The organism is Halalkalicoccus subterraneus, from assembly GCF_003697815.1.
Taxonomy (GTDB): domain Archaea; phylum Halobacteriota; class Halobacteria; order Halobacteriales; family Halalkalicoccaceae; genus Halalkalicoccus; species Halalkalicoccus subterraneus.
The window spans coordinates 55,552-140,615 of the sequence record NZ_RDQG01000016.1 but is presented as its reverse complement, the minus strand read 5'-3'; the positions used below and the strand labels follow the sequence as shown (position 1 = coordinate 140,615).

General features: G+C 52.1%; 74 protein-coding genes (1 of these 74 running past the window's edge). 38 read left to right on the top strand and 36 right to left on the bottom strand.

Annotation, left to right across the window (positions count from 1 at the left end):
• The 3 genes from EAO80_RS04630 to EAO80_RS04620 all read right to left on the bottom strand — a co-directional run.
• A partial coding sequence (locus tag EAO80_RS04630) for a UbiD family decarboxylase (RefSeq protein ID WP_162993887.1) occupies positions 1 to 1,171 on the bottom strand: 1,171 nt, incomplete at its 3' end.
• Positions 1,161 to 1,667: a hypothetical protein gene (locus EAO80_RS04625; protein WP_122088754.1), complete on the bottom strand. Its 507-nt coding sequence runs from the start codon at positions 1,665 to 1,667 to the stop codon at positions 1,161 to 1,163. The genes EAO80_RS04630 and EAO80_RS04625, both read right to left, overlap by 11 nt.
• A gap of 266 nt (positions 1,668 to 1,933) precedes the next feature.
• Positions 1,934 to 3,262 (bottom strand): Cdc6/Cdc18 family protein, encoded by a 1,329-nt coding sequence (locus EAO80_RS04620; protein ID WP_122088753.1) that lies wholly within the window; start codon positions 3,260 to 3,262, stop codon positions 1,934 to 1,936.
• 684 nt (positions 3,263 to 3,946) lie between these two features.
• On the opposite strand from EAO80_RS04620, the gene EAO80_RS04615 reads away from it, so the two are divergent.
• Positions 3,947 to 4,258, top strand: coding sequence for a hypothetical protein (locus tag EAO80_RS04615; protein ID WP_122088752.1), 312 nt, complete (start codon positions 3,947 to 3,949; stop codon positions 4,256 to 4,258).
• A 55-nt stretch (positions 4,259 to 4,313) separates the two neighbouring features.
• On the opposite strand, the gene EAO80_RS04610 is transcribed toward EAO80_RS04615, so the two are convergent.
• Both EAO80_RS04610 and EAO80_RS04605 read right to left on the bottom strand, forming a co-directional pair.
• Positions 4,314 to 6,230 (bottom strand): archaea-specific SMC-related protein, encoded by a 1,917-nt coding sequence (locus tag EAO80_RS04610; protein ID WP_122088751.1) that lies wholly within the window; start codon positions 6,228 to 6,230, stop codon positions 4,314 to 4,316.
• 181 nt (positions 6,231 to 6,411) lie between these two features.
• Positions 6,412 to 6,780, bottom strand: a complete 369-nt coding sequence (locus tag EAO80_RS04605) for a TRAM domain-containing protein (protein ID WP_211330640.1) — start codon at positions 6,778 to 6,780, stop codon at positions 6,412 to 6,414.
• A gap of 182 nt (positions 6,781 to 6,962) precedes the next feature.
• On the opposite strand from EAO80_RS04605, the gene EAO80_RS19975 reads away from it, so the two are divergent.
• Positions 6,963 to 7,313 (top strand): hypothetical protein, encoded by a 351-nt coding sequence (locus tag EAO80_RS19975; RefSeq protein WP_245998455.1) that lies wholly within the window; start codon positions 6,963 to 6,965, stop codon positions 7,311 to 7,313.
• Positions 7,314 to 7,338: 25 nt separating this feature from the next.
• Here EAO80_RS19975 and EAO80_RS04595 read toward each other — a convergent pair whose 3' ends face one another.
• From EAO80_RS04595 to EAO80_RS04570, 6 genes are all read right to left on the bottom strand, one after another.
• Positions 7,339 to 7,629: a PadR family transcriptional regulator gene (locus tag EAO80_RS04595; RefSeq protein WP_122088749.1), complete on the bottom strand. Its 291-nt coding sequence runs from the start codon at positions 7,627 to 7,629 to the stop codon at positions 7,339 to 7,341.
• Positions 7,630 to 7,784: 155 nt separating this feature from the next.
• A complete protein-coding gene (locus EAO80_RS04590; protein WP_122088766.1) occupies positions 7,785 to 8,138 on the bottom strand; it encodes a PadR family transcriptional regulator in 354 nt (117 codons plus the stop codon).
• 137 nt (positions 8,139 to 8,275) lie between these two features.
• Positions 8,276 to 8,572, bottom strand: coding sequence for a hypothetical protein (locus tag EAO80_RS04585; protein WP_211330638.1), 297 nt, complete (start codon positions 8,570 to 8,572; stop codon positions 8,276 to 8,278).
• A 388-nt stretch (positions 8,573 to 8,960) separates the two neighbouring features.
• Positions 8,961 to 9,203: a hypothetical protein gene (locus tag EAO80_RS04580; RefSeq protein ID WP_122088748.1), complete on the bottom strand. Its 243-nt coding sequence runs from the start codon at positions 9,201 to 9,203 to the stop codon at positions 8,961 to 8,963.
• Positions 9,204 to 9,511: 308 nt separating this feature from the next.
• Positions 9,512 to 9,772 (bottom strand): hypothetical protein, encoded by a 261-nt coding sequence (locus EAO80_RS04575; RefSeq protein ID WP_122088747.1) that lies wholly within the window; start codon positions 9,770 to 9,772, stop codon positions 9,512 to 9,514.
• Between the two features lie 96 nt (positions 9,773 to 9,868).
• Positions 9,869 to 10,051 (bottom strand): hypothetical protein, encoded by a 183-nt coding sequence (locus tag EAO80_RS04570; RefSeq protein WP_122088746.1) that lies wholly within the window; start codon positions 10,049 to 10,051, stop codon positions 9,869 to 9,871.
• 483 nt (positions 10,052 to 10,534) lie between these two features.
• Here EAO80_RS04570 and EAO80_RS04565 point away from each other — a divergent pair, with 483 nt between their 5' ends.
• The 3 genes from EAO80_RS04565 (at position 10,535) to EAO80_RS04555 (ending at position 13,262) form a co-directional block, all read left to right on the top strand.
• Positions 10,535 to 11,596, top strand: a complete 1,062-nt coding sequence (locus EAO80_RS04565) for an endonuclease NucS domain-containing protein (RefSeq protein WP_122088745.1) — start codon at positions 10,535 to 10,537, stop codon at positions 11,594 to 11,596.
• A gap of 205 nt (positions 11,597 to 11,801) precedes the next feature.
• Positions 11,802 to 12,989 carry a right-handed parallel beta-helix repeat-containing protein gene (locus EAO80_RS04560; RefSeq protein ID WP_122088744.1) on the top strand — a complete coding sequence of 396 codons (1,188 nt, stop codon included), beginning with the start codon at positions 11,802 to 11,804 and terminating at the stop codon, positions 12,987 to 12,989.
• 42 nt (positions 12,990 to 13,031) lie between these two features.
• Complete coding sequence (locus tag EAO80_RS04555) at positions 13,032 to 13,262, top strand: hypothetical protein (RefSeq protein WP_211330637.1); 231 nt, start codon at positions 13,032 to 13,034, stop codon at positions 13,260 to 13,262.
• 67 nt (positions 13,263 to 13,329) lie between these two features.
• On the opposite strand, the gene EAO80_RS04550 is transcribed toward EAO80_RS04555, so the two are convergent.
• Positions 13,330 to 14,319, bottom strand: a complete 990-nt coding sequence (locus EAO80_RS04550; RefSeq protein WP_122088742.1) for an acetamidase/formamidase family protein — start codon at positions 14,317 to 14,319, stop codon at positions 13,330 to 13,332.
• Positions 14,320 to 14,914: 595 nt separating this feature from the next.
• Here EAO80_RS04550 and EAO80_RS04545 point away from each other — a divergent pair.
• A complete protein-coding gene (locus EAO80_RS04545) occupies positions 14,915 to 15,202 on the top strand; it encodes a hypothetical protein (RefSeq protein ID WP_122088741.1) in 288 nt (95 codons plus the stop codon).
• Positions 15,203 to 15,350: 148 nt separating this feature from the next.
• Positions 15,351 to 16,388: a restriction endonuclease gene (locus EAO80_RS04540; RefSeq protein WP_122088740.1), complete on the top strand. Its 1,038-nt coding sequence runs from the start codon at positions 15,351 to 15,353 to the stop codon at positions 16,386 to 16,388.
• A 24-nt stretch (positions 16,389 to 16,412) separates the two neighbouring features.
• On the opposite strand, the gene EAO80_RS20570 is transcribed toward EAO80_RS04540, so the two are convergent.
• The gene (locus tag EAO80_RS20570) at positions 16,413 to 16,538 is read right to left on the bottom strand and encodes a hypothetical protein (RefSeq protein WP_281272990.1); all 126 of its coding nucleotides are present in this window, start codon (positions 16,536 to 16,538) and stop codon (positions 16,413 to 16,415) included.
• A gap of 163 nt (positions 16,539 to 16,701) precedes the next feature.
• Here EAO80_RS20570 and EAO80_RS04535 point away from each other — a divergent pair, with 163 nt between their 5' ends.
• Complete coding sequence (locus tag EAO80_RS04535; protein WP_122088739.1) at positions 16,702 to 17,511, top strand: hypothetical protein; 810 nt, start codon at positions 16,702 to 16,704, stop codon at positions 17,509 to 17,511.
• A 45-nt stretch (positions 17,512 to 17,556) separates the two neighbouring features.
• Here EAO80_RS04535 and EAO80_RS04530 read toward each other — a convergent pair whose 3' ends face one another.
• Entirely contained in the window at positions 17,557 to 18,741 is a 1,185-nt protein-coding gene (locus EAO80_RS04530; RefSeq protein WP_122088738.1) for a hypothetical protein, read from the bottom strand.
• 325 nt (positions 18,742 to 19,066) lie between these two features.
• Between EAO80_RS04530 and EAO80_RS20220 the strand changes: the two genes are divergently transcribed.
• The 3 genes from EAO80_RS20220 to EAO80_RS04515 all read left to right on the top strand — a co-directional run bounded on the left by EAO80_RS20220 (position 19,067) and on the right by EAO80_RS04515 (position 24,594).
• Positions 19,067 to 22,828, top strand: a complete 3,762-nt coding sequence (locus EAO80_RS20220) for an RNA helicase domain-containing protein (RefSeq protein WP_245998454.1) — start codon at positions 19,067 to 19,069, stop codon at positions 22,826 to 22,828.
• 326 nt (positions 22,829 to 23,154) lie between these two features.
• Positions 23,155 to 23,655 carry a hypothetical protein gene (locus EAO80_RS20215; RefSeq protein ID WP_245998453.1) on the top strand — a complete coding sequence of 167 codons (501 nt, stop codon included), beginning with the start codon at positions 23,155 to 23,157 and terminating at the stop codon, positions 23,653 to 23,655.
• Positions 23,656 to 23,823: 168 nt separating this feature from the next.
• Positions 23,824 to 24,594 carry a DUF6338 family protein gene (locus EAO80_RS04515; protein WP_122088737.1) on the top strand — a complete coding sequence of 257 codons (771 nt, stop codon included), beginning with the start codon at positions 23,824 to 23,826 and terminating at the stop codon, positions 24,592 to 24,594.
• On the opposite strand, the gene EAO80_RS04510 is transcribed toward EAO80_RS04515, so the two are convergent.
• Together EAO80_RS04510 and EAO80_RS04505 are read right to left on the bottom strand one after the other, a co-directional pair.
• Positions 24,595 to 25,047: a PadR family transcriptional regulator gene (locus EAO80_RS04510; RefSeq protein ID WP_162993886.1), complete on the bottom strand. Its 453-nt coding sequence runs from the start codon at positions 25,045 to 25,047 to the stop codon at positions 24,595 to 24,597.
• A gap of 235 nt (positions 25,048 to 25,282) precedes the next feature.
• Positions 25,283 to 26,119: a hypothetical protein gene (locus EAO80_RS04505; protein WP_162993885.1), complete on the bottom strand. Its 837-nt coding sequence runs from the start codon at positions 26,117 to 26,119 to the stop codon at positions 25,283 to 25,285.
• A gap of 258 nt (positions 26,120 to 26,377) precedes the next feature.
• Here EAO80_RS04505 and EAO80_RS04500 point away from each other — a divergent pair, with 258 nt between their 5' ends.
• The 4 genes from EAO80_RS04500 (at position 26,378) to EAO80_RS19495 (ending at position 35,402) form a co-directional block, all read left to right on the top strand.
• Positions 26,378 to 27,715, top strand: a complete 1,338-nt coding sequence (locus tag EAO80_RS04500) for a hypothetical protein (RefSeq protein ID WP_162993884.1) — start codon at positions 26,378 to 26,380, stop codon at positions 27,713 to 27,715.
• Between the two features lie 111 nt (positions 27,716 to 27,826).
• Positions 27,827 to 30,397, top strand: a complete 2,571-nt coding sequence (locus EAO80_RS04495) for a TrlF family AAA-like ATPase (RefSeq protein WP_122088733.1) — start codon at positions 27,827 to 27,829, stop codon at positions 30,395 to 30,397.
• A 48-nt stretch (positions 30,398 to 30,445) separates the two neighbouring features.
• A complete protein-coding gene (locus tag EAO80_RS04490; RefSeq protein WP_122088732.1) occupies positions 30,446 to 34,333 on the top strand; it encodes an Eco57I restriction-modification methylase domain-containing protein in 3,888 nt (1,295 codons plus the stop codon).
• A gap of 148 nt (positions 34,334 to 34,481) precedes the next feature.
• Positions 34,482 to 35,402: a hypothetical protein gene (locus tag EAO80_RS19495; RefSeq protein WP_162993883.1), complete on the top strand. Its 921-nt coding sequence runs from the start codon at positions 34,482 to 34,484 to the stop codon at positions 35,400 to 35,402.
• A gap of 37 nt (positions 35,403 to 35,439) precedes the next feature.
• Here EAO80_RS19495 and EAO80_RS20735 read toward each other — a convergent pair whose 3' ends face one another.
• Positions 35,440 to 35,655 (bottom strand): winged helix-turn-helix transcriptional regulator, encoded by a 216-nt coding sequence (locus EAO80_RS20735; RefSeq protein ID WP_162993882.1) that lies wholly within the window; start codon positions 35,653 to 35,655, stop codon positions 35,440 to 35,442.
• Positions 35,656 to 35,864: 209 nt separating this feature from the next.
• Here EAO80_RS20735 and EAO80_RS04480 point away from each other — a divergent pair, with 209 nt between their 5' ends.
• The 5 genes from EAO80_RS04480 (at position 35,865) to EAO80_RS20205 (ending at position 38,586) form a co-directional block, all read left to right on the top strand.
• The gene (locus tag EAO80_RS04480; RefSeq protein WP_122088730.1) at positions 35,865 to 36,071 is read left to right on the top strand and encodes a hypothetical protein; all 207 of its coding nucleotides are present in this window, start codon (positions 35,865 to 35,867) and stop codon (positions 36,069 to 36,071) included.
• Entirely contained in the window at positions 36,065 to 36,724 is a 660-nt protein-coding gene (locus EAO80_RS04475) for a hypothetical protein (RefSeq protein ID WP_245998451.1), read from the top strand. The genes EAO80_RS04480 and EAO80_RS04475 overlap by 7 nt, the downstream gene beginning before the upstream one ends.
• Positions 36,721 to 37,383 carry a hypothetical protein gene (locus tag EAO80_RS04470; protein ID WP_245998449.1) on the top strand — a complete coding sequence of 221 codons (663 nt, stop codon included), beginning with the start codon at positions 36,721 to 36,723 and terminating at the stop codon, positions 37,381 to 37,383. The genes EAO80_RS04475 and EAO80_RS04470 overlap by 4 nt, the downstream gene beginning before the upstream one ends.
• Positions 37,384 to 38,167: 784 nt before the next feature.
• Positions 38,168 to 38,440 (top strand): hypothetical protein, encoded by a 273-nt coding sequence (locus EAO80_RS20210; RefSeq protein WP_245998448.1) that lies wholly within the window; start codon positions 38,168 to 38,170, stop codon positions 38,438 to 38,440.
• Positions 38,428 to 38,586: a hypothetical protein gene (locus tag EAO80_RS20205; protein ID WP_245998447.1), complete on the top strand. Its 159-nt coding sequence runs from the start codon at positions 38,428 to 38,430 to the stop codon at positions 38,584 to 38,586. Before EAO80_RS20210 ends, EAO80_RS20205 begins: the two co-directional genes overlap by 13 nt.
• A 448-nt stretch (positions 38,587 to 39,034) precedes the next feature.
• On the opposite strand, the gene EAO80_RS04460 is transcribed toward EAO80_RS20205, so the two are convergent.
• Genes EAO80_RS04460 through EAO80_RS04450 form a run of 3 tightly spaced genes read right to left on the bottom strand, consistent with a single transcriptional unit; the run spans position 39,035 to position 44,002 of the window.
• On the bottom strand, positions 39,035 to 40,156 hold the full coding sequence (locus tag EAO80_RS04460; protein ID WP_122088729.1) for a M24 family metallopeptidase: 1,122 nt from the start codon (positions 40,154 to 40,156) through the stop codon (positions 39,035 to 39,037).
• A 16-nt stretch (positions 40,157 to 40,172) separates the two neighbouring features.
• Positions 40,173 to 41,969, bottom strand: a complete 1,797-nt coding sequence (locus EAO80_RS04455; RefSeq protein WP_122088728.1) for a hydantoinase B/oxoprolinase family protein — start codon at positions 41,967 to 41,969, stop codon at positions 40,173 to 40,175.
• Positions 41,966 to 44,002: a hydantoinase/oxoprolinase family protein gene (locus EAO80_RS04450; RefSeq protein WP_122088727.1), complete on the bottom strand. Its 2,037-nt coding sequence runs from the start codon at positions 44,000 to 44,002 to the stop codon at positions 41,966 to 41,968. The genes EAO80_RS04455 and EAO80_RS04450 overlap by 4 nt, the downstream gene beginning before the upstream one ends.
• 186 nt (positions 44,003 to 44,188) lie before the next feature.
• Between EAO80_RS04450 and EAO80_RS04445 the strand changes: the two genes are divergently transcribed.
• The 9 genes from EAO80_RS04445 (at position 44,189) to EAO80_RS04405 (ending at position 55,352) form a co-directional block, all read left to right on the top strand.
• The gene (locus EAO80_RS04445; protein WP_122088726.1) at positions 44,189 to 44,521 is read left to right on the top strand and encodes a cupin domain-containing protein; all 333 of its coding nucleotides are present in this window, start codon (positions 44,189 to 44,191) and stop codon (positions 44,519 to 44,521) included.
• A gap of 253 nt (positions 44,522 to 44,774) precedes the next feature.
• Positions 44,775 to 46,832, top strand: a complete 2,058-nt coding sequence (locus EAO80_RS04440) for a hydantoinase/oxoprolinase family protein (RefSeq protein WP_122088725.1) — start codon at positions 44,775 to 44,777, stop codon at positions 46,830 to 46,832.
• Positions 46,829 to 48,598, top strand: a complete 1,770-nt coding sequence (locus EAO80_RS04435) for a hydantoinase B/oxoprolinase family protein (RefSeq protein ID WP_122088724.1) — start codon at positions 46,829 to 46,831, stop codon at positions 48,596 to 48,598. The genes EAO80_RS04440 and EAO80_RS04435 overlap by 4 nt, the downstream gene beginning before the upstream one ends.
• Complete coding sequence (locus tag EAO80_RS04430) at positions 48,595 to 49,392, top strand: aspartate/glutamate racemase family protein (RefSeq protein ID WP_122088723.1); 798 nt, start codon at positions 48,595 to 48,597, stop codon at positions 49,390 to 49,392. Before EAO80_RS04435 ends, EAO80_RS04430 begins: the two co-directional genes overlap by 4 nt.
• 123 nt (positions 49,393 to 49,515) lie before the next feature.
• Positions 49,516 to 51,144 (top strand): ABC transporter substrate-binding protein, encoded by a 1,629-nt coding sequence (locus tag EAO80_RS04425; RefSeq protein WP_211330636.1) that lies wholly within the window; start codon positions 49,516 to 49,518, stop codon positions 51,142 to 51,144.
• Between the two features lie 34 nt (positions 51,145 to 51,178).
• Positions 51,179 to 52,198, top strand: coding sequence for an ABC transporter permease (locus EAO80_RS04420; RefSeq protein ID WP_122088722.1), 1,020 nt, complete (start codon positions 51,179 to 51,181; stop codon positions 52,196 to 52,198).
• Positions 52,195 to 53,106 carry an ABC transporter permease gene (locus EAO80_RS04415; RefSeq protein ID WP_211330635.1) on the top strand — a complete coding sequence of 304 codons (912 nt, stop codon included), beginning with the start codon at positions 52,195 to 52,197 and terminating at the stop codon, positions 53,104 to 53,106. Before EAO80_RS04420 ends, EAO80_RS04415 begins: the two co-directional genes overlap by 4 nt.
• 7 nt (positions 53,107 to 53,113) lie before the next feature.
• On the top strand, positions 53,114 to 54,316 hold the full coding sequence (locus EAO80_RS04410) for an ABC transporter ATP-binding protein (RefSeq protein ID WP_122088762.1): 1,203 nt from the start codon (positions 53,114 to 53,116) through the stop codon (positions 54,314 to 54,316).
• Positions 54,309 to 55,352, top strand: coding sequence for an ABC transporter ATP-binding protein (locus tag EAO80_RS04405; RefSeq protein WP_122088721.1), 1,044 nt, complete (start codon positions 54,309 to 54,311; stop codon positions 55,350 to 55,352). Before EAO80_RS04410 ends, EAO80_RS04405 begins: the two co-directional genes overlap by 8 nt.
• A gap of 172 nt (positions 55,353 to 55,524) precedes the next feature.
• Here the strand turns inward: EAO80_RS04405 and EAO80_RS04400 are convergent, their stop codons facing one another.
• Positions 55,525 to 56,052 carry an Lrp/AsnC family transcriptional regulator gene (locus EAO80_RS04400; protein ID WP_245998446.1) on the bottom strand — a complete coding sequence of 176 codons (528 nt, stop codon included), beginning with the start codon at positions 56,050 to 56,052 and terminating at the stop codon, positions 55,525 to 55,527.
• A gap of 338 nt (positions 56,053 to 56,390) precedes the next feature.
• Between EAO80_RS04400 and EAO80_RS20200 the strand changes: the two genes are divergently transcribed.
• Entirely contained in the window at positions 56,391 to 56,846 is a 456-nt protein-coding gene (locus EAO80_RS20200; RefSeq protein ID WP_245998445.1) for a hypothetical protein, read from the top strand.
• 248 nt (positions 56,847 to 57,094) lie between these two features.
• Here the strand turns inward: EAO80_RS20200 and EAO80_RS04380 are convergent, their stop codons facing one another.
• The 6 genes from EAO80_RS04380 to EAO80_RS04355 all read right to left on the bottom strand — a co-directional run bounded on the left by EAO80_RS04380 (position 57,095) and on the right by EAO80_RS04355 (position 62,638).
• Complete coding sequence (locus tag EAO80_RS04380) at positions 57,095 to 57,889, bottom strand: ABC transporter permease (RefSeq protein ID WP_122088718.1); 795 nt, start codon at positions 57,887 to 57,889, stop codon at positions 57,095 to 57,097.
• Positions 57,886 to 58,521: an ABC transporter permease gene (locus EAO80_RS04375; RefSeq protein ID WP_162993881.1), complete on the bottom strand. Its 636-nt coding sequence runs from the start codon at positions 58,519 to 58,521 to the stop codon at positions 57,886 to 57,888. The genes EAO80_RS04380 and EAO80_RS04375 overlap by 4 nt, the downstream gene beginning before the upstream one ends.
• Before the next feature lie 158 nt (positions 58,522 to 58,679).
• Positions 58,680 to 59,543: an ABC transporter ATP-binding protein gene (locus EAO80_RS04370; protein ID WP_211330634.1), complete on the bottom strand. Its 864-nt coding sequence runs from the start codon at positions 59,541 to 59,543 to the stop codon at positions 58,680 to 58,682.
• Positions 59,544 to 59,587: 44 nt separating this feature from the next.
• Positions 59,588 to 60,667 carry an ABC transporter substrate-binding protein gene (locus tag EAO80_RS04365; RefSeq protein ID WP_122088760.1) on the bottom strand — a complete coding sequence of 360 codons (1,080 nt, stop codon included), beginning with the start codon at positions 60,665 to 60,667 and terminating at the stop codon, positions 59,588 to 59,590.
• A gap of 219 nt (positions 60,668 to 60,886) precedes the next feature.
• Positions 60,887 to 61,381: a 3-isopropylmalate dehydratase small subunit gene (locus EAO80_RS04360; protein ID WP_122088715.1), complete on the bottom strand. Its 495-nt coding sequence runs from the start codon at positions 61,379 to 61,381 to the stop codon at positions 60,887 to 60,889.
• Complete coding sequence (locus tag EAO80_RS04355) at positions 61,382 to 62,638, bottom strand: aconitase/3-isopropylmalate dehydratase large subunit family protein (RefSeq protein ID WP_122088714.1); 1,257 nt, start codon at positions 62,636 to 62,638, stop codon at positions 61,382 to 61,384.
• 138 nt (positions 62,639 to 62,776) lie between these two features.
• Here EAO80_RS04355 and EAO80_RS19490 point away from each other — a divergent pair, with 138 nt between their 5' ends.
• The 4 genes from EAO80_RS19490 to EAO80_RS04340 all read left to right on the top strand — a co-directional run bounded on the left by EAO80_RS19490 (position 62,777) and on the right by EAO80_RS04340 (position 66,898).
• Positions 62,777 to 63,649 carry a hypothetical protein gene (locus EAO80_RS19490; RefSeq protein WP_162993880.1) on the top strand — a complete coding sequence of 291 codons (873 nt, stop codon included), beginning with the start codon at positions 62,777 to 62,779 and terminating at the stop codon, positions 63,647 to 63,649.
• A 189-nt stretch (positions 63,650 to 63,838) separates the two neighbouring features.
• Positions 63,839 to 65,056 (top strand): CaiB/BaiF CoA transferase family protein, encoded by a 1,218-nt coding sequence (locus EAO80_RS04350; RefSeq protein ID WP_122088713.1) that lies wholly within the window; start codon positions 63,839 to 63,841, stop codon positions 65,054 to 65,056.
• The gene (locus tag EAO80_RS04345) at positions 65,053 to 66,147 is read left to right on the top strand and encodes a LeuA family protein (RefSeq protein ID WP_122088712.1); all 1,095 of its coding nucleotides are present in this window, start codon (positions 65,053 to 65,055) and stop codon (positions 66,145 to 66,147) included. Before EAO80_RS04350 ends, EAO80_RS04345 begins: the two co-directional genes overlap by 4 nt.
• 76 nt (positions 66,148 to 66,223) lie before the next feature.
• A complete protein-coding gene (locus EAO80_RS04340) occupies positions 66,224 to 66,898 on the top strand; it encodes a helix-turn-helix domain-containing protein (RefSeq protein WP_122088711.1) in 675 nt (224 codons plus the stop codon).
• A gap of 992 nt (positions 66,899 to 67,890) precedes the next feature.
• Here the strand turns inward: EAO80_RS04340 and EAO80_RS04330 are convergent.
• From EAO80_RS04330 to EAO80_RS04310, 4 genes are all read right to left on the bottom strand, one after another.
• Entirely contained in the window at positions 67,891 to 69,384 is a 1,494-nt protein-coding gene (locus tag EAO80_RS04330; protein ID WP_211330633.1) for an amidase family protein, read from the bottom strand.
• 2,631 nt (positions 69,385 to 72,015) lie between these two features.
• Complete coding sequence (locus EAO80_RS04315) at positions 72,016 to 73,362, bottom strand: cytochrome P450 (protein WP_122088707.1); 1,347 nt, start codon at positions 73,360 to 73,362, stop codon at positions 72,016 to 72,018.
• Positions 73,363 to 73,468: 106 nt separating this feature from the next.
• The gene (locus tag EAO80_RS19485; protein WP_162993879.1) at positions 73,469 to 74,113 is read right to left on the bottom strand and encodes a hypothetical protein; all 645 of its coding nucleotides are present in this window, start codon (positions 74,111 to 74,113) and stop codon (positions 73,469 to 73,471) included.
• A gap of 25 nt (positions 74,114 to 74,138) precedes the next feature.
• Positions 74,139 to 75,275, bottom strand: coding sequence for a helix-turn-helix transcriptional regulator (locus EAO80_RS04310; RefSeq protein WP_162993878.1), 1,137 nt, complete (start codon positions 75,273 to 75,275; stop codon positions 74,139 to 74,141).
• Positions 75,276 to 75,896: 621 nt separating this feature from the next.
• Between EAO80_RS04310 and EAO80_RS04305 the strand changes: the two genes are divergently transcribed.
• A complete protein-coding gene (locus tag EAO80_RS04305; protein WP_122088705.1) occupies positions 75,897 to 76,580 on the top strand; it encodes a hypothetical protein in 684 nt (227 codons plus the stop codon).
• Between the two features lie 162 nt (positions 76,581 to 76,742).
• Positions 76,743 to 77,636 (top strand): hypothetical protein, encoded by an 894-nt coding sequence (locus EAO80_RS04300; RefSeq protein WP_122088704.1) that lies wholly within the window; start codon positions 76,743 to 76,745, stop codon positions 77,634 to 77,636.
• 192 nt (positions 77,637 to 77,828) lie between these two features.
• Here the strand turns inward: EAO80_RS04300 and EAO80_RS04295 are convergent, their stop codons facing one another.
• Together EAO80_RS04295 and EAO80_RS04290 are read right to left on the bottom strand one after the other, a co-directional pair.
• Positions 77,829 to 78,338 (bottom strand): hypothetical protein, encoded by a 510-nt coding sequence (locus tag EAO80_RS04295; protein ID WP_122088703.1) that lies wholly within the window; start codon positions 78,336 to 78,338, stop codon positions 77,829 to 77,831.
• The gene (locus tag EAO80_RS04290; protein ID WP_122088702.1) at positions 78,335 to 78,934 is read right to left on the bottom strand and encodes a DUF7437 domain-containing protein; all 600 of its coding nucleotides are present in this window, start codon (positions 78,932 to 78,934) and stop codon (positions 78,335 to 78,337) included. The genes EAO80_RS04295 and EAO80_RS04290 overlap by 4 nt, the downstream gene beginning before the upstream one ends.
• 194 nt (positions 78,935 to 79,128) lie before the next feature.
• Between EAO80_RS04290 and EAO80_RS04285 the strand changes: the two genes are divergently transcribed.
• Positions 79,129 to 81,351 (top strand): TraM recognition domain-containing protein, encoded by a 2,223-nt coding sequence (locus tag EAO80_RS04285; protein ID WP_122088701.1) that lies wholly within the window; start codon positions 79,129 to 79,131, stop codon positions 81,349 to 81,351.
• 13 nt (positions 81,352 to 81,364) lie between these two features.
• On the opposite strand, the gene EAO80_RS04280 is transcribed toward EAO80_RS04285, so the two are convergent.
• On the bottom strand, positions 81,365 to 81,997 hold the full coding sequence (locus EAO80_RS04280; protein ID WP_122088700.1) for a hypothetical protein: 633 nt from the start codon (positions 81,995 to 81,997) through the stop codon (positions 81,365 to 81,367).
• A 1,741-nt stretch (positions 81,998 to 83,738) separates the two neighbouring features.
• Here EAO80_RS04280 and EAO80_RS04275 point away from each other — a divergent pair.
• Positions 83,739 to 84,437 (top strand): class I SAM-dependent methyltransferase, encoded by a 699-nt coding sequence (locus tag EAO80_RS04275; RefSeq protein ID WP_122088699.1) that lies wholly within the window; start codon positions 83,739 to 83,741, stop codon positions 84,435 to 84,437.
• Between the two features lie 41 nt (positions 84,438 to 84,478).
• Here EAO80_RS04275 and EAO80_RS04270 read toward each other — a convergent pair whose 3' ends face one another.
• Positions 84,479 to 84,928: a type II toxin-antitoxin system VapC family toxin gene (locus EAO80_RS04270; RefSeq protein ID WP_122088698.1), complete on the bottom strand. Its 450-nt coding sequence runs from the start codon at positions 84,926 to 84,928 to the stop codon at positions 84,479 to 84,481.
• A protein-coding gene (locus EAO80_RS04265; protein ID WP_122088697.1) for a helix-turn-helix domain-containing protein crosses the window boundary here: on the bottom strand, positions 84,925 to 85,064 show its end. The gene runs 250 nt beyond the window's last position; the window shows 140 of its 390 coding nt (coding positions 251-390); the start codon falls outside the window, past its right edge; its stop codon occupies positions 84,925 to 84,927. Before EAO80_RS04265 ends, EAO80_RS04270 begins: the two co-directional genes overlap by 4 nt.

Below are 85,064 nucleotides of genomic sequence, written 5' to 3'. Positions count from 1 at the left end.
CAATATCCGTGTCAACAAATATGAAGAAATCAACATGTAACATACCCCACGTAGTGAAGATAAAGTTTGCGAGTTCATGTAAATATCCAGGGTCCGTGTTCGCGGTCGAAATAACGTATACGCCACGTGGGGTTGATTGCCAAGGAACACATTGGTCAATTTCAAATCCACCGGCCTGTAGACCTAAGGTCGCGTCTGGTCCGACACAGCCTACTTCCATCGAACTTGTTGAATTTTCGGAGTATCCAACACCTGTACCCTCAACACAGAACGGGATAATTGGCCGCTCACGGTGTGTGATTCCGGTAACCCGTAGGGTAGGCATTGATCGCCGTGGACCATGCATATAACCGAAATAGTCTCCGAATGGTCCTTCATCACGTCGGGCGTTCGGAACGATCTCGCCCTCAATGATCAACTCAGCTGTTGCGGGAACAAAAAGATCATTAGTTTCACACGAGACGAGCTTGATTGGACGTTCTTTGAGACCCCCAGCGAAGGCTACCTCACTCCGTCCAGTAGGGATCCACATAACGGAAGTGTACTGAACAGCGGGTTCAGCGCCAACAGCGATTGCAACTGGCATTGGTTCGTCCTCCCGCTCATACTTATAATAGAAGAGATTCGGCGTCTGTTCACCGGCCAATAAGAGTACGCTTGCTGTCTCATTATCATGAATCATTGTTCGGTGATATGACCAATCGATCCAATCCGAGTCTCGATCAGGCGCAATCAGTGTATGAAGGTTCGAATATCGACCGCCATCTCCAGCATGGATATAGGGCCATGGGAATTCAAGTAGGTCAACATCTGCCTCCAGATGTGTGACTTCCTTGCAGGGAGCGTCCTCTGGAGAAACCGTCACTGGTTTACGTGGATTCTGGAGTCGGGAGATCGTTTCTCTGTAGAACTGTTCTCGAGGGATGTCTCGCGGTAGACCAATACTCTGAGCAATCCTGTCCCATTGTCTTTGTTGGCTCCCACGATACGGATCCCCTACTAAGCGGTAACCGTCAACATTTTTGAATAATGGTATTTTTGCATCACGTTCGTTAGCTAGCATCGTCAGTGCGCTAGCCTCAAGATTCCATGATATCGGGTCATCAATACTGATGAGGTCGCCGCCTTCGTCAAGTTCCTGCAGATAGCTGCGTAGACTATTAATTGTCATGTTTTTCCTGTTCGGTGTCGGTTAAATTCTGTCTTTCAAAATTCACTTTTAAATCGACATACTCGTCTATAAGTTCTGGATACGTATTGGAAAGGTATTTCATCATAATTGTCCGACTCGCTTGTGAAACAGAACTATATTGGCCAGTTTTAACTAAGTAACGAAGTATTGTTTTTACTTCGTCAGATCGAGTATTAATAATGTTCGCATCCTCCTTTACTTCTATTAGTGCTGTACGGAGGATCTCTCTATCGATACTTTCGGATTTGATATCAGTTTTGAGAATGTCAATATACCACTGTTCTTCTTTATTTTCGTGAGGCCCCTTAACTACAGTCAGCGGGACAGGGTCGGAAAGCGTGTCAGAATTTCGACTTACCCGTGCCTGCGTACTGAATATCTCCCTTGTGTCTTTATCGCTGATCTGGAGCGTAATTTCCTCGCCCTCGGGTTCGGGTGGAAGGTTGGCCTCAGATGTTACATATTCCTCGGGCATACGCCGTGATAGTCTTTTCAAGCCGAATAAATAAGCTCTTGGTGTGTAGTACCATGTTTGTCGACGCTTAGTGTGTTCAGAATTGGCGTGCTCTCTACAATGTACACCACCCTGCAAGTGTTCTCTACTGAACTCAGTAGAGCGCACCTGTGATATGAACACCACCCTGCAAGTGTTCATTAGTTTGCTGAGAACGATAGAGGAGAGAAGCATCGACACCACCCTGCAAGTGTTTATTGAGGCTCAGTGTCCAACCATAGGGAGCGTCACGCGAACCTGAAGAGGTCTCGCTGTTCGGCTTCTAACTCATCGGGGGCTTGGTAAGAAGTGGCCTGGCCCTTCTGATAGTGTTCAAGTATGTCATAGACGTTGCTGGGCAAGACACCACCGAGACGAGAGTCTTGTTTACAGGCGTTGATGATGTCTTCAGGAGCATCTGTGACCTCATAAATATAGGTCCGACCTCCCTTTCGGCCGAGGTTGCGTTCTGTTGATCGCGCAAGTCCAAGCATACAGAGTTGGTCCAAAAACTCGTAGAACTTTCGCTCAGAAACCTGATCTGCATTGACTGAGGCTGCAAGCTTTGTATAGAGATTGTAGACATGCTTTGTCCGTGCTTCTTTCTGAGGTTCAATGACCATCAGCGTCGTCGAAATATACGCTAGCCCTTGTTGGATAGAGAGTTTATCGTCAAAATAGTCAAGGATCTCATCAGTCTCGATATTTTCCGTTGCTTCGCGTACGTGATCCTCATTGACGACAGACGATCCTTCCATCCGAGCATACTCCCCGGACTTCTCCAGAATCCGAAGTCCCTGCCGAACGTCACCCCGTTCTTGTGCTGCGAACGCTGCAGCAAGTGGAATCACATCAGTGTCAAGTACACTATCCTTGAACGCGAGATCGGCATAATACGAGAGAATGTCTCCAAGCTGGCTTGCATTATATGGGCCAAACTCTATTTCTCGTTCACCGAGTGTTGATTTGACTTTTGGCTCAAGCGCGTCAACGAACTTCAAGTTGTTAGAAATCCCAATGAGACCGATTTTTGCCTCGCTAATCGGCGTATCTTCGTTAGCTTCGGCTCGTGGTAGATCATAGAGGAAGTCATTACGAGCATCAGGAGGGATGTTGTCGATCTCGTCAAGAATAAGAAGAACATTGCCTCCAAGCGATTCGATTTCTTCGTACAGGAAATTAAAGACTCGATCGGTACTATGGCCGCTTTCAGCTACTTGATCGTCAGCTGGTCGGAGCTCATTGACGATAGTCGTAACGAGACGATAGGCTGTTTTGTAGTGACGGCAATTAATCGGTCCTACTACGTGGAGAGGTACTGACCGTCGCTTCGCCTCGACTTGCAACTTCTCACGCATCCATTTCGTCACGGCAGTCTTTCCAACACCGGTCGGTCCATATACGAAGACGTTGTTTGGTTCGTGACCCTCAACGATATCTTGGAGTGAGTTTGTGTAGAGTTTGATTTCCTCTTCCCGATGCATAATCTGGTCAGGCTCATAGGAATCCTTTTTGAGAGGTTGTTTCCAAGCAAATATCTTGTCTTCGTTCTGAAACGGGTTCTCGTCGTGGTCCATCTGTGATTGTTGAGTTGTATCGTCCGTCACCCCCTACTATCATAAATCTTCGTACCGCCGTTCAAGTGTTACATCTGTTCTAATTACTTATATACCCCACACCCACCACTCTGCAAGTGTTCCAGATGAATCGAAGGTACCTGTCTTAGTGAACAGCAGTACAAGATACGTTTAAGAGTATGAGAGTCGGTACCAGCAGTCACTGAATCTTATTAGGAACCACTGATTTCGTCTCTACTACTAGTACTAGTTCTAGAATATAGTTTATAGTTTAGGGTAGAAGCAATCCTCACCTCCTATAATCAGTTCTAAAAGGATCTAGATGGGATTCTCGCTATAGAGTGTTCTCTATTATATACTTCACCTTGTTTGTAAACCCGGAGAGACGTTCTTGGAGTCAAGAACACTTGCAGAGTGGTGGGTGTGTCCTAAACGTTACTCTCCTCATAGCCTTGTGCAACTATCCTATACCAGACCCTTCTGATGTTGCACAAGGTGGAATATCGATAGATGCTTCTCCTATAACTCTCGAGCGTTTTCACCGGAATCTCTTAACACAAGGTAACAGACACTTCGAAATACTTGTGCTGAGAAACGATTTTTACAAATTCTCCGTTGAGTTGGCCAATCGGCTCTTGAAGCTCCGAACGTCCTATACCTCTCGCTCTTATATCCCGTGATACAATGAATTCCGATGAGCGGCCAGCAGTCCGCTATCGATTTGCTGAGCCAGTCGATCTTCTCACAGCCTTCGAGAAAGCGGGGATTGAACACTTAGAGGTCTCGAATGAACGGACGATCGTTATCTACAATCGGACGATTTTCAATGTTACCGCTCCTACTGGCCGACTGAACGATGTCCAGACGGTCTCGATTGAGGTGTTTGATATCTCACCTGATGTCGATGCGGATACAGACCCGGTTTCACTTATTGATCGTTTGATCGAGGAAACAGCTACTGTGATCAGCAGTGATTGGGAACGCCACCACGAGTGAGTAACTCCTCTACCTCTCTTGAGGGACTGACCCTTTTTGCTAAGCGATCTCGGCGTTAGATCTCTGAAATACGCTGATAGTCGTCGTCAAGCGCATCAGCATCCTCCGGGAGGAGGGCAACCACAATATACGATGCATACTGCTCAAGATACTCGACTAGCTGTGCGATACGCTCCGAATCGATCGCCTCTAATGAATCTAGCAGAATAAACGGCATCTCCTCGTGCACATCGTGGACGAGATAGCCCGCCAACGCCAGCACTAAGCCAGTGACCTCGCGCTCACTTTCACTCAAGTGTTCGACTGAATCCTCGTACGTTGTGCCGTCGTCCGTTTGGCGCGTGACGTGGAGGTCAAAGGTTGCGTCCGCTCTCGAATCTGGATTTTTGTATTCGAGCCAAATCCGCGCGAGATTGCCATAATCGAGGAGCTCAACAACAGTTGCCATATGCTCATTGAACGCCTCGATCGCCTCGCGCTCGACACGCTCGATACGTGTCCGGAGATCCTCGAGCTCTGTGTTGATCTGTTCGCGGCGGGTTTCGAGTTGCTCTCGTTCTGCAAGCTGTTCTTCGAGCGTCTCGATATCCTCCGTGAGGGCGTTTTGCTTCCGCTCAAGACGATCACGCTTGAGTTCGAGCTGGGTGACCTCTTTCTGGGCAGCTAAGAGTTCCTCGTCGTCGTCGTCAGTTTCGACAGCCGACTCTAACTCCTCGATCTCCTTGAGGAGGTCTTCTCGCTGTGATTCGAGTTCAGCAATTCGATCAGTCCGGTCGGCAAGCTCTGCTTCAGTCGTGTCAAGCGCTCGTTCGAGCTCAGTGCGTGTGTCTCTCGTGTTCGCGTAGTCTTTTCGCTGGGCTTTGAGTTCCTCGAGTTCTCTGTTGAGTTCGTTCCGCCGCTCGACTTTCTCTTGACGGAGATCCTGGAGGCGAGAGACGGTTGCTTCGATCTGTTCAGTATCGACTTGCGAGCCACAGGTCCAACATGTGACGTCCTCTGCCTGATCTGCCAGCAGCTGGTCCGTGATCGCTCCTCCGTCTGCTTCTGTTTGTGTCGTCCCGTGCTCATCGAAGAGATCTGTCACACCGTCTTCTGTTATCTGCTCGTTGAACTGAATAACCGTCTGCAGTTGAGAGACAATTTCATCGAGTTCTCGCTTGCGACCACGAATCTGCTCGATCTGGCCGGCCAGGTCGTCCAGTTCGCCATCATCGACTGTTGCAAGCTTCTCGAGTTCCGCTTCGAGTTCGGACTGTTCGGCTTCGAGTGAGGTGACACTCTCCTGCTCGGTTTCGAGATCGTAGGTGACGGTTTCGAGTTCTGACTGTGTCTCGCGTAGCGAATCGAGCTGGTCGGAGCCTGTGCGTTCGGAGTCAGATTCTTGGACTGTCTCGAGTGAGTCACGCGCGTTTTCGAGCTCTGTTTCGGCGGTTTCAAGCTGGTTCCTAACGCGTGCGTGCTCTTCTTCGAGTGAGTCTCGCTCACGGCTGGCCTCCGAAAGGTCGCTGAGTTTCGTGTCAATGCCACGCTTTTCGGCCTGTAGTTGGCTGATCCGGGCTTCAATCTCGTCGACGTCGACGGGCCGAAGAATGAGTTCACGAAGGTCATCATTGCGGACGACGGCCCGTCGAGCGGGATTGGATTCAAGCAAGAAGGCGAAGAGCTCGGCTAATTGTGGCTCCTCGAGATAAGGATCACCGGCGAATGCAACGCCGTCGTTTGTGCGCGTTAGTTCGCGAGTGTAGGTCTCTCCATCGAGATCGAGGGTAACGGACCCCTGGTCGGCATCACCTTTGAGTGAGGCTCGGTCGCTGCCGAGAGCGGCCATCAGTGCTTGAAGGAAGGATGTTCGATTGGTCGCGTTTCTGCCGGTAAGGATAGTGACGCCGGGTGTGAAATCGAGAGTTGTGGAGTCGATACCGCCGATGTTTCCGACGTCAACGTCGGCAGTTGCTTTGTGAAGAGAAGCCATCGTGTGGCTCGTTCTATGGTTTTGTCTTCAATAAGCGTTCAGATGCTTCTCTCGCCATGGTACGCAGTACGTGTTGCGTACGTACCGTGGTGAGATAGGACGTCGCGTAGGAGGAGTCGACGTCTGTGTTGACAGTGAAGGAGGGATTGTTTTCGCTTCTTTTCTGCTTGCGGAAGTATCCTCAACTCTCCTCTTGTTCGACGATGCTCGCAAAGGCGACGTTCGACTGGACAGTGTCAATTTCGACCGTCACTTCCTCATCGGGTTTAGCGTCCGCGACGATCACGACGAACCCTCGTTCAACACGGGTAATCCCATCTCCTTGATCGCCGAGCGTATCGATCGTTACCGTTCGAATCTCGCCTTCTTCGACCGGTGGTTCCGGCTGATCTGCCGTCGATGACGGAGCGGAAGCGTCAGCGGATGATGCTGTGTCGTGGCCGTCATCAGCTGTGTCCTTGGTCTCAGCTGGAAGCACGGCGACCTGATAGACTGCTCCTGGATCGACCGCCGCTTGATCGACCAACTCTTTCGGAAGCTCGATCTGCATTCGTCCCTCTGTTTCGGTTGGGCGAGACGTAATGAGCGCTTGAAGACGGTCTGGAATCGAAATCATTGATAGTTGTCCTCTGTAGGCGACGACACGTAGTTCTACGGAACTTATTTCGGCAAATATGTCTGCTACAGCGTGTTCTTTGCTGCGTGTCTCCGTTCTCTCTCTAGACGATGTCGATGAATCGGTCTACAGGTCCCTCCCTCCCTGAGCAATTTGAGGCGCTTCGCGATGAGGATCCTCGGCGCTACGGCCTGCTCGAACGCCACCTAGAGGACCTCAGACAGACACTCGAACAGTCAACCCGGAACTACGCCTCGGCCAAACAGCTGTATGCGATGTGGGACGATCCGCCGTTCCCGCCACAGATCCTCGGCCAACTCCTGAGTACGATTGCCGATCTCGGAATCCTCCGGGTGCATGCCCATCGAAGTAATCGGAATCGATACGACCTCACCGCGTACGATCAGGCGCGGATGGATCAGCTTGCAGTGATCGTCAGCGACGAGACGGAGTCTGCGACCGGGTAACCTTTCTCGGAGTGATCGCCCGTGGTTAGGCTGCTTTCAGCGTGTCGTGGAGGTACTGCTGTTCCCACTCGCGACGCGCGTCGAGTTCTCGCTGGCCACGCGCCGTGAGTTTGTAGACGTTCGTTCGACGGTCCAGCTGTGATTTTTCGACGAGCCCCTTGTTGACGAGCGTATCGAGATTCGGGTACAGCCGCCCGTGATGGATCTTTTTGTCATAGTAGCCTTCGAGTTCGTCTTTGAGTCCAAGGCCATGTGGATCGTCTAACCCATCGATGACGTAGAGTAAATCCCTCTGGAAGCCGGTGAGGTCGTACATATCTCTAGATTGCCCACAATCCTTGTCAACTTATTGCATGGTATACGCTACGAGAGTGTCTGATTTAACACTCGGATCGACGCACGCCGACGAAAATAGCGACGGCACTTTTTCGTCCGACCAGCGGTGCTCCCCTCTCTACGTTCGGACGCAGACTACTCGACGAGCGCTTCGATATCGCTGGCCCGATCGCCGTCGGTGATGAGCTTCGACGCTCGCCACTCGAGCTCACCGAGGAGGAGATCGTAGCCCTCCTTGGTCAGTTCGTACTGGTTCGTGCGTTTGTCAATTGCGCTTTTTGCGACGAGCCCGCGCTCGACGAGTTCGTCGAGGTTGGGGTATAGTCGGCCGTGATTGACTTCAGTGTCGTAGTAGCTCTCGAGTTCGCGTTTGATGGCAAGGCCGTACTGGGGTTCCTCAGCAAGGACGGTCAGGATGTTTTGCTGGAACGCGGTTAACTCGTGTGCGGTGCGCTGTTCAGTCTCTGGTGCCGATTGTGCCTCTGACATCCTCTTGAGCGTGACTGTCATCCTAAATAACTGCTTGGAAATCGACTCCATTTCACTTAGAGGGATCAGCGGCGAAACGTGCTCATAACTGATGAGCGGCCGGTTTTGGACGAGACAACCGAATTCCTAACCAGTCGTCAGTTTTGTTCACACGGATACCTCACGAGCGGTACGTCGATCTCCCTCCTGTTCTCTGCCGAGAGCGATTCGATGGGTGGCATTGGCTCAATTGGAGGACGAAGATCCCAGGGGTGCATGTCGATCGAGAGATCTTGGGTTTCAAGCGCGACCTCATAGAGGACCTCACACCCGCATGTACACCGACCGGGGTCGTTGTCAAGGACGATCGCGTGCTCGCCGTGCAGGTTAAAGTCGGGATCGAGTTCGTCCGGGATATCGATACGGACACGGTCGCCAAGTTTGAGGGTCATCACGCTGTGTGGGCCCGTCTTGTGGTATAAACTCTTGGCCGGGCTACAGGATCGTTATGCCTGTCCAGTCGGTCGATTGTAGGCTCCGCTGGTGGGATCTCAAGTTATGTTCTGTGGAACGACGAATCGGCCTGAGGGGGCCGATAGCGATTTCAACCGGCGGCAGGTACTCCGCCAGCAATTGTGCTATGGTGTAGCGTGATATAAAGGTGGCGCGGAGGTCTATGTTCGTAACCTTTCAACGAGCGCGAATGATTTGCAGTGACTGGCTGTGTCAGAACCTTGTGCAACATCGGTAGCTCCTGAACGGTGATTGTTGCACAAGGTAGTTAATTATGCCTGGCTGTGGTTGCTCGTGCTTTCGAAAAGACGCCTATTGAATCGGAGGCCTCTACAGGTACTTGCGATAGGTGTCCGGACTCGCGGGAGCGTAGTTACCGTTCTGTTCGACGAGATCACCGCGTTCGAGTGCTGTGGCGATCGCTTGGTTGACCGCTTCGACGGGGTAGGTACTGTTCGCACAGAGATGAACGCGGATTTGGGCGGCGCTGATCGCCTCGGAGCCGTCGTTGCCGGTGTTGTATTCGACGGTGCGAACAACCCGGCCGATCATCTCATCAGTGGCGTCGGACATCGTCTTTTATGCATATGTGTGAAAAAGGTAATTAATAGGTGGGCTGATTTTTTCGGTGGCAGGTCCAAGGGGGGAGTGGTTCTCTATGGTTTGAATACGTGGCCTTCAGCTCTTCTCCATGGGCGAGGTACCGGAATAAGTGGGTAAACTAGGTTCAGTTGGCGGTGCTTGAGGTTGACGGCGAGGAGTAGTCTTCTCGGTGCTCGGTGATCGGTTTATAGCCTTGTGCAACAAGTCGGCTATCTATTGGAGCGTGTTGCACAAGGGCGCTTGGAGTATGATGGTTTGTGGTCGGCTAGGATCGTGGTTTACTGGATATTCTCGGCGGGCACGAGGTCCTGGTGGCGAAAGGCAAGCGGAAGCGGCTCGCCGGTCTCGAGTTCTTTGAGTCTGTAGGAGTAGGCATCCGTCGGCCGATCCGTTTGGACGTCGAGATCGTCGGTCAGCACGTCGACGACTCCACAGACCGTGCCGTGGGTATGGGCATCCGGGTCAGCTGGATCGAGATAGATCCGAACTTCGTCGCCTGGGACGTAGGGGACCGAGGCTGGTTGAGGAATGTCTTCCACTACTATGGGGTTGGTTCGATATGGCGTATCAGTCTATCGCTGGGTGTAGCGGATCTGATTGGAACGAAGCCTCCGGCAGCTTCTCGCGATTCGCTGTCAGTGCAGTAGTTGGGCCAGTTCGCGGTCGTTGAGGTCCCAGTAGTGAGCAATGTCGCCGAGTAAGGCGTCGATTGTATCACACTCGTAGCACCGACAGTCCTCGTGTGTTGCGGCGGTGAGTGCGCGAGCGATCAGTTGCCAGTCTTCGAACAGCCATTCATCGGGGGTTCCGGCGGCCATACGCTTGGGTGGGTCCGTCTTCCGGGATAAACTCTCGGAGGATCTGGGTTGGTAGTCGAACGTGGGCAGTGATCGAGTAAGAATACACGTGGAAATCGGCCCACTGGGCGAGGGCCGACAGCAATCTCTGTCGACGGCAGGTACTCCGTCGACAACCGTGGTACAGAGTGGCGCGATTTAACTCCGTCGTTCTGTTTCAGTGGTGCCTTGTGCAACAGCGTGGTTTTAGCACCGACGTTGCACAAGGTGAGTCACTTCTGGAATGAGGAAACCCGTTTGTTCTCACTAGAGGCTCGGTTCCGTACCAACGGCCAACACTATGTGTGGCTCGATACTGGTGATAGTACGTCTTCTCGATAGTCCGGAGATCGAACTCGCCTGGGTCTCAGTTACGGAGTTCAGTGAGGAGTCGCGGATAGTCAGCTATTGCAGCGGCTTCTCGGTATCGGTGCGTCTTTTGTACCTGAGACCAGATCGGGCGGTATGATCTTTTCCATCGATGCTGACAGCAAGGAACTCAACCGGCTCCACGGACAATCATTCTCGGATCTGGGCTTGCTCGAACGCCAGGACCTCCAAGAATGGGTGATTGAAGAACCGCGAATCCTTGGAGAGGAGCTTCTCATTATTGCCTCTGAGTACCAAAACTTCGAACAGACTCGCAACCGACTTGATGTCCTTGCGTTAGATACGTCGGGCCAACTCGTTGTGATCGAGTTGAAACGCGATCGAGCTGATGAGACGACTGACCTTCAGGCGATCAAGTACGCAAGCTACTGTGCAACACTCACGGCAGAGGATATCCAGAGCGACTACCGACAGTTTTGGAACAGCCGACGTGAGGAGGAACTCTCCCCTGAGGAAGTTGGTGAGCAGTTCGCTTCATTCCTCGATGATTCTGTCGACACTGACATTGAGATAACGAGTGAAGGATGGGCCGACTTTGATCTTGACGACAAGCCGCGAATTATTCTGCTCGCCGGGAGCTTCGGGATCGAGATTACGGCTCCCGTGACGTGGTTGATTGAGGAGTATGGAATGGAGATCGCCTGTATCCGAGTTGAGGCCTACAAAGATAATGGGCGTATATTGCTCAACAGCCAGCAGGTAATCCCCGTTCCAGAGGCCGAGGAGTACATGGCTCGTCGGCGCGAGAAACAAGAGCGCCAGCAGCAGAGTGACCGCCGGCGTGCTGCGATCCATGTCTTACTAGAAAGTAGGGTACTCGTTGAAGGGGATATCGTTGAGTTCTGTTCGGCACAAAAGCCGCCCCGAGAGGAGTGGCAGATCGATCCGCCGGCGGAGTTCTGGCAGGCGCAAGTAACAGGTCAGACCGGTCGATCGAACAATGTTGAGTGGTTGTATGATGGGGAGGAATATTCGTTTACGGGTGTGTCTAAGGAGATTCTCAATCAGCTTGTCGATCGGCCTCATGAGAAGGCGTTGAATGGGTACCAGTACTGGTGTCATCCCGAGTTCGAATCACGGACACTGAGTGATCTACGCAATAGTGGTGAGTCGGCTTCTGAGCGGAAGGAGTTGTAAATTGAGGTCGGTTCTCTGTCGTGACAAATTTGTGAAGGCAACTGGTTTTGATCTACATCGTTAAATCAATGAGCCGCGTTCGATCGAGTAGTGGGATTTGATGGCCTCTCCACTATCTTTCCGGTTTTCAGATTTGATATATTCATTTATCCCACAGATATTTAACAATATGTTTACCTAAATTCGCAATTATAGTCGATAGTGCATGCAAAATCGCTACTTCGATAATAGAACTACGCGACGACGATTATTGAAAACGTCACTAGTTGGATTGACTGGTATTACTGGATCTGGAGTATTTGGATCAGCTGCAGCCCAAGAACCGGATGAGGATGTGACTGTTATCACAGAGCCAACTACGATCACCGAGTCAGGAATCTATGTTCTTGAAGACAATCTTGAACATGAGGTAAGCGAGGAGCCCGAGAACAACTATGACTTTGATCCATTTATCGAGATAGATACAGACTCTGCTACTGATGAGAGCGAAATTATTATCGACGGACAAGGCCATGAGATAGCAGGACGTGGATATGGAACCGCGATCCTCGCTCAAGAATATCATAGCGAGCCTGTTACAGTGCGAGATCTCACAATTCGCAACGTTACTCAAGCGATTTATTTCGAAATTGCTGGTGCCTTGACGCTCGAAAACGTGACAATCACGGAGTGTGATCGCGCAATCTCCTATTACGACAACGCCGAACTGATCGGCAAAGACGTTACGATTACTGAGAACGGGTACGGAATCAGCTCGGTTCGGTCTGGGGTGAGCCTTACAGACTCGACTATCGATAACAATACCGGGGATGGGATCTCGGCTAGCTACCTTAATCTAACAGATACGACTGTCTCACGGAATCAAACGGGCGTCGGCATTTTCCTCGGTGGCGGCACCATTGAGGATTGCATTATCGCCGAAAACGAGGAGTATGGGATCGATTCATCGGATGCCTATGATGTGGCAATTACCGATACCGAAATATCACACAACGGAAATCACGGACTCTATATCCTCTTCTCCTCGGATTGGGATGTTCAGAATAATGCTATCACTGAAAATGCTGGCTACGGTGTCTATATCGAACGGTCCACTAACAGCCAGATACTTGGCAACACCATTACCGGGAACACGGAGGGACCGATCTTCGTTAGTGAGGACTCGGAGAACATCACTATCGAAGATAATCAGACTGAAACGAAGGAGCCTGATCACGGTGCTGGCGAAGAAGACGGACAGGACGATAATGAACAAGAAGACGATCGTGACTATGATAACGATGACACAACCGAGGAGAAACGCAAGAAGAATAAAGGTAAACACAAGGACGAACGTACAGACAAGCGCAAAGGTAAAAGGAAACATCGAAAGTTCAATAATAGCACCTGCTGACAAAGGGACGACCTACTAGTTGTCCTCGCTGTTATCTTGGACTTGTTCGTTGATGCGGCTCGCGAAGCAATCCGAGGCCTGAAGATCCGGACACCGATTCGGGAGGTCCGGTTGCTTGAGGCTAACGCCGTTATTGAACTGCTTGAGAATTCGCTTCGAGATCCGGAGTTTCGGCTTGGTCCTGGTGGGTATCAGGGTGTTGGACTGCAGGACTTTTTCGTTGAGAGTGGGATTCTCACTGAGGCCGATGTCCGGGAAGAGCTTGGGTTGTGAGGGTACTGTCGTAGTTACTCAATGATTGCATCGGGCTAGAATATGTTCTGAAGTGAGTTGAGGCCGATTACTCTGAGAATTGCTCAAGTATCTCTTTATTGAGTTTCACTCCAACAGTGAAGAATTTGGGGCGAATAAATTGGTAGGTTCGAGCTGTAATACCGGGGTTGACACTCATCTGGATATAGGCCTCACGTTCGCTGAATCCGTGATTAGTCACCAGTTCGTTCATCATCGCGATAAAGCAGTTATCGAGAGCAGCCCAGGGATTACCAGCGTTCTGGGAAGAATCAACGTGGATAATATGGTCTTCGTCTTCAATTCGGAAAATTCCGGGTACTTCCTCATCGACTACTTCAACGCTCAGTACGATCTCTGACCAGGTTTCAACAGCAATGCCGGTATATTCGGAATCACTTTGCGAAGCATGCACGTCACCAGCGAAGAGTAAGCCCCCATCGTTGTACGAGTTGAGATAGACCGTACTTCCTTGAGCAAGATCGCGAACATCCATATTTCCTCCCCAAGGGCCCTGTGTCGTGAGAGGTTCTTGGACGGTGCGTCCGGGCGCTGTCACTATTGTCCCGATATGGGGATTAAGTTCCCACTCCCAATCGTGGTTATTAATCTCGAACCGAGCAGTGCCATCAGCAGTCGTTCCGCTTGGTCCTGGTTCAAGTTCGATCTCATGAGCGCGATTTATTTTGCAATCGTCCCATCCTTCTTTTCCAGGAAGATTTCCTAAGTTCTCGAGCGTCGTCGTGAATCCCCGTTGTGGTCGGATCTCTTCGACATGGACTGCAATCGTATCACCACTTTCGACACCGTTGACATACACAGGACCGCTGACGGGGTTAGCGTCGAATCCCGGCGGAGGCGAATTCATGACCGGAATGTCTTCGGTAGTAAAGTCGCCGAGTCTATGCTCAAAGAGTTGTCCCTTAAATGGATCCCATGTCTCGATCTTGAAACTCTCCCCTGGATCAACAGTGATGACCGGTTCCATGTCTCGACCGAACTCGAAGACACCCGATTCTTCTCGTGTGATCGTTTTCATGCCTCTGTGTGATATCTTGGCAGACCTATAAATAATTGTACGGTAGTGATGTGAAATAGATAGATGTCGCTACTGGGCCAACATGCCAATGGGATCATTGCTGATAGCGAGACCGAACAGAAGGAAAGTGGCTTCTCTGGGATAACAAACGACGACGGGGAGAATTTAAGCTGGACAGTGATACTCAGAGCAAGATCAAGAACTACATCGATACGAAGAGCCAGCAGCATACTGTTGAGTGGTTTCTGATTATTGCACCCGACTTTACTGAGACGGCCTGAACGAACGCGAACAAGCTCGAGATACAGGTCGGTGGTATCGATATTCGGTTAGTGAAAGCGGCCGATTTCGTTCGGCTGGCAGAACTCTGGCAAGAGGAGTATGCGGCTGCGGATCGGGAACTGTCGTTGTCTGTGTTCTATGGGTCCGATCTATTGGACCTCGAGATCGCAGAGGAAGCACTCAAGCGGGAGTTTTCCTGAGGATTTTTCGGTCCTCTCATTCTCATTGAGTGCTCCATGCCTAAATCGATCTCAAGATCCTGTTTGACAAGACCAAAGAATCTATTGAGGTGGTAACAAACTACACTACTGCTATGGCAACAGTCAACGTCATCGATGGGGTACGGTATGGTCTCGATTTGATTGTCTATATCTTCGTCATTGGTCTTGCGACTGGACTTGGCCTCCTTATCGGGATTGCCATTGGTGGTATCGATAACATTGTTTTCTCACTAATTGGTGCACTCCTCGCTCTTGCGAGTTTTCTTGCGTTTTATGCCGGAATGATGGGAATCCTCTATAAGGTAATTGCAGATGGCGTGACCGTTGGTATGAAAGCTGCCAACGAATCCTCTGAGACACGAACGCCTCGTCCTAAGTAGTTCTATTTTGAGTTCGACTCGCGGACGCTGAACGAGCTGCACAATAGTAGTGCGTTGGATTCTATCAGACTCTCAATCAAGATGGATTGTCTGAAAGCCGATACATATCCCGAATTGGTTATTAGGGGTGAAGATAACACTCAGAGATATGGGTGGTGCTTCCTCTCAATCGCTTTCAGATGAACAACTGAAATCTCAGCTCCAAGGGATGGACGACTATGATTTCGAGCACTTAATCGCAGATCTTTGGGAGCGGCAAGGCTGGCATGCTGAGGTAAAACAGCAGTCAGTCGATCGTGGTGTAGATGTCGTTGCCGAACGGGATGATCCGTTTCCACAGAAGTGGTTGATTCAAGCAAAGTGCTATAGCGGTACTCTCGGAGGACCTGATGTTCGAGAGTATGTCAGTCTTCAACACCGTCCTGGCGTGGACGGTGCGATTGTAGTTTCATCGGGCCCATTCAGTAAGCAAGCACGCCAGGAAGAGAGGGACCATAATCTGAAATTGATCGATGGTGATGCGCTTGTTTCCCTGATTAAGAACACCGATAGCTATGATTTGGTTGATCGGTATATCTCTGTAGAGAGTAGAATTGGTGACCAATCTTTTGATTCGTCGTATTCCTCCGAATCAATTTCTTCTGATTTAGCAGAGTCTCCTACCGCTGTTTCATCCGATTCAGCGGGTCGGAGCCAGTACGCGGAGCTGTCTGAAGAAAGAACTCGACTGCAGGAATACAAGGAAAAGGTGCAGACGGGGTACAACAGTAAAGAGGGGATTCGAGGCCTTGATCGGATCTTGTTTGAGAGTCCTCCAAGAACCCGCTGGTGGAAGGCGATTGTCGCTGCAACCGGTTATTGGATATTGCTATTTTTTATTTCAGGATCGTTGAATGGAGGGGTACTAGACGACCTAATGGCATTTGGAGCGCTAATCTGCTGGCCATTGTTACCGATTGCGATTTTTATGGATTCAAAGGTTGCGCCAGAGTATACAGCTGATTGGCGTCCAGATACATGGAAATATATTCTCGGTTCTATTATCCCTCTAGGTGGGTTGGTTGCTGGACCAGTCTATCTCATTCGTCGGTGGTGGTATGGCAACAATCGTGAGTTAGATGATGTAGAGGAGTTACGTGACGAGTTCAGAATCCTGTTTGAGGATTTCGATTATACGTACGATTGAGTATGCAATTTGCCTTCCACTGCATTACCTTCTCAAGCTGGTGTGCTGCTCTCCGAGGGCTGTGGTAAGTGTCTCCTCAATCTCTTTGAGGGCCGGGTCGTAATTCGCGTCGTACCGCTCACTCCATTTTTTGAGTTCGTCGAGGTCCATCATAATCCGTCAGAGAGATAGAATCGTGTACCTTGGGCATAGATAGTTCTGTTTCACGACTATATAAACAAGACTTAAATGAGAAAACGAATTCAGCAGACGGCGTCGAGTTGTTGATTCCGGCAATCGCTATCTGACTCTCCTCCAAATAGAAGTGTGGACTATGGGAGATAAACCACTCCGAGAACAGTACCGGGACCAAATCAAAACTGCTGATGAGATTGATAGCCAGGACGTGCAAACAATTCTGGCCGTGCAGCTACACAAAGCAAAGTTTCACCAAGGAAAGGCATTTGATGAGTACACCAGTGATCAGCCTATCCCCGAGACTATTCCCCAGGCGGTAGTAGAGGCCTCGCGACGATTCTCTGCAGCTCGAGGTGAGGTCTCAACTTCTCTGACCACACAGGACGCATGGAGCGGCATTGCAACTGATGAGCAGTGGATTGGTGCTCTCCCGATCCAGATGTACCGAGAACGCGAGGACGCCTATCTACGTGGTTATCCATTCATCATCGGCTTTCAGAATGGAACACCGCGTGTCATTCTAAACAAGATCCTTGTGTCGGACTCTTCGAACCTGTCTCTCGTCTACGGGAATGAGTGGGCCCGGCCATGGGTAATTGCACAGATACTCGATGCAACACGGTTCGATACAAAGGACCTGGTTCTCGCTACGATGAAGGCGGATGGAGCCCGTTACACCGATTTCAGTTATCTTCGTCAGATTGCATCTCGAACAGTCGCGACGTTTTTGGAAGAGGATTATCGAGAGGAGCTCCCAGCTGATCGACCGTATCCGTGGGATCCTCCGGAACAGGAGGGGATCAGGACCGAGCTCCTTCGCTATGACTCGAATCGGTCACTGCTCTCTGAGCTTGGGCACGGGGATTCTATTCGGGACCTGATTCAGATGTTCTTGGGCCACCAGTCGCCAAAAGGGACACCGCCGGATCGTGGTCGTACGCTGTAAGTTCTAAACAATGTCTAACGCTTAAATGATTGAATTCGCGGCTCTTCAGTCCTCGGCAGGAAATTGGCCGATATCGACGAATTGCACAATTGGTCCCTTCCAATTCCCATCTTCGTCGTAGTGGAGGTTGCTGTTCCATCTGAGTTCCTGCCAGATCTCCGTAAGCGGGTCACGTAATGAGTCGGTCACGTCGGCTTCCGCTAATGGGATTTCAGCTAGGTCGGTCGTGTACCGATCCGTCCGCAATGGCTGCTGCATAGCCGGACCCGATATCCGGGATTCGTAGTCGATGGTCGCACCTTCGGCATCTAGTAGGCTGATGAAGCAGAACACGGTGCCAGTCACACCCATCTCTTTCAATGCCCGAATCCCGGCCTGTACCGTGATACCTATCTTGCAATCCAGCGATTCCTTAGCATCCCGAGCATTGTTCAATAGTAGGCCGCTATCCTCACTCTCGCGGAACACCCATGTATCTACTGCTTCATACAAACCGTCCTTTCGAAGGTACGTGTAGGACCTATACGATTGTTGCATCCGTCCTTCTGCGTTCAGCTTCCCCTTCCCTACAGTCTCGGTGCCAGGATGGACGTTCAGCTTCCCCATCTGGGATAGTCCGGGGAGGTCATCGGAGCGTTGGACGTAGTTCCCGCTGAACACGCCATTCGGTATTAGGTGAACGACAGCTGTCGGGCCGCCCTCTAGATCACTTGCCACGTCTTCACGGTCTGTAATCAAATCCAGGCGTTCGTCACGCAATTCGATGATTTGGTCCAGATGGTCGTCGTTCCGCTTTGGATTGAAGCCGAAATGCCGTTCAGCAAGGTCCGGTCGTTCGTGGCCGGTGATACCGATGATATGCCGCCGGTGCAGGATCTTCAAGTCCCAGCCGTACTCCTCTTTAATCTCTGCCTCCATATTCAGTTCTTGCTGACCGGTCACGCGCTGGTTTGTCACGAACACCAAGAGGTCGAAAGACTCGCCCTGCTCCTTCTCGAGTTCCTCAACGCTCTTAGCGTCGTCCCGTAGCTTCCCACGCCAGTTGTCATCGACGCTAGCATGGCCGATTCCCTTCCGGCCGTTGATTTCGATGCGAGTGTCCCAACCGCCGTCGGTTCCGATGACACCGCTTTCGTGAACGTCATAGCCTTCGTTCCGAAGAATTTCGCCGGCGATCTTCTCGAAGGTTGTTCCGCCGGCTGAGTCGACGGCCCATTCGAGTTTATCCATGGACAGTATTTGCTGGGTGCGCCGACTAGGACCAAAAACACCAGTGCCTCAATTACGCTTCCATCTTATCTTGACGATGCTCCCGAGTCGATCCGTCGGGAGTTCGCCGATGTCTATCTCAAGAACCGGGGTCAACGCTAATCGATTTCTTATGGTATATCCTGGTGACGCGCATCCGAAGATGAATATCTACCTACAGGTAGACTGGGATGAGACGTAAGAAAAGCATCTCCCCTGTATTAACGAATTGAATATGTAGCAATCCACTTTCTGTAAATTTTCAGCTGGCTAAGATTCATGCTCTTTGCTACAGAACCTTTCTGACATGCCTGATCCGATTACTGCGTTTGCTGTTTCGACCCTCGCCTCTGAGGTCGCATCCTATGCTACATCGAAAGTAACCACTGCTGCTCGCAACAAGTATTCGGAGCTTACGTTCTTAGACGAGAAAATTGAGGAAGCAGCACAGGAGACTGCCAAACAATATCCTGAATTAGATCCTAAGACTCTTCCTGCCCTTTTTGACTCTGAGGAAATCACAGATCGAATTAATCATTTTCAAGACGGTGGGGAATTCCTTGATCTCAATGACATCCTCGCATCGGTTGATAGTAACATGCTGGACCCGGAGCTTGATATCTCCGAGGAGGAGTTAGCGACACAGTTTCTGAACATACTCCAGCAGAAAATAGCTGAAGACGATGATCTGGCGTTTAAACTACTTATTGCGTATAATCAGCGAATATTCGACTACGCACTTCAACTTGGAGAAACACAAGAAGAGATCCTGTTCTCTCTCGAAAAAGTAGCAAGTCGAGATCTCAATGAACAACTGTACACTGCTTTCACACCTATTGAGAAAAGATTCGGTCGGGGTACTATCGGAGGACGAAAACATACTAGCTCGTTTTACAATAGAGAGAAAGAATTTGATAAAATAACAGACTTCGTAAATTCGAGGTATGACGCATTGATTATAGGAGGTCCTTCTGGAATTGGAAAAACTCGGCTGGCCTTTGAAGCGGCCCTGAGGATTCAATCCTCGGATTCGAGTTGGACTGTTTACTCAGTTAACCCATTAGCTGATATTGAACGTGGTCTATCCGAGATCGATTTTGACAAAGAAGAGAATTTATTGTTCCTTTTGGATGATGCTCGGGACTCGGAAAAGATCGAGCTTCTGTGCCGTATCGTAGAGGAAAAAGAAAATGAGATTAAGCTTCTCTTTACAGAACAGCCTTGGTTTGTAGAAACTAGACAAAGAGAGGCTACACGCTCTGGCTTAGCAACAGAACAGGTGAAATTGGGGCCACTAGGTGCGAATGATATTCAAGACCTTCTACAAAATGAATACGGAATTCAAAATTCCAATACCTGGCGCTGGGTCACTAGCAATAGCGAAGGGAATGTCCTACTCATTCATCAATTGGCCAAATGGGTACTCTCAGACGAATTGGATGATTTGGGTCCCACATCGCAACAAGATGTATTTGGACTCGCTTTTGATCAAAACTTCGATGATCTTGAGCGATATGCATCACACACCAGTCTTGACCGGTCTACTCTAGAGCAGTATATCGGCTACCTCGCTACTATTGGACACCTTAACACAAACAATGACAACCTCATGGAGGAGTTCGTTGGTGTACTTTCATTAGACGAATCTGAGGAGCGACAATACCGCCGAATTGTGCGTTCTGCTGGTATCGTCGAAGATAACAACGGCCGGCTACAGATTCAGCCACTCGCTCTTAGAACGCATATAGCCTATAAAATATTCTTTGACGAATCCTCATTTAATTTCAAAGAAAATATTTATGATTCATTCTCTGATCACTCTGAAAAATCCTTGGTTGATACTCTAATTCGAATAGCGGGAAGATACGATTGCCGGGAAGCAGAACAGATTCTGGATAAGATTGTTGGGAAGTACATTGAATCTGTAGAGAAAACACCAATCACAGAGCGGGCTCGGATCTTATCTTACTTTGAAAATCTGGGTTACAATCAACCAGATCTCGCTCTGGAGCTTGTCACTACATTTATGGAAGAAGAATTGCCTAATGACGCCGATGAGGAAGATGAAATTTGGATACCAGGTTTATTGGAGGACCCAACTCCTGCAGGGAATTTTCTGCTTCGCTGTATAACGATACTCTGGCATACCTTATTGCAACGTCCCGAAGATACTACCTCTCTTCTGATTGCGATTGCCCGAGACTATCCTGGATCCGCGGTTAGAAACAAAGTTTTCCAATATATTCGGCAGGAAATTGAGCCGAGTACAGAGAAACATCCTGAAGCCCAGCTCAAATTACTCTCTGTACTTGAGGATTATCTACGGTCAGGATTAGATGTTGAGCTCAGGATCGAGCTGGTTGAAGTTATTGGTAACCTCTCTCGTGAGCAAATAGAGGACCATTTTCAAGATCCAGCAGAGAGGCACAGATTCTGGTTCCAGCGAGGTCCATTACCTCTTTCTGAGCAACGGAAGCAGATTCGAGTCGAAGGAGTCAAGATTTTGTTCGAACTTATCTGGAAATCGGATTCGCGGCAACTCAGGAAGAATACAGCCGAAAAAATAACTCATTTCTGCACTTCTCAAGTCAGATATAAGGGGAAGATAGGAGAGCTGATCAATCGAGACGAACTGGCTCTAATTTACCGCTCAGCCACGACCTATGCTTGGTTCAGTAGAGACTTAGATTGTCTCCAGCAGCTTAACTCTCTAACTACCCGGAACATAGAAGGTTTGGAGATAGAAGCAAGTGCAGTTGCACTCCAGGATGCATATTCAAACAATGAACTGTACCAGCAGATGCGGCGGATGAACCCGCCAATTCGAGGATTGGAGGAGCAAGAGGATCAGATAACGGGTTATATTGAAACGATTGATTCGCCGTGGGATGCTGAAATTGAGCGGTTCAAGGAAGTGCTGGACCATTCCAGTTCAACATATAATCATTTCTTCCGATTACTTGGCAAGCTGAAACCCGAGATGGGAGAGCAAATTCTTGAAGAAACTCCTGACGCGCTCAAACCATGCAGAGTATCTATCATAACTGGTATGAGTATCTCATCTCCAGAGAAAGCAAAGCGAATTGCCGAAGAAGCAGTTGACCAGAATATTGTATCTGAGGCCTGTGCTGCGATTAGGCAGCTGCTGGTTTCCGATCGGGCATTTGCCATCGGTACCTATGAAGGATTGTTAGAGGATACGGCCCCATATACGGAAGATGAAGCCATTCAACTAGCAAGGTGCGTCCATGGTGAATGGGAGGACAACCAGAATTGGACTGAAAGTAAACTGGTGGAGGTTCTCGCTGCTTCAGACGAAGTTACCCCAAAACTGCTCAAATCTGTTCTACGCGTGCTTCCGGTACATGATGATGAAGAATTACAGACTGTATCGGAATCCTTACTGATCGAAATATTGTCAGCGGCAGAGACGCTCCAGAGTTTGAATGAGCCATATGGTTTGAGGATGATCATCTCGGAGAATGCGGAACGGAATCCCAAGGCTTTTGTCGATTTTTGTCGCAAAAGAGTCGAGTACTGTGAGAGGAGGATAGGCTTATTCCCCCACGACTTTTCGCTTAACAAGTCACGAATGCGTAATGGTACGCAATATTCAAAGGCGGTAGAGACAGTAGTTAGGCTGATCGTTGATCCAGATGAATGGAGTATCTATGGTGGCTTGTTTGCTGTTTTCCCGACTGCTGAGATCGTGAAACGATTCATTGATAATATCGAGAACTACTCTGAGGATGAAATAATTCGAATTCTGCATTACTGCGACTCAGCTCCACTGAATGAAGACATTGACCGGCTTCTGAGAGCGTGTATGGATAGAGGGATAGATAATATTCGGCGAAATGATCGTGCCCAGTCAGCAGTTTACGATGTAATTATCAATTCGACAGGTGGCCGGATTGTCCCGGCTACTGAGGAACCGTATTCACGTCAATTTGAACTCATTCAAGGATGGAAAGACGACGAGAGTCTTAGTCCGGCAGTCCGTCAGTTTGCCCGTAACCTTGAGGATTATCTTTACGATATGGTTGAAGAGGATATTGGCCCCGTCTAAATATCAAGTAATCCAGTATTGATCGCAGCTCTATTAGACTGAGTTCGATACGGGATAACGGTCGATTTCGAATGATAAGATTCTCGATTGTCGTAATGATCTTGTTCTGAAAACGCATAATAGCACTACCGAATCGTTAATACCGAGTGGGTGAGACAAGCGGAGCATAACGCCCCAATCGGATCTCATGTCCCAATCTGCTACCCCAACACAAAGCGAATTCGTCGCCGAGGAATTCGACACGAGCGTCACCGAGGAAACGACGACGCAGCTCGCCCAAGAGATCGAGGCGATCGTTCGCTCACTCCGGCGAGCAATTGACGACGATGATCTCATCGGAAAAACTCCTCCGAAACCCCTCCCGTGTCCTTCGGGAGGCTGATTCCGTCGAACGGAGTGACCCCGAGCCACTCACTCAGCAGGTCCTCATTGAGCCGCTCTTTGACGCGCTTAACTATCCAACACTCTCACTCGAAGCAGGGGACCTCTCCGATCAACGCGGCCAGCAGGCCGACTATGCGGCCTCTCTGAACGAGTGCACTGACATCGATTCAAAGCGATTGTTGATCGAGGTTGAACCGATCAACAAACGCCTGGATCAATCGAAACATGGGCTCGGACAGGTCAAAAATTGGCTTGAGAAGGACAAGTTCGAAGCTAATCTCGGAATGGCGACCAATGGCCTCCGATGGGTCTTCATCAAGTATGATCGGGACACCTACACGCACGACACGATTGCAGAAGTCGATCTGCAGCCGGTCGTGCTTGCGGCCTTCGAGAATTTTACTGAACCAAGCAAATCTAACGGCCGTGTAGTTCGACGATGACCTTCATTCCGTTGTAGAGGAACTCATCCGGGTGTTCGAATTCGAGAACTTCTCTCGATCGTTTCGGTGAAATGCATAGATTAACAGCAAGTGTGGCTGCTACCTAATTCTTGAACAGATACTTTAATAACTATGAACACTAAGACAACCATCAGATTGGTATGACTCATGGTTGATGTCTCGGCTCTATCAACAGACTTGATTCTTCTCCTTCTTATTCTCCTTCCTGGGCTGTTGGGATTGAAGCTTTTCTTATACCGAGCAGATAGAATTGGAGAATACTCGCGGCTTGATGCTATTGTTTATAGTGCTGGCATCAGCATTTTTTCTCTCTTAATCTTGTATGGTTTCTATGCTGGGTGGCTTGGAAGACTCCCTGATTTCACTGACATACAATTTTCGTCTCTCCCATTTATTATCGGTCTGTATCTTGGCCATATTGTAATATCAGCTATCCTTGGTGAAGTGAGCAGCTGGGTTGCAAATCGACGGTTCTCAAACGGACGGGATAAAACTCGAAAGGAGATCTGGGATTATACTTTTGATGATATTTACTCTGACTCTCGGGTGCGAGTTTTCACTAGTGATAATTCTGAGATTGAAGGTACTATCGTGAGAGCAGGACAGCCAGTACAAGCCCGCGATTTGATCCTAGCTTCGCCCTATAGGCTCCTGAATACTGGTAACAATGATAAAAAGACAGCTATCAGTCTAGGAGATTATGTATATATCCATGAGGAGGCAGTGTGCTATATTGGAATCTTTGAGGACCTAAACGACGATCTTGATTTAGAAGTGCTAAGAGAACTTGGCTATGCACCTATTGAACCGAGAGCAGCAGAAAAGTCGGATCAGAAAGAGTCTGATGAAGAACTTGAAGAGGAATTACGTCAGGAGTTAGAAGGTGAGACTAACGCTGAGCACAGTGAAGGGACCTAATTATACGTCTAATTTACTATCTTTAGCATATTCTGGGTGTTGATTATAGATTAATCGAATTAGTTGGAGTATCGGCATATCGTTATATTCCTCTTTTAGCTGTCTTAAGTCCTCTACTGCTAAATCATCCTGAGTTGAATCTCGCTCTAAAATTTGAAAAATGTAATCACTCCCCTTCTCTGTGATAGAGTAGATGTGTTTTTCATTTTCATTACCAGTCTTCTCAACTGACCGATTAATATACCCATTCCTAGCAAGCCGGTCTAAGTCGTCATAAAGTTCCTTGGAGAATGGGCCGTACTTGTAGCTATCAAATTCATATTTACGAGTCTGTAGATCGTCTATTTCCATTTGAGCCATGAAGACTAATTTCTGAAAACGGGTAATGCCCTCTATCTGCCCCTCTTCATTTAATGCGAGTAAGGCTAGGGGAAGCAGTTTCGGGCTCCGCATACCATTCTCTTGGAACTCTAAGCACTCATACTTTCCGAATTTGCGTATAAGAGAATTAAATACGCGATTCACACCTAACACACATATCATCTTGGGACTTGATAGTACAATTGTCGCTGACGGCTTCGAGTAACGCAATTCCCTGTTCATCAGCGCGTTGATGAGAAACAGGCTCGTCTCATGCTGGCGTACTCGCATCAAATCAGCAGTCTCCGCTTGACTGGGTAAATTGGGATCAGTTCTGGAGTTTTATCATCGCATCTGGTTCCCAGTCTCCATCTCGTTCTATTGATCCAGCGTTCTCTAACCAATCTATAGTCGAGAATAACTTGAACGCAGGAACTCCAATTTGCTTAGAGAGTTCTCTTATTGTGAGACCTCCGTGTGTCTCAAGACAGTCTAGTATTACTTCTCCATTTTCTCTTCTGATAAACAAGTCAAATTCATCCAACACTATTTCGTCACCAAGAGATTCAATCGATTTCTCTATCTTTTTTAAATTACGTTCCAGTCTATCGCTTTCATCTCGGAGAAGGTCATCCATCGATCCCCTTCTCAGGGTGTCTATCTTGGATTCGTCGTATATGTCCACTTTCTTTCCAAATATGTTCTCGCAGGTCCCCTCGAGCTTCACTGTTTCTCCCTCATCAATACTAACTGTAGGTTCCTCCATTGAGGGTAATTCCAACACTGTATCATCTGGACGCATGTTCTTTCGCTCTATTTCTATCAGTTTGTCCCCTTGTGGCTCTAATGTCAAGATTGCCTCAATATTCTGTCCGGGACCATTACCGATATTCTCAATAACGAAGTTTGACCCGCCAGCAAATACTGATTCAAGTGATATATTGAACGCTGGCTCAATTTCCCTTTCTCTGGCAATTCGGTTCTCTCTGAGGAGTAACAACGTCAAAAAGACAGATACTGCAGTAACGAGAACTAACATAGACGTAACCACTGACGATACAAATTCAGGCTCAAAACGGCCTTCTGCGGCAAAATAAAGGAAGACACATATGATTGTGGCGAGGAATAGGATCCCTGCTCCAAACGCGGAAATCAGTCGTTTCACAAATCAGTTACAGTTCCATCAGTAAAAAATCCAACCCAGAGGCCCCCATTCGCGTTGTACAGTCTATGTACGCCGACCTCGCCTGAAACCGTCCATATGCACTCAAGAGCGTTGTCGGCCTGGGTGATACGTTGACAGCAGTTCTTTTCCAGCCACGTATTCTACCTCCTCTAAAAATTCGTTAACTGCTACCATAACCCGAACTTCTATACGGACCGTTGGAATTGGGTGATATAATTAACATTCATGCTCCCTGGTGTGGCCCATATTCACGGAAAAGAGTTTGTCCCGCTTGCTGAGGCATTGCTCACTTCTTCTGATCCAGCAACTATTTTTGACGATTACCGTAATAGGAAAGTTGCTTCTAGGAGTCGCTTCGAGAGTGACCGTCTCCGAGAGATACTCATTATTGCAGTTAGTGAGTGTTTGAACCATGATGACTATGTAATCAGTACTAATGCAGCAATGCTCCTTCGTCAGAACGCCGCACTCTGTGCTCGTGCTTGCGAATTAGACACGGTTGTTTCTGATCTCACTGAGCAACTTAATGGAGAACTCGTCCAGCCTGCAAGGGAAGCTGCGCTTTCCTTAGCTTTTCTGCTGAGTACACGACCCCGCGATCAAGAACTACCACAATGGCGTGGATCTGATCCAATGACCTCATCGATGGCAGATAGGGATATTGACCAGAATCAATTCACTATAGCACCTGTTGATTCCGGATACTTACATGAGATCACGCCTGATATTGCTGAAGATGCTATTGAGTTTCTAATTCAGAATTTAGACCGGAAAGAGTACAAACGAAGTTCCAACTGGGTAGTTGCAAAGAACTGTGCAAAAGCAATTGGTGCTATTGGTTATCAGCGTCCTGCGCTTGTTGCCGATGCAGTTCCTGTAATTGGAGAATTACTTGGTGAATACGATGAACGGCAAGCGTGGCTTATCTACGCACTGACGTCAATCGGATATTCTCGCCCTGATCTTCTTCCTGCTGAATTTGCTGATCAGTTAGAGGAGTTTGCTGAAGAGGCAGGCTTTGGGGTTAATTGGCGACTCAAGGCAGCTATCAGTATCGGTTACCGGAAAATTGGCCATGCGCCAGCATATTTGGAGATTGAAGGGTGCAACTCTGAAATAGATCTATCGAAGGTTGTTGAGAAGCTCTACCGTTTCATGCTTGGACGGTACCCTTCTGCCCACGATGAGGTCATTCAGGCATTCGTGGAGATCTATAGTGCTCGTCCTGCTGCTCTCGTTGATCTACTTCAGGACGAGTTAGACCAAATTTTGAATGGCAGCTCTCGATCATTTGACTTTCCTAGCAATTTCATGTTTCTTCTCAAAGAACTAGCTTCTATCGACGTAGCTAATCTGCAGCCGCTCCTTGAGTCTTCCAAGGATTTCTATCAAGACCATTCTGAATCGCATTACTGGTACGAGAATAGCTTCGAATTCCATCGACGTGTTGCAACTCAGGATCAAGATCTACTTCCAGATCAGCTGGGCGAGACTGTTACAGAATTCCTACAGTCAGAGAAACGAGCTAGTGTGCGAAGTGGTGGACAAAGATTCTTACAGAATTTTAAACGATAGAGTAATACTGAAGTGGCATAAACAAATAATAGACCTGATCCGTCCAAATAATGTTGAGAGCAATTACATATGCAAAATTTTATGATCTAATATTCAGATCAATGTCTATTGATGAGTGAAAGTCAAACGCCGGGGGGCGCGCGATTCATTAAAGCTGATCTTCATATTCACACACCTGAATCATATGATTATCAAGATGATGAGGCCGAGCCAAGTGATCTCATTGAACGTTTCGTCGAAGAGAACATCGAGCTTGTCGCTATAACTGATCACAATACGGATGGCTATTACGAAGAATTAGTTGAAGCCGCGGAGGCTGAACCCGTAACTGTGCTGCCTGGGGTTGAGATTACGACGGGGCAAAGCGGCGAAAATCAGATCCACATGACCGCAATCTTTCCCCCAGATAACGCACCCGCCATAAGCGGAGTCATGCATGAAATCGGATTAGGAACCGATCCCGAGACAGCCATTGCTGACGCAACAATTCCATCAATTTGCGATACGGTACGGGAAGCTGGTGGACTCCCAATTCTTGCACATATCGATCAGAACGCTGGGGCCCATCATGAGCTCGCGAACCGGAACAATCCTACTCGACAGCGGACGTTCGACTCCGATAAAGTTGCAGCATTGGAGATCGTATCTCTTGACACCGCTGACCAGTTCCCAGAATTCGCCCACATTCGCTCATCTGACGCACACAACCTCGATAGCATTGGAGAACGATGTACGTACCTCAAGATGGATGCTCCTACATTTGAGGGATTTCGAATGGCTTTATCTGATCCTGAGTCCCGTGTGTCCGTACGGCGGCAACTCAATACGCACATGAGCATAGATTCGCTTCAAGTCGAAAACGGGTTCTTAGAGCCCCGGAAACTACAATTCAATAAGAATCTCAATAGTCTCATTGGTGGAAAGGGGACAGGGAAATCATCTGTGCTCGAGCATATTCGTTACGCGTTAGATATCGAGCCTCGTTCCGAAGATATCGCTGCTGAATGTGCTGCACTTATTAAATGGACTCTTGCTCCCGATGGTATCATAAGACTCCGGTTAACGGGCAACACCGGCGATCAGTACGAGATTGTTCGGGAATATAATTCTGCGCCCGTAATCTACCGTGTCTCCGACGATGAAAGCACTGCTGAGGAGCCACTTTCAATCCCTATTGACCGCTTTCGGCAGGAGTTCTTTGACGCAGAGATACACAGCCAACGGGAACTCATCAATCTCGCGCGGAACGAGACGAATCAGCTTGAACTGTTGGACACCTATTTTGATCTGGCAGAACTCAAGAGGGACCGTGAAGAGACCAAGGCGGAAATCAAGGATCAGTCACTCCAAGTTCAGACGCTTCAAAATGAAGTCGACCAACTTATCGATAAAACGCATCACTACGAAACACTCCGCGAACAAATCGAGGTGATGAGTGAGAAGGGTGTTGACGAGTACGTCGAAGGCCAAGAAGAATGGGAAGAAGAGCGTGCGAGCCTGGCTACTGCGATTGAGGGAGTCGAAGAAGTCGATGAGAAAGTGGGCAGTATGGACCTTACAGATGTCATCAACGAGATCTCTCCAACTAGTGGTCCTAACCAAGAACTGTTGGAAGATGCCAATTCAATTGTGGAGAATCTACGTGCCGACATCGAAGAATTGCAGGAGAGTCTAAAAGAAACTGTCGCTGAGGCTCAGTCCGAAATTAGTGAGGTCCGAGAGGAATGGAACCGAGTCAACAAGAAGCGGGAGCGAGAACACTCGCGTCTTGCCGACGAGATTCATGAGGAAATCGATGTCGATGTCGACCAGTTCTTCGAGATACGTTCGGAAATGCATGAGCTACGCGGGGTCTCAGAGGAATTGGAGACGATGCGCAAGGAACTGGAGAAAGCGAAAACACAGAAAGACGAACTGTTCGGTGACCTAGCTGAGGCTCGGCGAGCGCTTACGGAGGCACGTCAGGACGGTATTTCGGCACTAAACGGCGAGCTGAATGACGTAAGAGTCTCACTCGAAAGCCAAGCGAATCGAATAGAGTATATCGACTGGATCAACCACGTCCTTGAGGGTTCGGGTGTTTACACGAGGCATAAGGAAGCTATTGCAAAGACATTTGAGCCACGTACGCTCGCTGAGATCGTTCGAACAGATGATATCGATCGACTCACTGAGGTGGCTGATTGTCCACCGACTAGTGCGGAGAACTTTATCACGCATGATGACCTCAACGAGCGGCTGACAGAGCTTGAGTTGCTTGAGGTCCGAGACGAGCCGATTTTTGAGCTGAACGACGGAGGCTGGAAATCGCTTGATGAAATGTCTGACGGTCAGCAGTGTACGACATTGCTTTCGATCACAATGATCGAGCGTGATGTTCCATTAATTATCGATCAGCCTGAGGATATGCTGGACAACAAGTTCATCTTCTCTGAAGTCGTGCAGCTGGTTCGCTCCATCAAACATGACCGGCAGATTATCACCGCAACACATAATGCAAACATTCCCGTGCTGGGAGACGCGGAGCAGATCATCGTAATGGACGCCAACGGACAAAGTGGATTCTATAGTACTTGTGGCTCTATTGATAACGAGAACGTTAAAATGAACACCCAGAGTATACTTGAGGGGGGTGAACAGGCTTTTCGCGATCGAAACGATAAGTATCGGCGATCGATCTGATTCGCCTTTTCCACTGGCTTTTTGACCCCATTCTGAGTGGGATCTCATATGACCGCCGTCGCTGACTTTATTGAGGTTCTCTCTGGTATTGGATCGCGTATTAACGAGGATATGAGCGAGAAAGACGTTGAGAACGCGTTTCTCAACGAGCACTTCTACTCAACACTTGGCTACGAAGGAGCTGGATACGATCTCCGAAGCGAATGGTCGCTACCTGATCAGCGACGACCTGATTATGTTACCTTAGACGAGAACGAGTCCGTCACGGCAGTCTATGAGTTCAAAACTGCAGGTCGTGCGCTCTCCCCCCACGAGGATCAGCTGTTTCACTACGTAACGGAGCTCCAAGCCGACTACGGGATTCTCACGAATGGGGAGGAATTTCGTTTGTACCGTCAGGACGATCGAACTCCGCTAGTCACGGTCACCCTTTCAGACGTAACGGCAAGCGACGCGACTAACATTCAATCAGCGCTTCGCAAGCCAGAATGGGATATTACAGACCCCGATAGCGTGACCGAATACCTTGATTCGCTTAGTGAGGTAAGTCTTGACAGCGAGCTCGGTCGCGAGCACTTCTTTGATACCTTTCGCTTGGAGGAAGACAGTCCGTTTGCTGATCTCGTCGTTGCAATGACAGACCTGCTTGAAGAACTCCGTGACGAGCAGAACGCGAAGTTCGTTGCGGGAGCGTACGACTTCTGGGAGGCGAGCTATGCAAATGTCCCTAATGAGACGCCCGACTCGTGGGACCCCTTCATCGACGGAAAGCAATCGCTTCGGGACTTTATGTTCTGTCTCGAGAGTGGGCATGCACTGTTAGCGCGTCTGTTGCTTGCAAAGGCGACAGAGGATCACGATTTCTTCCCGACGAACCGGGGACTCGAACGCTATTTCAATGAGCTCGGTGGCGGGTTTAGTGGTACGATTGACCTTGACGCGTACCCGATTGCTGCGAACGGGATGATCGAGGAGATGCGTCGCCAGCTCGTCGAGAGCCTGTTTGAGGACGATATCTTCATTTGGTGGACCGACGGTTATGGCGAGCAGACTGCCAGTCAGCATCACGATCAGTTCAGTCGGTTTCGCGACGTTGCACAGCAGGGCAGCGACGTGACAAAGGTGAGCCCTGCAACGCGCGAGCGGTTCAGTCGTGCTGTTGCCCGTGTCGCCTTTGCTGTGTTGAAGTTCGATTTCTCACGTATCGAAGGCGACCCGCTCGGCGATCTCTACCAGCAGTATTTCGATCCGGAGACACGCAAGGCATTGGGCGAGTTCTACACGCCCCAGCCGGTCATCGACTACATTATGGACGGTGTCGACTACGAATATGGCGTCTCTTCGGAGCGTATTATTGATCCCTCGTGTGGCTCCGGGACGTTTCTCGTGGAAGCTGTGGATCGCTATCTCGAGGACGTTCGACGGTATAACGAAGACCCGGATTGGAGTGCGGAGCTTACCGAACTCTGCTCACGACCACGGATTGTTGGACTCGATATCCATCCGTTCGCTGTGTTGATGGCTCAGATTCGGTTCATGGTCGCTATCCTTCCTGAATACAAGCAGGCAAAGCAGCAAAACGACTCGTTCACGATTCACCGGCTGCCGATCTTCCGAACAGACACGCTCCGCAACGAACGCGAGCTTACGGGCTTAGACCTCGGTGATGAAGGGCAGACACAGATGACCTTCGACGCGGTAACCGAGACCAACCAGGACGTTCAGATACCCGTACCATTGCCGATCGAGGTCGAGGAAAGCGAGGTGGCCGACGCGGACCGGGAAGGCGATTTCCTCGTTCAACGAGTCCGGATGCCGCTTTTCGAAACGGTACGTTTGAATTCGGACGTGCGAAATTTCGGGGAATATTTTGCGGCACTACAGGGCGTCCTGGACGTGGTCAAATTCCACATGAGCGAGGGCATGTGGGAGTACGGTGGTGGGCTATCGCAGGGGATCAACCGCTACACGACACGCGAATACGATGGCGTTGAGGAGTTCTTCGTTCCGTACGTCAATGATATTCTCAGTACGGTTCGTTATCTCGAGGAAGAGCACGGCGACGGGCGCCTTTTCAAGATGTTTGAGGATACGATCCTCGCGCTTGTTGTTAAGAATTACATGGAGTATGACTACGTCGTGGGGAATCCGCCCTATGTCCGTATTCAGAACCTCCCTGATGGACAGAAGGCAATGTTGGACCAGCTCTATAAATCGACAACGGGCAACTACGACCTCTACTGTCCGTTCTACGAACGAGGGCTTGACTGGCTGGCAGAGGAGAGTGGGAAGCTGGGATTCATCACCCCGAACCAATTCATGGTGACTGATTACGGCGAGGGGCTGCGGCGGGTAATGCTTGAGGAGAGCTGCATCGAAGAGGTCTATGATTTCCGTGATTCTGGTGTTTTTGAGGATGCGACAAACTATCCTGCGATCGTGATTTTGGAGGATGGGCCAGATGAAAACGACCGAAGAGATAACGATATCCGGTGTATTCGTGTGAAATCAAATACTGAGGAGGAAAGCGATCGGGAGCTGGATGACACTATTATTCAGTCGGTAGCCGATCATCGTGAAAATCCGGGTTACTCAGATGACTTCATCGACGTATTCGATTATCCGCAGGCAAAGCTCGCCAGTGACGATTACTGGGCGTTGATGCCACCAGACGAGCTGCGTGTCTTTGAGAAATTGCAGAGTAGGGCTGATTATAGACTCGATGAAATTACGGATGACGTATCTCATGGTACACAGACGAGCGCAAACACAGTCTACGTAGTTGATGTTCTAGATGCGGATCGTATAGAATCAGATGATACTGGTGGAACAGTTACTATTGTTCCATCAGGTAGCTCCGAAGAGTATGAGATCGAAACAGACCTATTACGTCCTTGGTTGCGTGGGAAAGACGTGCAGCGGTGGCGAGCCGAATGGTCGGGACAGCACGTAGTTCTTCCTTACAGCATTCAAAGCGATGATAGTGGTAATTTGACTGCTTCTCTTATTGATGAGACAATTCTGAGATCCGACTACCCCCTAGCTTGGGAATTCTTCAAGTCACATGAAGAGAAGCTTCGAGAAAGAGAAGGTGGCCGGTGGGAAAACAGTGATGAATGGTGGGAGTTCGGACGCCCTCAAAACTTAGAGAAATTTGAAATACCAAAAATCATCTTTGCTCACATTAGCGAGGATGCGACATTCATGCTTGATGATGTCGGCACCTGGTATTACAAAACTGCTTACTCAGTCCTTTTATCAGATGATTATAGGGATCTTACTGCCGAAATGGCCTGCCAGCTCAATGCAAAGGCACTAGATTTCTATTTCAAACATATCACGACAGTCAAGATGGGAGGCTACTATGAATACCGTTCTCAGTACGTCGAAAAGCTACCGTGTGTGACAGAGGACAATGCGGATGTCTTCGGAACAATGCGCCAGAAGGCGAGCAAAATCGTCGATACTATCGACCTCGATAGTAGAACTAACCGATTCCCTGAAGCGTATCTCGGCAGCTATGATGGTGAACTTGACTACATTGATTATGAGTGGCAGACTCGCCGCTATCCAGTGAATGCTGATATAGAGAAATTCAAAGATGGTCGGTTTACGGTGACTGCTGGCCGGTCAGATGAGATTACTGATCCTCTCATTGACAGAGGTGATGAGGATGAACGTAAGCTAAGGGCGCAGTATGTCTACGAAGCAGTGGATGGTCGGAATGCAAAAAGCGGTGAGGAAACAAGTATCCCAATCCCAGCGTCATTTGACGGTGTTGAACGACTTCTAGCGGCACTTACTGAGGACAAGCAGACTGTCGAGGCAACGTCGATTAATGAATTGGAAGCGCAGATTGACAAGTTGGTTTATGACTTGTTCGAACTCAATAGCGAAGAGCGCGAGACGATTGAGGATTATCTGGAAACTTTCTAAGGATACATTGATTTAGGCGAGTTAATAACGGTCATACATCCACTTTGATGACACAGATTATTGAATAACCACAGTTCAAATAAATATCTGGTAATCATGTAGACTCGTATTACTGAATTGTTATGTATTTTGGTGACTACACAAAAATATGTCGACTGATCCAGAGACAATGGAACGGCTAGTGTTTATCAAGGACCTTTATGAAACAGCCGTTAATCAATCTCACTTAGTCGCACCTCTAAACGCGAAATCCATATTGACATTCCACGATGCTACAGAGCTATTTCTGTACTTAGCATCAGAAGAGCTCGGATTCAAGGCACCACATGGATTTATGGAGTACTGGGGGGAGGCAAAACAACATTCAAGTATAACCCTGGGACAAAAATCTGAGATGAATCGGCTCAATAAAGCTAGAACAAATCTCAAACACCACGGTATTCGGCCAGGACAATCAGATATAGACTCGCTCAGAGCTAGTACTCAAACTTTCTTTGAAAAGAACATTCCGAAAATATTTTCTCTTGATTTTTACGATATCTCAATGACGAGTCTTGTTAGTGATGATGTTATTAGGGCGCACTTAGAGCGTGCACAACGTAGTCTCCAGAATGAAAAATTTCATAAATGTGCTTGTGATGCAGCTCTAGCATTTGAGAAAGCACTTGCAGACTCAAAACAACGAGTGAAAAGGACAGGTGGAAAGATCGGGATGGGACCATACCCTCTCCGGTTTGGGGACCCCATTGCTCATGATACATTTTACAAGAGTTCCTTCACAGGAGAGTCGGAGGATTTGGCTAAAGACATAGAGAAATCCATTAGCTCTCTCACAGATATACTTACGATACTGGCACTAGGGATTGATTATCGTAAATACGCTAAATTTGATTACTTAACGCCAATCGTCATGCGTGTAATGTCTGGTGGTTATGTGCTACAATCGAGTGGTGCTCATCCAGACCGATATAATAACAACGTTGATGAAGATGACATCCAATTTTGTATTAGTTTTGTTGTGGAGTCGTGGTTACAAATGAAGGACTTCAACCCAATAATTGATGCATAGAATATCATTACAAATATAACTAATTATTTGATACTATCTATATTTGATTAATGCGTTCCTCGCCTATATCTGTTATATCATATAAATTTGGGGCGATTTCTTCTATATAGTTATGTTCTTCCAGACGAGTGATTCGCTGAGACATATACGTTCGTGATACACCTACTACATCCTGTAAAAGTCCCGGTGTAGCCCTTCCATTGTCCTCTATTTCACGTAGTATCTCTTGATCGACATCATTTAGCCGAACCATTTGGTTTTCACTACTGTCCGTGATTACATGAACGCTATTACTGATGCACAGCATACTTTCTTCTATTCAAAGTATATATTGTACTTTGCGTCATGCAAAGTACTAAGTTGGCTGCGGTTGTAAGAGTCAATGAGAAGCGCAACCTGCCAAGCAGAAAGTTGGCCCGGTGGTGGCTCACCGGACCGCGCTTCTCAAACCCACGAGAAGCAATGAGCACTAGCAACTCAGCCGCAGAAAACAGTATCGCCTCCGAACAGACCCACCGCATCACCGGCCCCCACCACGAACCCCCGACGGTCGCCAACGCCACCACCTACTGGCGTTGCGAGGCCTGCAACCGCGAATCCATCCGCGAGCAAGACCTCCACCGCGAGGCCTTCCACACCGAGGACTGCGAGGTGATCGACCGATGCTGACCGAAATCCCCACGGACAGTACTCAACTGTTCGCCGGCGCGCGACTCTCCGAGACCAACCCTGAATGCACCGCCTGCAACCGAACCCTGCGCGAAGGCGAACAGGTCACGATCTACGCCGCCCGCGAAGAAGACGCCCCCACCTTCCGAATCGACCGCATCTACTGCCGACAGTGCACTCCCAAGGAACTCACCAGCCCAACGCTGGGCCTGAGCGAACACCTCCTCCAAAGCCGCCTCACCCGAACGCTGGACGTTCGCACCCAGCGTGAGTTCCAAACACTCGGCACAATCACGACACTCGATGCAAGTGCACCGAGCCAAGGCAGTGCCGAAGCCCACAACGAAGACCCCCCGACGGCACTCCTGCGAGACACCCACATCCAGAACCCCGCCAGTGCCGTCTATCACATCGATGACGGCGAGGGCCAGCCCCTGTGCAACTGCCAGAGTGACGCCCAGTACACGCCGGTCCCCCTTGCCGAAGCCGAGGCGAGCACGGCCCGCGAGTGCGGGAACTGCACGATCGCCCGCGAGGGCGAACAGGCTACGAAGCCCTGCCCATACTGCAATGCCCAGATCGGGATGAGCGCCTGGCCTCAACACGTCCGGGCCTGTACAACTGAACCAACGCAAGTGGAGGCCGAACGATGAGCCAGAGCGACCATATTGAAGCGCTCGAACAGCGACTCACCGAGCTCGAAACCAACTACGAGCAGGAACGCAACCAGCGCCAGCAGCTCGAAACGTTCGTCACCTCACTCCTCGAGTTGCGCGGCACGGACGACCCAACTGATGCCGACCTCGAGCAGATCTGGCTGGCCGGGCATCCGATCGGCGCAATGGTCGATCGACGCCAACGCGAAGTCCAGACGCTCCGTGACGATCTCGAAGAACAACGTGCGAACGAGCAACTAACCCAGACCGAGATCCCAGCCGAACAGACCCTGCCGATTCAACAGATTACACGCACGTACCAGGTCGATCCGGACGTCCTGAGTGCGAACGAACGCCGGGCAGCGATCGTCTGGTCACACTTCCTCGACACGTGCGAGCGCACACCCTCGAAGTTCGTGCTCCCATCGAGTTCCGTGCGGGATATCCTCGCGACCGAAGAAGACTCCCGCCCGCACAACGAGACAGTCCGCCGCGTGATCGCCCTCGTTGACGATCTCGGAGAGACACTCGTCGAGGAACTGACCCGGAACGACCGCAAGACACTGGTCATCGATCGCGAACGCTTCCAGGAGTTCAGTGATGAGCTCCAAGCGACCATTGAGACGACCCAGCCACACCAGGAGGTTGCCGAATGAACCTCCTTACCCGTCACACTGTTGTGACGCCTGCGGGAGGTGCGAGTGTGACCTGACACCGACTCACGACGCTCTTTGAGCGTTCAACGCGAGAGAAGCCACTACATCGGCTTCTCACTCTCTTCTTCTAGCGGTCTCTTACTAGCGGGTCCGTTTCAGTTTCGTCGTGTTTCGTATGGAATTCCAAGGGAAACGGCTGGTTCACCCGTCACAACACTGTGACGGCTGAGCGGGAGTCTCGAGTCAGCAGAAGGAAACAAAGCATCTTGTCCACTTCCGGATGAGGAGGGATCTATCTCGATACTCTCGTCACCCACCGTTCCACCAGCGTCAGGAGTAATCCCCGTCAGCAATGGGCGGGCTCTCTCATAGTGCCAGCACTGTACGCCCGCCGAGAGCCCTGTCTGTAGCATCCCTTATCCCGAGTGTAGTCACATCGCTGAGCCACGCTGTCGAATCGTTTGCTAGCTACGAGACGGGCCTGATCGTCCCACTCGCGACACACCGCATTTCCAATGACTGAAACCACAACGAGTACCGACAGTACCGCCACCGACCAGCCCACAATGACCGACGACCCGAGACCCTCGAATCGGTCTACGAACAGCTCGAAACGCTCACCGACCGCGTTGAGGAGCTCGAAGCCGAAGTCGAGCGCATCGAGGTCAACTCAGATAGGGACACCGCGGGCCTCACAGATATCTGGATCGCTGGGATTCCTGTGGGATCGATTCTGCAAAGCACGACAGAGAACGCTGATCGAGCCCACAGTCGACTCGACGACGTGGAGAAGGCCACATCTAACAACCGAACCGCTGGGGTGGAGACGGATACGACGGAGTCACACGACACCGATACTCCGCTCGAGCGCATCTGCGCCCTTCCGGAACATATCGCGGATCGCGAACTCACGACCAACCAGATACGCGCCCGGTTCATTGCCCGCGACGTGCGTGACTACGCCGACAAAGCGCCTGCTGGGCTCGTGTTGAACAGTCGGACGATTACGAAGGTCATCACGCCGTTGAAGGATCGAAGCCACACATGCAGACTGTAGCCCGTGTCATGGACTTCCTTGAGAAACTCGGCAAAGACGACGTCGAACAGACGAAACGTCGGGGCAAGAAGCTCGTGGTCGTTGACGAGGAGGCAGCCGACCGCTATCACGATCGTTGTGATCGGGATATCGAGCAACCCCCGTAGGAAGCGTGATGTCATAACAACGGACCAAGAGGAAGGCGCATAGTCGACGACAACTACCCCGGGCAAGCCCTCCTCTCCTAGTGACAACGCCGAACAGCCGTACCCTGGTGTAGTAGTAGTGGAGGGTGTAGAAACGGCTTCTCTGGTTCTGCCTTCGGACGCATATCACACTACAGTGTGATTAGTCAGACACTGCCTTGTGCAACCTACCCTATCTTAGAAGGCGCATCGTTGCACAAGACTCTGATGAGCAGAACCCTTGAAGCAGTACTATCTAACTATTTTGTAACAGCCCGCATTTTCTCGAATTACGTATCTGCAACGAGGTGTGGCTGATTGACGCTCTCGGTCACTGTATTCATTCTCGAACAATTCGAGCGCTCGCACGGTTTACCTCAGACAAAAAGAAATACCGCTCGACGGAACGCTTCGAGTCCGATCCTCTCTACTACTCGTCGAGCGGTCGCCAGGTCCGTGGTGAGTCGTTCAGCCGCTCATAGCCGTCTTCGGTGACAACGACCAGATCCTCGATACGGACGCCGAACTCGCCCTCAAGGTAGACGCCGGGTTCGACGCTACAGACCATTCCCGGCTCGAGTTTGCGACCATTCTCGCTTGTGATGTACGGTGGCTCGTGGACATCGAGTCCGACCCCATGGCCCGTTCGGTGGATGAACGCATCGCCGTAACCTCGATCCTCGAGCACCGTACGGGCGGCGCGGTCGATCTCGCGGGCTTCCACACCCGGTTCGACGGCTTCGACACCGGCGTTGTGGGCCTCAAGGACGGCCTCGTGAACCTCGCGAAGCTTCGCGGACGGCTCGCCGTCGAACACGACGGTGCGGGTCTGGTCGCCGGGGTAGCCTTCGAACCAAGTGCCAAAATCGAGGACGACGGGGTCGCCCGACTCGATCGTGCGCTCGCCGTGGCGGTGGTGTGGTCGGGCTCCGTTCGGGCCAGAGCCGACGACGGTCTCGAAGGAAACGCCCTCGCCGCCGGCCGAGGCGAGTCGATCCCCGATCTCGGCCGCGAGCTCGCGTTCGGTCATTCCGATCGCACCTGCACCAAGCGCGCGAATCTCCTTGCTGACCGTGTCTGAAAGTCGTGCCGCTTCACGGAGTCGATCGAGTTCAGCCTCGTCTTTCCGAACCCGAAGGTTCTCGAGCACCTTGCTTGCAATGCCGAACGAAGCCTCGGGGAACGTTGCCTGGAGATCCTGGGTAAACAGAGCCCACATACGGTCGTCGACCAGCAGGTGGCCGCCTTCGAGCCCGAGTTCGTCGCCGACCGTCTCGAGGAGCGCTGTCGGGTCTTCGATGTCGCCCCACGTACGGACATCCGTAATGGGCGATTCGTCTTTGATCTGTGCGTCGTACATTTCGGGCGCGACGAATAACGCCGTCTCGGGCGTGACGAACAGGAACAAATGACGTTCCATCGGCTCGTCGTCGAACCCCGAGAGGTAGTACATGTTCGAACTCGGGAAGCAGACGATGGCGTCGGCTCCTGTGTCGTTCAGCGCCTCGCGGGCCCGCTTGAGTCGGGTTTGAATAACGGTTTCGTCGATCATGTGCCGTTGGTCTCGGTCACTCCGACCTGAGCCGTTCGGTTTCTTCGCGGTCGAGCTCGCCGTCATCGGTGATCGCGACGCCGTAGTCCTCACGGGCCGACTCCCGTGAGACGTAGCCGTCGATCACGTCCTCGAGGACAGCCTCGAGATTTCGGTCGTGTGGATCGCCGTAGCCGCCGCCTCCACCGGTGCGGTTGGAGATGACCTCGCCCTCGTGGAACGTTCCGCGGAACATCCCAACCCATAGCTCGTCGTCATCGTAAATATCAGTGTTGTCGACGAGGACCTGGATACGGTCATCAGCGTCGTCGTCGAGGTCGAGGACGATGCCGTTTTTCGCTCCGGATTCGCCTCCATCGATTCCCCACCCGGGTTTGCGCGTCTTCTGGATGATCGAGAGCGCACCGACCGGATGCTCGACGTGGTAGTCGCGTCGAAGTCCCAGCCCGCCTCGCTGTTCGCCGGCACCGCCGGAGTCTTGGCGCAAGGAGAGTTCGTCGAACGAGATCGGTGCTTTGTTTTCGAACACTTCGACGGGGATGTTCTGCACCATCGTCTCGGTGATGTGCATCACCGAGTTCGCCCCGTCGTGTTCGTCCGTTGCACCCCAGCCGACGGCGTCGTTGTTGGCCTCGACGAACTGTCGGCCCGTTTCAGGATCCTCGCCGAACAGCATGACGTCGTTTAGATCGCCACCGGAGCTAGCGGGGATCCGGTCGGGCATTGCCTTCGCCAGCGCCTTGAAGACGACGTCGACGCTAACGATACCGGTCCAGATCGTAAACGTCGGCGCGGGATAGCTCGCATTGAAGAGGTTACCCTCCGGTGCGTGAACCGACAGCGGCGCGTATTGGCCGGCGTTCGAGGTCTCTTCGGGCGTTGTGATCGATTTGAAACAGAGCTTGCAGACGGTTTCGGTCATTCCCCGAGGAATATTCAGCGGCTCGTCGACCTGGTCGGACGAACCGGAGAAGTCGACGTGAAACTCCTCGCCGTCGATGGTCACCTCGACTTCGATTCGGATGAGATCGCCCGTCGTCCCATCGGCGTAGTCGACCGCAGACCACGTCCCGTCCGGCAGTTCTCGTACGGCATCACGGGCGGTTCGCTCGCCATGGCTCTGGATGCGCTCGATACAGGTGTCGACGGTCTCGCCGCCGTACTTTCCGTGGAGTTCCTGCAGCCGCTGTTTGCCGGTTCGGATCGCGGCGATTTGGGCGTTGAGGTCGCCCAGAACCTTGTCTGGAAGACGGGAATTAAACCGGATCAGATCCAGAATCTCCTCGTCGGGGTTGCCCCTTTTGTACACTTTCGTCCCCGGGAATATCATGCCTTCCTGGTGAACGTCAGTCGAGTCGAGGACGTACCCTTCGTCTTTCGCACCGAGGTCTAGCCAGTGCGCTCGTGTGGCCGCGTAGCCGATGAGTTCGTTCTCTTCTCGTGGTACCTCCGGGCCCTCGCGGAAGATCGGCGCGAACACGCCCACGTCAAGCGTGTGCGTCGAGCTCCAGTAAGGGTAGTTCATTAGGAGCACATCGCCCGGGTTCATGTTTTCTTCGCCGACGTGCTCAACAACCTTCTCTAATGCGTAGTCGTTCGCGCCGAGAAACAGCGCGAGTCCGGGCGAGTCCGCGATCAGGTTGCGGTCTCGATCGTACAGCGAGATCCCGAAGTCCAGAATCTCATAGATGATCGTGTTGTACGCCGTCCTGATCAGCGTCCGTTGCATCTCCGTCGCGGCGGACGTGAGATAGTTGCGCACCACTTCGACCGTGGCGGCGTCGATCTCGTCAGCAGTGGTCGCGTCGCTCATTGAGCGTCACCTCCGCTGATGACGAGCTGTCCGTACTCGTCGACGGTTGCAGCCTGGTCCGAGTGGAAGACGATGGTTGTGGTTGGCTCCCGGACGACCGCTGGGCCGTCGACTGATATTCCTGAACGCAGGTCGCTGCGGTCGTAGACGTCGAACGCGGTCCGTTCGTCGGCCGCAAAACAGTACGCCTCCCGGCTCCCGATCGGCTCGGGCGTCCCGTCGACCGGCTCCTCGCGCTCGAGCGGAGGTTTATCGTTGCGGCCGATGGCGCGGACCCGTTGGTGGACGACCTCCGGTGGATCGTCCATCGCGTGGCCGTACCGATCCTCGTGTTTGTCCTCGAAGCGATCGCTGACCTCGTCGATTGTCTCAATGCCGTTGGCATCCACTTCAACGGTGTGTTCCTGCCCGAGATAGCGCATCTCAAGGGTGTGCTCGAGATCGACTTCGTCCTCCTCGAACCCCTCGTCGGTGAGGGTCTCGAGCGCCTCGGTGTCTAGTTCGTCGAACGTCGTCTCCAGATCCGAGAGTTCGAGGTCAATCAGGGCTTCGATGTTCGTTCGCGCGAAGTCGTAGACGACGTCGGCCATAAGCATTCCAAGTGCCGAGAAGACCGAGGGGGCTCTAGGGACGACGACTTCTTCGACGCCCATCTCGCGGGCTAAAAGCGGCACGAACATGGGTCCTGCACCGCCGAAGGCCATCATCGAGAACTCCCGTGGGTCGAGTCCCTTCTCGATAGTGATCTCTCGGATCGCGCCCACGGTGTTCGCGAGCGTCACGTCGAAGACGCCGCGAGAGACATCTGTCACGCTCGAATCGAGCGGTTCGGCGAGCGTCTTGTCGATCGCCGCTTTCGCGCCGTCGGCGTCGAGCTCCATATCGCCGCCGAGGAAGTCGTCGGGATCGATGTAGCCCAGTGCGACGGCTGCGTCAGTGACCGTCGGCTCGGTGCCGCCGTGCCCGTACGCAACGGGTCCCGGGTCCGCACCCGCGCTCTGTGGCCCGACCTTGAGGAGTTCGCCGTCGAGCCACGCAATCGAGCCGCCGCCGGCACCGATTGTCCGGATGTCGTAGACCGGGATCATCAGTGGCTGGTGTTCGAGTCGGGAGTCGTACTTGACGGCAGGCGTGCCGTCTTCGATGACGCAGGCGTCGAGGCTGGTCCCGCCCATGTCGACAGTGATGAGATCGTCCCGGCCGGTTTCGCGGCCGACGTTAGACGCCCCGATGAGGCCGCCGGCAGGTCCCGAGAGGATGGTGTGGACTGGTGCATCGGTCGCGCTGTCGGCAGTGAGTGTACCGCCGCCGGACCGGGTGACGAAAAACGGTGCGTTGAATCCCTCGTCGGTCAGTTCCGAATCGAGGCTATCGATGTATGTCTCAAAGATGGGTTTGATATACGCGTCCATCACGGCCGTGCTCGTCCGCTCGTACTCGCGGTACTCCCGAGTGATGTCGCTCGAGATGGAGACGCTAACGTCGGGATAGGCCTCGCGGACGATCCGCGCGGCTTCTCGTTCGTGAGCGGGGTTCCGGTAGGAGTGGAGGAAACAGACGGCGATCCCGTCGACATCTTGGTCCTCGATGAGCTGTGCCGCGGCATCCCTGATAGCGTCGTCGTCGAGCGGCTCGACTTCCTTGCCGTTGGCGTTTAACCGTCCGGGGACGCCGACGCGTCGCCGTCGGGCGACGATCGACTCCGGCTTCTGGTACCGGATATCGTACATCGATTCCCGCTCGACGTTTGTCCGGCCGATCTCGTAGACGTCTTTGAACCCCTCGTTCGTGATGATGCCGGTCGCGGCTCCTTCGCGTTCGAGGACGGCGTTGAGCCCCAACGTCGTCCCGTGGACGAACGCCTCGGTATCCTCGAGGGTCGTGCCGACCTTTTCGATCGAGGAGAGAACGCCGGATTCGGGTTCGTCTGGGGTCGTCGATGCTTTCTCGACCGTGACGTCACGGGTTGATCGATCGAATGTGATTGCGTCGACGAACGTGCCACCGATATCAACTGCAAGTCTTTCTGTCACGTGTTATCGCACCTCAGTACGCTGACTGAGGAAGAGTATCGTAATATAATTTGTGCTGAAATCTTCTCCCTTTGCCCATATCGAAAAGGAGTAGTAACGTAGTGGATGTATAGTGCATCTCTTTAGTACTTATCGTCAAACCACACGCCCGAAGAGTTTACTTTGATAGCCGCTATTGGCTTCGGCATGAGCGACGTTACCGTTCACCGACTTGAGGAGATCTGGAACGAAAGCCGCGACGACCCGTTCGCGCTGTTCGAGAGTGATGATCCGAACGCGGAGGTCGGTAGTTACGTCATCGAATCGGACGAGCGCGTTCCGGAGACCGGGACAACAAGCCACGCCGGAGACGAAATCTCGGTTATCCTGTCGGGCGAGATTGATCTCGTCGCGGAAGGAGAACGCACCACCGTCGGTCCGGAATCAGTGACTATCATTCCATCGGGGATCGAGCACTATAGCGAGAATACGACCGATGAACCGGTTCGACTCGTCTACGTAGTCCTTGGCGATCTCTGAGAATCTTATTCGGAGCACGGTCGTGGCATCTTGTGGATGGCTTTCGTTCGTTACACAGACTGTGAAAGCGGGCCCGATGAGAGCAAGGATGCGCCGTGAATAGTGAGTGGACGAATCGTCGAGGTATTGTTCCTTGATGTGTTATTCAATCTACCTTCTTAATTATTTACCAACTTATTATGGTCGAAATAAATAATATAGAGGAAATTTGGTGGCAGAAGGTTTAATACATTCTCCGAATTGTGTGCTTCTTGTGAGTGTTAATAACACACGTGTCGCGGTCGACATCGGGGGAACGTTTACCGACCTGGTCGCCGTCCACGACGGATCGTTATCGCTCGAGAAGGCTTCGACGACGCCAGCGAACTACGCTGATGGTGTCGTCGATGCACTCTCGATGAGCGACCTATCGCTGCCTGACATCGAACAGTTCGTCCATGGCACGACCGTAGTGATCAACGCCATTACGGAGCGTGACGGTGAGCCCTGTGCGCTCATCATGACCGATGGATTTCGCGATGTCCTCGATATCACCCGGGCGAATAGACCGGACATGTTTAACTTTCGGTATGAAAAACCGGAGCCGTTCGTCCCTCGACGCGACCGTTTCGAAGTCCGAGAGCGTGTCGACCAGGCCGGGAGCGTCCTCTCGACCCTCAAACCGGACGACGTTCGCGAGGCCGTCGACGAGATCCGCGACCGAGGGATCGAGACGATTGCCGTCGCGTACCTCAACGCGTACGCGAATCCGGAACACGAACGTCGAACACGAGAGATCATCGCCGAAGAATTTCCGGACGCCTACGTCACGCTTTCTCATGAACTCACGGAGGAGTATCGGGAGTACGAACGCACCAACACTGCGGTGTTGAACTCCTACGTCCAGCCGATTGCCGATAACTATCTAACAGTCCTCGAGTCCCACCTCGACGAACACGGCGTCGACGGGAACCGGTACGTAATGAAGAGCAACGCCGGCACGAGCAGTTTCGATCAGGCCCGACAGAGCCCAATTGAGATGATCGAAAGCGGTCCAGTTGGGGGTGTCTTCGGTGCCGCTCGAGTTGGCGAGCGCGTTGGCGAGCCCGACGTGATCAGCTTCGACATGGGCGGGACTACCGCGAAGACGTCGCTCGTCGAGGACGGCGAAGTCGATATCAACACCGAATACTGGCTTGAGAGCTCCGCTCGCGAGGAGGGGTATCCGGTCCAGATTCCGGTGGTTGATATCGTCGAAATCGGTGCCGGCGGCGGCTCGATCGCGTGGATCGACAAGGGTGACTCGATTAACGTCGGTCCTAGGAGTGCAGGCGCGGATCCAGGGCCGGCCTGCTACGGTCGCGGCGGCTCCGAACCAACGGTCACAGACGCGAACCTCGTTACCGGGCGGCTCAATCCGGAGTACTTTCTTGGTGGCGAGATGAAACTCGAGGTCGATCAGGCCGAGTCAGCCCTCGAGTCCGTCGCCGACACCTTCGGGACGAGCGTCCGCGAGGCTGCCCACGGCATTCTCCGGGTCGTCAACTCGAACATGGCACACGCCCTGAAGCAGGTGAGCCTCCGACGCGGGTACGACCCCCGTCAGTTCGCTCTCGTCGCCAGCGGCGGCGCGGGCGGGCTCCACGCGGCCACGCTCGGGCGTGAACTGGGCGTCAAAGAGACGATCGTCCCCCGTGCACCGGGCCAGTTCTCAGCGTGGGGCATGCTGTTGACGGATCTGCGTCGGGATTACGTCCGGACGTTCGTCCGGCCGTTCGAAGCCTCTGCGGCCGGAACGGTCGACGACGCCTTCGCGACAATGGCCGATCGTGCCCGCGAGGCGTTCGCCGCGGAAGGCGTCTTGGCCGACGAGATCACCATCGAACGTAGCGTCGACCTCCGGTACGACGGCCAGGAACACACGGTACAGACGCCGATCCAGGCCGAGCGCGCACGGCTCACCGCCGACGCGATCGAGGAAACGATCGAGCGGTTCCACCGGCTTCACAAGCAGGCGTACAACTTCCGACTCGAGGATCCCGTCGAGATGGTGAACCTCCGGCTCACTGCGACGGCGGACGTGCCGAAACCGACCATCGATGTCCTCGATCGTGGTGGACAGCCGTCGGACGCACGGAGAGACGTTCGGCTTGTCGACTTCGGCGCGGAAGGGAGCCACGAGACGCGGATCTACGACCGATCGTCGCTGCCGACCGAGTCGAGCTTCGACGGGCCGGCGATTGCCGAGGAACCGGCGTGTACGACGCTCATCCACCCGAATCAGACGTGTCGCATCGACGAGTACGGAAACCTCCGAATCAGCCAGCAATGAGCACCCAAATTGAATCTGACCTCAATCCGTTCACGCGGGAGGTCATCACGAACGCGCTCCAGAGCGCAGCCGAAGAGTCGTTTATCAACCTCGGGCGGACGGCCAAATCGAGCGTGATCTACGAGACGCTCGACTACGCCTGCGGGTTGATCGATACCGACGGGAAGGTCGTTGCACAGGCTAACGGCGTGCCGGGTTTTCTTGGAACGCTGAAGTTCTGCGTCGAGGATACGATTGAGAAGTACGGACTCGACGGGTTCTATCCCGGCGACGTCATCCTCCTCAACGACTACCACGGCGGCACCCACCTCAACGACGTCGCGATGGTCGCACCGGTGTTCGTTGACGACGAAATCGTCATGTTCGCCGCGTCGAAGGCCCACTGGACGGATATCGGCGGCAAGGATCCTGGCTCGTGGACGACCGACGCCACGAGCGTGTTCCAGGAGGGGATCCAGTACCCGATGGTCAAACTCTACGAGGAGGGGAAACTCAACCACGCCGTTCGCGACATTGTCAAGGCGAACACACGGATGCCGGAGATGACCCTCGGCGATATGCAGGCCCAAGAGGCGTCGATGGAAGTCGCCGTTGAACGGGTCCAGGACATTGCCGACAGGTACGGGATTCACACCCTCGAGCGGGCCGTCGACGAGTGGCTCGCTTACGGCGAACAACTCGTCCTCGACGAGATCGAAACGCTCCCTAACGGGACATATCATGCCGAAGATTTCCTCGACGACGACGGCATTACCGATGATCCCGTGTATGTCACCGTCGAAGTGACGATCACTGATGATACGGTGCGGTTCGACTACACGGGGACCGATCCCGAGACCGAGGGTCCGATCAACTCACCGTACGCTGCGTCCGTCAGCGACGCCAGGGCTCTGTTTCAGGCGATCACGCTGCCGGAGGCACCGACCAATGGCGGGTTCTTCGAACCGCTCGAGTTAGTCATTCCTGAGAAGACGGTGTTGAACGCGACAAAGCCAGCACCAATTGGGACCGACTGGGAGTCGTCGGCGATGGCGGCGGATCTTCCCTGGAAGGCGCTCGCTCTACATCTCCCGGAGAAGCTGTCCGCGGGACACTTCACGAGCGTCTGTGCAACGATCGTCGGCGGCACGGACGACCGGACCGACGACGACTTCCTCGTTATCGAGCCACAACCCGGCGGGTGGGGTGCCTGTCGGGACCGCGACGGGGCCGACGTGCTCGTCTGCAGCGGCGACGGGGACACCCTCGAAATGCCGGTCGAAGTGATGGAGACGCGGTTTCCCCTGCTGTTCGATCAGTTCACACTGGATACCCCGCAGGAAGCCGGCCATGGAGAGTTCCGCGGTGGAACCGGCCTCGTTCAGGACTACAAGGTCTACAACGAAAGCGGCGCATTCATCACCGCGTCGTTCGGCCGCTCGGAGTATCCGCCGTGGGGCGTTGGGGACGGTCAGGCTGGAGACGGCAACTACATCGATATCGTAAAAAACGATGGGACGACCGAGCGTCACCGGAAACTGACCAACTACGAACTCGAGGACGGCGAAGTCGCCCGTCTTGTCACGAGCGCCGGCGGCGGCTGGGGGACCCCTCTCGAGCGGGATCCCGAACGAGTCCTTGAGGACTACCGTAACGAGTATGTCACGAGCGAGACCGCCGAGGCAGTGTACGGCGTTGTCGTCACCGACGATGGGAAACTCGATACAGAAGCGACCGAACAGCGACGGCGACAACTAATAGCGGAATCAGCCACTATCGAACTATGAGCACAAATCCAACCCGAATCAGGTGGATCGATCCGGTCGGTCACGATGATTTCAGCGACGACATCGAAGCGCTGTTGAACGAAACGAAACGTGAGAAGACGGAGGTCGAGGTTGTGAATCTCGATCGCGGCCCCCATCACGTCGAGTATCACTACTACGAATCGCTGGTGCTACCGGACGTCCTCCATCACGTCAAGGAAGCCGAAAACGATGGCGTCGACGCCACCGTCGTCGGCTGTTTTTACGATCTCGGACTCGAGGAGGCCCGCGAGGTCTCCGAATCGATGCCAGTGATGGGGCCGGCACAGGCTACGACACACCTCGCGTCGACGATGGGGGATACGTTCTCGGTGATCGTCGGCCGACGAAAGTGGATTCCACAGATGCGCTCGACGATCGCAAGATATGGGTTCGACGACCGCCTGGCATCGTTTTGTCCCGTTGATCTGGGCGTACTTGATTTTCAGGCTGACCCTGAGCAAACGCGAGAGCGGCTCACAGAGGCCGCACGGGGTGCGATCGAGGAAGATCACGCCGAAATCATTATCCTCGGTTGTACTGCCGAATACGGCTTCCACGAAACGCTTCAGGACGAACTCGGCGTTCCTGTTCTCGACGCTGTTGTCGCCCCGTTCAAATTCGCCGAACTTCAGGCGGAACTGGCTTCACTCGGCTGGTCACACAGTAAGATCGGCGGATATGAATCGCCTCGTCCGGAAGAGATTTACGATTGGGACGTCCCCCAGGACTTCTCGACCCGAGGTGTCTGGGACGGCTCGCCGTCCGGGTACTAGCAATCACGTTTTGAACTAATTCGTTCACGCTTTGTGGAGTATATATTCTATAAGGGGCTAATTCGGGCATCGATGATGACGTTATGCGAAAGGTATATCTTTCTCGCCTCGGGTATCCATATCATGAGTCTCGATGACAAAGACCACATGACTACACACCAGATTGGGCGGCGACGGCTCCTACAGTGTGTCGGTGCTGGCGGACTGACCACCGTACTCGCAGGCTGTGCAGGCGAGGAGCCCGAAGGTCTCGATGACGAAGAGGGCGAAGAAGACGACTCGCTCGTATACGCGACGACGATCTCACCATCAACGATCGATCCGATGCGTGCATCGGATAACTTCGAGAATATTTACACTGTCAACGTCTATGATTCGTTGCTCAATTATACCGACGAATCGCCCCCGGAGCTGGCGCCGGGACTTGCGGAAGACTGGGAAGTAGGCGACGACGACCAGACCTACGAGTTCTTTTTGCGCAACGACGCGATGTTCCACAACGGCGATTCTGTGACCGCTGACGACGTCGTTTACTCGTTCGAACGGATGCTTGAGCTCCAGGATGGGCTTTCCTGGATGTGGACGGATACAATTGGAACCGACAGCGTCACTGCCGCGGACGAAACCACTGTCGAAATCGAAACCGAACGGACGTTCGCGCCATTCCTTTTTACGCTCCCGTACCTACCGATCGTCAACGAATCAGAACTTGACGCTAATGATGAGGACTGGCTCGAGCAAAACGACGCCGGAAGCGGCCCATACGAACTCGTCGAACACGAGCGTGAAGAACGGCTCGTTCTGCAGCGTTTTGACGACTGGTGGGGCGAGTGGCCCAGCGACGATCTCTTCGATGAAGTCGTCCTCGAGATCGTTCCGGAAGAGGGGACGGTCACGGGAATGATGAGCAACGAGTCTGCAGACATCACCGATGAGTGGTTGTCAGTCGAATCTTACGAGGAATTGGCAAGTCTCGATCACGTGTTTGTCAGCGACGAGGTCACGTTCTCTCCACTGTACGTCTTCATGCATACCCAACGCGAGCCTCTGGACGACGTGAACGTCCGAAAGGCGATTTCCTATGCTGTCGATTACCAGCAGATCGTCGACGACATTCTACTCGGGAATGCCGATCAAATGCAGGGGCCGCTCCCCTCGGAAATGTGGGGACACAATGATGACGTAATCCAGTACGAACAGGACCTCGATCGCGCCCAGGAGTATCTCGATGATTCCACCTACGACGCCGAGGACATCGAACTAACCTACACTTACGTAACCGATCTAACAGTGACCGAGAACATCGGGCTGTTGCTTCAGACGAACCTCAACGAGCTTGGCATCAATCTCGAACTCGAAGGTGCGCCGTGGACTCGCATCACGGATATGGTAACAAGTCAGGACACGACTTCAGATATGCACGCAATATACCTCTCGTTTTCCTACGTCGATCCGGACACGTTCCTCTACCCCGCGTGGCACTCGAGTTCACACGGCAGCTGGGAGAGTCCGGCCTGGTACGAGAACGAAGAGGTCGATCAGCTACTGGACGACGCGCGGACGGAAATCGATGTCGACCAACGAACTGAGTACTACCACGAGGCCCAAGAGATCATTGCTGACGACACACCGGCTCTGTTCGTCGTCAATGAGGCAGAGCTGTACGGGGTTAACGAACGAGTCGGTGGATACGTTGATAACGGTCTCGTCGGATACTCGAAGGCATTCTGGCGCCTCTACGACGAGAGCTAATCGAACATTTCACGCGATATTACTTCAACACTATATGGGATTCAAAAGCTACGTAATACGACGGACACTTGCCGGCATTCCCGTTTTCATTGGACTCTCAATCCTCATCTTCACGCTGGCGCGTGTGCTCCCAGGCGATCCGGCGCGGCTCGCGCTCGGCCCACGAGCCTCGGGCGACGCCGTTCAGTCGCTCCGGGATGAGATGGGACTCGACGATCCGGTTGTCATTCAGTATTTCGATTACATGGCCGGGTTGCTGCAGGGAGATATGGGTATTTCGCTTACCACAAACCGAAATACCGCGGCAGATCTCATCTACTTCTTCCCGGCGACGTTCGAGCTGATTACGGTTGGGATGCTCATCGCCATCGCTATCGGGGTTCCGCTCGGTATTATCGCCGGCAGAAACAAAGATGAGGTCGAGGACAACGCCAGTCGACTGTTCGCGTTCTTTGGTGTTTCGATGCCCGCCTTCTGGGCGGCGATCTTGCTCCAGCTCGTCTTCGCATTCCATCTGGGGCTGCTCCCGGCGACCGGACGAATCGGCGTAGAAGCACCACCTCGGTTGACCGGGATGATGCTCGTCGATAGCCTGATCGCGATGGACTTCCGCGCGTTCCGGAGCGCAATTGTCCACCTCGCACTGCCTGCGTTTACGCTCGCGCTCGCACCGATGGCCGACATTGCTAGGATGACCCGCTCAAGTTTTATTGAAGAGTTGAACAAGGACTACGTCCACGCGTTGCATTCTTCGGGCATTCCCGGAAAACTCATCGCCTACAAATACGTCCTGAAATCGTCGTTCGCGGCGACGTTGACGATCATCGCACTCGACTATGGCTTTCTCATTGGGTCGGCGTTTCTCATTGAAATCGTCTTCGCTTGGCCGGGAATGGCCCGCTACGGCGTCAACGCCATTTTAGCAAACGATATCAACGCGATCGTCGGCGTAACGCTGGTTGTAGGCGTCGTATTCATTCTTGCGAACCTGATAGTCGATATTCTCTATGGCTACTTCGATCCGCGGGTCAGGTACGGAGGTGACAGCGAATGAGTACGAGCAAGCTCGAGAGCTGGTACAACTCTGAGGCAATGGAGAATCGCAAGGAGAGCACCCGCCGGATCGCATATCGGTTCCGGCAGAACCCGCTGTCACTGGTGGGGCTTGGAATCATTGTTGGACTCGTTTTTGTTGCGATCTTCGCGCCGTACATCGCCCGACACCCACAGGATGCCGGTTACATGGGTGAACCTGCGGTCGACTTCGCAAACCGATTCGCTGAACCGAGTCTTGCGCATCCGTTTGGGACGGATCAGTCCGGAAGAGACATTCTCTCACGAGTTATATTTGGGACACGGTACTCACTCGCGCTCGGACTGTTCGTCCTCACGTTCGCGATCGGTATCGGCGTTCCGGTTGGGCTCGTCGCCGGATACGTCGGTGGGTTCACCGGGCAGGTGCTTATGCGAATCACCGATATCTTCTTGTCAGTTCCGCCGCTCGTGCTCGCACTCGCGGTGGCGGTACCGCTCCAGCCGAGCCTTCGAAACGCGATGATCGCCATCGCCGTTGTCTGGTGGCCGTGGTACGCCAGACTGGTCTATGGCGAGGTGATCTCGGTTCGCGAAGAGCAGTTCGTCGAAGCCAGCCGCGGCATCGGCGCAAGCCGACTCCGAATTATGTTCCGGGAAATTCTCCCCAACGTATTGGCACCGATCACGGTCAAATTCAGCCTCGACATGGGCTATGCCATCCTGATTGGAGCCAGCCTCGGCTTCCTCGGTCTCGGTGCCCAACCGCCCACGCCTGAGTGGGGGACGATGATCGCCGAAGGACGCGCCTATCTCCCCGCCCAGTGGTGGTACTCGACATTCCCCGGCGTAGCGATCTTCATCGCCGTTCTCGGGTTTAATTTGCTCGGTGACGGGCTTCGTGACGTCCTCGACGTGGAGGTAGACTAAAATGAGTATGACTGATCCAATCCTCGAACTTCGCGATCTCGAAGTTCATTTCAATACGTTTGACGGCCGCGCTCGTGTCATTAACGACATCGATATCACCGTCAATGAGGGCGAAACCGTCGCCATCGTTGGCGAATCCGGCTGTGGAAAAAGCGTCACGGCGGAAACGATCATGGGGATGCTCCCTCAACCACCTGGCGAGATTATCGACGGCGAACTATACTACAAGGGTGAGGAGCTCCTTGGCGATCAGACGGCTCACGAACGGGTCAAAAGCGAGTCGATGGGAATGATCTTTCAGGACCCGATGACGAGTCTTTCGCCGGTGTTTACCGTTGGCGAGATGATGCGCGACGTCCTGACCTATCAGGGTAAAACGAACGTCGGCTGGCTCGAGATCGTTCGCAATGTGCTGGGTCGACGCGACACAGACAAAGCGGCGATGCATGATCGAAGCGTTGAATTGCTTGACCAACTCCAGATTCCGGATCCGGAAAGCGCTCTCGGTCGGTATCCGATCGAGCTCTCCGGCGGGATGCGCCAGCGAATCCTGATCGCGATGGCGATGCTCAGTGAACCTGAATTTCTCATTGCGGACGAACCAACGACAGCGCTCGACGTCACGGTCCAGGATCAAATCCTCGGTCTGTTGACCGAACAAATCGAACGAGAGAATCTTTCGATGCTGTACATCACACACAACCTTGGCGTCGCCCGCCGGATCGCCGACCGAATCTACGTCATGTACGCCGGCGAGATCGCCGAGGTTGGCACTCGAGACGAGATCCTTGACGAGCCGTTACACCCCTACAGCCAGGGTCTCGTCGACAGCGTACCGAAGCTCACTGAGTTCAATCGTGACGGGATCGAGGGGGTTCTCCCCGACTACACTGATCCGCCGTCGGGCTGTCGGTTCCACCCGCGCTGTCCGGCTGCCATGGCCGGTACGTGCGACGTCGAACGGCCGCCACGATACGAACTGTCGTCGGGACAGGAAGTCGCCTGTCACCTCTACGAAGATGGTCTGTCTCGAGAGGAAGCGATCGAAATTGCAAATGAGGAGATCGAGTACAACGGCGAGGTGGCATTTGAGCATCGGCCGACCTCGGACCCACCCCAGAACCAGTTGAGCGTGGAGAGTGGAGGTGCTGGGACAACGGCTCCGATCGACGCACAGGCGTCTCGTGCCACGGAGGATACCGATGAGTAGTGGTCATTCCAGGACTGACGAAACTGATAGCATCGACGGCACCGACGAATCGCTTCTCACGGTTCGGGACCTCGAGAAGTACTATCCAATTACGGGTGGGCTGCTCAAGAAACAGGTCGGCGAGGTGAAAGCCGTTGACGGCGTCTCCTTTGATGTCAAACGCGGGGAAACGTTTGCCATCGTCGGCGAGTCTGGCTGTGGCAAGACGACCCTTGGCAAGACGATTGCTCGGCTCCACGCGCCGACCGGGGGATCGATCACATTCGACGGACGAGACATTTCGGACCTGTCCGAGAGGAATCTCAAGCCAGTTCGACGCGAAATTCAGGTTGTCTATCAGGATCCGACGTCGTCGCTAAATCCGCGAAAGCGGATCAAAGACATCGTCGCCGAGCCGCTGATTGTCCACAATATTGGTACGAAAGCCGAGCGACGAGAACGCGTCGCGGAACTGCTCGGACGCGTCGACTTGCCGGAGGACTTTCTGTATCGGTACCCGAACGAGCTTTCCGGCGGCCAGAAACAGCGAGTTGCGATCGCTCGTGCCCTGACCCTTAACCCATCCTTGCTCGTTCTCGACGAACCGACGAGCGCGCTGGACGTGAGCGTCCAAGCCAAGGTAATCGCGCTTCTTGAGGAATTACAGGAAGAACGCAACCTCTCGTATCTCATGATCACACACGATCTGAGTCTCACGAAGAACATTGCCGACCGCATCGGCGTAATGTATCTAGGAAAACTCATGGAGAAAGCACCTGCGGAGACGCTGTTTGATGCCCCGCAAAACCCGTACACTGAACAGTTACTATCGGCGATTCCGATCGTCGAGGAGTCGGAAGCAGCGTTCAAGCCGGAGAGGATTTCGATCCGTGGCGAGACGCCCGATCCGTCTGATCCGCCCTCCGGTTGTCCGTTTCACCCGAGATGTCATCGAGCCGTTGATGAGTGTTCTCAAGTCGAACCCAAGTTAGTTGACGTCGGCACTGATCACGTCAGCCGCTGTCTCCTTCACGACGAAGACAAGTTGGAGATCTGACTATCGGCTAGTTCATCCCTATCGATCAGCTCGACTAGTACAGACGGTTCGACCAATTTAGTGACCTCGTGCTCTGATGCTCTATTGCTCAAGGTGAGATAACTGTCTACTAACATCGATTACCCTCTGTAAGACGACAGAAGGACCGGTAGAGAGCGACCCGACTCGGTTGTCAGTCCCTATTGTCTTTGATTTCGCTGTGCCAGGCTTTGTGTGTCTTGGTCACTGGCGTTACCTCGAAGTCCTTGACGATATCATGTTGCATGAGGTGGGTTACGTACGTCTTGACCTCCTGTAAGGACCCATGCCAGACGCGAACGAGAATATCCGACTGACCTAGGTATTCGTCCACCTCGTATACGAGTTCCTGCTCGATGAGAAAGCTGATGAACTCGTCAACTGCGTCTCTCGTTGCGTCGGAACTAACTGTCACCCGGACGTCCGCGTAACTAAGTTCGGCTTCCTGAAGGACCAGCACGCCGATAATCTTAATCATGTTCTCTTCTTGCAATTTCTTTCGCCGACGGCGAACGGCCGTTCGCGAGAGATTGACCCGCTCGCCGAGTTCCGTATCGGAGATGCGGCCGTCTTCGTTCAGAATGCGGTAGATCTTGTAATCGGTTTCATCGAGATGGTTCGAAACTAAATCTCCGATGTGAGCGTCATCGAGCGCTCCCTTCTCGCTACTCTCTTCGGTCAAATGATCCGGCATATACGGTAGCTATTATAATTCTCGCTAACTTAAGTCCCCCTGAGTATGGCGTTGCTACCTCGCGTCGGCTTTTGCAAATTTCCGGCGTTACCTTTCGGTATCGGTGACTTGAGCCACTGGATAGCGGACGGACTATTCTGGTATGATGGGTTGGAGAAGCAGGCAGTATATTTGCGTGAGCAGAAACAGGACTTTACTATATTTTGGATGGCTACCACGTGGTTAGTCCTAGGAGTACCCCGAGATGACATGTAGCCGGTACTACTGAGCCCTGACAGCGAACGGCTGTATACATGGGAACGCACTCCGTTCATTCCTCCATTAGTGTGACCGATGGCGACGAAAAGACCGATCCCGATGAGGACCCTGGCGATCATGGCACCCAGACACAGACTCGCCAAGCGACGAGTCCCGCAACGCGCTTAAAACGGATTTGTGCGCTCCCCGAACACGTCGCCAATCGCGAGCTCACGACAAATCAGAAACGTGCTCGCTTCATCGCTCGCGACGTGCGTGACTACGCCGAGAAAGCGCCTGCTGGGCTCGTGTTGAACAGTCGGACGATTACGAAGGTCATCACGGCCGTCGAAGGTTCGAAGCCCCATATACAAACTGTGGCCCATATCATGGATTTCCTTGAGAAGCTCGGAAAAGACGACGTCGAGCAAACGAAACGGCGCGGGAAGAAGCTCGTCGTGGTTGACGAGGAAGCAGCCGACCGATATCATGATCGTTGTGATGGGGATATCGAGCAAACCCCTGCAGAGAGCGTGATGTCCTAACAACGGGACGAGAGGAAAGAACATAGCTCGCGACAACCACCCCGGGCACGCCCTCCTAGTGACAACTACGAACAGCCTACCCTGGTGTAGTAGTGGTGGAGGGAGTAGATACGATTTTGCTGGTTCTACCTCCGGACGCATATCACATTACAGTACGATTGGCTGCTCCTCAGATGATAGTGTCAAATATTGTCATTATTGAATGTATTTACACTCGTTCTACCAAGATATAGTGGAATAGAAATAGATCACATTCGAACTTCGGCACCTTCTCGACCACGCGCCCCAATTCGACTTTCTAATGCGAAAAAGAATAGATTCACCACTGTTGCAATAGCTACGAGAACAATGATAATTGCTAAGATTCGATCAATTTGGACACCACCTATAAACTCTACTAAAGAATGACCTAGACCAGCACGAGCAGCAAACATTTCACCTAAAACTACCCCTAGGAATGTGAGGTTAAATCCAAGTCTAAGTCCAATGATGAGTCCAGGTAGGATTGAAGGGACAGTAATATGGCGAAATTGCTGCCATCGAGAGAGACGCAACGATTTTCCCACTTTGGTGTGTTCTTCTTTAATAACATCCATTGAGCGCATAGTGAGAATAGCAATCGGGAATACTCCGTGGAACCACCCGAATGCGATAATAGCATCCATCCCTAGGGCAAAAATGAACAGAAAGAGTGGATACAGAGTAACCTTCGGGATTGCGTAAACACCTAAAACGATCGGTTCAAATACATCCTTCATAAAGTCGTTTACACCAAGGAACACTCCGGCCCAAACACCAACAATCACAGCTAGTATATACGCAATAATAACCTCGATAAGCGTAATCTGGAGTCCTTCAGTCATCCAGCCTGTCTGGAACCCCTCAACCATTGCATTGAACGACTCTGCTGGACTAGCCAAGGCAAACTGTCCGGTCACCATTGATAGCAACTGCCATAGTAGAAGAATCACAACGGGTACAGCAAGTTGACCGGCGAATATGACGTCTTCTCGATCGATGTACTGGGAAGTACTAATGCTCATGTTTGAACCCTCCTGTAGAGACGATTCTCAATAGATGCTAACACTGCATTAACGAATAAAGCTAGTAAAATAACTAACAACATTGCTGCGAACATTCCTTGAACGTCAAAATTGTTGTAATTGTATGAAATTAACCAACCTAATCCATTCTCGGCAAGGATAAATTCGCTTGCAATCGTCCCAATCAAGGCGTAGATGAATCCTAGTTTTAGTCCTGTGAAAACATATGGAACTGCTGCAGGAAAGTAGACGTGTTGGAGTAACTGCCGCGAATTAAGGTTCATATCTTTACCTGCCTTAACATATACTTCTGGAATTTCATCAAGTCCGGATGCAGTATTAGTGATTATAATAACAACACTAAATCCCCATGCAATGGTCAGAATTGGCATAATCCCGATTCCCATAATACTGATCAAAAGAGGGTAGAAAGCAAAGAAAGGAATTGCATAGTAAATTAGCAAATATGGATCCATAATTTCTTTCAGTGTACTAATTCGCCATAGTAAGATTCCGATTGGAAGGCCAGTAAGAATAGCAAGCAAGAAAGCACCAAACACTGCGGTGAAGGTCTGGATAATATGGGGAGTCAGTACACCTGCGAACAACAGGTCAAGCAGCTCGCTAACCATCTCGCTCAGCGGAATTAGCGTCGTGGGATCAACTAGGCCATACTGTGGTGCAAACTCAATAAATGCGAGAATTGATCCGATGACTAGGATTTGTACTATACTCACTCGTTGGCGCCAACTCAACGTCGATATTGGAAGCGTGAGACGCGATTCCGTACTCATATTGTCGAATCAACCTCTGACGATTGATCTTTTTTAGATGCTGAATCCTCGCTACGCTCACTCCCGTCATCTCCATATTCTTTTTGTTCAAGACCCCGTCTGCTTTCTTCTTTCAGTTCGTCCCATAGCTGCTGAACAAGATCATTGAAAGCATCAGTCGACATCGTATCGTCGTCACGTGGACGCGGAATCTCGTTTTCAACAATTGCTTTGAAGCGCCCGGGTCGAGCACTCATTACAGCGATTCGATCAGACAACTGGACTGCTTCATTGATATTATGTGTGACAAATAGTATTGTGCTTCCAGTTTCCCGCCAAATCCGGAGTAGTTCTTCGCCAAGAATCAATCGAGTTTGTTCGTCGAGCGCACCGAACGGTTCATCCATCAACAGTACATCTGGATCCATCACAAGTGTTCGGGCAATTGCTACCCGTTGGTTCATCCCTCCAGAGAGTTCGTTCGGGTACGTATCTTCGAAGCCTGAAAGCCCGACGAGATCAAGCATCTCTTGTGCCCGTCTTCGCCGCTCAGTTTCGTCCATACCATTCATACGTACCCCGAATTCAACATTTTCGATGACTGTCAGCCAAGGAAAGGTACTATGATCTTGAAACACCATCCCAATACGGGGGTGTGGTTCAGTAACGGGTTTATCTTCTAATCTAAGTTCTCCTGTTGTTGGGTTTATGAGACCGCCTATGATTTCGAACAATGTGCTCTTTCCACATCCAGTTGGACCAATTATAGAAACAAATTCTCCCTCTTCGATAGTCATATCAATATCTTCAAGCGCTTTGACTGTGCTCTTTCGATCATCGTCTAACCCATATGTCTTACTGATATTATCGATAGTTAACATTGTCATTTTTAATTTGTTTTGGTGAGTGATGTTCTTAGAGTCAACTATTCAGCCTCGCTGAGATCTATATGTTTTTCATCCTCAAGATATGATTGGTCGATAATCTCAGACCATTCAACGTCATGATCGATCAGTCCAATGTTCTGCATTCCCTCCTCGATTAGTTCAAGACCTTCTACAGAAAATTCACCAGTAGCATAGTAACTATCCACGTCTGCATTCTCAATCGCCATTTCCATGACTTCTGTATCAAATCCCTCATTGTAGGATGCGTAGATCTCGGCCGCTTCCTGAGGATTATCTCGGACAAATTCGACTCCTCGATTACGCGCTCTAATATATCCCTCAATGGCATCAGGATCGTTTTCGATTGTTTCCGGTCCTACGATGATAACGGTCTGCATAAACTCCGGAATATAATCCGCTGCTCGGAACACGACTTGCCATTGTTCTTCACCTGCCTGTTGACTCGAAAAAATGGGATCCATGTTTGCTGCAACATCAATCGCTCCTTCTTCAAGTCCGGTTAGCCCTTCGCTGACTCCACCCATTCCTTGGAACTCGACGTCATCGACGTCTAGTTCATCTGCTCTCGCAACTGATAGCGCCCCTGTATTTTCGGTCACGGAACCGGCACTCGTATACCCAATCGTACCACCTTCAAGATCTGCCATCGACTCTATTTCTGAGCCCTGGGGTGCAACCCAGTTGATAGTCCCCGGTGTGTTAACTGTCGCGGCGACGATCGTAATATCCGAACCAGCGTAATACCCGTTTACTGCTCCTGGTGTTGCGACTTCACCAAATGGAAGTCCCCCGGTTACGACGTTTCGAACAGTTGTTCCACCACCCTCGCTACCGGCAATACCCTCTATTTCGACACCCTCCTCCTCAAAATATCCGTTTTCCAAAGCAGCCTGATATGGTGGGTTGTACATCAAGAGCGGCCAATGCGTGACTGTCACTTCTGCTGAGAAGGTACCATCTCCGGTGGCTCCACCTACGAGATCATCTACACAGCCTGACATAGAGCCACTTGCTACTGCTGCTCCAGTTCCACCTAAGAAGCGCCGACGTGAAAGCGCGGAGTCTAAGTCGCCATTCTTCTGGTTGCCATGTTTCATGGTAGTCTATCACAATCGACGATTGATTATGATTCTTCTACCAACCAGTGTAGGGCCTATTAATAGTATATGAATCAGAATAAGACTCTCTGAGCGAGTACATCTACAAAAACACCCCACTATTGGTGGGTCGGTTTAAGTCCTCAAGTCCTCAGAAGGTCAATGAATTCTCCAAGCCACTGCTTCCTTGATGCTTGTGCTTGGTAGTACCGCCAAGCCTTAACGAGTATTTGATTGAGACAGAGTCTTTCCGTATTCGATCAACCCACCCGCCTCTATGATTTCATTAACGAAGTCGGGATAATTGTTGATCTCCATTTGATCGTCAGTCGTTCTATTTTCCACGATGTAGTCTTCTATATGGACCTCCACATCATCGCCAGCAGTCATGCGATCGGTTGCATCCGAGACCGTCAAAACTGGGAGGCCGATATTGATCGCGTTTCGGAAGAAAATCCGGGCAAATGATTCAGCAATAACTGCATCAACACCAGTTCCGAGAATCGCCAATGGTGCGTGTTCACGCGAGGAACCACAGCCGAAATTACTCCCAGCCACGAGCACATCTCCTGGTGTGACACAGTCGGCAAACGTTGGATCTGCACCTTCCATGCAGTGATCGGCGAGTGCAGTCGGATCTGCAGACGTGATGTGCTGTGCAGGAATAATCTGATCTGTATCAATATCATCACCAAAGCAGAACGCTTGTCCCATCTATATCACCTCTCGAGGATGTGTAATTCGTCCTGTAACTGCGCTTGCTGCGGCCACTGCTGGACTAGCCAAATAGACTGCGCTAGTTGGGTCACCCATTCGGCCTGGAAAGTTTCGATTGGTCGTTGAGATAGCAACCTCGTTTTCATCAAGAACGCCTGTCCGCATTCCGAAGCATGCACCACACCCTGGATTCTCCATCGTTGCTCCAGCTTTGAGGAACGTCTCCGTCCATCCCTCGCGGATAGCACGTCTTTCAAGGCGCTGTGAACCAGGTGTTACAATAAGTCGCACTCCTGTAGCAACCGAATGGTCCTCAAGGATAGCCGCAGTAATCTGAAGGTCACGCTTACGGCTATTCGTACATGAGCCAATTACTGCTTGATCAATTTCGATGTCGGAAACTCTGGTATCCGAGATTGGAACGACATTTGCCGGACTTTCTGGAATTGCAATTTGTGGCTCCAAATTCTCGCAATCAATTTTTATTTTCTGTTCATATGTTGGGTGTTTAGGGGTATGTAATTTAAAATCTTCATCAACACGTTCATTAGCATACTGTTCTGTCACGGCATCAGGCTCAACTATCCCCGTCGCACCACCTGCTTCGATAGCCATATTCGAGAGGGTGAGCCGACCGTCCATATCGAGAGCCCGAACTGTCTCGCCACCGAATTCTAGTGCATGACCGACAGCGCCATCTGCGCCGATGTTAGCCAGCAATGCTAATACGAGATCTTTCGGTTCGGTCCATTCGCCTATTTTACCAGTGAAATTGACCCGTGTTGTCTCAGGAACTCGCAGCCACAGCCAGCCAAACGCCATTGCAAAAGCAAGATCCGTACTTCCAACACCGACAGCGAACGCTCCTAGTGCCCCTTCAGTACAAGTGTGACTATCAGCACCTACGACGACGTCGCCTGGTTTCACGAGACCATCTTCTGGGATAACAACATGCTCTTGCCCTTGCCTTCCTTGCGGGTAGAAAATCGTACCATGCTCTTCAGCAAATGCTTCACATGTAGAATAAAGCTCAGCAGCGTGTTCATTATGTGGCGGGATCAAATGATCCGGTATAACGGCGATAGCATCGGGATCGAATACGCTACCGACCCCGAGCTCATTGAACTCTTTGATCGCTGCTGGGAGTGTCATATCATGCCCAAATGCAAAGTCAACCGGAAATTTCTCAATCATGCCCGGCTCCACAGGAGCTCCCAGCTGTTTAGAGAGAATACTTTCGGCAATTGTTGGCATAGCACATAACTCTACAGATAGGACGATGAGGTTTTCCCCAATCAACGTTGGTACTTTAATTACTATAGCAGGATTTCTCCAAGAGATATCTAACGGTAGTAAACGAACAGCTATTTGTTGTGGAAAGTATCGAAATATATGATCACTGCACACAGTACCGAGGAAATCGAGGATATACTTGGGTTCGTTCCCTCGTATTTATCTATCGATAGTATTCCCACAGAGTATCGTCGACTCCTCTGGGAAGAATCCAAACAGATCCTACTGGCAGAATGGAACGAAGATGCCGCTTTGAATGTCGCAGCAGCCACGAGAGATCAACTTCATACACCAGTTAAAGAGGTAATCGAACGTGTTGTTGATCGCCGAACAGTCCCTGACCCACACATATACAATGTTGTTCCATTCTTTTCATTTGTAGTCTTTCGGCTAGGATTATCAGTTGCTGCCTGTCGATATCGTCTTGATGGTCAGTATACGCATAAGGCTCACGCTGAGGCTACGGAATACGGATCGATAGATCTGTTAGAAAAATCATATGATACTGAACAGTTACGTCCTTCTGCAGTCCACGAGGGACTTCAAACTACTATTCCTATTGCTCCGGATTTCCCAATAATCACACCGACTGATGCCAACAGACAGATCTCTAATATTTATAACGACCTTCGTACTGCTCTCCGTACACCTAACGTGAATACAATCTTTCAGGCATTAGCTGTGGATCCCGAGTTTCTATCCAAAGTCGTTGCGATCCAGCTTGCTACCTACAATCGTGTTCCTTCCCAATGGCGGCTCGAACGATGGATCCGAAATCAGTATGCTACAACATTACTAGCCAAATCAAATCATAGATCACACCGGCGGACTCTACGATCGATTGGGTATGAATCTCACTCTATCGATAGGTGTGCAACCCACATTCGTGCGTTTCACGAGAATATTGGTACGCTTGCAACAACACTCCTTATCGCGGCTACTCTTCTTGAGCACTCTACATCAGGAAAGTAATTATTATCTAATGAAACTATATTATCTCTCTTTGTTCTACTTTTTGTTCAGCTTCACAGTGATTCACTCTCTCTGGACACCTTCAAGCCCCTATAAGAAATCCATTTACAAGCGCGATAGTACATAAATAGCCAACACTCGGTGGAGCAACTGCCTTTCGTCATAAGAATGTTGGTATCATAGAGCACTATGGAAGCAAGAGAACGAACGGGTCCATTGGACGGGCTCCGTGTTATCGATATGTCAGGGATGATCAGCGGAGCGTTCGCAACGACGATGCTCGGCGATTTCGGTGCGGATGTCGTTATGGTTGAGCATCCTGAAATTCCAGACTCAATCCGGGAATGGCCACAAAAAGCTAAAAACGGTGAGTCACTGTCGTGGAAATCTCTCGGTCGGAACAAACGTTGTATCACGCTTGACCTCGGATCTGAAGAAGGGCGAGAGATAGCTCTTCTACTTATTAAAGATGCTGACGTCGTCTTCGAGAATTTTCGGCCGGGAACAATGGAGCGATGGGGCCTTGGACCAACCGATGTGCATGCGGTCAATGAGGAAGCGATCATGGTACGTCTTTCCGGGTACGGGCAGACTGGGCCCAAGGCAGAAAAGCCGGGCTTTGGAACTGTCGCCGAAGGAATTTCAGGATGGGCGCATGCAAATGGCTTTCCTGACAGAGAACCACTTTTGCCACCGATCAGTTTAGCTGATCTGACAGCGGCACAGTTTGCACTTCAAGCAACATTGATGGCGATATTTGAACGGGACGTTGGCCGTGGTGGGAGCGGTGAGGGACAGGTAATCGATGTCTCGCTGATTGAACCACTCTGGCGACTTCGATTTGGAGAAGTAGAGGCTTACGACCGGATGGAATACGTTCGGGAACGAACCGGCAACCGACATCCAGGAGCCGCACCACGAAATATCTACGAAACAGAGGACGGCTATATGACACTGTCTGCCTCGAATCAGAAAACATTCGAACGCGTTGCTAGGGCAATTGACAAACCAGAGCTAATTAACGATCCACGATTCGTCGACAATGAAACTCGCGTTGAGAATGCTAAGGTCCTCGATCAAGCAATCGAAGACTGGACAAAGCAACGAACCACTGACAAAGCGGTTGAAGTCTTTGAAGCACACGACGCAATTGTTGGACCAGTATATGATATGGCCGATATTTTCGAAGACGAACAATACCAAGCACGCGATAGCATCATCGAGGTCGAAGATCCAGATGTTGGCTCAATTAAAACCTTTGCTCCGATTCCGAAGTTCTCACGGACACCCGGTGAAGTAGAGTTTCTTGGTCCACGACACGGCGAACATAATGAAGACGTCTATCTCAATGAACTTGGTATGAGCAACGCAGAATTTGCAAAATTAGAGGAGACTGACGTCATATGATGCTAAATGATGTGACACTTCGTGAAGGTGACCAAATGCCTGGCCGCGAGTATACTACACAGCAAAAAATCGAAGCTGCACGAATGCTAGACGATCTAGGACTACCATACATTCAGCCAGCGTTTCCTGCGACCGGCGAAAAAGATCAGACAGTTATCAATGATCTTTCAGGTACAACCGACGCAAAAATCATTGCCCTTGCACGATCTCTCGAACGAGATATCGACGTAGCGGTTGATGCCAATGCAGATATTGTAGAGACCTTTATCTCCGTCTCTGATAGACATCTCGAACATCTCCTTGATACCAGCCGTGAAGAGATGCTGACAATGCTTACTGAGGCAATTGAGTACATTATTGATCGAGGTGTGACACCGCATGTTACTCTTGCAGACGCATTCCGAACTGATCATTCTAATATCCGAGAAGTTTTTGAGACAATTCCGGACGTTCCTTTAGTCACTCTCGCTGATACTGTTGGGGCACGAACCCCAGTAACCGTCGAATCGTATCTTACTAGTCTCGAAGACGATATCGATCTATCTCGTCTTGGCGTTCATTTTCATGATGACCTGGGATGTGCAACAGCGAACGTTCTGGCAGCCTATCAAGCTGGGGTAGCAAAGGCAGACGTAAGCATCGCATCACTCGGCGAACGTGCAGGAAACAGCGCACTTGAAGAGGTTGTTGCTGCCTGTGCCGTTGATCTCAATGACGATCTCGATATTGAAACTACTAAACTTGCTCCCACTTGTAAACAAGTTCTTACAACACTCGAGGAGACGCATAACGATCGAAAAGCTGTACTCGGTGAGAAGACAACCGAACATGAATCTGGAATTCATACAGCAGCTATGCTCAGTGATCCTGCAACGCTTGAGCCGTACGATCCTGCTATATTCGGTGGCATCCGCAAACTTATATTCGGGAAACCAACCGGAAAAACAGCGATACGCAAGCTGCTTGAACGTGCAGATATTCAGCCAACTGAGGACCGAGTCTCTACATTTGGGACTCTGCTCACCGAACAAGGCCCACTCGATCAAAACGAGGCACTCGCCCTCGCAACACAAACGTTCGAGGACAACTAATTGCGGGAATACAAACTATAGATCATGGGGAATTTTTATAGTGAGTGAGTCATTATCACACTAGCGGACGCAACCGATGTTTCAAGCCGAACTGCAATTACAACAGGAGAAGTCGTGCGTACTAGACGACTTTGCGGAACACTTCGAGACATCATTTAATATCGCTATCGAGGAGCTACATGACCACTTAGTCACGTTTGTTATCAATATTGACCAACCACGACAGCAACATTTAGAATTTTTTTCTAAATGTAGTAGTGTAAAAAATGTCGATCAATTTGATGAAAATAGTTATCTTGTTACAAAAGTGTCGTGTGGTGCTTATTCTGCAATTGATCGGAATCACTGTATTCTTCGTCGAAATAGTTCTATTCATCCAAATCGACGGGTATATACAGTCCTATTTTTCCGCCGAGAGGATCTCAAAGCGATGATCAAAGATTTCGATCGAATTGGAACGGTAACACTAGGAAAGGTTACAAAATTCACAGAACCTGAATCACAGTTGACGGACCGCCAGTTGGAGGTTGTCCAGTGTGCACTCGAGAGCGGATACTTTGAGTGGCCACGTGAAATTAACAGTGAAGAGCTCGCCGAGAAACTCGATATCAATCGAGCAACAGCATTAGAACATCTTCGAAAAGCAGAGTCGAAACTCCTAGCTGATGCACTCGAGAATCAAAAACAATCTAGGACCTCACCGCCACAGCCTAACTTGGATACAACTCAAATGGATCACTCACCTAGTTAACTTTAGAAAACACTTTGACGCTTGTAGATCATTAACAGTTTAGCAAAATATCTAACTAAAGATATTTTCGATTAAAAAGAATCAAAGGTAGCGATGTCCTTATGCAACATCGGCGATTTCGAAAGGCAACTGTTGCACAAGGTTCAGTTAGTCGCTCAGCTTCCAGCGCTGTCTCTTCCACACTGGGAAATTCTCCGGCTCCGGCTCGGGTTCGGGGTCGGGATCCGAGTCGTGCTCCTCATTGGGAAGAGCAGGGCCAAGGTGCTCAGGACAGAACTTGGTTCCAGGTATCGCCGCTGAACCGCACGGCCCACCTTCGTCGTTGGTTGATCGATAAAACGACGGTCTTGGATCCGGGCTGTGACCCGAATCAGGATAGTTGGGGCGGTCGTCGGTTTCGGATGGTCAGGAGTTGTTTTTCTCCTAAAATGTACTATAATTCTCGTCAGTTATCCGTCGCACATGGCTGCGGCGTATTCCGCTTATTGAGTCCCAAACGAGATCGATACCTGGTCGGCCGAGACAGTTCATCATAGCTACTTCTCTCTCGGTGAGCTATATAATTTATCTATATATCTGAGAAAAATGCGTGTTCTGTCTTAAGAAAAAGACTACTGCAGTACTCTCGAAACCAGTGCGTCAACAGTGAGCAAAAAGAGGGCGCATAGTTCGAACCAACCACTCCACGCACGCCCTCCTCTCCTAGTCACAATGCCGAACAACCTTACCCTGGTGTAGTAGTAGAGGGAATAGAAACAAATTCGCTGGTTCTGCCTTCATGAGCATATCATACCACGGTGTGATTACTCAGACACTGCCTTGTGCAACGGCTGTCTTTCACAGAGAGATGACCGTTGCACAAGGCCCTGAATCGAGTGGCCCCCGTCGAGCATCCACAGAATTGCGTGTCGTCGGCCGTCGGGTTGTCAGTCCCGTAAACCACGCTAGCTAACGTAGTCGACGGGCGGGCAAATCTAGTGGACAGGGGCCGCCTACAGCGCGCCGAACCCCTCAGGTGGACGGCGCAGGCTCGAGGTCCGTTCGTAGGCTGAGGCCATCCCAATCAGGGCCGGTTCGGCGAACGGCTTTGAGAGAAACGAGAGTCCGACCGGAAGCGCGGGATCGGAGGTGTACCCCGCGGGAACGGTAATACTAGGAAAATTAGCCGCGGGGCTGAACGTCCGCATGGTGGGGCTTATCGCGTCGGGAATCTCCCGGTCCTCACCGACAACCGCCGGCGTGCGGTTGTCCGTGGGGTAGACAAGCGCGTCGAGGTCGTCGTCGGCCAGCACGGCAAACATCCCCTCGCGGAGCGTTCGCTGGTCCCGCAGCGCCCCCAGATAGTCGACGTTCTCGTCGAGTCCCTCCAGGTCGACCTCAAGGGCCGACTCGAACAGCCCGAGGATCGACCCTTCGATTGTCTCGGAGTCAAGGACCTCCTGCATCGAGTCGACCGGCGCCGCGTCGCCGAGACTCTCGAGGTAGGCGTTGAACTCGCGGCGGTACTCGTAGGTGATGAGGTCGCCGGCCAGCTCGCCCGCGATCTCTTGGAGCTCCTCGGGAATCTCGACGGGGTCGACGATCGTCGCACCGCAGTCTTCGATCGTTTCGAGGCCCGATTCGAAGCGCTCGACGACCTGTGCGGGCTGTCCGACGTCGATCCCGGTCTCTTCGGGATCGTCGGGGATGAGCCCTCGAGGGACGCCAACCCGGATGCCCTCGAGCCCGCCGGGTTCGAGGAACGACGTGTACGGTTCCTCGGGGATGTTACCGACCCCTTCGGCGGTGACGGGATCCGCCGGATCGTAGCCGACCATGACGTCGAGCAGCCGCGCGGCGTCGGCGACGGTTCGGGTCATCGGTCCCGCGGTGTCGAGAGTGCTGCTGAGCGGGATGATTCCGTCGCGGCTGATCAGCCCCGTCGTCGGCTGGACCCCGACCAGCGAGTTTGACGTCGACGGACCTAGTATCGAGCCGCTCGTCTCCGTCCCGATGCCGACCGTCGCGAGGTTCGCCGCGACCGACGCCCCCGTCCCCGCGCTCGAGCCTGACGGATTCCGCTCCGTGTCGTAGGGATTGTACGTCTGGCCGCCGAGGGAACTCAGCGAGCCGGAGGCGAACTCCCCCGTATTCACCTTCGCGAGGACGACCGCACCGGCCTCACGAAGGCGCTCAACGACGAAGGCGTCCGCGGGTGGGACCGTGTCTTCGAATAGTACGTTCCCGCCCGAAGTCGGTAGGTCCGCCGTGTTGAAGATGTCCTTGACCATCAGCGGGACGCCATGGAGCGGACCAACGGGGCCCGACTCCGCGAACGCCTCGTCGAGTTCCTCGGCCCGGTCGACCGCACCCTCGTTGAGTGTGATGACCGAGTTGAGTTCGTCGTCGTAGGCGTCGATCCGCTCGACGTAGCGTTCGGTAAGTTCCCGCGCAGTTAGTTCGCCATCTTCAAAGGCTGCGTGTACCTCTGCGACGGTCGTCTCCATCAAATCGAATGACTCAGACCCCGAGTTTCCCATGGCAGCGGTGCTAGCTACCAGACTCCCGGCACCGGCGGCGCCCGCGGCTTTCAGCACGGACCGCCGGCTGAGGGGCAAGCTGCGAGCCGGTGTCTTGACCCTTTCCTCGTTTGTCGATTCATTGTTATCTGGATGTATTTTTACTTTTTCCCCATTAGATAGCGTGTTAAACGCTATGAATATCAATCTTGGCTAACCGGAAGAAACGTATTGTGTTTTTATTTTCGGACAAGCTATGTGTTCTCGCACTACTCTATAGTCTATAATAACTAATATTTATTATTGATAGCTTCGACTAATTATTTTACACAAACATAACATATCTATTGGTACATTAGGCGGGTTCTCTACCTCTTGACGATGCTGCACAATTGCCTACCAGGGTAAACGCGGTGCTGGTGCCTGCACACGCCGCCCTGATATGTGATGCTGGGCCCGTCACACGTCTTATTGATATAGCAGACCTGGTAGACGCTCCTGCTCTCGCTGTCAACGTCGAACTCGCCACTTTCGCCGGAATACCGGTCGATGCTCATACTCTCGGTGGCTGCGCGGATTGTTCGCTTCTCGATAGCTTCTTTCGTGGTCGCAGTGTTGCTTTACATGGGTCTTGGACCAGAGACCTTTGCCCGCCTGTACCAGCAGGCGGGCGACCATTCATTTCCGTTCCAAGTCGCCCCCGAAAAGCGGGTCTGTTTCTATCAATAGTTATTATACCCAGTGTCATGGCGGTCGTCCGTAATGGCTTGAGAACAAACTTGATCGGATCATCACTGATGCAGAGGACTCCTCTCGGAGATCTCCAATACTGACTCCACTCTCTCAACGAAAGAGAAGCGGACAGTCGCGATGTGCCGGCACATCCATGACCTCCCGCTTACCGTTGGCATTCATCCGAGAGCTCGGCGTGATATCCATGCCGCGATCGAGAGCATCATGGGAAGTCTCACCGACTATCTCACGGAGACGTACACGCCGCTGATCCTCGACCGACTCGGGTATGAACCATCGCCGAGTAACGCGCATCTCTTCGTCCCGATTGGAGACGCCGAGCAGCACCGTCGTGAGGAGGCTGAGCGGAGGCAACTCCGCAAATGGACGTCCTCACAGAGGCGATTCCAGCAACGGATGGTGGTACGTCTGAGTGACGTCTCCGCCGGGTAGCTGTCAAGTGTGATTTCTGACCTTGTGCAACGATAATCCGTCTAAGAGAGTGAGTGTTGCACAAGGCTAGCAGTACCAACTGAAAGAGATTTGTTTATCCTCGCCCCGTCGTCAAAGTCCGGCCCTCGTTGTCGTCTAACCGCGATATCTACATACCAATAGAGATCGGGACGCTGTGTCATGCCAGAAGAATACGGAACGTATGACTATGAAGCGGGCTCCCGGCCCTGAGGCCACGGCCGGGAGCGGGAGGGTGGCCCTCCCGTGAAATAATAGTAGCAACTACACATTAGTTAACAGGTGAATAACAAGTATTTATTTGTTGATTTACAGTATCGCCACTATCATATTGAGTGCTCTGTTGTAAATAATATAATACTAATTCCAATAAAGCACTAATATATATGGTTCTCTAGCTGCTATTGATATATGCTCAGGTGTGGATGACTAGTACTGAGAGACGCACGGAAGGCGTTTCAACTGGCTCTCTGCTGGTACTCTAAGGAAGGGCATGCACGCCTGAGCGCCTGCGGTGGAGCGCAGGAGTCAACTATGGCCTCAGTTCTGCGCTCTCATTTGGGCGTGTACCCTATGATTAGACACATATTACTGGTTATTAAATCTAGCACCTAAATGGACTGTCGTTACTGAGACAAGTGTATGCTGATTTATAGTAGGGCTTACAGTGTTGAGCTGAGCTAGTTGTCTCGGCTGCGAGAAATTGGAGAACACTGCTCAGACATCTTGTGCAACAGACGTCTTTTACAGAGGACAAGTGTTGCACAAGGCTTGGTATTCTTTAGTTCGGACCACGGCTGCCATCTGGCGTTGAGTACACTCGAAGCTCTACCCGCCTCATTCGCCGATAATGACGGGACGCTCTCTGGCTGTCCCAACTGTTTGAGCGCGACGGCGACCAAGAACGGGAACGCAACTGGCCACTGAACCGCTCAGTGACTATCGACTATTGCAGCATCATCAACCGGTCCCCGCAGACATGATCGCCTCTCCAGTAGCGGAGGCTCGCTGGGTGATGATAACGAACCCGTCTTGATGCCTACCGGCTTGCTAGCAACCCAGCAGCTCATATGGATACAGTGATCCGAGGAACCACTCGCAGCCATCGATTGCGATCTGGTGAGTGAAAGTGTACCGTGGGACAGATAGACAAAGCATATAACAGCCGAAACGAACCCACAGACTGTAGCCGGTGCCTGACGTACATATCGGCAACCTGACTGATGGCTACTGGGCTACACGTGGATGAGTCCTGAGACGGCGTGAGCACCCGTCTCAATCCCATTTTCTTAACGACCCGCTCCCGATTCGGGTTTACGTACTTCTCGCGATAAGGAGTGAAGTACGAGGTATCCTGCAGAGGTCACAACCGAAATCAGAGTATCAGCTCTAGACGAATCAATAGACGGTTCATACCTAGCTCAGCGGTTCGATCCTCGCTGCAACCCCCTCACCAGGACGGAGTGTCGGTGTTGGACGCAGATCTCGTAACTCGCGAGCTTGGACCCTGATATCAAATTCCTGTGTCAGGCGAGCTAGCGAAAGTGTTGCTCCCGATAGTGCAAACTGCGACCCGATACACGCGTGCGGCCCAGTGCTGAACGGGAAATACGCACTCACCGCGTTCGGGGACCGGCGCTCCCACCGTGATGGATCGAACTCAGTCGGATCGTCGAAGTATCGTTTATCGCGATGGACAGACCACTGCGGAAGGATTACTGCAGCTCCCTCCGCTACTGCGTAGTCGCCTAAACGAACGTTTTCACTTGCCTGGCGGAACACTGCCCACGCCGGTGGATACAATCGAAGGCCTTCTCGATACACGCGGCGGGTATAGGAAAGATCTGTGAGATGCTTGTACTGGGGCCGTTCATCACCGAGCACCGTATTCGCCTCACTGCGAACCCGCTCTCGAATCGCGGGATTCTGCGCAAGTAGACCAAGTGTATAGGTCAGACTGAGCGCGGTCGTCTCATGCCCCGCGATGAGGAACGTTGCGACTTCGTCACGGATCTGATTCTCCGTGTACGTGATCTCCGGATCCGCTTCAGCGCGTAACAGGAGCGCAAGCATGTCCCGTGGCGGCTGATCCTCATCTACTGGCGCTAACGTGGACCGTCGTTGCTCAATGATCTCCTCGCTCAGGTTGCGAATACCTTCAGCTGCTCGCTTGAATTCTGGCGAGATGCGCTGTGGAAGCCAGTTCGGACGGACAGTCGATGGTGAGAACTCGAATTCGATTCCGGCGATATGCATCCACTCGTGGAACTGTTCTGCTCGCTCACGGCCGAGGTCTTCACCCAAAAGAATCTCCGAGGCGACCCGGATCGTCATTGCCGTCATTTCTTCGTGCAAATTCCGCGTCTCCGGTGCCCCCGTCTCACGCCACTCCGCTGCGAGTTCGTCGACCATCTCACCGACAGCGTTTGCGTAAGCAGTGACCTGTTTTCCCCTGAACGCTGGTCCCATAATTGAGCGCTGTTGACGCCAGAGCGTGCCTTCACTTTGAACGAGTCCCTGTTTGGCGATCAGGGCGGCAGGTCCTTGTGCAGGAACCCGACTGAACGCCTCCGGACGCGAGAGTACCTCGTGAATCAACTCCGGATTCGTGACGACAACCAATGGCGCTCGGCCAGGAATGGGAACTGAGACAATTTCCTCGAATCGACCTTGCATCCCTTCGAGAAAGCGAAACGGATCCGACCCGAATCGGAGTGCGTTAAGAATGCCAGCCTCCGGTGGGTGCGGGATTGCCTGTTGCATATGACGATATACGGTTACTCTATCTTGATTCTATTGTTCACCAGTGCTAGCGACGGAATCCTCTTCTGGTAAAAACAGGGAGAGCTGGGCAACGGACACTTGGCGATTAGTCACTCGAAGCAACCGCGTTTTCAAGTGGACGAGCGATATCGAGATAGCTGTGTTTGCGCCAGATAAGCTCGCCCTCATCAATTTGATACGCACGCGGTGAAGTGAGATGTTCTCGCTCCCATTCTGGTGACCAATTCGCTTCGCCTTCGAGAGCACTCGAACACTCATACCACATGACCCTCGCACCACCGTCCCACTGGAACTGCGTCCACCTCATCGACTCAGGAAACGCTGAATCCTGAATGGCCGATGGAAATACTGTTGGATCATCATTCACGGAGGGCCCTGTGTTGAGTTGACTGAGGTAGCAGAGTTCTTCTCGGAGTTCACGAGCAACCCACTCCGGAAGTTCGATGGAGTCTCGCGATTCTCCGAAAATACACGGCGCCTCATCGTTGAAACGGCCAAATGTAAGTCGTGGTTCTGCGACTCTCGGAGTTTGGTAGGGGAGCATGAAGGACGACGCTGGATCAGAGGGAAGGACGAGGTTCCCCCACGTACCCTGTTTAGTGGTTCCGATTACGTGCCACTGAATTCGTGGCTCGTGGATAGAATTCGTATAATGGACTCCGACCTCGATATCGCCGTTTTCGAATGCAAAAGAATGTTCATACGGCGTATCACCCCGGTCCTGATTCATACCAGGAAACATGGCCTAGCACTCCTTAGCGATTGTCATTAGACAAAGCAGGTATTACAGTAGCTTCAAGTGAATTATTTATTTTACGATAAATGCGCTGAAGTGCGTCGCCAGGAGGTCTCTCAGCCTCATCCAAGTACTCATCATAGAGACTGGCGGCCCATTCAATAATCTGCTCATTACCCGCAAAGATCGAGGCAGAGACCCGACTTACATCCTCTAGATTTGCAGGACCAAGAACTGCCCACTCATCGTCAAACACGACCAATCCACAGGGGACCGAGCCGGGATCGATATGCCATTGAACGTGGTCTGCGACAAATCCTTGCTTGATGTATTTGAGCTCCTTAAGCCCAGAAGGGGAATTACCGAGTACCGATTCTGGACTAACGACATCGACCGTTACACCTGCTTCAATAAAGGGGGAGAACGCTTCTGCGAATTCGGCATCGAAATAGGTCGAGAACATGCGGATATAGTCAAACGAGTCCTCCTCAAGATCGTTGAGGAAATTCAGGTAGGCGTTCCGACCTTTGAATGGGCTAGTTGGAGATGCTGTGACGACGCGCTCTCCCTGAAGATACTGTGCTGGGAGGTCTCTGCATTCAGTCTCTAAATTCCGCAAACACGCATTTTTGTCGAGGACTTGTTCAACAGTGCTCTCGAATCGGTGGTACACTCGTATCGTCGATTCACCTGTCGGCGTCAGCTCGTAGCACCCGTCGCCATTTTTGCTAACCCAGTCCCAGTCTCGGAACATGAACATCGCGCGCTGAATCGTCGATCGGGAGGGCCCTTCTTCACGCAGATCAGCAAGTCCAGCAATACGTTCAGGCTGGTTACGAAGAACTCGCAGAAGGGGAGCACGGTACTGTGAGTTCGCCAGAAACGCTAAATCCTCTCTCCCAATACGATCAAGCGTTCGTTGGTACTCTCTATCGACGATCGCACCTGCAGCAGTGAGCTCGAACGTACCTTCAGTATGTTGCACAAGTCCTGGCTTAGCTAAGTTAGTCAGATTACGGTGGATAGTAGATCGATTTGCATCATACTGAGTCGCTATCTCCTTTCCTGTTTGTGCATCAGATTGAACCGAGTGAAGCAACTGAGCAGGATCGATAGCCTCCCTTTGGCGTTCTTGAATTAGATCACTAACCTCCATACTGTCCTTCCCAAGTGCAGGTCCTAAATATCTACTATACGAAAAAAGAGAAGGAATATCTAACTGTATAGCACATCAATTAGATTTCCAATTGAAAAATTGATTTTCCGAATCACATGTGCACTGGCTACACTCCGTTGCAGCACGTAACTATAAACTAGTCACGGCAGAACACCAGGTTGGATGTAGAGGAAAACCACTGTACAGCGGCGATATACTCAAGCAAATGATCCATCTCGCTAGTCACAGATAGGAGAGTGAGAGTACACGTACGCAGGTACAGAACGTCTGATTTCATCGCTTACTCCCGTTGACGGGGATTCCCACTCGTGCTCAATGTGAAACCTGGGCCTGCGAGCGGGTCCCCCGTGTGAGGAGTGCGCCAATGAGCGGTGAATACCGGCTGGATAGTACGCAACCGATATGCACGCAACCTAGCATGACGCCAACAACACCACGGTACCCTGGGGATAAAGGTTTTCTCACGGTACCAATCGACGACGTACAGCTCACGACAGAACGACTGCGGTACATCAGCGACAGCCAACTCCACGAGTTCCCTCCCTCGACACCCTCACTGCTCTTGCTACCACGAATCCCGATGACAGAGGTGCTCGCCTAATGCGAGTCGAGATCGACACCGATGTTACGCAACTCGTCGCCGGCACTCGACTCCCTGCCGAATCAACGTGCACCCACTGCAACCACACGTTCGAGGCAGGCGATCGCTGCACCATACAGGCGACCCGGCAGGAAGATGCTACGACCTACACCCTTTCGCGACTCTCCTGTCCGGACTGCGCCCCCGAGGCAATCCTCTCCCCGACGCTTGGATATAGCGAACACCTCTGTACAGCACGTCTCTCAGGAACAGCACATGCTGAGTCCCTCAGGTTCTCGGACCCGCAACGTATCCAGACGAGCACGCCAAGCGAGGGCTCGACCAACACAGACGATCCAATAACCCTCGTCCCAACCGCTGAACTCCCGGATCTCACGAACACGATCTACCATCTCGAGCGCGACGACGAGCAGGCAACACCACTGTGTAACTGTTCGCCCGACGCCGGATACGCTCGGGTTGCACTCGGTGATCTCGAAACAACGAGTGCACACTGCTGTCGGACCTGCCTCACCGTCTATCAGAACGAACACGAGACGAACCCTCGGATAACACAGGGGCCTTCGCTCGCGCAGATCGAGACGAGTGATTCATCTACCGATGATTCGGTGATCATCACTCAGCAAGCCATGAGCCCGATCACGCGCACGTGCGTGCAGGCTCAGACCCGCTCCCAGGAGTAGTCCACACGCGATGTGCGGCTACTCCCACAGCGTGAGCGCTCGCTGCCGACCGAGAGGCCCACCTCTAGCCAGCGAGGCCTCTCCGCCCATCCACGCGTTCGTATCGGCCGCCAGCCACGAGACAGGCCTGACCGTCTCACTATCAGCTGAACTCTCTTTCCAATGACCGACGCTACGACGACCGCAAGCATCGCTACTGATCAACCGACGACCAACACCTCCACGCTTGAGACCGTTTGTGAGCGTCTCAATCAGCTCACCGTCCGTGTCGACGAGCTCGAAACAGAGCTCACACAAAAAGACAAGCGCATCAACAAACTCGAAGCGGAACTCACACAGAAAGACGAGCGCATCGATGATCTCGAAAGCACGGTCACCGAACAAGACGTTATTCTGGGCGCGGTCAGAAAGAAAACTGGCAACACGCGTGCGATGGTGCAAGAACTCCAGGAACGCGAACTCGAGAAAAACGCGCACCTGCGTTGGGAGAACGTCTATCCCCATCGGAAGGAGCTTGAGATCTCCGCCGAACACTTCGAGAAGTTCACGAAGGACGATGGCGAGACCTACGCCCGCATTCCCGGCAGCGACGACCCACTCAATCGCGGCGGCAAGCCCACACTCACGCCGGGCGATCTCCTTCCGATCCAGCAACTTGCGCGGATGGATGACGATATGCTTCACTCGGCCGCCTCATCGAAACCCGTTCGCCTCGCTGCCGAAGTCTGGCAGGATCACGAACAACACCAGAGCAAGCTCTGGAATCAGGGCTGCAATGGCGTTCGCGAGTACATCGATGCCGGCGAACTCGCCCAGTGGCTCAGACACAACGAACCGGGCGTGAACAAAGAATACAGCCAGAAACTGGCCGGCCGAACGATTGACGCCTTACTTGACCTCACAAAGAGCCGGCTGTACATAGAACGAAAGAATCGCCGGAAGGACGGCCTCTCGTACAAGGAACGTCGTGTCGTCCTCCCGGAAGAATCGGAGATCCCTGGAGAGACAACGTTCGAGACGGACTCTCCGGAGACAGCTGACGTCGGTGGCGAGTGATGTCCCCGGGCCCTAATCTCCGCGAGAGCGGGTCAACCCTCTAACAGGACACGACTCTACTCCCACGCAAGCGGTTGGTTGTACGGTACGATTACTAGTGGGTACGTTTCTTGAACGGCTGTTGACGGCTCTAGCCAGGGACCCCCTTGAGAGGTTCCCCTCCCGACACCGGCTGTCCATGGAGTGGTCCTGCTACAGATCGTCTGCGAGCAAATCCTCAATGAACCGAAAGCCGTTCATAAACGTGATCGAGTCACCATATCCCTCACTAGCCAGGACGGTTTCAGCTCCTTCACCAGCGGCACTATCAGTTGTGTAGATGTAGGCCTCGGTCGCTGTCCCTGTACTGAGATGCTGGGCCGCGAGCGCAGCGAGGGCGGCATCAGCCCGCTCGACCTCGTCCGCTGGCCGGTCGTCAGCGTTCGCGATGTATCGTTGAACCCCATCCATTGCTCGGGAAACAATGGGCTGAGAGAACTCAAGTGGCGCCGCAACTGTTGTCCACCCTTCTTTGATCGCTGTATCGACGGGCGGTGTCTGGACGGCGGGATCGTCGGTGGCAAGTTCGTCATACACCCGCCCAGGGAGGACGAACGTGATGTCGTTGCGGCGGGCAAACCGTCGAACGGCTTGATACCGGCTGTTCGATGACTGGCCCATTGCAACGAACAACCCAGTATCAGCAATATGGAGACGGCTCACGCGTCGTCAGTCGCATCGTGGTCGTCAACGCTAATCGCCTCAAGCGACGCTCCCGCCTCCTCGATCTCGTAGTAGTCGTGGACGACGGGACGAAGTGCTTGGAGAATGATCTCCGCAGCCAGTGGTGAAATGTCGAGGTCTTGGGCCATCAGTCGATGGGTTGTCTCACCCTGTTCCCGCGCGACGGCGTAGGTGAGTGCTGTCGCGAGGCCAGCGATACCGTGACGGTCGATGTACGTATCGATATCGCTGTTGGTCTCGCGTCGTCCGACAGCGTCGATGAGTGCCGGCGTGATCGTATACTCTCGATCGCCGGCGGCCGCCGTGACAGTCAAATCGATCTCGCGGGCGGCGTACCGTCGAGGCTGTTCCTCATGTGTGATCTCGACAACGCCAGCCTCAACGAGCCGATTGACGTAGGTATAGGCAGTTCCCTGGGCGAGTTCGAGATCATCGATGACATCTTGAACGGTCGCCTCACCCTCGTGATCGAGATAGGTGTAGAGGTGGGCCAACTGGGGGTCTTCAAGCAGGCCTGCAACGGAGAGGAAATCGCGGACGATGTCACCGTTCGTCCGGTTTGAGGTGCGTGACATGAGTTCGATCCCGATTACAGATTACAGCGAAGCAGTAAAGAATGTTTGGTATGCACGCGTCTCTTCGTCAAGTGTGAGATACCTTGTGCAACAAAACCACTTCTACAGTGTTGTTGCACAAGGCTCCAGTCGACTCATATCCCATCTACCGCCCGTATTCGTGGTCAAACCTGACGATCGATGATGACGACATCATGTTCCTCGAGGGATTCACCCGGCGAATCGCTGAGGAACTCAGCGCCGACGAACTCGATCCTTTGCTGGGACGACTGAAAGACTGGGTTGAGAACCCGATCACCCGCAAAATCATCGCGATGCGTGGCGCCGAGGTCACGCTGGGCCAGATCGTCAACGAGCAGAAGATCTTGATCGTCAACAACGACCTTCCAAAGGAAGCGAAGGTCATGACCGCCAATGCAGTGGTCAGTGGGATCTGGACGGCCGTCACCTCCCGGAAAGATCCCTCTGAACAACAGATGATGGAACTGGCAGGTATGGACGACGTCGGCAGCGAGTATGCTCCGTTCTTCCTCGCGATCGACGAGTGTCATTCCGTTCTCACTGATGGAGACGAGATCGAGACGATGCTCATGGAGGCCCGCTCGAAGAAGCTCGGCTTGATGCTCTCGACCCAGGTCCTCAGGTCGCTTCCCGATGATGCCGCTGACGCAATTATCTCCAATTGCAATACGATCCTCTCGCTCACGCCAAACCATCCCGAAGAAGCGCGTGAAATCGCGAACCGGTTCGGAGGGATGGATACCGAGGATTTGCAGCGAACACCCGACTACCATGCACAGACTCAGCTCAACAGTGAGGACGATCCGTTCCTGGCGAAGCTGATCCCGCCCTATCCGCCACGGCACACGATCGAAGAAGCCTATGAGCTGATCGTTACCTCGCTCGAGAACTACGGCTCGCCAGTGCAGAGTGGCGAGGAGATTCTTGACGAAATGCACTTCGATGCCGGTGGGGCAGTTTCGTCCAGTACAGCTGAAGCAACAGCTGCTGAAGGAAGCGAGGAACAGGTAGACATAACGAGCGATCCCGCCGAACAAGCATTGTACGAAGCGGCCTATACAGTGCAAATTAAACAGGACGCAATCGGTGAGTTCGTCGAGAGCGAGGCAGTGAAAGACGAATGGCAGCGTCGAGCCGGTGAGCTTGGCTTCTCATCGGAAGTCTCGAATGTGATTGAGCAAGCACCTGATGAGTATCTTCAACGCCAGCGGCGAGATGGTGACTCGGTGATGAAGGTGACACCCGAGGGCCTCGAGTATGCCGGACTAGCCCAGGATACCGGCAGTAGCGCGAGCGGTGGCGGCGACGAACACCGCTGGGTGCTCACAGAAGCCTACCGAGCGTTCACGAAACTCGGGATGTTCGTCGAACTCCCGACTCAAGAGGGCGAGGAAGATCCAGATGGAATCGCCGACCTCCCAATCGATCCAATGGCAGCCGAGAATATCCGCGAGGTCCACGCCCGTGAGGAGCGACTTGCAGAGGAGTATCCCTACCTCGCTGAGCTTACGGATGGATTGAACATCAGCATCGAGGCCGAGACCTCGACGTTAGAAAAGCCAATGCAGACACTAACAAATCTCCGAAAAGCAATCGATGAGCACAAGCTATGCGTCTTTGCCTGTAAGGACGGGAGTGCGAAGCACGGCCGATTCGACTACTGGCCGCGGCGTGGTGAGGGGATTATCTACAATACCACAGGCCGAGGTGCGAATCGGACGATCAACTACGATCGGATGACGTTCGCTGCTGACGTTGATGAGGAGGACAATCGGACGTTCTACAACAAAGTCGAAACACTCGCGGTCGCATCGGACACGTACGCCCTGCGTCCGCGAAGTGAGGCGAATCTCGTCTGGCGTGAGGAAGGCCAAGAGGTCGTGATGAGTGATGAAGGCGGTACTGAGCACGCTCGCTTTGAGAGCCTTGAGGCAGCGGCTAATCCCTCGAAATCAAACGTCCCTGCCTACTCCGAGTACGATGCCTCTGAGCGCGAGTACACGGTTCGAGCCAGCGGTGAGAAGCTGGTCTATGGCTCGCGCGAGGAGTTAGAAGACGACTGGATGGTGGTTCGAGCGCCGTTCATTCCAGAAAACGAATTCGATCGGATGCCGACACCGGAGGACTTCCTGTTCGTGGTGTTCCCCGACGATGACACGGAGGAGTACACCGAGCCGATGATCAGTGAACAGGGCAAGACTCGGCCGCTGCTACCCACGAACACTGCCTGGGAGACGAAAGAGAAAGTGGACACGAAGGAACCAGCAGACGATTCTACCGATATGGAAGCGGAGACAAAGGAGACTGACGAGCAAGCTCAAGCGCCACCGCAGCAGGAACCATCGGAGAAGGAGGACGAAGACGATGGAGTGAGCTTTGCCTGGTCAGGTCGCTAACTTCAGTACTGCATCACGCTTTATTGACCGTCACATCATCGAGATACTCCTCAAGGCGCTTTGGATCGAGATCTGTTTCGTCGAAGAGGTAGTCCCGCAGTGCATACATCCCACGTCGGAGTCGATGGAACTCTTCTTGCTGGTCTTCACTCCAGGCCCCGTATGGGTCTGCATCATTACTGGCGACGGTCTGGGCGAGGCGCGCTAATTGCTCCTGTTGGTTCTCGACCTGCTCACTCAACTCTTCGAGAGTAGCTTCATCGGTGGACTGGTCCTGTGATTGAAGCTGGTCGATCTCCGTCTGGGTCTGGTCGACTCGCTCCGAGAGTTGGTGTACTTTTTCTGGGAGATCGGATAGTGTCAGCCCGGTCTCGTCTGTTGTCTCAAGATCAGTCGTGAGCTCTTGTCCGGACTCTGTGAGTTCTATTTCTTTAGCGGGAACGACCGTCCCCGTGGCCTCAGGTTGATGGGTCGTGACGAGTCCCTGCGGCTCTAAATACTCAGAAATTCGATAAAGGATGATCCGATTCTCGCTAAGGTCAGTTGCCTCCCGTACCTCCGTTGTGGTGAGCGCTGTCTCAGCCTCGGCAAGGGCGCGCAGGATCTCGATGGATTTCCAGTCAAGTGAGTCAGCTGGAGTACTCATATCAAATCCTACTAGAACCAGACAGATATATCTTCTTCAAGAATATTCTCAAAGAAGAGTTCTTCAAGAAGAGTCCTGTAGGGATATTTCTCTGAATATTTCTCGGCGTTTCTCGCCCAGTAAGGCGGCGCGTTAGCTAAGAGTCGGGAAAGGTACCCAGTAGGTCGAGAAGAAGGATACCCCCAGGGGCTGGTGCACAAGCGAGCCAACAGACTCTCAGAAAAAGAATATAAGCTGGCGAAGCGAGATCCCTGGGGGTCAACCTCGAGACAGCAAGGCTGGGAGTCAGACCAAGCTCAAACAAGGGGGAGTCCCAAAAGCGAGAGCAGCGGAACAAGAGCAGCCCTTACAACACTAAACTCAATTATGAGAGATGATACCTACTCGATCCGAGAAGAATAGAGTGACTCTGAGAAAGCAATGAGATAGGGCCGATTCAGCACCGGTAGAGCGAGAAGCGATACAGCAATACAGAGGAGTCAATCAATGCGAGACAAAGGGATCTTCACCTCGATAGAGGCGTGTCTCAAAAACTATCGGAATAGGTAGTTGTTTATCGGAAGCGCTGTGCTCTAAAAGAACAGTAGCATGCCTCATTCACTACTCCGAATAGCCAGTAGTCCCGCTGGTACAGAGGACTCTAGAATAGACGATGGGAGAGGCACCACGAGTTCCATACTAAGTAATAGGTGAGCGAGCACCAGTAGGGGTCCAAGAAGAGCAAAGCAAGTGTGGGGGTCCCCAGGAGCGAAGGCAGAAGAACAAGAAGTGCCTCGACGCAAACTTTTCAAATAGGTTTCAGCAGAGCCTGGGTATCCATCTGCCTTCGAAGAGGGGTACCTCATCAGCGAAATAAGGCATAAGCAATCACCGACAGACAGCAGCGTCAGTGACAGTCGAAACACCACTAGCCGGATCGACGATTCCACAGCCAGCTAAGCTGCACAAAAGAAGGCAGTATCGAGAAATGCGTCGTCTTAGCAGTGCCGGGACGAAAATAAATGACATCACCAATAAAAGCAAGAGACCGCCACAGAACAGCTGTCTGACTCCCAGAGGAGACTAGCGCCACTGACCGAGAAAGTCAGGAGGAGTGGGTGTACTACCGGGATCTGAGAGAGTAGTCGATCAGTGCGAATCGATCTATGACGTGGGACTCCCAGTAAGGCAGTAGCCCTCTGACTTCCCAGTTGAGCCGTGTAGGAACAACGACGGCAGTGCTCCAATCTCAGTGGTGTTTTTTATCGGTCGCTGTTGACAGAGAGTAGTAGACTTCCTGTGGTACTCTGAGCTCACTTCCTCCTCTAGCCGTTGGTCCCGAGTGAGACGCTCGAAAGGGGGGAGCAGTGCCTCTGACACTGAGAGAGCAGGGCGACAGCTTACTATCAAAGTTCTATCTAATAGTAGTTCTCGTTGCACTTGCGTGGTCTGACATATTCTCCACGTTGGGTAGCGACAGCGAGCGAGAAGAGTGGACCCCCTGCGAGCTGTAGTGGAGGGACCCCGGTCTACTCTTAATGAGGTGGACCCCAACCTCTATCGAAACACGATTTCCCATGGTTTGAGCTCATCGCGGAGCATCGTACGTGCCGACCCTTCAACAGATGGTGTTGCAGTACTATTCGAGACTGAAGTACTAATCAAGAGACCGGTCCGCTCACATGGTAGCACTCCAGGAGATAGGGTATGCTCATTGTAGTACAGTAAAGTACATATATGTACACTACGTCTTGTCTTCTATATGAACTCGAACAACGCATTTGCGGTCACTGATTTTGCGTTCATCGGACGAACGTTCGACGAGTATTGCCAGATGTTCGACCTCGAGCTCGACTCAATCGAGGGAGAGACGATACTCGACTGTCCATCTGGTGCGGATTCATTCGTTGCGACCGCCTATGAATCGGGTGCGTCGATAACGGGGGTCGACATGATGTATTCACAACCACCGACAGAGCTCCAGCAACGATGTCAAGAAGACTACGAGGCCGTCGCAGCGCAATTGGCTGAGAAGAGTGACTTGTTCAAGTGGGAGTTCTACGGCGATATTGAGGGGCGAACGAAATTATTGAAAAAGGCCTATGAGACGTTCATCAGTGACTATACTGAAGGGCGAAAACAAGGACGATATCTCTACGGTGAGTTGCCAACACTCCCCTTTGCACCGAACTCGTTTTCGCTTGTTCTCTCTGCGCATTTTCTCTTCCTCTACGGTGACCGCTTAGACTATGAGTTTCATCTAGCAACGCTACGAGAGCTCATCCGAGTCGCCACAGAGCAAGTACGCATCTTCCCACTTGTTGGGTTAGATACTGAGCGGTATCCACGACTAGATGATCTTCTACGAGAACTGACTGAGGACGGCCATCAAGTAGCAGTTGAAAACGTCCCATTCGAGTTTCAGCAGGGTGCAGACGAAATGCTCGTTATTACTGTGTAAGCGTTGGTTTAGCGTTCGGTGCGTTTCCATGCAGATAGCCCTTATAGTTCTGTGATATCGTCAGGAGTAAGCGTGAAACCCAGTGTTCGAAAGTCACTGTCGAACGCAAAAATACGATCGACGTCACGCTCATCGGCAAGTACACCGGTAAGGTGATCGACAAACGAAATCGCTTGATCATCGTAGCGGTCGAACTGCGTGACAGCGGCGTCGAATGCCACCCGGTCAGGGTGAATCACAGTCACGTTCGGCGAGTCTCGTATCTGGGTGAGTGTTCGTGAAGCGATGTCGTGACTAAAGCGAAGAAGCAGCGTTGCGAGCTCGCCGAGTACGTGGCTGGTTGTATAGATCGGGCGGTGCTGGAGGTCGCCGCTGTGGATTGCTTCACGGACAGCGGTTGCCCGCGTGTGCTCGGCGTCGTCTTCATCGAAGATCGCATACCAGGCACTCGTGTCTACGAATAGCGGTGATATACTAGGATCGGTAGTCATTCGTCGGGATCACTGTCGTCGCCGATCGCAGCGGCCAGATACTCGTCAGTGTTTCGAGAGACGTCGGATTCACCGCTTGCGAACGTTGCCGGGTCAGTAAAGAGCGAATCGTCCGCGTCGAACTCAGTAGAAGTTG

Coding starts and splice junctions, on each gene's coding strand:
- EAO80_RS04280 (WP_122088700.1), bottom strand. CDS start 81,997: ATGAGTACTCCAGCTGACTCACTTGACTGGAAATCCATCGAGATCCTG.
- EAO80_RS04425 (WP_211330636.1), top strand. CDS start 49,516: ATGAGTCTCGATGACAAAGACCACATGACTACACACCAGATTGGGCGG.
- EAO80_RS19485 (WP_162993879.1), bottom strand. CDS start 74,113: ATGAATCAGGACCGGGGTGATACGCCGTATGAACATTCTTTTGCATTC.
- EAO80_RS04560 (WP_122088744.1), top strand. CDS start 11,802: ATGCAAAATCGCTACTTCGATAATAGAACTACGCGACGACGATTATTG.
- EAO80_RS04435 (WP_122088724.1), top strand. CDS start 46,829: ATGAGCACCCAAATTGAATCTGACCTCAATCCGTTCACGCGGGAGGTC.
- EAO80_RS04595 (WP_122088749.1), bottom strand. CDS start 7,629: ATGTACGACCTCACCGGCTTCCAGAGGGATTTACTCTACGTCATCGAT.
- EAO80_RS04615 (WP_122088752.1), top strand. CDS start 3,947: ATGAATTCCGATGAGCGGCCAGCAGTCCGCTATCGATTTGCTGAGCCA.
- EAO80_RS04430 (WP_122088723.1), top strand. CDS start 48,595: ATGAGCACAAATCCAACCCGAATCAGGTGGATCGATCCGGTCGGTCAC.
- EAO80_RS04300 (WP_122088704.1), top strand. CDS start 76,743: ATGACCGACGCTACGACGACCGCAAGCATCGCTACTGATCAACCGACG.
- EAO80_RS19495 (WP_162993883.1), top strand. CDS start 34,482: ATGTCGACTGATCCAGAGACAATGGAACGGCTAGTGTTTATCAAGGAC.
- EAO80_RS04445 (WP_122088726.1), top strand. CDS start 44,189: ATGAGCGACGTTACCGTTCACCGACTTGAGGAGATCTGGAACGAAAGC.
- EAO80_RS04355 (WP_122088714.1), bottom strand. CDS start 62,638: ATGCCAACAATTGCCGAAAGTATTCTCTCTAAACAGCTGGGAGCTCCT.
- EAO80_RS04410 (WP_122088762.1), top strand. CDS start 53,114: ATGACTGATCCAATCCTCGAACTTCGCGATCTCGAAGTTCATTTCAAT.
- EAO80_RS04345 (WP_122088712.1), top strand. CDS start 65,053: ATGATGCTAAATGATGTGACACTTCGTGAAGGTGACCAAATGCCTGGC.
- EAO80_RS04515 (WP_122088737.1), top strand. CDS start 23,824: ATGGTTGATGTCTCGGCTCTATCAACAGACTTGATTCTTCTCCTTCTT.
- EAO80_RS04455 (WP_122088728.1), bottom strand. CDS start 41,969: ATGAGCGACGCGACCACTGCTGACGAGATCGACGCCGCCACGGTCGAA.
- EAO80_RS04460 (WP_122088729.1), bottom strand. CDS start 40,156: ATGATCGACGAAACCGTTATTCAAACCCGACTCAAGCGGGCCCGCGAG.
- EAO80_RS04545 (WP_122088741.1), top strand. CDS start 14,915: ATGGCAACAGTCAACGTCATCGATGGGGTACGGTATGGTCTCGATTTG.
- EAO80_RS04495 (WP_122088733.1), top strand. CDS start 27,827: ATGAGTGAAAGTCAAACGCCGGGGGGCGCGCGATTCATTAAAGCTGAT.
- EAO80_RS04550 (WP_122088742.1), bottom strand. CDS start 14,319: ATGAAAACGATCACACGAGAAGAATCGGGTGTCTTCGAGTTCGGTCGA.
- EAO80_RS20205 (WP_245998447.1), top strand. CDS start 38,428: ATGCAGACTGTAGCCCGTGTCATGGACTTCCTTGAGAAACTCGGCAAA.
- EAO80_RS20570 (WP_281272990.1), bottom strand. CDS start 16,538: ATGGACCTCGACGAACTCAAAAAATGGAGTGAGCGGTACGACGCGAAT.
- EAO80_RS04360 (WP_122088715.1), bottom strand. CDS start 61,381: ATGGGACAAGCGTTCTGCTTTGGTGATGATATTGATACAGATCAGATT.
- EAO80_RS04540 (WP_122088740.1), top strand. CDS start 15,351: ATGGGTGGTGCTTCCTCTCAATCGCTTTCAGATGAACAACTGAAATCT.
- EAO80_RS04310 (WP_162993878.1), bottom strand. CDS start 75,275: ATGGAGGTTAGTGATCTAATTCAAGAACGCCAAAGGGAGGCTATCGAT.
- EAO80_RS04415 (WP_211330635.1), top strand. CDS start 52,195: ATGAGTACGAGCAAGCTCGAGAGCTGGTACAACTCTGAGGCAATGGAG.
- EAO80_RS04270 (WP_122088698.1), bottom strand. CDS start 84,928: ATGACTACCGATCCTAGTATATCACCGCTATTCGTAGACACGAGTGCC.
- EAO80_RS04535 (WP_122088739.1), top strand. CDS start 16,702: ATGGGAGATAAACCACTCCGAGAACAGTACCGGGACCAAATCAAAACT.
- EAO80_RS04275 (WP_122088699.1), top strand. CDS start 83,739: ATGAACTCGAACAACGCATTTGCGGTCACTGATTTTGCGTTCATCGGA.
- EAO80_RS20220 (WP_245998454.1), top strand. CDS start 19,067: ATGCCTGATCCGATTACTGCGTTTGCTGTTTCGACCCTCGCCTCTGAG.
- EAO80_RS04375 (WP_162993881.1), bottom strand. CDS start 58,521: ATGGTTAGCGAGCTGCTTGACCTGTTGTTCGCAGGTGTACTGACTCCC.
- EAO80_RS04565 (WP_122088745.1), top strand. CDS start 10,535: ATGATCTTTTCCATCGATGCTGACAGCAAGGAACTCAACCGGCTCCAC.
- EAO80_RS20735 (WP_162993882.1), bottom strand. CDS start 35,655: ATGGTTCGGCTAAATGATGTCGATCAAGAGATACTACGTGAAATAGAG.
- EAO80_RS04340 (WP_122088711.1), top strand. CDS start 66,224: ATGTTTCAAGCCGAACTGCAATTACAACAGGAGAAGTCGTGCGTACTA.
- EAO80_RS04365 (WP_122088760.1), bottom strand. CDS start 60,667: ATGAAACATGGCAACCAGAAGAATGGCGACTTAGACTCCGCGCTTTCA.
- EAO80_RS04290 (WP_122088702.1), bottom strand. CDS start 78,934: ATGTCACGCACCTCAAACCGGACGAACGGTGACATCGTCCGCGATTTC.
- EAO80_RS04530 (WP_122088738.1), bottom strand. CDS start 18,741: ATGGATAAACTCGAATGGGCCGTCGACTCAGCCGGCGGAACAACCTTC.
- EAO80_RS04605 (WP_211330640.1), bottom strand. CDS start 6,780: ATGCAGATCGAGCTTCCGAAAGAGTTGGTCGATCAAGCGGCGGTCGAT.
- EAO80_RS04510 (WP_162993886.1), bottom strand. CDS start 25,047: ATGCGGAGCCCGAAACTGCTTCCCCTAGCCTTACTCGCATTAAATGAA.
- EAO80_RS04285 (WP_122088701.1), top strand. CDS start 79,129: ATGTTCCTCGAGGGATTCACCCGGCGAATCGCTGAGGAACTCAGCGCC.
- EAO80_RS04370 (WP_211330634.1), bottom strand. CDS start 59,543: ATGTTAACTATCGATAATATCAGTAAGACATATGGGTTAGACGATGAT.
- EAO80_RS04330 (WP_211330633.1), bottom strand. CDS start 69,384: ATGGAGACGACCGTCGCAGAGGTACACGCAGCCTTTGAAGATGGCGAA.
- EAO80_RS04490 (WP_122088732.1), top strand. CDS start 30,446: ATGACCGCCGTCGCTGACTTTATTGAGGTTCTCTCTGGTATTGGATCG.
- EAO80_RS04610 (WP_122088751.1), bottom strand. CDS start 6,230: ATGGCTTCTCTTCACAAAGCAACTGCCGACGTTGACGTCGGAAACATC.
- EAO80_RS04305 (WP_122088705.1), top strand. CDS start 75,897: ATGCGAGTCGAGATCGACACCGATGTTACGCAACTCGTCGCCGGCACT.
- EAO80_RS04405 (WP_122088721.1), top strand. CDS start 54,309: ATGAGTAGTGGTCATTCCAGGACTGACGAAACTGATAGCATCGACGGC.
- EAO80_RS04470 (WP_245998449.1), top strand. CDS start 36,721: ATGAGCCAGAGCGACCATATTGAAGCGCTCGAACAGCGACTCACCGAG.
- EAO80_RS04570 (WP_122088746.1), bottom strand. CDS start 10,051: ATGGCCGCCGGAACCCCCGATGAATGGCTGTTCGAAGACTGGCAACTG.
- EAO80_RS04315 (WP_122088707.1), bottom strand. CDS start 73,362: ATGCAACAGGCAATCCCGCACCCACCGGAGGCTGGCATTCTTAACGCA.
- EAO80_RS04590 (WP_122088766.1), bottom strand. CDS start 8,138: ATGTCAGAGGCACAATCGGCACCAGAGACTGAACAGCGCACCGCACAC.
- EAO80_RS19975 (WP_245998455.1), top strand. CDS start 6,963: ATGAATCGGTCTACAGGTCCCTCCCTCCCTGAGCAATTTGAGGCGCTT.
- EAO80_RS04420 (WP_122088722.1), top strand. CDS start 51,179: ATGGGATTCAAAAGCTACGTAATACGACGGACACTTGCCGGCATTCCC.
- EAO80_RS04620 (WP_122088753.1), bottom strand. CDS start 3,262: ATGGACCACGACGAGAACCCGTTTCAGAACGAAGACAAGATATTTGCT.
- EAO80_RS04625 (WP_122088754.1), bottom strand. CDS start 1,667: ATGCCCGAGGAATATGTAACATCTGAGGCCAACCTTCCACCCGAACCC.
- EAO80_RS20215 (WP_245998453.1), top strand. CDS start 23,155: ATGATCTCATCGGAAAAACTCCTCCGAAACCCCTCCCGTGTCCTTCGG.
- EAO80_RS04380 (WP_122088718.1), bottom strand. CDS start 57,889: ATGAGCATTAGTACTTCCCAGTACATCGATCGAGAAGACGTCATATTC.
- EAO80_RS04350 (WP_122088713.1), top strand. CDS start 63,839: ATGGAAGCAAGAGAACGAACGGGTCCATTGGACGGGCTCCGTGTTATC.
- EAO80_RS04580 (WP_122088748.1), bottom strand. CDS start 9,203: ATGTCCGACGCCACTGATGAGATGATCGGCCGGGTTGTTCGCACCGTC.
- EAO80_RS04475 (WP_245998451.1), top strand. CDS start 36,065: ATGCTGACCGAAATCCCCACGGACAGTACTCAACTGTTCGCCGGCGCG.
- EAO80_RS04480 (WP_122088730.1), top strand. CDS start 35,865: ATGAGCACTAGCAACTCAGCCGCAGAAAACAGTATCGCCTCCGAACAG.
- EAO80_RS19490 (WP_162993880.1), top strand. CDS start 62,777: ATGATCACTGCACACAGTACCGAGGAAATCGAGGATATACTTGGGTTC.